General features: G+C 45.0%; 102 protein-coding genes, 1 tRNA gene and 1 pseudogene (2 of these 104 running past the window's edge). 70 read left to right on the forward strand and 34 right to left on the reverse strand.

Going from position 1 to position 115,343, the window contains the following annotated elements; all coding sequences use genetic code 11:
* The 9 genes from NSS82_RS07435 to NSS82_RS07475 all read right to left on the reverse strand — a co-directional run.
* Positions 1 to 325 carry the 5' portion of an oleate hydratase gene (locus NSS82_RS07435; RefSeq protein ID WP_076128088.1) on the reverse strand. Its footprint begins 1,256 nt before the window's first position, so 325 of the gene's 1,581 nt are visible here — the first part of the coding sequence; its start codon is at positions 323 to 325; the stop codon falls past the left edge of the window.
* Between the two features lie 157 nt (positions 326 to 482).
* Positions 483 to 1,052, reverse strand: a complete 570-nt coding sequence (locus NSS82_RS07440; RefSeq protein ID WP_076272020.1) for a TetR/AcrR family transcriptional regulator — start codon at positions 1,050 to 1,052, stop codon at positions 483 to 485.
* Positions 1,053 to 1,071: 19 nt separating this feature from the next.
* Positions 1,072 to 1,467, reverse strand: a complete 396-nt coding sequence (locus NSS82_RS07445; protein ID WP_076099011.1) for a hypothetical protein — start codon at positions 1,465 to 1,467, stop codon at positions 1,072 to 1,074.
* A gap of 47 nt (positions 1,468 to 1,514) precedes the next feature.
* Positions 1,515 to 2,036 (reverse strand): hypothetical protein, encoded by a 522-nt coding sequence (locus NSS82_RS07450; protein ID WP_036681441.1) that lies wholly within the window; start codon positions 2,034 to 2,036, stop codon positions 1,515 to 1,517.
* Between the two features lie 153 nt (positions 2,037 to 2,189).
* Entirely contained in the window at positions 2,190 to 3,170 is a 981-nt protein-coding gene (locus tag NSS82_RS07455) for an RluA family pseudouridine synthase (RefSeq protein WP_076099010.1), read from the reverse strand.
* A 100-nt stretch (positions 3,171 to 3,270) separates the two neighbouring features.
* Positions 3,271 to 3,459, reverse strand: coding sequence for a CLC_0170 family protein (locus NSS82_RS07460; RefSeq protein ID WP_038569199.1), 189 nt, complete (start codon positions 3,457 to 3,459; stop codon positions 3,271 to 3,273).
* An 18-nt stretch (positions 3,460 to 3,477) separates the two neighbouring features.
* Positions 3,478 to 4,701, reverse strand: a complete 1,224-nt coding sequence (locus tag NSS82_RS07465) for a Ger(x)C family spore germination protein (protein WP_036681449.1) — start codon at positions 4,699 to 4,701, stop codon at positions 3,478 to 3,480.
* The gene (locus tag NSS82_RS07470) at positions 4,694 to 5,797 is read right to left on the reverse strand and encodes a GerAB/ArcD/ProY family transporter (RefSeq protein WP_036681452.1); all 1,104 of its coding nucleotides are present in this window, start codon (positions 5,795 to 5,797) and stop codon (positions 4,694 to 4,696) included. The genes NSS82_RS07465 and NSS82_RS07470 overlap by 8 nt, the downstream gene beginning before the upstream one ends.
* A complete protein-coding gene (locus NSS82_RS07475) occupies positions 5,745 to 7,403 on the reverse strand; it encodes a spore germination protein (RefSeq protein WP_076179827.1) in 1,659 nt (552 codons plus the stop codon). Before NSS82_RS07475 ends, NSS82_RS07470 begins: the two co-directional genes overlap by 53 nt.
* A gap of 169 nt (positions 7,404 to 7,572) precedes the next feature.
* Between NSS82_RS07475 and recQ the strand changes: the two genes are divergently transcribed.
* Complete coding sequence (gene recQ / locus NSS82_RS07480) at positions 7,573 to 9,408, forward strand: DNA helicase RecQ (RefSeq protein ID WP_076272019.1); 1,836 nt, start codon at positions 7,573 to 7,575, stop codon at positions 9,406 to 9,408.
* A gap of 15 nt (positions 9,409 to 9,423) precedes the next feature.
* Complete coding sequence (locus NSS82_RS07485) at positions 9,424 to 11,331, forward strand: B12-binding domain-containing radical SAM protein (RefSeq protein ID WP_076272018.1); 1,908 nt, start codon at positions 9,424 to 9,426, stop codon at positions 11,329 to 11,331.
* Positions 11,332 to 13,257: 1,926 nt separating this feature from the next.
* Here the strand turns inward: NSS82_RS07485 and NSS82_RS07490 are convergent.
* The 4 genes from NSS82_RS07490 to NSS82_RS07505 are packed head-to-tail and all read right to left on the reverse strand — an operon-like array spanning position 13,258 to position 16,811.
* The gene (locus tag NSS82_RS07490) at positions 13,258 to 14,208 is read right to left on the reverse strand and encodes an alpha/beta fold hydrolase (RefSeq protein WP_036679539.1); all 951 of its coding nucleotides are present in this window, start codon (positions 14,206 to 14,208) and stop codon (positions 13,258 to 13,260) included.
* A gap of 27 nt (positions 14,209 to 14,235) precedes the next feature.
* Entirely contained in the window at positions 14,236 to 15,204 is a 969-nt protein-coding gene (locus tag NSS82_RS07495; RefSeq protein WP_076273455.1) for a type I phosphomannose isomerase catalytic subunit, read from the reverse strand.
* Positions 15,205 to 15,252: 48 nt separating this feature from the next.
* Positions 15,253 to 15,855 (reverse strand): class I SAM-dependent methyltransferase, encoded by a 603-nt coding sequence (locus tag NSS82_RS07500; protein WP_036679532.1) that lies wholly within the window; start codon positions 15,853 to 15,855, stop codon positions 15,253 to 15,255.
* The gene (locus tag NSS82_RS07505) at positions 15,855 to 16,811 is read right to left on the reverse strand and encodes a TIGR01212 family radical SAM protein (RefSeq protein ID WP_076107276.1); all 957 of its coding nucleotides are present in this window, start codon (positions 16,809 to 16,811) and stop codon (positions 15,855 to 15,857) included. The genes NSS82_RS07500 and NSS82_RS07505 overlap by 1 nt, the downstream gene beginning before the upstream one ends.
* A gap of 324 nt (positions 16,812 to 17,135) precedes the next feature.
* Between NSS82_RS07505 and NSS82_RS07510 the strand changes: the two genes are divergently transcribed.
* Together NSS82_RS07510 and trmB are read left to right on the forward strand one after the other, a co-directional pair.
* Positions 17,136 to 17,315, forward strand: a complete 180-nt coding sequence (locus NSS82_RS07510; RefSeq protein ID WP_036679526.1) for a hypothetical protein — start codon at positions 17,136 to 17,138, stop codon at positions 17,313 to 17,315.
* 196 nt (positions 17,316 to 17,511) lie between these two features.
* Entirely contained in the window at positions 17,512 to 18,228 is a 717-nt protein-coding gene (gene trmB, locus NSS82_RS07515; protein ID WP_036679523.1) for a tRNA (guanosine(46)-N7)-methyltransferase TrmB, read from the forward strand.
* A gap of 86 nt (positions 18,229 to 18,314) precedes the next feature.
* On the opposite strand, the gene NSS82_RS07520 is transcribed toward trmB, so the two are convergent.
* Positions 18,315 to 19,430, reverse strand: a complete 1,116-nt coding sequence (locus tag NSS82_RS07520; protein ID WP_038569210.1) for a UDP-N-acetylglucosamine--LPS N-acetylglucosamine transferase — start codon at positions 19,428 to 19,430, stop codon at positions 18,315 to 18,317.
* 51 nt (positions 19,431 to 19,481) lie between these two features.
* Complete coding sequence (locus tag NSS82_RS07525) at positions 19,482 to 20,009, reverse strand: phosphatase PAP2 family protein (RefSeq protein ID WP_036679516.1); 528 nt, start codon at positions 20,007 to 20,009, stop codon at positions 19,482 to 19,484.
* 405 nt (positions 20,010 to 20,414) lie between these two features.
* Between NSS82_RS07525 and NSS82_RS07530 the strand changes: the two genes are divergently transcribed.
* From NSS82_RS07530 to rplT, 4 genes are all read left to right on the forward strand, one after another.
* The gene (locus NSS82_RS07530; protein ID WP_036679513.1) at positions 20,415 to 21,653 is read left to right on the forward strand and encodes a glycosyltransferase family 2 protein; all 1,239 of its coding nucleotides are present in this window, start codon (positions 20,415 to 20,417) and stop codon (positions 21,651 to 21,653) included.
* A gap of 280 nt (positions 21,654 to 21,933) precedes the next feature.
* A complete protein-coding gene (gene infC, locus NSS82_RS07535; RefSeq protein ID WP_036679510.1) occupies positions 21,934 to 22,431 on the forward strand; it encodes a translation initiation factor IF-3 in 498 nt (165 codons plus the stop codon).
* Between the two features lie 60 nt (positions 22,432 to 22,491).
* The gene (rpmI, locus tag NSS82_RS07540; protein WP_036679507.1) at positions 22,492 to 22,692 is read left to right on the forward strand and encodes a 50S ribosomal protein L35; all 201 of its coding nucleotides are present in this window, start codon (positions 22,492 to 22,494) and stop codon (positions 22,690 to 22,692) included.
* A gap of 31 nt (positions 22,693 to 22,723) precedes the next feature.
* Positions 22,724 to 23,083, forward strand: coding sequence for a 50S ribosomal protein L20 (gene rplT / locus NSS82_RS07545; RefSeq protein ID WP_036679505.1), 360 nt, complete (start codon positions 22,724 to 22,726; stop codon positions 23,081 to 23,083).
* 129 nt (positions 23,084 to 23,212) lie between these two features.
* On the opposite strand, the gene NSS82_RS07550 is transcribed toward rplT, so the two are convergent.
* Complete coding sequence (locus NSS82_RS07550) at positions 23,213 to 23,755, reverse strand: acyl-CoA thioesterase (protein WP_051491073.1); 543 nt, start codon at positions 23,753 to 23,755, stop codon at positions 23,213 to 23,215.
* A gap of 309 nt (positions 23,756 to 24,064) precedes the next feature.
* Here NSS82_RS07550 and NSS82_RS07555 point away from each other — a divergent pair, with 309 nt between their 5' ends.
* From NSS82_RS07555 to NSS82_RS07575, 5 genes are all read left to right on the forward strand, one after another.
* Positions 24,065 to 25,114 carry a BMP family lipoprotein gene (locus tag NSS82_RS07555; RefSeq protein WP_036679503.1) on the forward strand — a complete coding sequence of 350 codons (1,050 nt, stop codon included), beginning with the start codon at positions 24,065 to 24,067 and terminating at the stop codon, positions 25,112 to 25,114.
* Positions 25,115 to 25,293: 179 nt separating this feature from the next.
* Complete coding sequence (locus tag NSS82_RS07560) at positions 25,294 to 26,832, forward strand: ABC transporter ATP-binding protein (protein WP_036679500.1); 1,539 nt, start codon at positions 25,294 to 25,296, stop codon at positions 26,830 to 26,832.
* Positions 26,825 to 27,898 (forward strand): ABC transporter permease, encoded by a 1,074-nt coding sequence (locus tag NSS82_RS07565; protein ID WP_036679498.1) that lies wholly within the window; start codon positions 26,825 to 26,827, stop codon positions 27,896 to 27,898. Before NSS82_RS07560 ends, NSS82_RS07565 begins: the two co-directional genes overlap by 8 nt.
* Positions 27,899 to 28,855 carry an ABC transporter permease gene (locus tag NSS82_RS07570; protein WP_076273454.1) on the forward strand — a complete coding sequence of 319 codons (957 nt, stop codon included), beginning with the start codon at positions 27,899 to 27,901 and terminating at the stop codon, positions 28,853 to 28,855.
* Between the two features lie 184 nt (positions 28,856 to 29,039).
* Positions 29,040 to 29,369 (forward strand): hypothetical protein, encoded by a 330-nt coding sequence (locus tag NSS82_RS07575; RefSeq protein WP_036679494.1) that lies wholly within the window; start codon positions 29,040 to 29,042, stop codon positions 29,367 to 29,369.
* Between the two features lie 21 nt (positions 29,370 to 29,390).
* Here NSS82_RS07575 and NSS82_RS07580 read toward each other — a convergent pair whose 3' ends face one another.
* Entirely contained in the window at positions 29,391 to 29,837 is a 447-nt protein-coding gene (locus tag NSS82_RS07580; RefSeq protein ID WP_036679492.1) for a GNAT family N-acetyltransferase, read from the reverse strand.
* Positions 29,838 to 30,428: 591 nt separating this feature from the next.
* On the opposite strand from NSS82_RS07580, the gene ilvB reads away from it, so the two are divergent.
* The 5 genes from ilvB to NSS82_RS07605 all read left to right on the forward strand — a co-directional run bounded on the left by ilvB (position 30,429) and on the right by NSS82_RS07605 (position 39,637).
* On the forward strand, positions 30,429 to 32,171 hold the full coding sequence (ilvB, locus tag NSS82_RS07585; RefSeq protein ID WP_076273453.1) for a biosynthetic-type acetolactate synthase large subunit: 1,743 nt from the start codon (positions 30,429 to 30,431) through the stop codon (positions 32,169 to 32,171).
* Positions 32,168 to 32,656, forward strand: a complete 489-nt coding sequence (gene ilvN / locus NSS82_RS07590; RefSeq protein ID WP_170914191.1) for an acetolactate synthase small subunit — start codon at positions 32,168 to 32,170, stop codon at positions 32,654 to 32,656. Before ilvB ends, ilvN begins: the two co-directional genes overlap by 4 nt.
* Before the next feature lie 177 nt (positions 32,657 to 32,833).
* On the forward strand, positions 32,834 to 33,826 hold the full coding sequence (ilvC, locus tag NSS82_RS07595; RefSeq protein WP_036679485.1) for a ketol-acid reductoisomerase: 993 nt from the start codon (positions 32,834 to 32,836) through the stop codon (positions 33,824 to 33,826).
* Between the two features lie 102 nt (positions 33,827 to 33,928).
* The gene (locus NSS82_RS07600; protein WP_036679482.1) at positions 33,929 to 35,470 is read left to right on the forward strand and encodes a 2-isopropylmalate synthase; all 1,542 of its coding nucleotides are present in this window, start codon (positions 33,929 to 33,931) and stop codon (positions 35,468 to 35,470) included.
* 288 nt (positions 35,471 to 35,758) lie between these two features.
* On the forward strand, positions 35,759 to 39,637 hold the full coding sequence (locus NSS82_RS07605) for a collagen binding domain-containing protein (RefSeq protein WP_076273452.1): 3,879 nt from the start codon (positions 35,759 to 35,761) through the stop codon (positions 39,635 to 39,637).
* A gap of 67 nt (positions 39,638 to 39,704) precedes the next feature.
* Here the strand turns inward: NSS82_RS07605 and NSS82_RS07610 are convergent, their stop codons facing one another.
* Positions 39,705 to 40,850, reverse strand: coding sequence for a response regulator (locus NSS82_RS07610; protein ID WP_051491105.1), 1,146 nt, complete (start codon positions 40,848 to 40,850; stop codon positions 39,705 to 39,707).
* Positions 40,851 to 40,934: 84 nt separating this feature from the next.
* Positions 40,935 to 44,039: a hybrid sensor histidine kinase/response regulator gene (locus tag NSS82_RS07615; RefSeq protein WP_076273451.1), complete on the reverse strand. Its 3,105-nt coding sequence runs from the start codon at positions 44,037 to 44,039 to the stop codon at positions 40,935 to 40,937.
* A 118-nt stretch (positions 44,040 to 44,157) separates the two neighbouring features.
* Here NSS82_RS07615 and NSS82_RS07620 point away from each other — a divergent pair, with 118 nt between their 5' ends.
* The 4 genes from NSS82_RS07620 (at position 44,158) to NSS82_RS07635 (ending at position 46,855) form a co-directional block, all read left to right on the forward strand.
* Positions 44,158 to 44,724 (forward strand): RNA polymerase sigma factor, encoded by a 567-nt coding sequence (locus NSS82_RS07620; protein WP_051491104.1) that lies wholly within the window; start codon positions 44,158 to 44,160, stop codon positions 44,722 to 44,724.
* Positions 44,721 to 45,173: an anti-sigma factor family protein gene (locus tag NSS82_RS07625; protein WP_038569222.1), complete on the forward strand. Its 453-nt coding sequence runs from the start codon at positions 44,721 to 44,723 to the stop codon at positions 45,171 to 45,173. Before NSS82_RS07620 ends, NSS82_RS07625 begins: the two co-directional genes overlap by 4 nt.
* 75 nt (positions 45,174 to 45,248) lie before the next feature.
* The gene (locus NSS82_RS07630) at positions 45,249 to 45,746 is read left to right on the forward strand and encodes a hypothetical protein (RefSeq protein WP_036680114.1); all 498 of its coding nucleotides are present in this window, start codon (positions 45,249 to 45,251) and stop codon (positions 45,744 to 45,746) included.
* Positions 45,747 to 45,763: 17 nt separating this feature from the next.
* Positions 45,764 to 46,855 carry a DUF4097 family beta strand repeat-containing protein gene (locus tag NSS82_RS07635; RefSeq protein WP_038569223.1) on the forward strand — a complete coding sequence of 364 codons (1,092 nt, stop codon included), beginning with the start codon at positions 45,764 to 45,766 and terminating at the stop codon, positions 46,853 to 46,855.
* A 75-nt stretch (positions 46,856 to 46,930) separates the two neighbouring features.
* Here the strand turns inward: NSS82_RS07635 and NSS82_RS07640 are convergent, their stop codons facing one another.
* Positions 46,931 to 47,911 carry an aldo/keto reductase gene (locus NSS82_RS07640; protein WP_076273450.1) on the reverse strand — a complete coding sequence of 327 codons (981 nt, stop codon included), beginning with the start codon at positions 47,909 to 47,911 and terminating at the stop codon, positions 46,931 to 46,933.
* 226 nt (positions 47,912 to 48,137) lie between these two features.
* Between NSS82_RS07640 and leuB the strand changes: the two genes are divergently transcribed.
* The 6 genes from leuB (at position 48,138) to NSS82_RS07670 (ending at position 55,344) form a co-directional block, all read left to right on the forward strand.
* Positions 48,138 to 49,220, forward strand: a complete 1,083-nt coding sequence (leuB, locus tag NSS82_RS07645) for a 3-isopropylmalate dehydrogenase (RefSeq protein WP_036680106.1) — start codon at positions 48,138 to 48,140, stop codon at positions 49,218 to 49,220.
* A 171-nt stretch (positions 49,221 to 49,391) separates the two neighbouring features.
* On the forward strand, positions 49,392 to 49,931 hold the full coding sequence (locus NSS82_RS07650; protein ID WP_036680102.1) for a peroxiredoxin: 540 nt from the start codon (positions 49,392 to 49,394) through the stop codon (positions 49,929 to 49,931).
* A 225-nt stretch (positions 49,932 to 50,156) separates the two neighbouring features.
* Positions 50,157 to 50,564: a hypothetical protein gene (locus tag NSS82_RS07655; protein WP_036680100.1), complete on the forward strand. Its 408-nt coding sequence runs from the start codon at positions 50,157 to 50,159 to the stop codon at positions 50,562 to 50,564.
* A 391-nt stretch (positions 50,565 to 50,955) separates the two neighbouring features.
* Positions 50,956 to 52,059, forward strand: coding sequence for an ATP-binding protein (locus NSS82_RS07660; protein WP_036680098.1), 1,104 nt, complete (start codon positions 50,956 to 50,958; stop codon positions 52,057 to 52,059).
* A 106-nt stretch (positions 52,060 to 52,165) separates the two neighbouring features.
* Positions 52,166 to 53,671, forward strand: a complete 1,506-nt coding sequence (locus tag NSS82_RS07665) for a leucyl aminopeptidase (protein WP_143761325.1) — start codon at positions 52,166 to 52,168, stop codon at positions 53,669 to 53,671.
* 114 nt (positions 53,672 to 53,785) lie between these two features.
* Positions 53,786 to 55,344 (forward strand): IS3 family transposase gene (locus tag NSS82_RS07670; protein WP_094903917.1). Its coding sequence is split into 2 segments (ribosomal slippage): positions 53,786 to 54,419 and positions 54,419 to 55,344, totalling 1,560 coding nucleotides; the frame shifts between segments, so codons are not numbered across the junction.
* A 99-nt stretch (positions 55,345 to 55,443) separates the two neighbouring features.
* On the opposite strand, the gene NSS82_RS07675 is transcribed toward NSS82_RS07670, so the two are convergent.
* The 4 genes from NSS82_RS07675 to NSS82_RS07690 form a co-directional block, all read right to left on the reverse strand.
* Positions 55,444 to 55,590, reverse strand: coding sequence for a hypothetical protein (locus tag NSS82_RS07675; RefSeq protein WP_169744741.1), 147 nt, complete (start codon positions 55,588 to 55,590; stop codon positions 55,444 to 55,446).
* Between the two features lie 103 nt (positions 55,591 to 55,693).
* Positions 55,694 to 55,873 carry a FeoB-associated Cys-rich membrane protein gene (locus NSS82_RS07680; protein ID WP_038569228.1) on the reverse strand — a complete coding sequence of 60 codons (180 nt, stop codon included), beginning with the start codon at positions 55,871 to 55,873 and terminating at the stop codon, positions 55,694 to 55,696.
* 44 nt (positions 55,874 to 55,917) lie between these two features.
* Entirely contained in the window at positions 55,918 to 57,930 is a 2,013-nt protein-coding gene (gene feoB, locus NSS82_RS07685) for a ferrous iron transport protein B (protein WP_036680095.1), read from the reverse strand.
* A complete protein-coding gene (locus NSS82_RS07690; protein WP_036680093.1) occupies positions 57,927 to 58,169 on the reverse strand; it encodes a FeoA family protein in 243 nt (80 codons plus the stop codon). The genes feoB and NSS82_RS07690 overlap by 4 nt, the downstream gene beginning before the upstream one ends.
* A 238-nt stretch (positions 58,170 to 58,407) precedes the next feature.
* Here NSS82_RS07690 and NSS82_RS07695 point away from each other — a divergent pair, with 238 nt between their 5' ends.
* From NSS82_RS07695 to NSS82_RS07710, 4 genes are all read left to right on the forward strand, one after another.
* Entirely contained in the window at positions 58,408 to 59,367 is a 960-nt protein-coding gene (locus tag NSS82_RS07695; RefSeq protein WP_170914180.1) for an aldolase catalytic domain-containing protein, read from the forward strand.
* 244 nt (positions 59,368 to 59,611) lie between these two features.
* The gene (locus tag NSS82_RS07700; protein ID WP_036680073.1) at positions 59,612 to 61,738 is read left to right on the forward strand and encodes a putative bifunctional diguanylate cyclase/phosphodiesterase; all 2,127 of its coding nucleotides are present in this window, start codon (positions 59,612 to 59,614) and stop codon (positions 61,736 to 61,738) included.
* A gap of 64 nt (positions 61,739 to 61,802) precedes the next feature.
* A tRNA-Gly gene (locus NSS82_RS07705) sits at positions 61,803 to 61,876 on the forward strand.
* 147 nt (positions 61,877 to 62,023) lie between these two features.
* A complete protein-coding gene (locus tag NSS82_RS07710) occupies positions 62,024 to 62,914 on the forward strand; it encodes a cation diffusion facilitator family transporter (RefSeq protein ID WP_036680071.1) in 891 nt (296 codons plus the stop codon).
* 302 nt (positions 62,915 to 63,216) lie between these two features.
* Here the strand turns inward: NSS82_RS07710 and NSS82_RS07715 are convergent, their stop codons facing one another.
* A complete protein-coding gene (locus tag NSS82_RS07715) occupies positions 63,217 to 64,572 on the reverse strand; it encodes a dipeptidase (RefSeq protein WP_036680069.1) in 1,356 nt (451 codons plus the stop codon).
* A 158-nt stretch (positions 64,573 to 64,730) separates the two neighbouring features.
* A complete protein-coding gene (locus tag NSS82_RS07720; RefSeq protein ID WP_038569235.1) occupies positions 64,731 to 65,414 on the reverse strand; it encodes an SDR family NAD(P)-dependent oxidoreductase in 684 nt (227 codons plus the stop codon).
* Between the two features lie 115 nt (positions 65,415 to 65,529).
* On the opposite strand from NSS82_RS07720, the gene NSS82_RS07725 reads away from it, so the two are divergent.
* The 4 genes from NSS82_RS07725 to NSS82_RS07740 all read left to right on the forward strand — a co-directional run bounded on the left by NSS82_RS07725 (position 65,530) and on the right by NSS82_RS07740 (position 67,926).
* Entirely contained in the window at positions 65,530 to 65,925 is a 396-nt protein-coding gene (locus NSS82_RS07725; protein WP_244886429.1) for a winged helix-turn-helix transcriptional regulator, read from the forward strand.
* 42 nt (positions 65,926 to 65,967) lie between these two features.
* Complete coding sequence (locus NSS82_RS07730) at positions 65,968 to 66,921, forward strand: TRM11 family SAM-dependent methyltransferase (RefSeq protein ID WP_076107259.1); 954 nt, start codon at positions 65,968 to 65,970, stop codon at positions 66,919 to 66,921.
* 32 nt (positions 66,922 to 66,953) lie between these two features.
* Positions 66,954 to 67,571: an NUDIX hydrolase gene (locus NSS82_RS07735; RefSeq protein WP_076273998.1), complete on the forward strand. Its 618-nt coding sequence runs from the start codon at positions 66,954 to 66,956 to the stop codon at positions 67,569 to 67,571.
* Between the two features lie 202 nt (positions 67,572 to 67,773).
* Positions 67,774 to 67,926, forward strand: a complete 153-nt coding sequence (locus NSS82_RS07740; protein WP_155288093.1) for a hypothetical protein — start codon at positions 67,774 to 67,776, stop codon at positions 67,924 to 67,926.
* A 101-nt stretch (positions 67,927 to 68,027) separates the two neighbouring features.
* Here NSS82_RS07740 and NSS82_RS07745 read toward each other — a convergent pair whose 3' ends face one another.
* From NSS82_RS07745 to NSS82_RS07755, 3 genes are all read right to left on the reverse strand, one after another.
* Positions 68,028 to 68,495, reverse strand: a complete 468-nt coding sequence (locus tag NSS82_RS07745; protein WP_076273997.1) for an ASCH domain-containing protein — start codon at positions 68,493 to 68,495, stop codon at positions 68,028 to 68,030.
* A gap of 29 nt (positions 68,496 to 68,524) precedes the next feature.
* The gene (locus NSS82_RS07750; RefSeq protein ID WP_076273996.1) at positions 68,525 to 70,486 is read right to left on the reverse strand and encodes an ABC-F family ATP-binding cassette domain-containing protein; all 1,962 of its coding nucleotides are present in this window, start codon (positions 70,484 to 70,486) and stop codon (positions 68,525 to 68,527) included.
* A gap of 120 nt (positions 70,487 to 70,606) precedes the next feature.
* The gene (locus NSS82_RS07755; protein WP_162636617.1) at positions 70,607 to 70,774 is read right to left on the reverse strand and encodes a hypothetical protein; all 168 of its coding nucleotides are present in this window, start codon (positions 70,772 to 70,774) and stop codon (positions 70,607 to 70,609) included.
* Positions 70,775 to 70,952: 178 nt separating this feature from the next.
* Here NSS82_RS07755 and NSS82_RS07760 point away from each other — a divergent pair, with 178 nt between their 5' ends.
* The 22 genes from NSS82_RS07760 to NSS82_RS07865 all read left to right on the forward strand — a co-directional run bounded on the left by NSS82_RS07760 (position 70,953) and on the right by NSS82_RS07865 (position 97,946).
* Positions 70,953 to 71,330: a PH domain-containing protein gene (locus NSS82_RS07760; protein WP_036680049.1), complete on the forward strand. Its 378-nt coding sequence runs from the start codon at positions 70,953 to 70,955 to the stop codon at positions 71,328 to 71,330.
* A 653-nt stretch (positions 71,331 to 71,983) separates the two neighbouring features.
* Positions 71,984 to 73,561 carry a gamma-glutamyltransferase gene (ggt, locus tag NSS82_RS07765; RefSeq protein ID WP_076273995.1) on the forward strand — a complete coding sequence of 526 codons (1,578 nt, stop codon included), beginning with the start codon at positions 71,984 to 71,986 and terminating at the stop codon, positions 73,559 to 73,561.
* Between the two features lie 318 nt (positions 73,562 to 73,879).
* The gene (locus NSS82_RS07770; protein ID WP_256718631.1) at positions 73,880 to 75,316 is read left to right on the forward strand and encodes an amidase family protein; all 1,437 of its coding nucleotides are present in this window, start codon (positions 73,880 to 73,882) and stop codon (positions 75,314 to 75,316) included.
* Between the two features lie 641 nt (positions 75,317 to 75,957).
* On the forward strand, positions 75,958 to 76,275 hold the full coding sequence (locus tag NSS82_RS07775; protein ID WP_340960562.1) for a hypothetical protein: 318 nt from the start codon (positions 75,958 to 75,960) through the stop codon (positions 76,273 to 76,275).
* Between the two features lie 700 nt (positions 76,276 to 76,975).
* Positions 76,976 to 78,550: a PucR family transcriptional regulator gene (locus NSS82_RS07780; protein ID WP_076273994.1), complete on the forward strand. Its 1,575-nt coding sequence runs from the start codon at positions 76,976 to 76,978 to the stop codon at positions 78,548 to 78,550.
* 109 nt (positions 78,551 to 78,659) lie between these two features.
* A complete protein-coding gene (locus NSS82_RS07785) occupies positions 78,660 to 79,784 on the forward strand; it encodes an XdhC family protein (protein ID WP_076273993.1) in 1,125 nt (374 codons plus the stop codon).
* Entirely contained in the window at positions 79,726 to 80,298 is a 573-nt protein-coding gene (locus NSS82_RS07790; RefSeq protein ID WP_170914181.1) for an NTP transferase domain-containing protein, read from the forward strand. The genes NSS82_RS07785 and NSS82_RS07790 overlap by 59 nt, the downstream gene beginning before the upstream one ends.
* Before the next feature lie 242 nt (positions 80,299 to 80,540).
* Positions 80,541 to 81,701, forward strand: coding sequence for a BMP family ABC transporter substrate-binding protein (locus tag NSS82_RS07795; RefSeq protein WP_036680038.1), 1,161 nt, complete (start codon positions 80,541 to 80,543; stop codon positions 81,699 to 81,701).
* 109 nt (positions 81,702 to 81,810) lie between these two features.
* On the forward strand, positions 81,811 to 83,343 hold the full coding sequence (locus NSS82_RS07800) for an ABC transporter ATP-binding protein (RefSeq protein WP_076179194.1): 1,533 nt from the start codon (positions 81,811 to 81,813) through the stop codon (positions 83,341 to 83,343).
* Positions 83,340 to 84,482, forward strand: coding sequence for an ABC transporter permease (locus NSS82_RS07805; RefSeq protein WP_076273992.1), 1,143 nt, complete (start codon positions 83,340 to 83,342; stop codon positions 84,480 to 84,482). Before NSS82_RS07800 ends, NSS82_RS07805 begins: the two co-directional genes overlap by 4 nt.
* A 3-nt stretch (positions 84,483 to 84,485) precedes the next feature.
* Positions 84,486 to 85,415, forward strand: coding sequence for an ABC transporter permease (locus tag NSS82_RS07810; RefSeq protein ID WP_036680033.1), 930 nt, complete (start codon positions 84,486 to 84,488; stop codon positions 85,413 to 85,415).
* A gap of 57 nt (positions 85,416 to 85,472) precedes the next feature.
* A complete protein-coding gene (locus NSS82_RS07815) occupies positions 85,473 to 86,420 on the forward strand; it encodes an FAD binding domain-containing protein (RefSeq protein WP_076273991.1) in 948 nt (315 codons plus the stop codon).
* On the forward strand, positions 86,407 to 88,701 hold the full coding sequence (gene pucD / locus NSS82_RS07820; protein WP_076273990.1) for a xanthine dehydrogenase subunit D: 2,295 nt from the start codon (positions 86,407 to 86,409) through the stop codon (positions 88,699 to 88,701). The genes NSS82_RS07815 and pucD overlap by 14 nt, the downstream gene beginning before the upstream one ends.
* Entirely contained in the window at positions 88,688 to 89,224 is a 537-nt protein-coding gene (locus tag NSS82_RS07825; RefSeq protein WP_081386783.1) for a (2Fe-2S)-binding protein, read from the forward strand. Before pucD ends, NSS82_RS07825 begins: the two co-directional genes overlap by 14 nt.
* A gap of 4 nt (positions 89,225 to 89,228) precedes the next feature.
* Positions 89,229 to 89,741, forward strand: coding sequence for a 2-oxo-4-hydroxy-4-carboxy-5-ureidoimidazoline decarboxylase (uraD, locus tag NSS82_RS07830; protein ID WP_076273989.1), 513 nt, complete (start codon positions 89,229 to 89,231; stop codon positions 89,739 to 89,741).
* 39 nt (positions 89,742 to 89,780) lie between these two features.
* Complete coding sequence (pucL, locus tag NSS82_RS07835; RefSeq protein ID WP_076273988.1) at positions 89,781 to 90,731, forward strand: factor-independent urate hydroxylase; 951 nt, start codon at positions 89,781 to 89,783, stop codon at positions 90,729 to 90,731.
* The gene (gene uraH, locus NSS82_RS07840; protein ID WP_076107235.1) at positions 90,731 to 91,135 is read left to right on the forward strand and encodes a hydroxyisourate hydrolase; all 405 of its coding nucleotides are present in this window, start codon (positions 90,731 to 90,733) and stop codon (positions 91,133 to 91,135) included. The genes pucL and uraH overlap by 1 nt, the downstream gene beginning before the upstream one ends.
* 33 nt (positions 91,136 to 91,168) lie before the next feature.
* On the forward strand, positions 91,169 to 92,563 hold the full coding sequence (locus NSS82_RS07845; protein WP_076107234.1) for an allantoinase: 1,395 nt from the start codon (positions 91,169 to 91,171) through the stop codon (positions 92,561 to 92,563).
* Positions 92,560 to 93,816: a Zn-dependent hydrolase gene (locus NSS82_RS07850; protein WP_076273987.1), complete on the forward strand. Its 1,257-nt coding sequence runs from the start codon at positions 92,560 to 92,562 to the stop codon at positions 93,814 to 93,816. Before NSS82_RS07845 ends, NSS82_RS07850 begins: the two co-directional genes overlap by 4 nt.
* Before the next feature lie 34 nt (positions 93,817 to 93,850).
* Entirely contained in the window at positions 93,851 to 95,083 is a 1,233-nt protein-coding gene (locus tag NSS82_RS07855; RefSeq protein ID WP_076107230.1) for a pyridoxal-phosphate-dependent aminotransferase family protein, read from the forward strand.
* 234 nt (positions 95,084 to 95,317) lie between these two features.
* Positions 95,318 to 97,135: an adenine deaminase gene (locus tag NSS82_RS07860; protein ID WP_076274004.1), complete on the forward strand. Its 1,818-nt coding sequence runs from the start codon at positions 95,318 to 95,320 to the stop codon at positions 97,133 to 97,135.
* 358 nt (positions 97,136 to 97,493) lie between these two features.
* Positions 97,494 to 97,946 (forward strand): IDEAL domain-containing protein, encoded by a 453-nt coding sequence (locus NSS82_RS07865; RefSeq protein ID WP_036680123.1) that lies wholly within the window; start codon positions 97,494 to 97,496, stop codon positions 97,944 to 97,946.
* A 91-nt stretch (positions 97,947 to 98,037) separates the two neighbouring features.
* Here NSS82_RS07865 and hemH read toward each other — a convergent pair whose 3' ends face one another.
* Entirely contained in the window at positions 98,038 to 99,051 is a 1,014-nt protein-coding gene (gene hemH, locus NSS82_RS07870; RefSeq protein WP_176462584.1) for a ferrochelatase, read from the reverse strand.
* A gap of 453 nt (positions 99,052 to 99,504) precedes the next feature.
* Here hemH and NSS82_RS07875 point away from each other — a divergent pair, with 453 nt between their 5' ends.
* Positions 99,505 to 101,802, forward strand: coding sequence for an FMN-binding protein (locus tag NSS82_RS07875; RefSeq protein ID WP_076273985.1), 2,298 nt, complete (start codon positions 99,505 to 99,507; stop codon positions 101,800 to 101,802).
* A gap of 197 nt (positions 101,803 to 101,999) precedes the next feature.
* Positions 102,000 to 102,956, forward strand: coding sequence for a 3'-5' exoribonuclease YhaM family protein (locus NSS82_RS07880; RefSeq protein WP_036680004.1), 957 nt, complete (start codon positions 102,000 to 102,002; stop codon positions 102,954 to 102,956).
* Between the two features lie 69 nt (positions 102,957 to 103,025).
* On the opposite strand, the gene NSS82_RS07885 is transcribed toward NSS82_RS07880, so the two are convergent.
* Positions 103,026 to 103,682 carry a 3'-5' exonuclease gene (locus NSS82_RS07885; RefSeq protein ID WP_036680002.1) on the reverse strand — a complete coding sequence of 219 codons (657 nt, stop codon included), beginning with the start codon at positions 103,680 to 103,682 and terminating at the stop codon, positions 103,026 to 103,028.
* A gap of 111 nt (positions 103,683 to 103,793) precedes the next feature.
* Here NSS82_RS07885 and NSS82_RS07890 point away from each other — a divergent pair.
* From NSS82_RS07890 to NSS82_RS07905, 4 genes and pseudogenes are all read left to right on the forward strand, one after another.
* Positions 103,794 to 104,309: pseudogene (locus tag NSS82_RS07890) on the forward strand (TerD family protein); the annotation flags it as partial.
* 111 nt (positions 104,310 to 104,420) lie between these two features.
* The gene (locus NSS82_RS07895; RefSeq protein WP_036680121.1) at positions 104,421 to 105,092 is read left to right on the forward strand and encodes a vWA domain-containing protein; all 672 of its coding nucleotides are present in this window, start codon (positions 104,421 to 104,423) and stop codon (positions 105,090 to 105,092) included.
* Positions 105,093 to 105,275: 183 nt separating this feature from the next.
* Positions 105,276 to 105,893, forward strand: a complete 618-nt coding sequence (locus NSS82_RS07900) for a DNA-3-methyladenine glycosylase family protein (protein ID WP_076273983.1) — start codon at positions 105,276 to 105,278, stop codon at positions 105,891 to 105,893.
* Positions 105,894 to 105,915: 22 nt separating this feature from the next.
* Positions 105,916 to 106,626 carry a DNA alkylation repair protein gene (locus tag NSS82_RS07905; protein ID WP_076273982.1) on the forward strand — a complete coding sequence of 237 codons (711 nt, stop codon included), beginning with the start codon at positions 105,916 to 105,918 and terminating at the stop codon, positions 106,624 to 106,626.
* Between the two features lie 28 nt (positions 106,627 to 106,654).
* Here NSS82_RS07905 and NSS82_RS07910 read toward each other — a convergent pair whose 3' ends face one another.
* Both NSS82_RS07910 and NSS82_RS07915 read right to left on the reverse strand, forming a co-directional pair.
* Positions 106,655 to 107,347, reverse strand: a complete 693-nt coding sequence (locus NSS82_RS07910; RefSeq protein ID WP_076273981.1) for a PspA/IM30 family protein — start codon at positions 107,345 to 107,347, stop codon at positions 106,655 to 106,657.
* 59 nt (positions 107,348 to 107,406) lie between these two features.
* Positions 107,407 to 107,625 (reverse strand): PspC domain-containing protein, encoded by a 219-nt coding sequence (locus NSS82_RS07915; RefSeq protein ID WP_076273980.1) that lies wholly within the window; start codon positions 107,623 to 107,625, stop codon positions 107,407 to 107,409.
* A 286-nt stretch (positions 107,626 to 107,911) separates the two neighbouring features.
* Between NSS82_RS07915 and NSS82_RS07920 the strand changes: the two genes are divergently transcribed.
* Positions 107,912 to 108,325, forward strand: coding sequence for a zinc ribbon domain-containing protein (locus NSS82_RS07920; RefSeq protein WP_076273979.1), 414 nt, complete (start codon positions 107,912 to 107,914; stop codon positions 108,323 to 108,325).
* Between the two features lie 556 nt (positions 108,326 to 108,881).
* Here NSS82_RS07920 and NSS82_RS07925 read toward each other — a convergent pair.
* The gene (locus NSS82_RS07925; protein WP_076107223.1) at positions 108,882 to 109,985 is read right to left on the reverse strand and encodes a GerAB/ArcD/ProY family transporter; all 1,104 of its coding nucleotides are present in this window, start codon (positions 109,983 to 109,985) and stop codon (positions 108,882 to 108,884) included.
* Between the two features lie 145 nt (positions 109,986 to 110,130).
* Here NSS82_RS07925 and NSS82_RS07930 point away from each other — a divergent pair, with 145 nt between their 5' ends.
* The 5 genes from NSS82_RS07930 to NSS82_RS07950 form a co-directional block, all read left to right on the forward strand.
* A complete protein-coding gene (locus NSS82_RS07930; protein ID WP_076273978.1) occupies positions 110,131 to 111,645 on the forward strand; it encodes a spore germination protein in 1,515 nt (504 codons plus the stop codon).
* The gene (locus NSS82_RS07935) at positions 111,642 to 112,865 is read left to right on the forward strand and encodes a Ger(x)C family spore germination protein (RefSeq protein WP_036675890.1); all 1,224 of its coding nucleotides are present in this window, start codon (positions 111,642 to 111,644) and stop codon (positions 112,863 to 112,865) included. The genes NSS82_RS07930 and NSS82_RS07935 overlap by 4 nt, the downstream gene beginning before the upstream one ends.
* Positions 112,866 to 112,871: 6 nt before the next feature.
* A complete protein-coding gene (locus NSS82_RS07940; RefSeq protein WP_036675888.1) occupies positions 112,872 to 113,102 on the forward strand; it encodes a hypothetical protein in 231 nt (76 codons plus the stop codon).
* Between the two features lie 287 nt (positions 113,103 to 113,389).
* On the forward strand, positions 113,390 to 114,949 hold the full coding sequence (locus NSS82_RS07945) for a response regulator transcription factor (protein WP_036675962.1): 1,560 nt from the start codon (positions 113,390 to 113,392) through the stop codon (positions 114,947 to 114,949).
* On the forward strand, positions 114,946 to 115,343 hold the 5' portion of the coding sequence (locus NSS82_RS07950) for a sensor histidine kinase (RefSeq protein WP_076273977.1). 1,393 nt of this gene lie beyond the right edge of the window; the window shows 398 of its 1,791 coding nt (coding positions 1-398); the start codon lies at positions 114,946 to 114,948; its stop codon lies off the right edge, out of view. Before NSS82_RS07945 ends, NSS82_RS07950 begins: the two co-directional genes overlap by 4 nt.

Genomic DNA, 115,343 nt, shown 5'->3' on the forward strand with positions numbered 1-115,343 from the left:
TTGAGTGTGTTGGATTTGCGGTATCAAAAGCAATAATTTCATCCCGCACAGACAACCCCGGACGGTCGACAGAAGGAATCGTTGTTAATAGCTCCCAGAGATTCTCATAAGCTTCATCGTTGAGCATACGACCGCCGCGGACAACGTAACCATGTTCAGCGTCACCTGCGCCGTCATTGCTACCACCAAGAATCTTCATCTCTTCAATAATGTGAATGTTTTGTCCCGGAAAATCACAGTCTCTGACCAGGTAAGCAGCGCCCGCTAAGGATGCAATTCCGCCACCGACAAAATAAACCTGTCTATTACCGTACTCTTTTTTCACAATGGTCGCCTCCAAGTAGTTGTTTAAATAATCACACTCTTAATGTAAACCAACTCCTATTTTGAAGGTATAATCAAACTCTTTAGAGTGTCTGGATTTTTGTCATTATGGGTGATCTGTCTAGTTTTTAGACAAAAAAAACCGCTGCAACCAAAGGTTACAACGGATGGTTCTCATATTTGTGTAAAGCTTTCAGAAAATTTCCTTCAATTAGATCACTTAGCTTCTCAATCATATGGTGCGGCTGTTCCTTCATGCCTTCTCTCATCCACTGAATGATTAGGCCTGTGAAGGCTAGCGTATAAAAATTGGCTATAAAGTGCTTGTCTTCTTCGCAAACCTCCATCCCGGAGGACAGCTCGTTTATAACCCCCATGATGAGATCGTTTGTCACCTCGTACAGATATGCATCCAGATGATTTCTGCCTAATGAATTTAGCGTGTTACAGCAAAAGGATTTATTCCGCTCAATGTAGCAGAAGATTTTATAAAACCCGTCCGTCCAAGTGCTGTAGCTGCGATACTGGGCGAGGCTTTCGACAGCCTCAGTCTTATAAATCCAACCTAGCAAATCAAATATATCCTGGAAATGATAATAGAACGTTTGTCTGTTTAGTCCGCAATGGTCCACTAGTTGTTTAACAGTAATTTTATTGAGCGGTGTATGCTCCATTAGCTCTTTTAAAGAATGCGACAATGCATTTTTGGTTAGAAAAGAATTGGACAACAGCGTTCACCTCTTCCATTCAAGACTTCGATGCTCGCTTATACAGCAGACGAATACCTTCGGCTAATAAACCCAGTGCAAATCCGGCGCATGAAAATAAGGAAAACGCGAGGAAGCCTGCGAGATCCTCCCAACCGGACATCTCTTGGTAGGTGTAGCCCAGCATAAATGCCGCACCTATGATTATTCCCGCCGTGCTAAATACCCAGAGCAGACGCGCTCCGAGCCAGCCTAATGTGTTGACGATCCCAGCCACTACAACGGAAAAAAGAGCAAAGCGCAGTAAGAGTGTGGCATCCATTTCCTGGGCCAGCATCACGAATCGGTGTAGAGGGAAGAGAAGCCATAGAAGAATGGCATAAACGGTCATCCAGAGAAACCAACTTTTACTTTTGGCAGCAGGCAGGAATTTCATTTCATGCACACCTCTTTTCCCATAGTACGAACGTTAAAAAGTAGGGATTATACCGTGAAGGATTCCAGTTCTTCCGCACTTTGCAGCAGGTGGCTTAGCAGGTTTGGAATGTCCTCCATTTGCTCTTCTGTGAGTTGTCTTTTGAATTGCAGCTCGATGCAGTTATTGTAAGTTTCACTTTCCTGGCCATATATGAAGCTTAAAGATTGCACAGGCTGGAAATCAGGTCCCCAGATCGCTTTTAGAATACTGTCTATCGCCTGACATTCGCTAGGAATATCTTCGACTTCCATATAAAAACGAAGTGAAAGATTACAGCCGGGATCCGTATTAGGAACCTCCAAGATTTCATCGCTGAGATCTTTCGTGGACGAAGTGAGCAGGATTTCGGCGGTTACTTTCCTGCCTGCAGTTAATTGGAAGGAGAGACTGAACTCTCTGGACATCAGCGCCATATTCAGAAGGTCGGAGCGATCCGTAACCACCAATATTCCGTCTAAATTATCGTAGTCATAAATCTGGTTCTCAAAGGCGATCTTAATATTATCGAAAACTGTAGGGTGGAACAATAAGAGCACCTTCTTTGTTTATTTATATTGTAACATGATGTGATAGGAAGTTAAAAAAAGACGCCCAGGACCAAATGGACCGGGCATCTTGTGTAGAAGTTACGGCTTCCCATAAGAGGGAATACTCCTCGGTTGTGGGTATACGTTCACTTCTTAGTTTGTAGGCGCAGGCGCAGTATATTTCAGGAACGTCTTCGGAATCGGGCTCTCAAAGGTCATCAGTTCTCCAGTGGTTGGATGAATAAAAGAGAGCACTCGAGCATGTAGGCCAAGTCTTCCTACCGTTTTGGTCTCTGCACCATATTTCTTGTCACCTGCGATAGGGTGGCCGATATCTGCCATGTGCACCCGAATCTGATTTTTTCGTCCGGTTTCGAGCTTAACCTCTAGCAAGGAAAAATGGCGGTTAGCCTGAATGAGTTTATAATGTGTAATTGCATGTAGTCCATCACCTTCATGAGGACTGGAATACATTTTAAGGGTTGAGGTTTCTTTGAGCCACGAGCTTATCTTGCCTTCAGGTCTTTTAACCGCGCCTTCCACGAGCGCTACGTAAGAACGTTCCTTCACGGTATCTTTCCAAGTAGTTTGTAGCGCTTGCTGAATCCGTTCGCTTTTGGCAAACATCATTACGCCTGATGTATCTCTGTCCAAACGATGTACGACAAAAATCCGATTTTGTGGATTGCTAACACGGACATGCTCCATGAGCTGGCGGTAAGCCGTCAATTCATTTTCTTCCGCAGTGGCGATAGATAGCAGTCCAGCATCCTTTTGAACAATAATCAGGTCTTCATCCTCATGAACGATTTTAAGTCCGATCATCTCTGCTGTTTGTACAGGCTTCTCTTGATCAATAGTGACGTTTTGACCCGGATGCAGTTGGAAATTATGCTGTGTAACTACCTTATTATTCACCGACACTTGTCCACGCGATAGGATGGATTTAATCGCATTTCGTCCGCGACCCGTGACGTGGGTGAGTAAGAAGGGCAATAGTTCAGAAGGTTCGTTTACAGTAAATGTTTTGGGTGCTGCGGGTGCTTTAGTTTTATGATTAAGCTTGCCAGTAGGCTTGCTGTGAGAACGAGTACCTCTTTTGGCTGTTTCCTTAGGATTTCTTCTTGAGTTCATGGATGCATTCTCCGTCCTTTAATATTGTACTCCTCAATATACCATGGGCTGTTAAGAAATACTATGGAGAGGCAGGCGTACTGGTTTGTTTTGTAAATGCTCATAGATAGAACAGCTGGGCTAATCCAAGAAGCAGGAATAAACCGAGATATACCCAGCCTAACCTGCGGGCATATTTCTTTTCCCGGGGCATGGCGCTTACAGCATAGATCTTGGTATCCACAGTAAGCAGGAATAGTCCGGAGAGCAGGAGCACGAGAGTTAAATAAGTTAGTTGATGATAGATCATTTGAACACATCCCCATATCTAGTCTTCTTTAAGACCGACTCTTTCAATATTCGTCTTCACATTAAGTTCTATAGAGAGATCAGAATACTGTTGCTCCCAGTCATGTTTGTCACGAACATTAGCTTTCCAGTAGGAAGGAGCATATGCACGAACATATTCACCCATACCAAAGATATCCGAGTGAGCCTGTTGCGTCTGTTTAATCAGATGGTCGAAGATGGTGAGGACTCCTTTTTGAAAGTTGGCCTCAAGTTTTTTTAAATCCTGGCTGGAATCAATACGAATATTATTACCTAGGTGCTCATCTAGCGCTGCTTCTAAAAAAATATTTATAGTGATATGGGGTTTGCCGTCTTTGATTTTAACTTTAGACCTTGTAAATCGGTCGTTAACTTTAAGAGTCAGTGGGCCAAAGTCCTCTGAATTGAACATGACGGAATAGCCCCCAGGATCAAGACCTTTCATGGACATATATGCGCCAATCTCAATGGGAGTAGTCGAACCGACCATAACGCCTCCGCTAAAGTAAGCAAGACCTTTTATCAACATATTGTCTTTTTGATGTAAAGACACATAAGGCAGATAACCGCTCTCTCCCCATTTAGATTCAGCTGACCAGAATACGCCTATATAGTTAGCTGGGAACTTTCCGGATCTCACGGCTTTTTCCATGGTGGATAGGATATAGAGGGTTGGAACTCGCTGAAGTGGTGGATTAATATTCATAAATTTAGAAGCCTCGCCTTCGGACACTAATAACCAGGTACGGCGACGGACTTCAGGGTTGCGGCGTAAATAATCATTTAAATCCGACAGGTTTTTGCGTGCAAAATCCTCGCTGATGATAATCACCCGAAGATGGATGAGGTAACGTGGGTCAGAGATCTGTTGTTGCAAATTGTTTAAGGCATCATCTAGTGAGTAACCGTAAACTTGTACAACCCAAACCGGATTTTGATTCCCCCCGCTACCTTCTCCCCCGCTGCTAGGACCTAACGGAACTCTCCCTGGAACTGCAATTTGGGCGGTCACACGGATTTTGGGCAAATTAATATTTGCGCTTTTTAGATGTGTCGTTTGATCATCTTCGGTTTTACTATTTGCCGGCACTGAATCTATAGACAATCCCAGCACTAATGCACGATCTTCAATTTCGAGCTGGTCCCAGCAGCCCGTAAGGAATACAAATACCAGAGAGAGAAGGAGGAGAAGACTAATACGCTTGTTAATTACTTTATTCATTCGATAGCCCTCCTTTTTGCCGAATCAGAGCTATTAACCATAAAAGAAGAGGGTAGAGAGTCAAAAAAATTAACCCGATAATCGCTGTGACGGAAGAAAAGGTATAAACCTGATAAATATTTCTTGGCAAAAGTGAAAAGACGAAGATAAGTGGAAGTGAGAAGCTTGATACAAGGCGGTGATCTTTGTACCGAAATACTTGCTGAAGTGAATATGCTGCTAAGTAGTAGTTCGTAAAAATGGTAGTAAATATAGATATTACCCAAACAGTAATAAACAGCGCATCGAATCGTTCTAGTAGTCCTGCACCAATAGAAATGGAGCGGGCGGTTTCTAAGGTTGGATAAGCGAGTAATTTGGTTTCTTGCGCTCCGAACATTCCTAAAGTGGCCGCAACAATCATTACATAGATGAAGCCAATAATAAAAAGGGCAGCAGCTCCTGCTTTAAGCACTTGCTGAGGTTTTTTCATTAAAGGAACCAGCAGTGTGATGACAAATGTGCCCTGATAAAGGGCAGCTGAAGTGACAGTCCCTTTGGAAAAGCTTGAAAAGGTGATGTAATTTCCAGTGAGTGGAAGTAAGTTTAAAGCATCTACATTTTTCATGGCTACTAATATAATGCTGAGAACGGTTAACAAGATGAAAGGCAAATAAAAAATATGTACATAGGTGAATTTCACAATGTTTCTGCGGATAGATAAAGCAGCCAAAATAAGCATTAATAGAATGACCGCTTCGATAGGTGTTTTTTTAAACACGACCGCAACACATACCTCTCCGAATTGACGCATGGTAATCCCGGCAGAGAAAGCAAAAAACAAAGAGATAAGTACATTGAAAATATCCGCGATGCTTCTCCCGACTAACCGGCGGCTGAATACAAACAGAGTTTCATTGGGGAATTTCCGACATACAGCGGCTGTAAACCAGCAGCCTAGAAATGCAACAGGGATGCCTGAAGCCGAAACCAGCGGCGCCCCACTGTCTCCGGCTTCAGCCATATAACGGGGAATACTCAAGATACCTATTCCAATAATCGTACTAACGACTACTGCGACGACTTGGATCGTTGTTATGGGGCGGTTGTTGTTCATCGAGTTCACCCTTCTCCTTAAAAATCTGATCTGAATACGTCGTTGGTAACTCATGAGCGAGACGAGTAGGGTCTTGAGTGTTCAAGAAGCTTGGACGTCTTCTCATCCACCATAAGGGGACACGAATCAGACTGTCCTTCAGATCTCTCCATTTCGTGGGCACATATGGTGTCATGTAAGGAACGCCAAAGGATTCCAAGAATAATAAGTGATTCACGATAACGATGGTACCTAACATGACTCCGTAAAGACCAAAACAACCGGCTAGAATAATCAGTGGAAATCTTAGCATTCTGGATGAGATAGCGGCATTATAGGCAGGGGTGGCAAAAGAACCGATAGTGGTTATAGCGACAATAACAACGGTTGTCGGACTTGCTAGACCTGCTGAAACAGCAGCCTGACCAATAACAAGAACACCTACAATAGAAAGGGCGCCCCCAATCATTTGTGGTAGACGAATAGTTGCTTCGCGGAGCACCTCCATGAAGACCTCCATAATCAGAACTTCCAAGACCGCTGGAAAAGGAACGCCTGCTCTACCCCCTGAAATCGCTACGGCAAATTCGGTAGGCATAAGCTCCGGGTTGAAGGAGATAACGGATACATATAGAGCAGGGAAAAAAAGAGAGAACAACAGGGCAATTAGTCGAATCCCCCGGATTAGGCTGCCTACAATAAAACGTTCCGAATAGTCGTCTATGGTCTGAAAAAATTGATTGAACAATGCAGGAACGATGAGCGAGAATGGGGAGCCATCTACCAGAATGATGACTCTTCCTTCCAATAAGGCTGCCGCTGATTTATCCGGACGTTCTGTTGGTTGAACCTGAGGAAAAGGAGATAATGGGTTATCCTCAATGAATTGCTCGATGTACCCTGCATCAAGGATGCTATCTGTGTTTATCATGGATAATCTCTTCATCACTTTTTCAACCAATTCAGGATCTACTATCCCTTCTATATAGCACACAGCAACCTGTGAGCGTGTCCGCACACCAAGCGGAGCAGTAATAACCCGGAAATCTGGCGTTTGCAGCCGATAACGGAGTAAGGAAAGGTTTGCCTCCAAGTTTTCTATAAAACCTTCGCGTGAGCCACGAATTACCTGCTCGGTCTGTGGCTGTTCAATGCTGCGATGTTCGATTTTACGCAAATTGAAGTGAAGTGCTTGATCCATACCATCTATAAGGAGTACAACGCTCCCTTCTAATAGAGCGAGTGGCAGAGAATTTAAGTCCTTCGTTCGGTTCCCAGCCGCTATTTGTATGGTCGTATTCCAGATGAAATCAGGCAGATCCTTGCGCTCTTCAGGAATTGTCGAGAGATCAGCGGGAGGGCTCATTAACGGTTTAAGCACATGCTCATGAATTTGATTTTGGTCCACCAAAGATGAAAAAAAGATAATTACCGCATCATATAAACCGTATACCCGAAAATTACGCACAACGAGATCTGCATCTTCTCCAAAAATTTGGCTAATGGCTTTAATATTATTTTTTAGGTCGGGATCTAGTGGCTTTTCCGAACGCTGATCAGGAATGGTGGGATCTTCGTGCGTTTTTTTTTGCTTAAAAGAACTATAGTTTTGCTTCCAGTTTTGCACGGCTATTCCCCTTTCCTAAAGAATGATGATTTTTAAAGCTTGGCTCAAAAGCGCTCCTTTTATGTAATTTTTCCAAAAGGAGAAACGAAAGAAGGACTTCTAGAGTGTTGCTCATTACACCATTGACCGCTAAACTAAAGATAGAAACGCCTAAGGAGTCATGATAGATATGATGATGCAAGCACCTACTATTGAACAGGCGCAGGCTGAGCTGCAAAAATATTACGGTTATCCAGACTTTCGGGATGGCCAGAAAAAGATTGTTCAGAACTTGCTGGAAGGACGCGACACATTGGGAATCCTCCCTACGGGTGGCGGGAAATCAATCTGTTATCAGGTTCCTGCACTGCTCCTGCCAGGGCTGACACTGGTGATATCACCACTGATCTCGCTGATGAAAGACCAGGTGGATGCGTTAACTACCGCGGGTATTCCGGCAGCCTTTATTAATAGCACGTTAAGCGGAAAAGAAGTGAATGAGCGGATTCGGGCTGCCCGGCGGGGTGATTTGAAGCTGCTCTATGTTGCGCCCGAAAGGCTTGAGCTGGACTGGTTCCGTCTGGAAATGGCTGAGCTGTCAATTTCCTGCGTGGCTGTTGATGAAGCGCACTGTGTATCCCAGTGGGGGCATGATTTTCGGACAAGTTATCTGTCTGTGTCTCCATTTGTAGATGAGCTGCCTGACCGGCCGATCTTGGCTGCATTTACTGCCACGGCGACGCCGGAGGTTATGGAGGATATGGTCCGGCTGCTGCGTTTGCGCGAGCCGGGTATTTTCATGACGGGACTAGGAAGAGACAATCTGGCAATGTCCGTGCTGCGGGGAGAGAACAAGCGGGAGTTCGTTATGGATTATGCGGCTACGCATTCCCACCAGCCGGGGATTGTATATGCGGCAACCCGCAAAGAAGTAGATGATCTGTATCAGAGGCTGCAGGCCTCTGGCATAGCAGCAGGTCGCTATCATGCGGGTATGAATGATCAGGAGCGGGCAGATAGCCAGGAAGGGTTCCTCTATGACGATATCCGGGTTATGGTGGCTACGAATGCCTTTGGGATGGGGATTGATAAATCCAATGTCCGATACGTAATTCACTACAATATGCCCAAAAATATGGAAGCTTATGTTCAGGAAGCGGGTCGTGCTGGACGTGACGGGGAGCCGAGTGAATGTATTTTGCTGTTTAGTGCGCAGGATATTATGACGCAAAAGTTCCTGATCGAGCAGAATCCACAGGATACTGACCGTAAAGCTAACGAATATCGCAAGCTTCAGCAAATGATTGATTATTGCTATACTACTCGCTGCTTGCGCAGTGCCCAGCTGGATTATTTCGGGGAAGAACATGGGGACAAGCCATGTGGTATCTGCAGCTCATGTACGGATGAACGAGAGCTAGTGGATATGACCGTCGATGCGCAAAAGATCTTCTCCTGCATTCACCGCATGCGGGAGCGTTATGGTGTAGCGTTGGTAGCATCTGTGCTGAAAGGCTCTCGCAATCAAAAGGTGATGCAGTACGGCTTCGATAAGCTGCCCACACATGGGGCGATGTCGAGCCGGACGGAGAAGGAAATCTCAGAGAGTATCAATGTGCTTATCTCAGAAGGGTATCTTGCCTTGTCGGAAGGCCAGTACCCTGTAGTACGGCTCCAGCCTCTGGCTGCCGAGGTCCTGCGCGGACAGCGTGAGGTGATGCAGCGTGTGGCGCGGCCTTCGCGGGCAGGCACAACATCCGGTACGAGAGTTCGTAGTCGGGGACATGACCTGTCGCCATCAGCCGTCAATGAGACTGTCTTTGAGCAGCTGCGTCTTATCCGGCGTGAATTGGCAGGACGCGAGCATGTGCCATCGTACATTATTTTTAATGATGCCACGCTGCGTGAGATGAGTGTGGTTTGCCCGCAGACCGAAGCGGAAATGCTGAGGGTAAAGGGTGTTGGGGAAGTGAAATACCGGAAGTACGGTAAGGCATTCTTAGAGTTTTTTCAAAATGAAATGTAGAAAAGGTCGTGTAACATGAAAATCGTCCTGACCACGTTAAACGCCAAATATATTCATACCTCACTCGCAATCCGCTTGCTAAAAGCGTACAGTGAGCATGAATTTAAGGATATTCATTTGGCAGAGTACACCATCAAAGATCCCGTGATGAATATCGTGTCCGACTTGTTTCAGAAACGGCCAGATGTGATTGGCTTCTCCTGTTATATCTGGAACATCGAAGAGACGCTGAAGCTGATTGGTATTCTTAAGCAAGTGATGCCTGAAGTTACGATTGTTCTCGGAGGACCGGAAGTTTCGTATGAGCCGCTTCATTGGATGAAAAGAGAAGCTGGCATTGATTTTATAGTCAATGGAGATGGGGAAGAGACGTTCCACCATTTGCTGCAGGAGCTAAGGGATGATCGTAAGTTTCACTTTGTGTATGGAGCCGCTTATCGCAAGGGAGAAGAGATCATCGTCAATCCTCCACGTCCCAAAAGCGATCTGAATACGCTGCCTACGCCGCATCGTTTTCCTGAGGATATTCCAGATTTGAGTAAACGTATTGTTTATTTTGAGACGAGCCGCGGGTGTCCATTTAACTGCCAGTTCTGTTTATCCAGTATTGAAGTAGGTGTACGTTATTATGATATTGAACGAGTGAAATCTGATCTGCTTTATTTAATACAGAATGGCGCCAAAATCATTAAATTTCTGGACCGTACCTTCAATATCAACCGCAACTATGCGATGGAAATGTTTCAATTCCTGATCGATAATCATCAAGGCTGCGTGTTTCAGTTCGAAATTACCGCAGATATCATGCGGCCGGAAGTTCTGGATTTCCTATCTAAGAATGCACCTCCGGGTATTTTTAGATTTGAAATTGGGGTGCAATCTACCAACGATGAGACAAATGAGCTTGTTAAACGCCGCCAGAATTTCAAAAAGCTGTCCCGTACCGTAATGAAGATTAAGGCAAGCGGCAATATCGATCAGCATCTGGATTTGATTGCCGGACTACCTATGGAGGATTACAGTACCTTCCGTAAAACGTTTAATGATGTATTCGTTATGGAGCCGGAAGAGCTACAGCTAGGATTCCTCAAAATGCTGCGGGGAACGGGGCTGCGGGCGCAGGCGGCTAAATATGATTACACGTATATGGAACACGCACCTTATGAAATCCTTAGCAGTCATATGATGCCTTTCTCAGACATTATCCGTTTGAAGCGGCTTGAGGATGTGCTGGAGAAATACTGGAACAGCCACCGGATGGACCATACGGCCAAGTACTTGATCCGTCATGTATTTGATTCGCCATTCGATTTCTTTCAGGAGTTCGGTGACTACTGGGAGGAGAGAGGCTGGCAAAAGATTGGCCATCAGCTGGAAGATCTCTTCACCCGCTTGCAGTCCTTCCTGATAGATCGCGGGACGCCATCTATGGATGTTATAACTGGCTTGATGAAGCTCGATTATTTCCTTGGACACAAGTACAAGCCGCGCAAAATCTGGTGGGATTTCGTGCTGGATAAATCGGATTGGTCGAGCTATTTGAAGGATATCGCGGCTAATCCGGGTCAAATTTCTGCCCAATTGGCTGAAGCAGGACTTAACGAAAGAGAACTGCAAAAGTATACTGTGCTGGAAGTGTTGCCATTCTCGCTGGAAGCGGTGTTGGATTCCATCAGCGGCATGCGTGCCGATGAGGGTCTGGAGGATGGTGAATCTGATATGGCTAATCTGGAGGCGTTGCCTTCGGCAGACTCGCCATTACAGGGAGCAGCAGATAGTAGTTTAGAAGAGACTGCCCAAGCAGCAAGCTCGGCTGTAGCAGTAGCGGAGCCCGCTTCCATTAGGGAAGGGCGCACGCTACTAATCGTAATGTATCAGCAGAACGAGAGCCAACGCGCTCAGTACTACACACTGCCTTTGTGATAGGCGGGTGGAAGGATAGACCGTTCCTTAATGGGACGGTCTATTTCTTTTGCCTTGTGCGCTAGCGCATCTGAGTCCGGAAGCGGCGTGGGAAGTGATGATGTTTAGCGTCATCTGGGTCCGAAAGTAGCGGGGAGAGTAATGATGTGTAGTTAGTGTCAACTGAGTCCGGAAGTGGCGGGAGAAAGTGATGTGTAGTTAGCGTTAGCTGAGTCTGAAAGTAGCGGAGAGTGTAATTAGTGTAATGACTCGGCGCAGGCGGACCCAGCGGACCTTATACGTGGAATTATCCTGTTTTTTGGATGCTAACGGACCGCATAGTCGCTATTGGCATGAAAAACACCCAATATGGACCTGTTTCGCATGAATAGCTGCACTGGAGTCCGAAACCCAACTCGAAAGGCTATAAATTAGCAAATAGCGTCATCTGGGTCCGGAAGTAGCGGGAGAAAGTGATGTGTAGTTAGCGTTAGCTGAGTCTGAAAGTAGCGGGAGAAAGTGATGTGTAGTTAGCGTTAGTTGAGTCTGAAAGTAGCGGAGAATGTAATTAGTGTAATGACTCGGCGCAGGCGGACCCAGCGGACCTTATACGTGGAATTATCCTGTTTTTTGGATGCTAACGGACCGCATAGTCGCTATTGGCATGAAAAACACCCAATATGGACCTGTTTCGCATGAATAGCTGCACTGGAGTCCGAAACCTAGCTCGAAAGGCTATAAATTAGCAAATAGCGTCAACTGAGTCCGGAAGCGGCGAGTAACCCGACGCAGGCGGACCCAGCGGACCTTATACGTGGAATTATCCTGTTTTTTTAGATGCTAACGGACCGCATAGTCGCTATTGGCATGAAAAACACCCAATATGGACCTGTTTCGCATGAATAGCTGCACTGGAGTCCGAAACCTAGCTCAAATGTCTGGAAATTAGCAAATAGCGTCCACTGAGTCCGAAAGTAGCTGGGGAGAGTAAAGATGTGTAGCTAGTGTCAAATGAGTCCGGAAGTGATGAGTAACCCGTCGTAGGCGGACCCAGGGGACCTTATACGTGGAAATATCCTGTTTTTTGGATGCTAACGGACCGCATAGTCGCTATTGACACGAAACACACCCGATATGAACCTGTTTCGCATGAATAGCTGCACTGGAGTCCGAAACCTAGCTCAAATGCCTGGAAATTAGCAAATAGCGTCCACTGAGTCCGAAAGTAGCTGGGGAGTAAAGATGTGTAGCTAGTGTCAAATGAGTCCGGAAGTGATGAGTAACCCGTCGTAGGCGGACCCAGGGGATCTTATACGTGGAAATATCCTGTTTTTTGGATGCTAACGGACCGCATAGTCGCTATTGACACGAAACACACCCGATATGAACCTGTTTCGCATGAATAGCTGCACTGGAGTCCGAAACCTAGCTCGAAAGGCTATAAATTAGCAAATAGCGTCATCTGAGTCCGGAAGTAGCGGGGAGAGTAATGATGTGTGGTTAGTGTCAACTGAGTCCGGAAGTAGCGGGGAGAGTAATGATGTGTGGTTAGTGTCAACTGAGTCCGGAAGTAGCGGGGAGAGTAATGATATGTAGTTAGTGTCAACTGAGTCCGCAAGCGGCGTGGGAAAGTAATGATGTGTAGCTAGTGTCAACCGAGTTTGTACGTGGAGGGGGAGAGCGATGAGCTGAAGACAGCGTCAACTGAGTCCGAAAGTGGTGGCGGAAGTTTATTTACTAAAGTTCAGATGCGCGGAGGAACTGGAGATTGTTAGATTGAGAAGTCTGCTGAGAAAAGCTACGCAAACCGCAAACCGCAAACCGCAAACCGCAAACCGCAAACCGCAAAGAAGCGATCTCCCAAATACCGGGAGCATCGCTTCTATGTTGCAACATTTGTTGTCTCATTTCTCGTCTCATAAATTCACTAACAACCGCGGTTTTTTCTTAACTTATCGTAGAAACCTCTGAAGGAAGGTGGCTCTCTAACCAGTTGAGTACATCGGCTGTGACTTGATCTCGATTTACTTCATTTAGCATTTCGTGTCTGCCTTCTGGATAGAGTCGGTACTCAACGTCTGATACTCCTCGTTTCTTATACAACTCCGCAAGACGGGGAATGCCTTGACCGTTCATCCCGACAGGGTCCTTATCCCCACCAAATATATAAATGGGCTTACCTGTACATAATGTGCTAAGTGATTCCTCAGTATGAATCTCTCTTAGGAGGTGGAAGAAACCACGGAAAAAGCGGGTTGTACAAATAGCTCCGCAGAATGGATCGGAAATGTACTTATCTACTTCCGCAGTATCGCTGCTCAGCCAGTCAAATGTTGTTCTGACCGGGGAAAAAGCACGGTTATAGCTGCCGAATACCAGACTGTTCAGCAATACACTGCGATGATGCTCCCCCTTTAGCTTAAGCTGTGCGCTAGCCAGAGATTCTCCAATACGCAGCATACTGCGTGGACCATTTGTCCCGCTGAGGATAAACCCTGAATAGATTTCGTTGCCTTCTTCGCACATGAGTTTTTGACCCAGAAAGGAACCCATACTGTGAGCGAATAAAATGATGGGCTTTCCTTCATGCTTGGAGAGTGCTGCGGCACCTACCTGCAGAAGATTGCGCCGCATCCAATAAAATCCGTCCTCCCCAACATCACCAAGCAGATTGACTTGACCAGCGGTTCTACCATGTCCCCGGTGGTCATTGGCATATACTGCATAACCAACCCCGGTTAAAGCTTCCGCAAAACGAGCGTAGCGGGCAGCAGTTTCACACATCCCGTGTGAAATTTGCACGATTCCTCTAACTGGCACATCGGACTCAGGTAACCATTCATAGACATGGATGGTTACACCTATGGGATCCGTTAGAGTAAAGCTGTTTTCCTTCATGGTCCATTCCTCCTAAAGGTTCTCGACTTATGGTAAATAAGAGCGAAGCACAGTAGAATGACCCTCGATAGTATAACGGCCTAGGTTGGAAGGAATCAGATAACATTCCCCTGCGGCATAAGGCTGGGAGCCGCCTTCCCAAGTCAGATGTCCGCTGCCTTCGCAGATAACCAGAATAGTGAAGCTGTCTTCTGAAGTGGTGAGATCCCATGAACCATTTACGATCCCTTTTTCGACAATAAAATAAGGTGAAGCGGCAAGCTGCAGCCACTCTCCAGCCACTGCATGATCGGTCTTCATCGAAGTAGCGCCGGCGCCTTCATAAGCTGTAACATTCAGAGAATCCTCGATATGAAGCTCGCGTGGTTTTCCATCTAGACCTGGACGGTCGTAGTCGTAAATACGGTATGTAGTGTCGGAATTCTGTTGAATTTCCGCTACAACGACACCAGCGCATAAAGCATGTACCGTTCCGGCAGGGATGTAGAAGGAATCGCCAGCGGAGACAGATACCTCTTGAAGGCTATCCATAACCGTGCCGTTTTCCAGTGCTTCACGTAATGTTTCACGGTCTACGCCTTCTTTAAGGCCGTAGATGATTTTTGCATCTGGCTTAGCGTCTAATACGTACCACATCTCTGTTTTGCCCAGTTCACCTTTAGGCAATCCTACATAATCATCCGTAGGGTGGACTTGAACGGAAAGGTTGTCGTTGCAATCCAACAATTTGATCAAGAGTGGAAATCTTCCGCCAGCTTCTGATATTCCCTTGCTTCCGAACCACTCATGACCAAATTGCTCACGAATTTGATCCAGACCTTGTCCAGCTAATTCTCCATTAACCACCGAAGATGTTCCATTCGCATGATCGGCAATCATCCAGCCTTCACCAATATGACCTTCTGGTAGATTCAGGCCGAATTTCTCCAGCGCGCGGCCACCCCAGACACGTTCTTTAAACTCCGGTTGAAATTTTAAAGGATATGGTTGTGTCATTCGTAATCTTCCTTCCCAATTACAAGATTGTTTGATTGTTTACAAAGCTTAAGATGGGGAACCTTTTTTCTTCTCGAGGGCAATTACATAAGGTGCGTCCGTGCGCTGCAGCTGACGGTATACAATGCTCTGCGCTACCTTAGGGGAAACAGTCGTTGCCCAAGCTTCAACAGCGGCGGCTTCGAGATCTCCGCCTGCATGGCCAGGATACAGTACAGCCGTAATAATTCCCCCCGGACGCAGCAGCTGGAGTGAAGCTTCCAGGGCTGCAATAGAGCTATCCGGCTCAGTAATGATATTCTTGTCGGCATCGCCTGAAGGCAGATAGCCAAGATTGAACATTACAGCACCAACGGTGCCTGGCCAGTTAGCCGGGACGGCTTCTGCCATTTCGGCATGGCTGCGTTCCAGTAAGGTAACGCCAGAGAGTGAAGAAGTTTCCTCCCGCGCAAGCCGGAGACGTTCTTCTGCCAGCTTCAGCGCCGCAGCTTGAATGTCAAAGCCGTAGACTTCGCCACGAGCTCCGGTTGTTTTGGCTAGAAAAAGCGTGTCAGCACCAGTACCTACAGTTGCATCAATCGCACGGTCACCTAAAGTCAGCCGCTCAGAGATTAATTTATGAGCAAAGCTTAGAACGGACATAAAGCCCATTAGCCCTTCCTCCAATACTTACCCTGCCAAGTATCACGAGCAACAAGCTCATCGTCAATGGCATTTAGCACTTCCCATTTCTTGAGACTCCACATCGGTCCAACTAAGAGATCCCGTGGGGCATCTCCAGTCAAGCGATGAACAATCATCTCAGGGGGCAGAATTTCAAGTGAATCAGCAATCAGCTTTACATACTCGTCCTGTTCCATGAATCGGAGCAATCCTGCTTCATACTGCTTCACCATTGGTGTTTTGCGCATGAGATGCAGAAGGTGAATCTTAATTCCCTGCACATCCATGCGAGCTACAGCAGATACCGTTTCAAGCATCATTTCGTGCGTCTCCTGTGGGAGACCGTGAATGATATGGGTACAGATTCGAATATTGTGACGGCGCAGCTTCTCCACAGCCTCCACATAACACTGCGTATCATGCGCCCGATTAATAAGCTCAGAAGTGGAGTCATGTATAGTCTGAAGACCCATCTCTACCCAAAGATACGTACGCTTGTTGAGCTCTGCTAAATATTCGACTACATCATCGGGCAGACAGTCAGGGCGGGTAGCAATAGACAATCCAACGACACCAGGCTGCTGCAAAATAACTTCGAAATATTCTCTCAGCTCTTCGACCGGAGCGTACGTATTAGTATAGGCTTGGAAGTAACCGATATATTTAGCATTTGGCCATTTCAGATGCTGTCTGTCACGGACGTTATTGAATTGTGTGACTAGGTCATCTCGGCGGCTTCCGGCAAAATCACCAGAACCTCTGGCACTGCAAAATGTGCAGCCTCCCTTAGCGATGGAGCCGTCACGATTGGGACAGGTAAAGCCTGCATCAAGCATAACTTTGAATACCTTGGTGTTCATGTGTTCACGCATTTCGTAATTCCAAGTATGAAAACGTTTATCTCCCCAAAGTTGCGGAGGAGAAGTGTATTGAAGATTAGACACGAGAAGCCCCTTTCTGAAAATATAATTATGGATAAGTTCCCTTATCCTTATATTTTTCTGAGACAGATGGCGTCCTTATCCCAGAGAACGCACAGCCGTTTCTTATAATCCAATACATTGTATCAAAAAACCGAGCTCGGCGTAACATTGACTCCCCATAACGGCATGAAAAATAGGCAGGAAATAAGGCGCTTTCGGCTTGAAAATGCTTACATAGTATGTTATATTCAGAGTGTGAAAAGCTGCTGTGGCATAAAGAAATTCATCCAGGAGTTCATAATTTCGTGTCGTCCGATCCATAATAATAACCGTGAGGTGATAGCAATGAATTCTCAAACGGTATATGCTGAGGGTAAAGATTCGATTGAAGTCCATTTAACGCCAGATGAAGCCCTTGCACTAACGGGCGTGGAATTTAACGGCAACCCTAAGATCAAGACAGATGCGCAGCGTAAAATTCGTAGCGCATTCGAAAAAAAGACATTTGCCACAAACACAAAGTAAATCCTGATCTGCCAGACAAGAACGAAATTTATTTCCAATATACAACAACGAAGGAATTCCTCTGAACAGCTCATTTAAGAGCTGAACCAGAGAATTCCTTTTTCTTTTTTACCGCAATCCCTTTACTTTTTGGGACAATTTCGGCACAATATTGCAAGTGACAGTTATCGTATAAGAGATAATCGGAGGAATACCTATGCGTTTACGCGGAAGAAAAGGAATACGTGAAAGTTTGGAAGAACAGACGGATTTAGTCATTCTAGATCCTCGGAGTTATAAAGGTGAGTGGTCCAAGCTGTTCGGTAACGATCATCCGATCCATGTGGAGTTCGGAATGGGCAAAGGACAGTTTATCAGCCAAATGAGCTTTAAATATCCTGATATTAACTTTATCGGAGTGGATATGTATGATGAGCTGATCCGCCGTGCTGGAGATAAGGCTAGAGCAGTATGGGAGCCGGCAGGACATGAAACACCGCCTAACCTGAAATTGGCACTTGCAAATATCGATTATGCTGAGGAAGTATTTGCTCCGGGAGAGCTTGAACGGATTTATCTTAATTTCAGCGATCCATGGCCTAAAAGCAAGCATGCCCGGCGTCGTTTGACACATCCGCGTTTTCTTGACAAATATCGCGGTTTGCTTAGCGATCTAGGTGAAATTCATCTGAAAACAGATTCCCGCAGTCTTTTTGAGTTCTCATTAAATGCCTTTGCGGACTTTGGCTTGCAGATGAAAAATATTTCTTTGGACCTACATGCAGATGGCATCATCAACGAGGATCATATCATGACAGAATATGAGACGAAATTTGTCGGACGTGGCGTGAATATCCATCGTTGCGAGGCAATTGTAGGCGCAGAAGCACTCAAACAGTATCAGGCTACCCGATTGGATAAATATCGGTTGTAGTTACAAAGCACTGCTCCATAAGGCATGCTTCAATAAAAAAGCGGCAAGTCTCCATGTGGTTTGGAGGCTGCCGCTTTTTTTATTAACTATTCCAATAATTCGATGATACTCTGAGCACATTGTAACGGGTGATAGCGAGCGATTTCTTCAAGGTGGAGTTTGCGCTTGTTTTGCACATCCTCATAGTTGTTCAAGAGGCGCTCCATCCACATTTCTACAACCTCTAAAGATTCGATGGGTTCTCCGAAGCCGGCTGCAGTAAAGTAGCGGCAATTCTCCTCCTCCTGACCGGGAAGAGGGTGATGGAAGAGCATCGGAATACCCTTTGCCAGCCCTTCACTGCAAGTCATTCCACCCGGTTTTGTAACCAGCAGATCGGAGACCTCCATTAGCTTGTGGATTTCACGCGTAAAGCCGATTAAGGAAATATTAGGATGATTATAATGCGGGTCTTCTTTCATTTCCTTTAGCAGCAGCTCATTTTTGCCGAGACAGAAAACAATTTGAATCTTGTCACGCCATTCCGCCAGACAAGCATTTACCACTTGGTCGTTCATGATTCCCCAGCCGCCGCCCATGACTAGAACGGTTGGCATCTCCCGCAGATTGAATTGCTCTCGAATCTCCTGCTTTCCGGGATGCTTCCAAAAATTAGGGTGTATTGGTATGCCTGTTACCTGAATTTTCGTGGCAGGAATATTTCGGCTGCGCAATTTGGATTTAACCTCAGGTGTTGAAACCAGATAAAGGTCTACCTCTGGGCTAATCCAGGTAGCATGCGCATCATAATCTGTTATAACGGTGACGAGCGGCACTTTTAAGGTAGGATCTAGTCTCTTTAGGCGGGATACTACAGCACCTGGAATAAAATGAGTGCAGACAATTACGTCAGGTTTCAGTTGTCTCACAATATTTTTGGCATGCGTATAAAATATACGATGCAAGGCAAGCGTGGTAAGACGATTAAATGATTTCTGGTGACGGTAGACATAACCCATTAATTTTGGCTGTGTCGTTACCGTCTTTCGGTAAGCAGACAGAATAATAGGTGCCATCTTGGGGTTTAGAAAATTCCCAAGTTCTAGCACCTTCGTTTGTAAATTAGGCGATAATTGGCGCAGACTGCTCGACAACGCATAAGCTGCTTGTGTATGTCCGGCGCCAAAACCTTCCGAGAGTATTAAGATTCTTTTTTTACGCAATGTTGATTCACCTATTCTCAAGGGTTTTCCCGGTTATTAACAATAAATGCTTCACATCCATAAGGCTATAGTACCAGCTGCTACGCAGGAACCGATCACTGCGCCAGCTATAACATCTGATGGATAATGCAATCCAAGATAAATACGAGAAAATCCGACAATACAAGCTAGCGGCAGCAGAATAACGGTCATAGCAGGAAACGCCAGCATATAAGGGACCGTAGAAGCAAAGATAGCTGTAGTATGACCAGATGGAAAAGAATGATCCTTTAATGGATTACGAAAAGTATTGGTTTCCGGTAACGCCAGATATGGACGCATTCGCGGGTACAGCTTTTTGGCGATAGCTACGGGTATATGGCTGACAGCTAGTGCTGTCAAGGCTTGTAAACCTGTAGTTCTCCAAGGCTCAGGAGCTAATACCCATATCAGTATATTGATAACAATCGTGCTTGTAGCTCCACCCAAATGAGTAAGGTAAAAGAGCCAAAAGTTCAAAAAACGATTATGCATTCGTCCGTTGATCCACTTAAAAAGATGCCGCTCCCAGAGATGTAGTTTCATGAATAAATGTCTCATATCTAATTCCCTCCGCTAGTCCGGTTACCGTTAACAGATGTTAATGCAGTAATCCGTTCTATAGCTTAGATCTGTCTTAATCATACTTTTTAAAGGTAGTTCATTTCAAGGAAAAGCTCAGGTTTACTCGAAATTTGCCAGTTTTGACTTAGAGCACTATTACGCTTTACAATGATTCAAGCAGACTAAACCTGTTTAAAAGGGTAAGAGATAAATAAGGATTCAAAAAAAGGAATCCATAGAATTCTTTTAAACAGCATATATAAAAATTGTGAAGTCTGCCGAGAATAAGAATACTCTTGGTCTATTGTTAAGGGATGCAACAAAAGGGTCAGAAAGAACGTCAAGCAAGCTAGAGAGAAAAAAAAGAACACCAAGAGTGAAAAAAGGGGGCATCAAAAGGTCATGACAGACGCACTGTTTGTTACGCTCCAAGTGATCTTGGCAGCAATCGCAGTCTATCAGTTTACGTTTTCATTATTCGGGCTGCACAGGAAAAAGAAAAAGACGCAGTATAAGCCGGAAAAATCTTTTGCCGTACTTGTTGCCGCACATAACGAGGAAGAAGTTGTCGGCGCATTAATGGAGAATCTGAAGCAGCTTAATTATCCATCAGAACTGTACGATGTATTTGTAATTTGTGACAATTGTACAGATGGTACAGCTCGCATCGTTAGAGAACACGGCATGAACGCTTGTGTCCGCACCAATGCAAATCTGAGAGGTAAAGGCTACGCAATAGAATGGATGCTTAAAGAGCTGTGGGCTATGCCGCGGCAATATGATGCTGTTGTCATGTTCGATGCCGATAACTTGGCGCATACTGAGTTCCTGATGGAGATGAATAATGATCTTTGTTCAGGTGCACGGGTAATCCAAGGTTATATCGATACCAAGAATCCAGAGGATTCCTGGATTACAGCTGCTTATGGTATTTCGTACTGGTATATTAACCGTTTGTGGCAACTTTCACGCCATAATTTAAATATGGCTAACTTCCTTGGCGGAACCGGAATGTGTTTTGAGACCACACTTCTTAAAGAAATGGGCTGGGGAGCTACAAGTTTGGTCGAGGACTTGGAGTTTACGATGCGTAGTGCAGCACATGGTGTATATCCTAAGTTCAATTATGATGCAAAGGTATTTGATGAGAAGCCGTTAACCTTCAAGGCCTCCTCAAGACAGCGTCTGCGTTGGATGCAGGGGCACTTCACTGTTGCTCGCCGTTATTTTTTTCCATTGCTTTGGCAAAGTATTAAAGAACGCAGCTTAACGAAGTTTGACCTCGCGCTTTATGGAGCGAATGTATATATTGTATTGCTCACTTTTTTAATGACGGCGGTAATGTGGGTGGATATGGCGTTCTTTAACGGACCGAATATCGCTAACATTTACGGCAGCTTGCCGATCTGGCTCAGCTTCCTAGCTATTGGCGCCAATCTGGTGACTTTTGGTATTGCGATGGCATTAGAGAAGGTTACGTTTAAGAAAGTGTATGCTTATCTTGTATTCTTCCCGATCTACTTGATCTCGTGGTATCCGATTACGTTCTATGCGTTCTTCACGCAGAACAATAAGCAATGGAGCCATACCAAGCATACTCGCGTAGTACGACTTGAAGAGGTACAAAGTAAGCAGGTATAAAGTTCACGAAATTTCTGCATAAAAGGATTGACACCCCAAATAGTGTGGTGTATAGTATTCAAGTACGCAAATCATAGGGATTGCAAGAAGAAGCACCTGCTTCTCACCTGACTGGCATATTCGCCGGCTGGTTTTGATCTCAATGCTTTATGAATGTTAATGTTCATGAACGTTGATCAAACACGGGGTGTCGGGTGTTACCGGCACCCCTTTTTTATGGAGTTACGTGAGAATAGTTGTTAAAAAGATCCGGAGGTGGAGAGTTATCAGTAAGGAACATATGATCAATGATGAAATTCGGGCCAAAGAGGTACGGTTGGTTGGTGCGGAAGGTGAGCAAATCGGAATTAAACCGATCCGCGAAGCGCTGCAAATGGCGATCGATCTTAATCTGGATCTAGTCAATGTAGCACCACAGGCTAAGCCGCCGGTATGCCGCATCATGGATTACGGCAAGTTCCGTTATGAAACGCAGAAGAAAGAGAAGGAAGCGCGTAAAAACCAGAAGGTCGTTGATATCAAGGAAGTCTGGTTCCGTGCTAACATTGAGGAACATGATTATCAAACTAAGTTCCGCAATGTGATCAAGTTCTTGGGTGAGGGCGATAAAGTGAAGTGCTCCGTACGTTTCCGCGGACGTGAGATTACACACGCGAATATCGGCCAAAAAATCCTCGAACGAGTGAAGAACGAAGTGGCTGATATATCTGTTGTTGAGCGCCAGCCAAAGCTGGAAGGCCGCAGCATGATTATGATTTTGGCTCCTAAAGCTCAATAAATCTGGAGTCACTTGCTTATCTGCAATTTGGCGCCGCATAATATTCAAGGAGGAAACACCATGCCTAAGATGAAAACACACAGCAGCCTGAAAGGCCGCTTCAAAATTACCGGAACTGGTAAAGTAACACGTTACAAAGCTCACAAAAACCACTTGCTGTCCCACAAATCTAAACGCGCTAAGCGCGTTCTGAACGGAAATCCAGTAATGGCCCCTGGGGATGTAAGACGTTTGAAACAAGGATTGGCTAACTTGAAATAGTTTATTACACATTTTTGGGAGGTTTATTAATATGGCAAGAGTTAAGGGCGGATTTGTAGTTCGTCGTAAACATAAAAAAGTGTTGAAATTGGCAAAAGGTTATTTCGGTTCTAAACACCGTATTTTTAAAACAGCTAAAGAACAAGTAATGAAATCGATGGTTTACGCTTACCGCGACCGTCGTCAAACTAAACGTAACTTCCGCAGACTGTGGATCGTTCGTATTAATGCAGCAGCTCGTTTGAACGGTCTTTCTTACAGCAAGCTTGTATACGGCCTGAAATTGGCTGGTGTAGAAGTTAACCGTAAGATGCTGGCTGATCTGGCTGTGAATGATCTTAACGCATTCAACTCCTTGGCTGGTATTGCTAAAGAGAAAATCAACGCGTAAGTGTTGTAATATAACCGAAAAGCACCGCCTGCGGGTTGCCCATGCAGCGGTGCTTTTTTGTGCGGTAAGATAGGTAGGAAGCAGCATTGGGTTTCCCTACATAAAAGAAAAAGCTCTGCGGATGCAGAACTATTCCCAATACTTTATGGTATTTAATTGAGCAGCGAGCTTTTTGCTGATGTTGCGGCGTACTTTTCGCAGCTCGGAACGTTCATTAGCGGATTCATTGATCAGCTTCTCTTCGTCTGTCTCTGGGATAATAGCTGGAACCGGAGTAGGTGTGCCATCCTCTTCGACTGCGACAAAGGTTAGAAATGAAGTGGCAGCGACAGCGCGCTCTCCAGTATATAGATTTTCTGAAATGATCTTTACAAACACCTCTATGCTTGTCCGTCCAGTCCAGGAGACGAAGGATTCAAAACATACGGAGTCAGTAGGCCGAATGGGTCTCAAGAAGTCTACAGAGTCTGTAGAGGCTGTGACGACGTTAGTTCGACAATGGCGCATAGCTGAAATGGAGGCTACTTCATCGATGCCGCTCATAAGCTTGCCGCCGAATAATGTTTTGTGATTATTGACATCATTAGGGAAAACGCGTCCGGTTTTGAAGACACGGGATTCACGGCAATATTTGAAGGCCGGTGTTGTTTGTGGATTTATTTCTTCGGTCATGATCTGATAACTTCCTTTCAGTGCAATTACTAAGGAATCATAATAATAGAAAACACTTAAGTGTGCAATAATATTTGTAATGTGTTGGAATACTATACAGAGTAAAATCAGGGTTTCTGACATTGACCAGACATAACTATAACATGCTATGTCATGGAAAGCGGTTACTTGCTAAAAAGTGCAAATTATTATTGACCTGAGGTCATTTATGCACTGGATTTTAGATTTTATTGCAGTTATAATTTGAACTAATGGAATGTCCAAGCAGAACACAGAAGACATCCAATATTTTAAGGGGGATTACATTCAATGAAAAAAGGTTTAAAGCTATCTCTTGCAATGTTGCTGTCTCTTACAGTCGTTTTGACAGGCTGTGGAAACAACAATAACAACGCCGCTAAAGGTGAAACTAATGCAGGAACCAATGCAGGAACAAACGCACCTAAATCCGATTTCAAATTTGGTATGGTTACTGACATTGGTGGCGTAAACGATAAATCGTTTAACCAATCCGCATGGGAAGCATTGCAAGCTCTTGAAAAAGAAACAGGTAGTGGCGTTAAGTACTTGCAAAGTAAATCAAATGCTGACTATGAGCCAAACCTTAACTCCTTCGTTAAAGATGGATACAACTTGACTTGGGGTATTGGTTTTGATCTTGGCGACGCAATTAAAAAAGTAGCTACTGAGAACCCAAATGCTAACTTGGCTATCATTGATAGCGTAGTTGAAGCTCCTAACGTAGCTTCCGTTACTTTCTCCGAAAATGAAGGTTCTTTCTTGGTTGGGGTGGTTGCTGGTCTGACTACAAAAACTAACAAAGTTGCATTCATCGGTGGTCTGGAAAGCCCTGTAATCAAACGTTTTGAAGCTGGCTTTAAAGCTGGTGTAGCAGCAGTTAACCCTTCAGCTAAAGTAACACCTACTTATGCTGGTGGTTATGACAAACCAGACGTTGGTAAATCTCTTGCAGCTACATTGTATAACGACGGAAACGACATTATCTTCCCTGCTGCTGGACAAACAGGAAATGGCGTATTCAACGAAGCTAAAGCTCGTAACAAAGCAGGCGGTTCTAAAGTATGGGTTATTGGTGTAGATAAAGACCAATCCATCGAGTTTGGTACTGACGTTACTTTGACTTCCATGATCAAACGTGTAGACGAAGCTGTTCTTAAAGTTTCTAAAGAAGTAATTGACGGTACGTTCAAGGGTGGTACTACAACCGTTCTTGGTCTGAAAGATAATGGTGTAGGTATTTCTGATACTAAGGACAACGTTTCTGAAGAGATCCTGGCTAAAGTTGAAGAATACAAAAAACAAATCATTGATGGAACAATCACTGTTCCTTCCGAGTAATAGTTAGTCTCCATTTATTGCATTACAATAAGGATCAAAGAATAAGGCCGGTGTTGTGCTGGCCTTATTCCTTGTTAAAGCACTGGTTATGATATGAGGAACATAGATATACCGCCTTACAAAGGGCGGTACATCCGTGTCTATAAGGTAGTTATATATTCTGTGATGAGGGTGATTCCATGAGTGCTGCGGCTCCTGTCGTAGAGTTGAAGCAAATCACAAAACGCTTTCCCGGTATTGTTGCTAACGATTCCATTAGCTTGACGCTTAAAAAGGGTGAAATTCTTGCATTGCTTGGTGAGAATGGTGCAGGCAAGTCCACTTTAATGAATATTGTATTTGGATTGTATCAACCGGATGAAGGCAGTATTGAAATCGACGGGAAACCGGTTATTATTGATAACCCCAATAAAGCTATTGAGCTTGGTATTGGTATGGTTCATCAGCATTTCAAGCTTGTGGAGCCTTTTACGGTGACCGAGAATATTGTTCTTGGGATGGAGCCGAAAAAAGGTCTTAAAATTGACTATAAATCCGCTGCGGAACAGGTTCGGAAGCTATCGGAGCAATATGGCCTGCAAGTGAATCCAAATGCCGTTATTCATGACATTTCGGTAGGTATGCAGCAAAGGGTAGAGATTATGAAGACCCTGTACCGTGGAGCGGATATTCTCATATTTGATGAGCCGACCGCAGTACTTACGCCTCAAGAAATTACGGAACTCATGGCGATTATGAAGCGGCTTGTTGCAGAGGGAAAATCCATTATTTTGATCACGCATAAGCTTAAAGAAATCATGCAAATATCTGATCGGGTCACCATTATTAGACGTGGGAAAGTAATTGATACTGTGAATACCGCAGAGACTAACCCTAATGAGCTAGCTGAAAAAATGGTTGGGCGTGGCGTAACTTTCAAAGTGGACAAGAAGGCTCCTGAGGTTGGTCAATCTGTACTCAAACTGAAGGATGTCAGCAGTAAGAGTAAAGACGGGGTCTCCGTACTGGATGGTCTTAGCTTTGAAGTTAAAGCAGGGGAAATTCTCGGGATTGCTGGCGTAGATGGCAATGGACAAAGTGAGTTGATCCAGGCCATTACAGGTCTGCGCAAAATTGATTCGGGTTCGATTACCGTGTCTGGCAATGAAATTGCTAATTTATCACCGCGGAAGGTTTCAGAGATGAATGTCTCTCATATTCCTGAGGACCGCCACAAGCATGGGTTAGTGCTTGATTTCACCATGAGTGAGAATATGGTTTTGGAAACTTATTATAAGAGTCCTTACAACAAAAATGGCTTTTTGCAAAATGATGTCATTGATAAGTACGCAGCGAAGCTTATAGAGCAATTTGATGTACGTACACCTTCAATAGAGACCAAAGCCCGTTCTTTATCCGGCGGAAATCAACAGAAAGCGATTATTGCGCGGGAAATAGATAAAAATCCGACATTGTTAATTGCCGCACAACCTACACGCGGTCTAGATGTTGGGGCTATCGAATTTGTTCAGAAGCAACTCATAGCTCAGCGTGATCAAGGAAAGGCTGTTCTACTTATTTCCTTTGAATTGGACGAGATTATGAACGTCTCTGACAGAATCGCTGTTATCTATGAAGGGAAAATTGTCGGTGAAGTGTTCCCGCAAGATACGAATGATCAGGAACTGGGTCTTATGATGGCAGGCAGCTTGCAGCGGGGAGGTAAGGCAGTTGAATAAGTTCAAAAAAATCTTCACAACTGACAGCTACATCGTTCCTCTGGTTGCCATCGTGCTTGGTTTTCTTGTGGGAGCAATAGTTATGCTTCTGGGCGGTTATGATCCGATAACTGCTTACTCCGCACTGTTCAAACGGGTGTTTGGTAATTTGTATAACTTTGGTGAAGCTGTGCGCGAAATGACACCATTAATGCTTACAGGGCTAGCCGTAGCTTTCGCATTCCGTTCAGGGATGTTTAATATCGGGGCAGATGGCCAAGTAATGATTGGTATGACAGCGGCAACAGTGGTGGGTATTAAGATGGCAGGTCTGCCGTCCTTCCTGCTTGTCCCGCTTGCTGTAATTATTGCGGGTCTCTGCGGTGGTTTATGGGCAGGGATTGCCGGTTATTTGAAAGCAAAACGTGGGATTAATGAAGTTATTACCACAATCATGTTAAACTGGATCGCTCTTTACCTGTCGAATTATATCGTTAGAAACTTTTTGTTGCTTCCAGGACAAAATCGTTCCGAGGATATTCCGGCTTCACTTTCCATGACCTTTTTGAATTCGATATTTGATAATGCACGTCTACACTGGGGTACAGCTATTGCTCTTGCTGCAGCGGTATTCTTCTATGTGTACTTATGGAAGACCAAGCAGGGCTACGAAATGCGTGCAGTTGGTTACAATCCACATGCTGCCGAATATGCAGGGATGAATGTTGGACGTAACGTTATGAAGGCAATGTTCATAAGTGGTGTATTCGCCGGTCTGGCCGGAGCAGGAGAGGTGCTTGGTGTATTCCATTATCAAGCTATTTTCGCGGCATCGCCAGGATATGGATTTGATGGTATCGCCGTTGCTCTTCTTGGTTTAACACATCCACTTGGTGTTATTCTGGCTGCGATTCTCTACGGTACGCTGACTTATGGTTCTGCGGGTATGAGTTTTGCTGCAGATGTTCCACCGGAGCTTATTCGTATCGTTATTGGTTCAATCATATTCTTTATTGCGGCACAAGGGATTGTGCGCTGGGTGCTTAAGCCCTTTTACTTCAAGCGCAAGAAAGAGAAGGTGTTATAGATGGATCTGCAGACGTTAGGTCAACTGCTTAATACAACGCTTGTTTTTTCCACAGCGCTCATTTTTGCCTCACTTGGCGGCATCTTCTCTGAACGTTCCGGTGTCGTAAACATTGGACTTGAAGGTTTGATGATGTTTGGTGCCTTTGCGGCAGCAGTAGGCGGTTATTATGCTCAGGACGCTGGAATGGGCGAATGGGCTCCTTGGGTTGGTGTACTCTGTGCTATAGCTGTTGGTGTGCTAGGCTCACTAATTCATGCGGTTGCATCTATAACCTTTAAATCTGATCAGACGATTAGTGGTACGGTTATTAACTTTTTAGCTGCAGGCAGCACGCTCTACATGGTAAAGCTCCTGTTTGATGGATCTGCTGAAACTCCGATCATTGACGGATTCAGCAAGGTTGCAATTCCTGGGCTCTCCAAAATCCCAGTGATTGGTGAAGGGATTTTTAATTCCTATCCTACAACTTATCTGGCCATAATACTGGTCATCGTTATTTATTTGGTTCTGTTTAAGACGCCATTTGGATTGCGTTTGCGTGCTGTAGGTGAGCATCCAAGTGCTGCAGATACACTAGGTATAAAAGTTAATCGGATGAGATATATCGGTGTAATGTTGAGTGGATTGATGGCGGGTATTGGTGGGGCTACAATCACTTTAACAACGACCGGAACCTTTGGACATAATACAATCTCTGGTCAAGGTTTTATCGCCATTGCAGCGATGATCTTTGGGAAATGGAATCCACTTGGTGCCTTTGGTGCAGCGGTATTCTTCGGATTCTCCCAAGCGATTCGCAACTATGTTCAATTGTATGAGTGGTCACAAAATATTCCTCAAGAGTTTATCTTTATGATCCCTTATGTACTGACTATCATCGTACTGGTAGGGGCTGTAGGCCGTTCCTCTGCTCCTAAGGCATTAGGACAGCCATACGATCCTGGTAAGCGATAGAAATGTAACTTTTCAAAGCCGTATTTCCGGTCTTTTCCCGGAAATACGGCTTTTTTATTAGGATCAGCAAGGATAAACATTGAGGTAGGAGGGCAAGTGTACAGGCGAAGGTCCTTTCCAACGAATAGACTGTTTTGTAGATGATGCGAATGAGAGGCGTACAAAACATTTAGGAGGGGATCATATGACTAAGCCAGTTACGAAGAAGCAAGTTATGAGACTCGTAGGTAAGCAGATCATTGCAGTAAAAAAAGACGGTACTCAGGTGACAGGTAAACTGCTGCGTGTATCCGGAAATCGTCTGATATTACAACGCGTAAGTGGTAAAAAAGTACAAACCAAAGCAATCATTCCTTTAGTGTTGTTTGATTTGCTTGCCATTGGTACAGCACCTTATGCTTTTGGTGGTGGCTATGGCGGTGGAGTGCCTTATGGTGGAGGTCCTGGCTATGGCAATCCTTATGGAGGCTATGGGTACGGAGGCACACCCTATCCACCTTTCGGATTCTTTTAAGTTCAGTTGAGTTTGATTTAATTAGATGAACCTTTTTTCCAGTTCGTAACAGAAGCTTAGGGATTGATAACGGGCTACGCTGTAGCCCAATTTTTGATAAAAGGCAAGAGCTGCTGTATTTCCTAAATCGACGGATACCTTAGCCCGATGACATCCGCGTGATAGTGCAAATCGTTCTGCTCGATCCATGAGCATATTCCCCAAGTGTTTGCGCCGTGCTGCGGGTGCTATGGCTAACATATCGATATAAAGTAAATCACCATGCAGCAGGAAATGGACAAACCCCATTGGATCACTCTCATAGTCGGGACAGGCGACTAAGGTGATACCGTGTCCCAGACGACGGGGGATATCTTTTTTGATTTTGGCAATCTCAGTCTTTGGCAAATGAGATAATGGTACAAGCTGTCGCTCGATTAAATCAAGGATAATGACGTCATCCTGCTTGGGTCGACGATAACGGATCATAGAGCGCCCCCTTTCTACGCATTGTCGTACATCATATGTCGGGAGCGTGGTGGGGGTTCCCAGCACGTAGAAGTAGGAGTTGTGACAATATTAAAAATAAGGGTATTGACTTATCCATGTTAGGAATCATATAATGTGTCTAAACATTTTATCGAACATACATGTATCGGCAATGATGAGGACGAAGTTTTAAGGGCTCTTTTGCTCAGAGAGTGTGAGGATCTGCTGCAACCTCCACCGAAATCCCTTATATACGAGCTCACCTCGGAGCTGTTTTCCTGAAAGGTCCACTGGCTAGAGTGGTGGAATTATTAGGGGAAATCGTTTAGTCCGCGTTAGGGACTTCAGGTTACAGAGATTAGGGCCCTTGCCTACATCGATGGATTTTTGTATACCTGATAAGGCGTTGCATCGCGAGATGTAATGCAAACATGGGTGGTACCACGGAAGATCAACCTTTCGTCCCTCACGCGCTAATACTGTGCGTGGGAGGCGAAAGGTTTTTTTGTTTTATTAAGAACCATTTGCTGATGTATAAAGGACGGTCCGTCATTTGCATAATGAATGTTAAATATCGGAGGAGGAATACTGATGAGCGCGCAAATACCGGAATTACGGTCTACTGAGCAGTTAAAAGAAAAATGGATGGAGCCGGAGGTCATTTCCGGTTCCGAGATATTACTCCGCAGCCTTGTATTAGAAGGTGTAGACACTGTATTCGGATATCCGGGTGGAGCTGTACTGTACATCTATGATGCATTGTACGGTTTTACGGATTTCAATCACGTGTTAACACGTCATGAGCAAGGTGCTATTCATGCAGCTGACGGTTACGCTAGAGCAAGTGGCAAACCAGGGGTATGTATAGCCACCTCAGGTCCCGGAGCAACGAATCTTGTAACAGGTATTGCTACAGCATATATGGACTCCACTCCATTGGTTGTAATCACAGGTAACGTATTCTCCAGCCTGATCGGTACAGATGCTTTCCAGGAAGCAGACATTACCGGGATAACGATGCCAATCACTAAGCATAGCTACTTTGTAAGAGATGTTGAGGATCTTCCGCGTGTTATACATGAAGCTTTTCATGTGGCGAATACCGGTCGTAAAGGTCCAGTGTTGATCGATATTCCGAAAGACGTGTCAGCAGCGAAGACGTTGTTCACACCAGTGAAAACAGTGAATCTTCGGGGCTACAATCCTTGTACAGTTCCAAACAAACTGCAGCTTGATAAATTGGTTCGTGCGATTGCGGTTGCTGAACGTCCGATCATCATTGCAGGTGGTGGAGTTATTTACTCCGGAGCACATGAAGCTATGTTCGAATTCGTGAAACGGACAGAGATTCCCATTACTACAACCTTGCTGGGTCTCGGAGCTTTCCCTAGTGCAGAAGAACTTTGGATGGGAATGCCGGGTATGCATGGTACGTATACCGCGAATAATGCGATCCAACAGTGCGATTTACTTATTAATATTGGTGCACGTTTTGATGATCGTGTTACTGGCAGACTGGACGGCTTCGCGCCAAAAGCCAAAATCGTGCATATCGATATAGACCCTGCAGAAATCGGGAAAAATGTATCGCCTGATATTCCGATTGTAGGCGATGTGAAAACTGTATTGGAAATGCTGAATCCTGAGGTTGGCCGCGCATCTAATGCTGATGCTTGGAGAACACAGATTACTCAGTGGAAGCTAGATCAGCCGCTTCGGTATAAGGATTCAGAAACAGAGCTTAAACCACAATGGGTGATTGAAATGATCAATGACACCACTAAAGGTGAAGCGATTGTCACAACGGATGTTGGTCAGCATCAAATGTGGGCTGCACAATACTATAAGTTCAATCATCCGCGTTCATGGATTACTTCAGGCGGTCTTGGAACGATGGGCTTCGGATTCCCGTCAGCTATCGGTGCACAGATGGCACATCCTGAACGGTTGGTAGTATCGATTAATGGTGATGGCGGCATGCAAATGTGTTCCCAAGAGCTAGCAATATGTGCGATTAACAATATACCAGTCAAAATTGTAGTAATTAACAATCAGGTGCTTGGCATGGTTCGCCAATGGCAGAATCTTATCTATGATAAACGTTACAGCTTTACAGATCTCGCAGGCAGTCCGGACTTCGTTAAGCTGGCTGAGGCCTATGGCGTAAAAGGTCTACGGGCGACGAATAAGGAAGAAGCACGTGATGCATGGCAGAAGGCACTGGAAACACCGGGTCCAGTATTGGTAGAATTCGTTGTTCCAAAAGACGAGAATGTCTACCCGATGGTAACTCAAGGTTCAACCATCGATCATATGCTGATGGGGGATGAATAACAGTGACAAGACATACGATTTCTGTACTCGTAAATGACCAGCCGGGTGTGCTTCAACGGGTGTCGGGTTTGTTCGGTCGCCGCGGATTTAATATTGAGAGCATTACGGTTGGCCAGTCTGAAGAGGTTGGATTGTCCCGGATGGTTATCGTTACTCTTGGAGACCAGCATACGCTTGAACAAATCGAGAAGCAGCTCTACAAGTTAATTGATGTAATTAAAGTCGTTGATCTTGGATCTAAGCCAATGGTTGCTCGTGAGCTGGCTCTGATTAAAGTGAATGCTGATCCAAGTGAGCGTCCGGAAATTATGGGCGTTGTAGAAACCTTCCGGGCTTCAGTTGTTGATATTGGCAGCACTACATTGTTAGTACAGGTAGTTGGAGATACAGTGAAGATTGATGCGATGATCGAGCTTTTGAAACCTTATGGAATCAGAGAGCTGTCTCGCACGGGTATTACGGCTATGGTACGCGGTAACTCTTAAATATTTTATTTTGCGACTTTAACGGATTACTGCTTGATTGCATTAATCTGATATGATATGAATGAACTTCCCGCTAAAGAGCGGGAGCTTGAGGAGCAGCTAGATCTTCTATGAATCCAGTTCTCTTGAAGCACCCGCTCTTTATGATGGGTCTCAAATTAAAGGAGGATATTGACAATGGCAGTTACAACGTACTATGAACAGGATGCAGAACTTAGTGTATTAAAAGGAAAGACAATTGCGGTAATCGGGTACGGTAGCCAAGGACATGCCCAAGCACAAAACCTGCGTGACAGTGGTCTTCAAGTTGTGATCGGTCTTCGTGAAGGTAAATCTTTTGAAACTGCGAAAAATGACGGTTTTGAAGTATTGCCAGTTGCTGAAGCAGTATCCCGTGCAGATGTTGTGCAAATCCTAATGCCAGATGAAACACAGGCTTCGGTATATAAAAATGAAGTAGAACCAAACCTCAAAAAAGGCGCAGCTTTGATGTTCTCCCACGGCTTTAACGTACACTTTGGACAAATCGTTGCTCCTAAAGATGCAGACGTGCTGCTTGTAGCACCAAAATCTCCAGGTCACATGGTTCGTCGTACTTATGTTGAAGGCTTTGGCGTTCCTGGCTTGATTGCTATCGAACAAGATGCAACTGGAAAAGCTAAAGAAATCGGTCTTGCTTATGCAAAAGGTATCGGCTGTACACGTGCAGGGGTTATCGAAACTTCTTTCCGTGAAGAAACCGAAACTGACTTGTTCGGTGAACAAGCTGTACTTTGCGGTGGTGTATCCGCACTGATCAAAGCTGGCTTCGAAACATTGACTGAAGCAGGATATGCTCCTGAAATGGCTTACTTCGAATGTCTGCACGAATTGAAGCTGATCGTTGACATGGTATACGAAGGCGGATTGTCCAGCATGCGCGATTCCATCAGTAACACTGCTGAGTACGGTGACTATGTAACTGGACCACGCATTGTAACTGAAGATACTAAAAAAGCTATGAAAGCTGTTCTGACAGATATTCAAGAAGGTAAATTCGCTCGTGACTTTATCCTTGAAAACCAATCCGGACGTGCTTTCCTTACCGCTACTCGCCGCAACGAAGCTGCTCACCCAGTAGAAGTTGTAGGTAGCCAATTGCGTGAAATGATGCACTGGATTAAGAAATAATCATAATCATACTTATGATTAAATAGTATTACCTTCAAATGCGGCCGTGACTTTGCGAGCCGCATTTGAGAGTTTCAGCACAATTTTTGGGAGGTGCTTAGCATGCGGAAAATTTATGTGTTCGATACGACACTGCGAGATGGAGAGCAGTCACCAGGTGTGAACCTCAACACGCGTGAGAAAGTGGAGATCGCTTACCAGTTAGAGAAGCTGGGAATTGATCGCATGGAAGCGGGTTTTCCTGCAGCTTCTCCAGGTGATCTAGCTTCTGTTAATGCGGTGGCAAGAGCTGTGAAGAACGTCACGGTAATCGGCCTTTCTCGTTCTAGAGAGACAGATATTGATGCTGTAAAAGAAGCACTACAGGGAGCGCAGGACCCTTGTATTCATATTTTTCTAGCTACATCTCCTATTCACCGCCAGCATAAGCTACGGATGGATAAGGCTCAGGTGTTGGAAACTGCACAGTCTGCTATCCGATACGCTAAAAAATATTTCCCTAAGCTCGAGTTTTCATTAGAAGACGCGGGCCGTACGGAGTATGATTTCATGGCTGAAATGGTCGGCATGGCTATCCGGGAAGGCGCTAATGTTGTTAATATCCCGGATACTGTAGGTTATTTGAATCCTTCGGAGTACGGAGCTATCTTTAAATATCTAAAAGAGAATGTGCCTGATATTGAACGCGTACAGCTTAGTGCCCATTGTCATAACGATCTTGGTATGGCTACAGCAAATACGCTGGCTGCGATTCAGAATGGTGCAGATCAGATCGAAGGAACGATCAACGGTATCGGTGAACGTGCCGGGAACACAGCGATTGAAGAAGTTGCGCTAGCGCTTGAGACACGGGCTGAATTTTTTGGCGCAAAAACATCGCTTACGTTATCCGAGATCTCTCGCACAAGCCGTCTGGTCAGCAAGCTGACAGGTATGGTGGTTCCAGGGAATAAAGCGATTGTAGGAGCTAACGCATTTGCTCATGAATCGGGTATTCACCAGGACGGGATGCTGAAAGAGAAAACTACCTACGAGATCATGACACCGGAGACTATTGGACTTAAAGAGAGCAAGCTGGTACTCGGCAAACACTCTGGACGTCACGCTTTCCGCGATAAGTTGAGTGATCTAGGGTATGATGTGTCCGAAGAAGAGCTGAACACCGCTTTTTCTAGATTTAAGGATTTGGCAGATAAGAAAAAAGAAGTATCAGATGAAGACATTTTGGCTTTGATTGAAGAGAAATTAATTGATACGCCAGAAGTCTTTAAGCTGCAAACGATGTTCGTTACTTATGGTAATGAAGCTGTTCCAACCGCCAAGGTTATTATTGCGGGTCCGGAAGACCAGCCGATTGTAGCTGAGGCAGAAGGTAATGGTTCAGTAGATGCCATCTACAATGCTATTGATAAAGCCACGAATGAGGAAGTTACCCTTGGAGATTATTCGATTAAATCGGTCTCCCGTGGTAAAGATGCGCAAGGTGAGGTTCATGTAGTACTGTCGCAGGGAGAAGTAGCTGCACAAGGCCGTGGACTTAGCACCGATATTCTGGAAGCAAGTGCCCGCGCTTATATTGATGCGCTGAACAAGCTTCTGGAGAAGCGTAAGACTTACACCAAACGTGATCACGCTAGTCTATAAGATGTACAATGTTGTTATTTTTATTTTCCACTAAGTAGTAAATAAGACAGGGATATGCGAGTTATTGCGCATATCCCTGTTTTTTTTGCAATAAAAAGATCTCCAAGACTGTAATAGGATGCTGTTCAGATTATGTATAGATGGACTATTTACAATAGTTGTTAGGTTGCAAATTTATATCATGAAAAAGAGTCAAGGAGGTTAATGCGGGGGAGTAGAGTACGGGATTCAAAGGATAAAGCTTAGGAAAGCACGATAAACGGAGTGACAAAGGAGGCATTTTTAATAATGTTATCAAAAAAGAAAATTAGCGCATTGCTCGTAGTATTCTTGCTTGTGACGCAATGGGCTTACAGCTTTGGCTTTGGAGTCAATTCGCAGGCATATGCGAGTGGCAACGGTACTGTAATTGGAGATGACCTCATTACTAGTGTTACGCTTGCTGTATACACCGATGATAAATACACAAATACGGTTACAGAAAGCGTATATGAACTTGATTCCTATTCGGAATTGAACTATACATGGTCACTTCCAGATGGGCATGGATATAAGGATGGGTCCACCTATACCTTTGATCTTCCAACACAGTTTGAACTTTATAACGATCTGAATGGTGATCTTATTTTTGACGATGAACCTGTAGGAACTTATACCGTCGACAAAAATACTAACCGCGTTGTATTTACATTTAATGCTTATATCGAAACCCACGATAAGGTGGGAGGGACTTTCTCCGTAAGGTCACTTTTGAGCTCCAAGAAGATTACTGGCTCCACGAAGCAAACCCTGATTTTCCCGATACAAGGCGGTACTCAGACCATTGAGCTTAATTTTAAGCCGAAGGTTAGCTCTACTATAGAAAAAGACGGTTCGCCTAAGCCGCAGTATTATAACCCAACAAGCATCGCTTGGACGGTTGATGTGAATAAGGCACTGGAAAGCGTAAAAAATGCAGTTGTCACAGACACACTCCCTGCGGGATTATCACTGAATACGGTATCTATTGCTGTTTATGAGCTTGATGTGAAGGTCGATGGGACTGTGAGTCTTGGCAATATAGTGGACAGCAGCAAGTATGATGTGACAGGATCCACTTTGGGAGAGTTAAAGCTGAAATTTGCGGATAACCCGCTTACTAAGGCCTACCGGATTGGCTTTTCTACGGATATTACTGGTACTGGTGTAGATGCGAAAACCTTTTTGAATGAGGCAGTCTTAACAGGAGATAACGGATTTTCTAAAAAGGCTAGCACTACAGTTACAGTAGGACGTGGCAAACCACTATCGAAAGAGTCCACTAAATACGATGCAGCGAATCAGGTGATTTCCTGGGCTGTTAATTTCAATTACAATGAAAAAACAATTTTAGCGGCAAATGCTATTTTGAAGGATACATTCAATAACACCCAAGATCTGATTCTCAGCTCGGTTAAAGTTTATCCTGTAACGATCGACAGTAATGGCAACGGGGTTAAAAGCGCGGAAATCGCTTCAAGCGAATATACAATAACTCCAACAACTGCAACGGGATTAAATGGTTTTGATCTGAAATTTAACAATGATATTAATTCTGCCTACCGTATTGAATATCAGACAAAGGCAAATGGCAGAGTATTTGATGATGGCAAGATTACGAACAAGATTACTTATGATGGAAAAACAGAAACGGGTTACAGTGATATCAAGCAGCAAATTCTCCATAAAAATTATAGCAACGTTAATTATGCGACTAAGACCCTCGATTGGACTATCCAAATTAACGATGACAGCAAGACTATGGAAAATTTAGTGGTGACAGATACTTTTGGCAATGCCGGATTAAAGCTTGTCCCGGGTACATTAAAGGTTCAACCAACTAAAGGTGGAACTGCTACCGTCCATAGTGTTGTTTACAATGCGCATGATCCGGTTGCAGTAAACGATGGATTTTTGATTACTTTTAATGCGCCGATAAATGAGCCTTACACAATTACTTATACAACAAGCTTTAACTATGATTGGCTGGCTCCGGGCAAAACTCAATTCACTAATACAGGTGCACTCGATTGGAAAGAAACGGTTAATGGGGTGAAGGAGTCTAAGCATAAAGAATCGACCGCAACCTTTAATCCAAGAGATGAGGTTAAAAACAATGGGAAGAAGAGTGGTTCCTACAATGCTGTAACTAAGGAGATCACTTGGAACATTGGGGCTAATTATAATCAGAAAACGTTAAGCCAAGCTCAACTGGTTGATACCATTTCAGCTGGCCAAGTTGTAAATATGGATTCTGTGAAAGTGAATAAATGGGAGTATGGAAAGGATGGAAATCCTTCTCCGCAAGCTAGTGTGAATTCCGCTGATTATAAAGTGGAGCTGGATGGCAGTGAGCTGAAGGTGACATTTAATAAAACGATTAATTATGCGTTCTACGTCACTTTCAAAACAACGTTCGCGGATCAAGCGATTGATTCGAATGAAATTAAAAATACAGCTACGTTATATGACGGTACGAAAGTAGAGTCCGCTAAACTTCAAGCTTCTGTTAATATCCCTCAGGGCGGGGAATACGTTAACAAAGAAGGTGCGCAGGATGGCAATAAAATTCATTGGACGATTTACATCAACCGTAACCAATCTTTTGTAAAAGAAGCGGTAATTACGGATATTCCAAGCGACAATCAAATCCTGCTGTCCAATACATTCCATGTCTACAAAACGAAAGTTGCAAGCAATGGGGATGTAACATCCACCAACCAAGAATTGGTGAGTGGTACAGATTATAAGCTGGAAATCACTACGGATAATGACGGAAAAGAAAGCTTTAAGCTTAGTTTCCTCAAGGATATTTCCGAAGCTTATATTTTAAAATATGATTCCCTGATCACAGCACAAAACAATGATAAGGTAACCAATCAGGTTAGTTTTGATGGTAAAAACATCAAGGTAGTTCCAGGTGTAAGCACCGAGGAAATTATCGTTAAGCTCTCTAGCGGCTCCGGTACAGGAAGCGGCGTAAGAGGACCGTTGACGATTACCAAAGTAGAAGACGGGAATACCAGCAAGGTGTTAAGTGGGGCCGTTTTTGATCTGTATCGCGTAGTTGATGCCGATAAGATCTGGATTAAGGAAGGCACGACGGATACAAACGGGATACTTGAATTTACCAAACTGACAGGTGGGAAATATGTATTAATTGAGAAAACAGCACCTGCTGGTTATGTTCTTGATCAAACACCACATGAAGTGACTATTTCTTCGACGACAGGGATAAGCCTTCAGGTTAAAAACAAAGTTCCGACACCAACAGCAACGCCTATACCGACCGTAACGCCAGCACCAACGGTAACACCAACGCCAGCGCCAACAGCAACACCAACGTCGACGCCGACAGCAACGCCAACGTCGACACCAACAGCAACACCAACGTCGACGCCAACAGCAACACCAACGTCGACGCCGACAGCAACACCAACGTCGACGCCAACAGCAACACCAACGTCGACACCAACAGCAACACCAACGTCGACGCCGACAGCAACACCAACGTCGACGCCGACAGCAACACCAACGTCGACGCCAGAGGAACCGACAGGTCCTATCTGGACACCATCACCGACTCCGGAAGTAGTCGTTACTTCTACGCCAACACCAACACCAGTTGTGGTGGCAACACCTTCACCAACACCGATGGTAACGCCAGTGTCGACAGCAACGCCAACGGTTACGCCAACAGCTACTCCAAGCCAGCCTGTGGCAACTAGTACGCCTGTTGTTCCGCAGGTAACTCCACCTGTGCAGAAAGAGATTACCAATGAAGATGTTCCTATTGAAGGTGAAATTCCACTTGGGGGAGTGCCAAGCCTGGGAGATGAGCCGGGACATGGTAAAGTAATTATTACTAAGGATGGCAAATGGGTCTACACACCTGATCCGGGCTATATTGGTAAAGATAAGTTCACCATTATTGTTACAGATGAGAATGGAAATGAAGAAGAAATCCTCATAGAGATTGATGTGGAGGAAGTACCAAAGGGTACAGTCACTAAGCCAGGAAATAACAGCAATAAACCGACTCAGCTTCCGAAAACGGGAGAAGACAGCGCATTTCCGATCTACTTGGTAGGTGGAAGTCTGGTACTACTAGGGTTTGTATTAACAAGACGATTCAAACGTAATAACTAGGAAGGTAATAATAAAGACACCCGGTTTTATCCGGGTGTCTTTATTATGTCTTGATAGGGTATTTAGCTCATCGCACTCTATGGTTAAACTGTTCCCATTGCTCGTACCAGTGCTCAACGCTGGCTGGAAGGCCAAGGTTAAGTTCCTTTTGGAACAAATCCTTGAGCAGCTTGTACTGCTCTTCCACAGCGGAACGTTCTCCAATACTGTCGTAGACCTTCATTAATCCTAAATGCCCTTGTTCAAAATAAGGCTGCAGCTGCACTACTCGTTGATAGACAGTAACGGCTTCGGCAATTCTGTTGCTTTCTATATAAAATTGGGCAATGCCCATTGCATGGTGCAGCCAAATGGTACGAAGGCGTTGCCGCTCACTTTCGGCCCATAAATAATCATAATCGTCAAAGTAATCTCCAGAATAAAGCTCGAATAAAACTTGATGCTCCGCACAATTAACTTCACTAATGGTTTCCAGAGCCAGAATCCCCTGTTCCCACTTATCTACATCGATCAACATTGATCCGGTTTCAAGGGTATAGCCTTCCCCCCCGCTAAGGTTGCTGATATGCAGGTCGACTTCATTCTGCTTTAAGCATTGCCGGACTTGATAAATTGTTGTATAGAGATGGGTAGAAGCCTTTTTCAGATTAAAGTCAGGCCACAGCAGTTCAATCAGCATGTCTTTACTTACAAAGCGGTTGCGATTATGGAGCAAAAAAGCAAATAACTCTTGGGCCTTAGAGGTTCTCCAACGCAGATTATTCAGAGATTGTCCACCTCGTTCAAAACGAAGCGATTGAAGACAACGAATGGTTACCTCTTCTGTTGCAATGATGAGTTTTGGGGCAAGTGACAATCTTTCTTCTAACCGTTGGACGGCCTTCAGTAGTCGGTCATTTCGCACAGGCTTCAAAATATAATCGAGCGCATTGATCTCAAAGGCTTCCACAGCATAATGGTTATACGCGGTAACAAAGATAATATTTGCGTTTGGACAGGTCTCTTGGAGCATCTCGGCAGCTTGAAGACCATTAATTTCAGGCATTTCAATATCAATAAAAATAACGTCAGGATGATAAGACGGAGCCTCTTGAATGGCCTGCGAGGGGTCCGTATAGGAAGCGGCTATATGTATGGATGGTATTTTTTTTAACATAAACTCTAATTTCACAAGGGCAAGCCGTTCATCGTCAACTAATATTGCCTGAATCATTATTAATCACCACTCAGATATAGTATTTTAGCCAAAAATACGTCGAATCCTTACTTGATATTTGGGTTCACAATAGTTTGTCTGTTAATCAGAAAGTTTTCGAATCGGATTTTTTTTGTCAGAAGGAATAATAAAACTCACAGAAGTTCCTTTCCCTTCGGAGCTTTTAATCTGCAGCCCTTTTCCGTAGACCCGCAACAGCCGTTTATGTGTATTTAAAAATCCGATTCCTCGTACATCATTAGACGGATTGCTGAGCAACTGCTGGAGTTGTTCGTTTTTCATGCCTTGGCCATTGTCTGATATCGTGATTTCAATATCGCCAGCTTGTTCCTTGATGGTTATGGACACCGTTCCTCCTTGGGAGCGACTCAAAATACCGTGCCGGACAGCATTTTCAACCAGTGGCTGTATAGTCAGAGGCGGCAGCTGAAAATGCAAGCTTTCCTCATAATCCCAATGAATGGTCATCCTATCTTCAAAGCGCTCCTTCTCTATGTAGAGGTAGGCATGAACAAGCTCAAGCTCTCGTTCAATCGGTATCATAGGCTCAGCATTCAGGAAATTGAAGCTTAAACGCAAATAAGAGCTGAAGGCATCCACAAGGTGACTCATTCTATTAATATCAAAAGAGGCCAGCGCGGATATTGAATTTAATGTGTTGAACAAGAAATGTGGTTGTATTTGCGCTTGAAGATAGGCAGCTTCCACACGAAGCCGTTCGTTTACGGACTGTTTTAGATCTGTTAAGGAGCGTACACGGGCCTTCAGCTCTATTGCATTCATAGGCTTCATTACATAGTCATTTGCACCTGAAATGAATCCGGTATAAATATCTTCTGGTTGGTTTCGTGCCGTCAGAAGCAAAATGGGAAGCTCAGCAATGGTGTAACGTTCACGAATTCTATGCGCCAGTTCATACCCGGACATTTGTGGCATCATTACATCTGTAATAATTAAATCCCACTGAGCGGTATCCAGCAATAGTAAAGCATCGTTTCCGCTGGTCACCGTAACGATTTCATAGTCCTTGATGGAAAGTACGTTGGTAAGTATTTTTAGATTAACCGGATCATCATCTACAGCCAGAAGCTTGGGTCTCCTGCCATGGGCTGATGAAACGATACCCGGCGCGGTTAATTTGGATAAAGTGATCATAGATGGCGTGTCCGAGAATTCAGTCATAGAGGGCAGTTCTGAATTCAATACCCGGCTGGTTGAATCGTATAACGGCATTGTGAATGTGAAGGTAGTACCTTCTCCAAGTGTAGAGACTACACTTATTTTCCCGCCGTGAAGTTCAACTAACTGCTTGCTGGTGCTTAATCCAAGCCCGATGCCACCGCTAACTTCGTTCATGCTGGAGTCGCCCTGTTCATAGGGCTGGAAAGCTCTGAGCAACGTCTCCTCGTTCATGCCAAGACCAGTATCCGTAATATGAATCTGCGCCGATTTTTTATGAATATCTGCATGGATTCTTATCGTGCCTACAGTCGTATATTTAACAGCATTTTGAAGCAGATTGAACAAGATCTGAATGAGTCTTTTTTCATCAGCCACAATAGAAGGGAATGAATCTGGTATTTCTGAGATTAAGGTTAAAGATTTCCCTTCTGTTAAGAATTTGAACATATCAAGCACACCCACTGCGAAGGATTGAATCTTAAGTTCTCTGAGCTGCAATTGTATATTGCTTTCACGGAGCTGGGATTGATCCAGCAGATCGTCTACCAGAAGGGACATACGTCTTCCAACGGTAATGAGCAGTTTTAAATTCTCAGCATTTTGATGCGTTACAGTGTCACGCTCGCTGTCCAGAACAGTTTCGGCAATGTTAATGATACTGTACAGCGGATTTTTTAATTCATGTGAGGTGTTAGCCAAAAAAACATCCTTTTGCGTAACACTTCTCTGCAGGCTGTGCGCCAGTTTTTCTGTCTCCTTAGTATTCCAGTGATATCGCTTAAATCCAAAAGTCGCAAAGCACAAAAAGGCGATAATTAGATCAAAAGGATAATAGGTAACGTTGACCCAGTTATAATTCTTGAACATTCCCCAAAGTGTGCTGTTAACGATGGCAAGCATGGATAACAACAGGAAAATAGAGCCTTCGTAATTTTTAACAATAGATCTCAGAAAAAGAATTACGACACCTAATGCTAAAACTAATAAATTTATGCCGAAAATCAGTGTGTGAAATTCATAATAGTGAACAACGGGTCCAAATAATATGAACAGGATGTCTACTATGGACAGGATGGTTAGGATACGAATACTTTTTATTTTTAAATCCGCGAACAAAAGATGTTTGCTTGTCTGCAGGATAAAAATAAATACAGCAATATAAGAGATAAAAAATAGTTTGAAATTCCATTGATAGTTCAAGGGAAATACGTGCAATAAAAGCCTGTCATCATCTATGAGTACGGTAGTTATAGCGGATATTACCAGCAGAAAAAAATAGATCAACATCTTTTGCCGCAGCCCAATTATATATAAAATAACAGCATATACAGCGTGAAGCAGTAGAACAACACATAATAGCAACTGTAGGCTAATAGAGATCAGTCTTTCCTGTGTTAAAGCTTTTTCGCTGCCAAATACAATCGTTTTAGAAATTCCTCCCGTTTGGGAAAAGGAATAGTTGGCTACATGGATCACAATTTCAAGTTCACTTTTATCGGTTGTATATGATACTGAATAAGGCAGTATGTACGGCATATAGTGTTCTTTACTCTCAGCAGGAGTGCCAGAGCTGCCCAGCCGTTCACCATTGATATACACTTCTGAAGAAGAGCGAGCTCCGGAAATGAGAAGACTATAAGATTGCTTCTTATTATTATCTGTAAGCACACGTAGTCGATAGGAGCCGTAGCCAAAAGCAGATTTATCACTATCGCTATCGCTAAGTGCATCTTTCCAGTTCCCCGGGACTTGTATATATTTTGTAGGAGCAGAGGTTAGAGATTGTTCGTTGAATGAAGGAAGCAGCATACCCGGGTAGAACTCCCACTGCCCATTTAAAATAAGAAGTTTGTCCGGATTCAAATTTTGATCCCGTAAATCCAACACCCCATTGATCAATGGTGGTTGTGTGGTGTGTGGAGAAATCATTACCCATAGGATACGAAATCCAGTGAGTATAATAAGAAACAATGCGATAATTAAGAAGAGTTTTCTTTTAGTCATAGTAGTTAAACATTATTCGACAACAAACTATATATTCCTCTCTTCGGCCTATTTCAAAAAATTCAAAAAAATTTATGCATAGGTTGCAGGGGGGAAGGATTGTCTGGCGTCTAACGTTATGAAGGTGAAGGAGGGGAGAAAGCTGGAAGAGGCAGAATGGATTGCTGCTGTGCTGAACGGTCAACATCAAGCCTTTGGGCATTTGGTGACACGTTACCAAGGCATGGTATACAGAGTATGCGTCAAAATCACAGGGGAAGCCGAATCGGCCAAAGATATGGCCCAGGAGGTTTTTATAAAAGCATATAAAGCGCTCCCCTCTTTCAGAGGACAGTCCTCCTTCTCGACATGGCTGTATCGGATTGCCTACCGCACCTGTCTGGACTGGAAACGGGCCAACGATAGGGAGTGGAAGTACCGAAGTGCAGCTGATTACACAGAAAATGATTGGGTAACGTCTCAAACTCCGGAGCATGAGGTACTTGAGCAGGAAACATCAGCTGAATTAGGAGAGAATGTGAACAGTCTGGCGGAACCGTACCGGTCGGTCGTCCAGCTGTACTATTTTCAGCGGAATTCCTACCAAGAGATTGCAGAGCAAAAGGGAGTTTCCGTGAAAACAATCGAATCGCAGCTTTATCGAGCCAGACAGATGATGCGTAAACAAAGGGAGGAATGGCGATGAATTGTGCAATAGTGAAGGAATGGATGCCACATTATATAGACGGCCTACTGTCTCCAGAGATGGAGCTGAGTATCCGATTGCACATAGAGTCATGTCCTGATTGCGCAGAGTGGCTGGAGGAAGCCAAAGCAATGTCGGAGCTGTGGTCGGAAATGGATGCTGACAGAGAACAGCTGCAGGCGCAGATGGACTTCCCGGATCTCGCAGCAGATGTTATGACACATATTGAGCAGCTCGAAACAGGGCGCAGATCACGAGCGACTAAGGCGACAAATGTAAGACGTCGTTCTGCCCCAAAAACCTCATGGATTCATTATGGAGTGGCTGCTTGCCTCAGTTTGTTATTGTTGCAGTTTGGGGTATTTGAGAATTTGGCCTATGGCATTACCGAAATAAACGGCCATATGTCGAATTCAGTAACCCAGTGGTTTGGTGGCTTTGGGAGATAGAAATAAAATAATTGATCATTAATAGATGTTTAAATTGGCTAAAGTTTTGCTACCCAAATTTTAGGAGGATGTATTATGATTAAGAAGAGACGTTGGCTCACTTTTATGCTGGCTATGGTACCTGGAGTAGGTCATTTGTACTTAGGCTTTAAAAAGCAGGGTTTACAGTTTATGATCGGGGCGTCCTTATGTATAATGTTTATTCCGTCCGAGCCCTTGATCTTCCCGTTTGCCCTGGCGGCGCTGTGGTTTTATCAATTGTTTGATGCCCTGCAGAAGGCGGCTTGGATGAAAATAACTGCTGCTGAACACGAACGAATGATGTTTCATCCAGACAGCTTCGGAGCCCCTTGGACCATGGGGATGTCCTCTATGCCTGGATATCCGCATGAAGAGATCAATCCAGCTTGGGTGGGAATCGGCTGTGTTGTTGCTGGATTCCTCATGTTGGTAATCACAGCTTTCCCTACCCTTTGGGATATGCTGACTGAGATCAACATCGGCACGATCCTATTATCAGTGGGTCTGATTGCGTACGGACTGAAGATGTTAAGGAACAATACGAGAGCATAAGAAACGGGGATTTAACTATGGGGAGATGGAAAATAGGAAGTTTCACAGCAGCCTTGGGCTGCATTGCCCTTGGTGTCATTATCGTGATGGCTCAGTATGATATGATCAGCTATGAGGTGCTTGGTTTTTTATGGCCGGCGTTGTTGGTCTTATTCGGACTTGAGATGTTGATTAGACTTTTTATCAAATCCGATGTCAAAAGCCGTGTAAGCGGCTGGGCCATCCTGTTAATTATTGTGCTGATCGGAGCAAGTGGTGCTCAGACAGTAATGGCCGGAGGTTCACTCAGCAATCTGATCGGTAATACACATCTAACTCCGCTTAGTGGGAATGTGGAAGTGAAAGAGAATATTACGACGCTCAAAATTGTACTTCCAAGTGGAAAAGTAAAGGTTGAGGGTGTAGCTGGAAGCTCTTTGGATTATGAGGGAAGTTTACTGCTGCCTGGAAAATCGCAAAGTGATGCTGAAAGTGCACTGGAAAAGAAATGGAAGGTTAGTACTGAAGGAGATACACTGATTATGGAGCTTGATTCCGATCATAATTGGTTCTCTAACATTCAGTTTGGATTCAATACCAAAAGTCCTTATCTAAATGTAAGTGCACCCAATAACCTTGCTGTTGAGGTTGAGACAAGTGATGGCTCTATAGAAGCCTGGAATCTAAAGTCAGGTATAGAGGTTGAGACAAGTAATGGTGCATTAAATATTCATGATATAGTCGGCGAAGTGGATGCGCATACCAGCAATGGGTCACTATCCGTACAGAATATCCAAGGTGAAGTTGAACTCGTGAGCTCTAATGGAGCCATAGTATTGGATAACATTGATGGGGCGTTGTCAGCCAAGAGCAGCAACGGCAAAATTACTATAAACTCAGCAGTGACCGGAAACTGGAAATGTACATCCAGTAATGGAAAGATTATAGTGGGCTTGCCGGCCGTGTCGGATGCGAAGATTATTGCAGATACAAGCAATGGCTCGCTGAAGGGGAATGTACCCTGGGATCGGGACGGCGATAGCTATGGTACCGCTGTGCTTGGTAAAGCCACTTATACTGTGGACTTAAGCACGAGTAATGGAAGTGTGACCGTGGACACAGCTGAATAAGTATGAATAAAAGGGAGCTGGGGCTTCAGCGTATTGATTCTGCTGAGGCCTCAGCTCCTTTGTGATAGAACTTACCTACCAAGCATACGCTTTAGGGGCTTCACCGCCGGGTCCAGGGAATATTTCATCTAGTCGTTTAAGCACAGCTTCATCTAGCACAATCTCAAGACTGCGCAGCGCACTCTCAAATTGCTCCAGGGTGCGGGGGCCGATAATTGGAGCAGTTACAGCAGGATTAGCCAGTAGCCAAGCAAGAGCGACATTATCCTGTGGTTCTCCCAGCTCCATACATAAGCTGGCAAAAGCCTCAAGCTGGCTCTTGTGCTGCTCTACACGATCTGCATTTCCGCCACTTCGGCTGCCCTCTATTTTTTTGAGTGCATTTCTTCCGAGAAGACCTCCATCGAGTGGGCTCCAAGGAATAATACCTAGTCCCAGATGGCGAGCGGCTGGCAAAACTTCAAGTTCAGGAAGCCGACAGGTCAGACTGTATTTATGCTGCTCTGAGACTAGTCCAAGAAAACCACGAGCCTTAGCTTCTTGTTGAGCTACGGCGATATCCCAGCCTGCAAAGTTACTGGAACCGACATAACCAATCTTGCCTTGATTCACAGCCAGCTCGAAAGCCCCCCAGAGCTCTTCCCAGGACGTACTGCGGTCTATATGATGCATCTGGTACAATTCTATATGATCGGTCTGAAGACGCTGCAGGGACCCTTCAAGATGGCGGCGAATGATATATGAGGATAATCCTTCTTCATCATTAGGACCATCAAGCTTATCATTCATGGCTCCATAAACTTTGGTGGCTAGTACAACCTTTTCCCGCCGCCCGCCGCCTTGCTTAAACCAGCGTCCAATAATGGTTTCAGTCAGGCCAGAATTTTCACCCCAACCGTAAATGTTAGCGGTATCAAAAAAATTAACACCTGCATCCAGTGCAGCGTCCATGATGCGGAAGGCTTCTTTTTCATCCGTCTGCGGGCCAAAATTCATCGTTCCTAGACATAGGCGACTGACCTTCATGCCGGATTTGCCAAGCTTTGTATAATGCACTTCGCATTCACTCCTTTGATAGATGACTTCATATTAATTGTAAACATCTTCAGAACTAAGAGCAAATGTGCTCAGCATTGAGGGTGGTGGTCTGATCCTGATTGTTTATAGGCTATACCTATCAGCTCAATAGAATCTATATCTTTGTCCTTTACGACTGGGTATGATACAACAATATAAAGAAGAACTATGTCTGTTAGAGCAGAAAACTTGAGGAGTGACTGAGATGAGTGAAGTTAAAAAAATCGCCGTTATCGCAGGGGACGGTATTGGACCAGAAGTTGTAGCAGAAGCGGAAAAAGTATTAAAAGTAACAGAAGAAGTATTCGGTTATGCATTTGAAACAGAGCATGCATTATTTGGCGGTATCGCTATAGACGAGAAGGGCACTCCGCTGCCGGAAGATACACTTGAAATCTGTCGTAGCGCAGATGCTGTGTTATTGGGTGCTGTTGGTGGACCGAAATGGGATAATAATCCAAAGGAGCTTCGTCCCGAAACCGGACTGCTCGGAATTCGCAAAGCACTGGGGTTGTTCTCCAACCTGCGTCCAGCTGTCGTATTTGACTGTCTTAAGGATGCTTCGACTTTGAAGCCTGAAGTCCTGGAAGGCACAGATCTTATGGTAGTTCGCGAACTGACTGGCGGGATTTACTTCGGAGATAAATTGCGCCGTCAAGGAGAACATGGTGAAGAAGCTGTGGACACCTGTGTGTATAACGTAATGGAAGTAGAACGAATTGTCCGCCAAGCTTTTGAGATTGCCGGCAAGCGCCGTAATAAACTGGCGAGTGTTGATAAAGCGAATGTACTTGAAACTTCACGTTTGTGGCGTGAGGTTGTGAATAAGATCGCTCCAGAATATCCGGAGGTAGAGGTAGAGCATGTACTGGTTGATAACTGCGCAATGCAGCTGCTGCGCCGTCCATCTAGCTTTGACGTTATCGTTACTGAGAACATGTTTGGTGATATCTTGAGCGACGAGGCTGCTATGCTGACAGGTTCTATCGGTATGCTTGCTTCAGCTTCGATGGGTGACGGCAACTATGGTCTCTACGAGCCCGTTCACGGCTCTGCTCCTGATATTGCCGGACAAGGGCTTGCGAACCCGATCGCAACAATCTTGTCGCTGGCCCTGATGTTCCGCTTAACCTTTGGTTATGAGGATGCTGCTGCTGCAATCGAAGCGGCAGTTGCTGCAGTATTGGATGCAGGACACCGTACAAGTGATATCGCCGTGGATAAGAGCAAAGCGATCAGTACAACTGAAATGGGCGACCTGATTGTTGCAGCAATCCGCAAAGCCTAATCTTCTATTTATAATAATTATAAATAAATAATTGATCTAATCTTGACTTTGATTTTGTGCGATGATACCATTTGTTAAGTAGACAAGATATTATCTATTTCAGCATTTTTCAGTATATTGAGAGATACAAATGGTATTTTTTCTTACATAATCAGAGGGAGGATTCTAGCAATGGCGGAACGTTTAGTAGGTAGACCGGCTCCCGATTTTACTATGGAAACCGTATCAGGTGATGGTAAGGATTTTGGTAAAGTAAGCTTGTCTGATTATCGTGGCAAATGGCTTGTATTCTTCTTCTATCCGCTTGATTTCACATTTGTATGTCCAACTGAAATCACAGCTCTCAGTGACGCAGCAGCGCAGTTTGAAGCACTTGATACAGCGATTCTCGGCGCAAGCATCGATTCGATCCACAGCCACAAAGCTTGGATTAATACCCCTAAGGATTCCAACGGCCTGGGTCGTTTGAATTTCCCGCTTGCAGCTGATATTACGAAACAAGTCTCTAAAGACTATGGCATTCTGATTGAAGAAGAAGGTATCGCATTGCGTGGCTTGTTCATTATCGATCCTGAAGGCGAATTGAAATATCAAGTCGTTAACCACAATGATGTAGGCCGCAGTGTGGAAGAAACTCTTCGTGTTCTGCAAGCCTTGCAATCTGGTGGTTTATGCCCAATGAACTGGAAGCCGGGCGATAAGAATCTGTAAATTTTAGACCGTTATCATAGTGATCTTTGATATTCTGATTTCTACCTCCTTGCAGAAAATTTTCTGTAAGGGGGTTTTTTGCACCAAAAGATCTTGTATATCTAAATAGATTTGAAAATAGGCGCGAAAAGTTATATTATGTCCTCGAGTGGAGGAATCTCCATTGGGGTAATGTAATACAATAATAAACAATCAAAGGGTTATTTCTAAGGAGGGCGAACAAATATGAGCTTTTGCTGTGGAGCGAGTATGGTAGGAACAAAGGGGACCCTAAAACATTATCGCACGCAAGTCCATAATGTTCCCCTGCTTTTTTGTCCGGTATGTCATCGTGTGGAGGTTCACTACAAGGTCGAGAATGAATATGAGATCTTAGCGGAATATGCACATGGAGACGGTGTTACCGACGTGGACTTTCAGGACTATGTCATGGAAGACGAAACTGCAATTTTCGAGAACGTCATTAACGTCGAGAGTGAAGATCCTCTAGCCGTTGTACGCAATCAAATCGATATGGCGCTTGATCTGCTAGCTGTAGCCAAACAGATCGAGGATACCAAGTGGGAACGGGAATTGAAAAAAAGGTTAGCTGTGATGAGTCAGCGCCGTCTACGCCTGCAACAAAAGGCATAAGTTTATTACTAATTTTTTGGGCATGCCCCATTTTTCCATGTAAGCCTCCGCAATTGCGGGGGCTTTTTAGCTTTTTATAATCCTTTTTAGCTTTTCGTAATCCTTTTTAGATTGTTTTAAATCATTTAGGCGAATAAATAGCGATAAATATAATTTGATGTGATGTTTCATATGTCTTTGGAATCATTTTATGAATTTTTTTACCATTCGACAGTTTCTCCGATTGCGTTGTCTAGTTCTCTTGGATATGATTGGAATATAATTGAACCGGTTGGAAAAAGTGCAACGATTACCGAATGTTCTGGCGGCTTCGTCATACACTCAAATACATAGTAATTTGATGTCGCTTAAGCGTCTTCGTCAAATGCAGTAAAAGGGGGAACTTCGTATCGTGATTAGCCAATATCAAGAAAGTCTTCTATTACCGGGAAGAACCTATCAAACTGGACCTGTGGATACTACATACGAGGATGTTCTAGAGAATATTGACAGCGGAATCATGCTTTTTGATGAAGAGGGAGTTATAAGTTTTGTAAATAAGCAAATGTACGGGATGCTCGAGCTTACCCGTCACTCTCTTGTGGGCTGCACATTTTCCCATCTGCTGTCTAATGTTCGACTGAGCCGTTCCAAGAAAAAACAAGTACTGCAGAGCTACAGAGAGATGGTATACAAAGGAAAATCAAATTATGAGTTTCTAGACGAGTATGGCCGTTACTGGAAGGTTACTTTATGCTGCGGAGAGCAAATGAAAGGCTGTTATTTGTTCACTGTCAAGGAAATCTCGGATTATAAGTTAATCGAACAAACGGCTTACCAGAACGATAGCTTAGCTATGCTAGGCAAATTATCCGCATCTATTGCCCATGAAATCCGGAATCCGTTGACCGCGATCCGGGGATTTATTCAACTGCTTCATCCATACTTGCATCAGCTGGGGAAAGAGGAATATGCCAAAATTATATTGGCCGAGATCGATCGTGCGAACGATATTATCCATGAATTTCTGTCCTCCTCTAAGCCGTCAGTTCCGCAGGTGGGGATGATACCCGTGTCCGCATTGCTCAAGGAGGTTGTTCTCCTTACAGAGAGCGAAGCTTTAATGAAAGGCTGCCAGATCAATCTTCATCCTCTTCAAGAGGACATGGTGATTTCTGGCGATGTCAAACAGATGAAGCAAGTCGTGCTTAATATGATTAGAAATGCAATGGAGGCTGTAGCGGATCGAGAAGATGATTCCATGGGGAAAATCGAGGTTGGTGCCCGCAGAGAAGGCTCTGAGGTCCGTATGTTCATATCTGACAACGGTAAAGGAATGGATATTCGTACACTGGACAGGTTATTTAATCCTTTCTTTACTACCAAAGAGAATGGTACAGGATTGGGTCTTTCCGTAAGTGACCGCATCATCAAAAATCATGGCGGATGCATTTCTGTTAGCAGCAGAGTTAACGAGGGTACTCATTTTGTGATCTCTTTGCCATTAATCCATTAGAATAAGTAATAAGAGGCTGATCCCTGCGGATAATACAGATGCGGAGATCAGCCTTTGTTATGTTACAATGGGTGTTGGTTTTGGGAAACAAATGGAGGTAATCACAATGAATATAGAATACAACAGTGGTGTTGCCAACAATGTGCAGGGTGATGCCCTTATCCTTATTATTTCTGAGTCTGAGGTCGAGAATGGAGGCTTTTCCGAAGGATGGGATGACAGAATTCGCCTATTGGGAAAGACGGGTTTATTTAAAGGCAAGCTTAATCAGACTTATGTACTACCTGCTGAGAATTCATCTGGTTGTCCTGTTGTTATTTTGGTTGGCAGGGGGGACCAACTTCTCACGACTGAGGATCTAAGGCAAATGGGGGCTCAGACAGCTCGTGCAGCGCTTCGTTTGAAGGCGCTCAAGCTTGTATTTGAAGTACCGGACACCTTACAGGAGCTTACCGTAGAGAAGGATGTGACTTCTACTGCTTATGCGCTGACGGAAGGGTTATTGCTTGGTTCTTATCGTCGGACTACCTATAAGCAGGTGCAGTCTTTTTATACAGGCCCAACATCAGTTGTTTTCACTATAAAAGAGAAATTAGAGGGTGCTGCCGGACGGGATTGGACTCAAGGCATTCAGAAGGGGCTAGCTTTCGGTGAGGCCACGAATTTGGCGCGGAGCTTGACCAATATGCCTGGTAATCTATTTACCCCCTCAGACCTTGCTGTGGCCGCTATAGAGGTTGCAGAGCGATATGGCTTTCCTTCTGAGGTGCTGGATGAACGGGAAATTGAGCAAAAAGGAATGGGCGGATTGCTCGCAGTTGGAAAAGGAAGTGTAAACCCTCCACGAATGATCGTCATCCGTTATCAGGGGACAGGAAATTGGGATAACGTAGTGGGGCTTGTAGGGAAGGGAGTTACCTTTGACACCGGCGGGATCTCCTTAAAAAGGGCACCAGGTATGGAAGAGCTGATTAGTGATATGGGCGGGGCAGCGGCTGTACTCGGAGTAATGGAGGCGCTTGGCCGCTTACGTCCACGAATTAATGTCGTTATGGTTATTCCATCTGCGGAGAATATGCCATCGGCCAATGCTTTTAAGCCTGGAGATGTTATTACCTCCATGAGCGGACGAACGATAGAAGTGTTGAATACCGACGCTGAAGGCAGAATTGTACTGGGAGATGCGCTGACTTATGCTCGGGAATGGGGAGCGAAACGTATTATCGATGTAGCTACACTGACAGGCGCTGTGTTGTCCACTTTGGGAGATATAGCAACAGGTGCTGTAACTAATGATGAAGCGTTTCTGGAGCGATTTCTGGCCGCTTCAAGCTATTCAGGGGAAAAGGTCTGGCAGCTTCCGGCATACCCGGAATTTCGTGAGATGCTAAAGAGCGAGGTTGCCGATATCCGTAACACTGCTGGAAGATATGGTGGAGCCACTACAGGCGGATTATTTGTAGGTGAGTTTGCTGAGGGCTTGCCATGGATTCATCTAGATATTGCTGGCACTGCATATGTATCTAAAGAACGTGGAGTTAATCCTAAGGGAGCAACAGGTGTCATGGTTCGTTCTATCATTCAGTGGCTGCTGAGCGAAAGCGAGATCTAAACATCCGGGGAGCTGTCCGTTCTAAACAACAAGGGGTGTTCCCTAAATGATATGCTCCCCATATAGTAGACAGGTGAAATAATAAAAACCTGTCGCTGTATGGGGAGCATTTTTATGGAACAAAAGAAGTATACAGCACTGGAAAAGTTAACGATTCTCCAAGAAATTGAACGGGGCGACATTGGTTTGAAAGCTGCGGCCCGGAAGTATGGAATATCCAAAAACTCTATAGTGAAGTGGCGGCAACGTTATCAATTGTATGGATACGAAGGGCTGGAAGTCCGAAGCTACAATCGTACGTATTCTGCAGAACTTAAACTCTATGCCGTTAAGGATTATCTCGAGGGAGGATTGTCGCAAAACCAAATCATCTGCAAGTATAAGATTGCAAGTGCAACCCAACTCGCCAACTGGATTAGGAAGTATAATGGTCATAGCAACAGCTTAACAGCTCATTCAGGAGGAACTAAAGCTATGACCAAAGGACGCGTAACCACTTGGCAGGAACGGATAAATATCGTGCTGTACTGCCTTTCGAACGGAGAAGACTATGCGAAGGCGGCAAGCCATTTTCACGTGTCTTACCAACAAGTATATAGCTGGGTAAAGAAGTACGAAGCAGGTGGTGAAGAGGCATTACGAGACGGTAGAGGACGCACCAAAGCGCCTGAAGAACTTACGGAAGCAGATCGCCACAAACTCGCGATGCAAAAGCTGGAATACGAGAATGCACGCCTGCGTGCGGAGAATGCTTTTCTAAAAAAGTTAGAGGAACTCGAAAAGAGGAGGCGTTAAGAACCATTCGCCAGGTGAATATCTACCTGGCCATTCAGGCTGTTCAGCAGGAACAGTCTTGCTCCATTCGGCTTTTGTGTGACATCGCAGGGATTTCACGGTCAAGTTATTACAAATGGTTGAATCGCAAACCCAGTTTTCGAGAGGCTGACAACGAGAAACTGACAGAGGCCATGCTCCTCTTGTATGAGAAGGTGGAACGAACCTTTGGGTATCGCCAATTGACCCTGCATTTGCGCAGACAAATGGATAAATCTATTAACGCAAAGCGAGTGTACCGGCTGATGAGATGCCAAGGTATCCAGTCAGTCATCCGCAGAAAGAGAAAGAAGTATGTAGGCTCCACGCCTCAGCAGGTTGCAGAGAATGTGCTGAACCGTAATTTTGAGGCTGAAGCTCCAAACCAAAAATGGGTAACGGATGTAACGGAATTCAAATACGGCAACGGCAAGAAGGCGTATTTAAGTGCAATAAAAGATCTGTATGACAAGTCCATTGTTGCTTACGTTCTGGGTCATTCCAATAATAATTCGCTAGTTTTTAACACACTGGAATTAGCTTTGCAGGCAGCACCGGAGAGCCGAACCTTACTCCATAGCGACCGTGGTTTCCAGTATACCTCTCTGCATTTTAAGAAGATGCTGGACGATGCAGAACTGAAGCAAAGCATGTCCCGAGTAGGCTGCTGCATTGACAATTCGCCGATGGAATCCTTCTGGGGAACATTGAAATGTGAGAAGTACTACTTACATACCTACCAGACCTTTGAAGAACTCCAAACAGATATTGATACCTACATTCACTTTTATAATAACGAACGGTTACAGGCAAAACTAAACGGCCTCAGTCCCATTGAATTTAGGACTAAGGCCGCTTAAACTACTTTTATTTTTTGTGCTGTCTACTTGACGGGGTGCAGTTCAAAACCAGAGTCTGGTTTAGGGAACACCCCTTTATTGAAATCCAAGAGCAGAAGCTTAAACAGTACGACTGGATTTTTTGGCCTTCGATTGGGAAGTGTAAGATTGAATGCCGTTCATAATTTTATCGCGAGTTCCCTTATTCTTCAGTAAATATGCTGCTCCCAATGCGACCGTTGTAAATAATGTCTTTTTGGTATTCATAGGAATTACCTCCTTGGTATTGTCTGTAGTTGCTTATAACAAACATACCCGTTAGTTAAGGAGGCTAAACGATAAATCACTATTTATTGCCCATTTTACAAGCCTACTTCTTGTTGTTAACCGGTGTTGAACAACAAGAAAGCGGGGAATCCATCGATGCTGCCGAGCAGCTTTTTCCTTTATCACAGCCTGCACAAGCGCCCTGCTTTCCCTTTTGCACATGTCGATAGATGGTCCAGCCAGAATAACCGAAAATTAAGGCGACAATCACAACATTTATCATAATGGTACCCCACTTTCATCATGAGAATCTTATAATTTACAAGTCTACGACCATCCTAATAACCGTCCGCCTTGAAAAATAATTAAAGATACGATATACGCCAGAACGAGAGAATACCCCATGGAGAAGAAGGTCCATTTCCAAGACGCTGTTTCTTTTTTGATAACCCCTACAGTAGCCAAACAAGGAATATAAAGCAGGATAAAGGCCATGAAGCTGATCGAACTTAGCGGTGTGAAGACTTGAGAGATTTGATTTTCTAAACCAGCAGCATCTGGTGCATGATAGATGATATTCATGGTAGAGACTACTACCTCTTTTGCCAAAAATCCCGGAACCAACGTAGAGCCAGCCTGCCATGTTCCGAAACCAAGCGGTGCCAGTAGCGGTGCGATCATACCCCCAAACTTAGCCAGGAAGCTGTGATCCATGTCCACATCAAACCCGCCAGGACCGGCATAAGACATAAACCAAATAATTGCTGAGCCTGCAAGAATAATAGTTCCAGCTTTTCGCAGGAAACCCTTGCCCTTTTCCCAAGTGCTGCGCGATAAGGTCTTGATCTGCGGCATACGATAAGGTGGAAGCTCGATCATGAAAACTGAGGATTCATTTTTGAATAAATATTTAGAGAATACCTTACAAAGAATCAGAGCAAACACAATACCCATCACATACATGGACAGAACTGCTACGGCCTCTTGCGCCGGAAAAAACACAGCTGCGAATAAAGCGTAAACAGGCAGTCTCGCAGAACAGGACATCAGCGGCATTAGCAAGGTGGTCAGCATGCGGTCTTTGGGCTGTTCGATGCTGCGCGCCGCCATTATGGCAGGTACATTGCAGCCGAAGCCAATGATGAATGGAATAAATGCTTTTCCGTTTAGTCCCATACGTTCCATGGTGCTGTCCATTAATAAGCAAACCCGAGCCATGTATCCTGAATCCTCCAAGAAGGAAATGATCAGGAAGAGAATGAAGATTTGCGGGACAAAGACGAGGACGCCCCCTACACCGCTAATTAATCCATCGACAATCAGGGCATGCGTGAAGCTGGATGCTCCAAGCGTCTGAAGCAGGGAATTGGCTCCATCACTAATCGGTCCGGAGATCAGGCCATCGAGGAGATCTGATAGAGGTCCGCCGACCCAGTCAAATGTGGTCTTAAAGAGAGCATACATAAAGAAGATAAATAAGGGCAGTCCTAGAAAACGATGCGTCAATATGGAATCTAATCTTTCTGTTAAGTTATGAGGTTTCTGCGTTGTTGTATCAAGTACAACCTCACAAATGGAGTGGATATAATCCATCCGCTGTGAGCGAATCCATTGGGGGAGCGTCAGGGCCAGCTTTTTGATCTGTAGCTCACTCTGACAGGATTCACAGATGTTTAGCAGGCGGGTGGTGTCCATACGTGTCTTTAGAAAATGAAGAATAACCGGATTCTGCTCCATAAGCTGTAGAGCAATCCAGCGGTGATTTGGTAAGTCCTTGATAGGAAGTAATTCCTTTTCTATAGAAGATATCGCATGCTCTACAATCTCACCGTAGTTCAACTTGAACTTTACAGCGGGAATCGCAGAGGATTTCTCTAAAATACTGAGGACTTGTGCGCAGCCTTTTCCCGTTCTTGCAACAAGCGGGAGGACAGTTATACCCAGTCGTGATTGTAAGACTTCATGATTGATGCGAATTCCACGTGCATTAGCGACGTCAATCATATTAAGTCCGAGTAAGGTAGGTTTGCCATACTCAAGTAATTGAAGCGTGAGCAGCAGATTTCGTTCCAGCTGTGAAGCATCCACGATATTAATTAAGGCTTCTGGAGATTCTTCTATTAGATACTGGGCAGCAACCCCCTCATCGCGTGAGAGTGGGTGCAAGGAATAGATGCCCGGCAAATCAATGAGCTTGCCAGCGCCGTTCTTCAGGCTGCCGATCTTCTTTTCTACAGTTACCCCTGACCAGTTACCAACATATTCGTATGAGGAGGTTAACGTATTGAAAAGAGAGGTTTTACCTGTATTGGGGTTACCTACAAGAGCTATTGAACTCAAGACACGTTCACCTCAATCAATGAAGCTTCCTTCCGGCGGATGGCGAACAGTTGTCCATTGCACTCTAAGGTAATAGGTCCTAAAAAAGGTCCTTTTCCTTTCAGGCGAATGCTCACACCCTCGGACACTCCAAGATCAGCCAGACGACGGCGTAGGATAGGATTGATTCCTTCTATTTTATGAATATATCCGGTCGAACCCGGTTGTAGTCGCAGCAATGAGCAAGAGGTAGAAGCCATTTTTATCCCTCCAAAAGAGACTGATAATCAATCTCAATGATTTTCTTGTAATGTAGCATTTTTAGGGCTTATTTACTGTGATCATTGTCGCTGACACGATGTGGTAATAGCATTAAGGAGAAGAAGATGAAATTCCTTTACATTTTATTCTTCATTAAAGTATGATTATACGATATAAATTGCATAGTAAAGCTATATTCGCGGTTATAATGATTGCAATAGTTGAAGGGAGATAATTATGAAGACTAATCAATGTAAGATTGTTGACTGCACCATCCGAGATGGGGGCCTAGTGAACAACTGGGATTTTAGTGTGGAATTTGTACAAAACTTATATGCCGGCTTGAATGAAGCTGGTGTTGATTATATGGAAATCGGTTATAAAAATTCACCAAAATTGCTCAAAGGAGCAGAGGGTGCCGGACCATGGCGTTTTCTGGACGATGATTTCCTGCGTAAAGTGATTCCGCAAAAAGGTCACACCAAGCTATCTGCTTTGGTTGATATCGGCCGCGTGGATGAGAATGATATTTTGCCCCGCAGCGAAAGTATGCTGGATTTGATTCGTGTGGCATGCTACAGCAAAGATGTAGAGAAAGCCCTCCAATTGGTACAAACTTTCCATGATCTAGGCTATGAGACAACGATCAACATTATGGCTTTGTCTAATGTTATGGAGAATGAATTGTTGGAAGCTTTTGAAATGATCCGTGAGAGCGTTGTCGATGTGGTATATATTGTAGATTCATACGGCAGCTTGGATCACAATGACATGAATTATCTGGTTGAGAAGTTCAAGACACATCTGCCAAACAAACGTCTAGGCGTACATACTCACAATAATCTTCAGTTGGCGTTCTCCAACACGTTGATTGCTGCTGAGAATGGTGTAGAGTTACTGGATGCTTCTTGTTATGGGATGGGACGAGCTGCAGGAAATTGCCCTACAGAGCTGTTAGTAACTCATTTGAAGAATACACGTTACTCCTTGCGCCCTGTGCTTGATATTATTGAACGCCTGATGATTCCTTTGCGTGAGAAAGAGGAGTGGGGCTATATCATTCCTTATATGATCACAGGTACACTTGATGAGCATCCACGTTCAGCAATGGCACTTCGTGCATCTGCAGACAAGGATAAATCCGTTGATTTTTTTGATAAGCTTACAACACCAGAAGTAACCTTTGGTGACAAATAAACCTGAGTTTCTTAGAAGCACTGAACCCTTTCGTAGGGGGAAGTGCTTTTTTGGTTGCCTGCTAGCAGAAAATGGTTTATATTTATGCAAGATTTATGAATATATAACTTATAAACGCGCCTTCCATTTGAATGCCGATAAAAGAAATGTAACTTAAAAGTCCTATCCCGCCGATATTTATACGTAGGACATAACTATACTTGAATGTTAATTAATAGATATTATTTTCAGACGCGAGGGACTTATGAGACAAGAAGAGAAAAAGACAATTCAAGCAGCTGCTGTAGGCGCCTTGCTGTTCCTTTTAATTCAAATTTTCCATACATCGCTTAACCGATTGGACGATTGGGATATTATTTCTTCTCTCTATCTCATTGTCGGCTGCTGTAATGTTGCTTTTGGATTTGCAATATTTGCACAGGGCTGGTTATTCTTCTCTAGCAGATTATCTAAAGGAAGATTATATGCCGCTGCTCTTTTTGGTGGAATATGTATTATTGATTTTTTGCATACACTGGGTTTTGTGGGCATCCCGTTGATTTCATCATTCATAACTTTTGAAGAATCGTTGTGGCTGCGAACCCTCTCACGACTAATCAGCGGTTTAGGAATGTTGTTTATTTTTAGCAGGGAAGATAAGCCCGTGTCTGTCTCTGAAAAAAGAAAGTTGTTTAGAATAGCCTTCATGCTGATTGTGCTTTCCATTGTTTTGTTTATATTCAGCCACTCGGCGTTGCCTCAGTTTTTAACTAAACCTTGGATGAATCCTTTGAAGCAGATTGCTGATTTGGCAGTTCTTTTTGTTTACTTGGCAGGTGTTGCAGTTATTGTATTTCCTGAAAAAAGTGAAAAGTCAGCCTCCCTGCTTATTATTATTCGAGCACTTATCTTTTTCTCTTTGGGCCAAGCCTTTTTTATGAGTCCATTCAGTAGTGGCAATATAGATGATCTTTTTGGAATGGTGTGTAGCGGTGTTGCATACTATTTGCTTCTTACTGGAGTATATCGTCTGACGATTGAAGAACCCTTTTACGAAAAGCAGTTGGCTGAGGAACGGATCAATTATTTAGCCTATCATGATGATTTAACGGGACTTCCCAATAGACGTCGTCTGACGCAGCGTGTAGAAGAGATGATTATTGCTGGAGAGAAGAAAACGAGCGATAAATTCTCAGCGTTAGCTATTATGAATATTAATCATTTCAAGAATATAAATGACTCCCTGGGCCATTTTGCCGGAGACCATTTATTGAAGCTGGTGTCTGAGCGGCTTGTGAATGAGGCCAAATCTACTGAAGAGCTTTATAGTATGGGGGCAGATGAGTTCGCTTTTCTTATGATGGAGAGAGCAAGTCTTGGAGAATGTTTGGTTCGAGCTACGGAGCTGCATCGATTGTTTGAGGTACCTATTGCCTTAGAGTCGGGGGAGTACCATATTTCGCTTAGTATGGGGTTAAGTATTTATCCCGGTGACGGTGAAACTGCGGAACATCTAATTCAGAATGCTGATACGGCTGTACATAATGCCAAGGAACAGGGAGTAGAGATTCGCAGGTATATCCCAGCCATGCAGATGAAAGCAAAGGAACGTCTAAAGCTGGAAAATGACCTCCGCAGAGCGCTTGAACGCAATGAATTCTTTCTGGTGTATCAGCCAAAGGTTTTGCTGGAGACGGAAGAGATCGTAGGAATGGAAGCTCTGCTCCGCTGGAATCATCCGAAGCGTGGTCTGGTCTCTCCTGCGGAATTTATCCCGTTAGCTGAAGAGAGTGGACTCATTGTTCCGATTGGGGAATGGGTACTCAAAACAGCTTGTCTGCAGAATAAAAAATGGCAGCTGGCCGGCTATGTGCCGATTTGCGTCTCCATCAACCTATCTATGCGGCAATTCCTTCAGCCCAATCTAGCAGGGAGGATTCATACCATCTTAACCGACATTGGATTAGATCCGTGTTATGTCGACCTTGAGATTACTGAGAGTATGACCTTGGATAAAGAAACAGCCTTTGATCAGCTGAAACGTCTGAAAGAGCTTGGTGTCTTCATCAGTATTGATGATTTTGGTACAGGCTACAGCTCCCTGCATTATCTAAAGAACATGCCGATCGACAGATTGAAAATCGACAGGTCGTTCGTATCAGAGGTTATGGAGGACAGCAACAATGCTGCTATAGTCTCTACAATCACTTCTATGGCGCATCATTTGAAGCTGAAGGTTACGGCTGAGGGTGTGGAGAACAAGGAGCAGCTGCAATTTCTGCGGGAGCAGCATTGTCATGAAGCTCAAGGATTTCTGTTCAGCAAACCTATTCAACCAGCAGAGTTTGAGGCGATATTTTTAAAAAAGGCACCCCTCGGCGCTTCCCTGTAAACTAAAAAAATGTTGATTTTTACTTGTAGAGATGATACAATAACTCTTGTATTCACTTTCTAGTGCGGGTGTAGTTCAATGGTAGAACTTCAGCCTTCCAAGCTGATAGCGTGGGTTCGATTCCCATCACCCGCTCCATAATTCAAACTTCCAAATCCTTGCGATGCAAGGGTTTTTTTATATCCCATCAGCCTATATTGGTTGGTGGGATTTTTTTTGTTTATACTATTTGCCTAATGGAAAAACTTTAATATAGCGTACTTTTAAGAAAAGGTTGTGAAAATTTTGAATGGTGCAAAGATTGCGTTCCTATCTGTACTTAGCAATACATTTATCGTTTCTTTAAAGCTTATAGTCGGAGTACTTACAGGTTCAGTAGCAATTATCTCGGAAGCGATCCACTCCTCCTTAGATTTAGTTGCTTCGTTGATTGCTTTTTTCTCGGTCCGATGGTCAAGTCGTTCTGCGGATAAAACTCATCCTTATGGTCATGGCAAAGTGGAGAATATCTCAGGGACGATTGAAACGTTGCTTATTTTTGTAGCTGGATTCTGGATTATAGATGAGTGTGTTCATAAAATAATGAATCCAACCGCGATCGAACTTCCCTTTTTGGGCATTATTGTGATGGTGGTCGGAGCGGGGATCAATTATATGGTTTCACGCAAGGTTAAAAAGAAGGCAGACGAACTTCACTCTGTGGCTATGAAATCGAATGCTCTGCATTTGCTTACGGATGTTTTCACCTCTTTGGGTGTTGCATTCAGTTTATTATTGGTTACCCTCACTGGATGGACGATACTCGACCCTGTCATTGGGATTGTGTTGGCTCTGTATATTATGGGTGAAGCCTATAAGCTTCTAAAGGAGTCATTTCCTCCGCTGTTGGATGCACGATTAACTGAGGCAGAAGAAAATGAAATATTACATGTCATAAAGTTATTTCAAGGGCGATATATTGAATTTCATGATTTTCGTACCCGCCGATCTGGTCCAGAAGAGTATGTCGACTTTCACCTTGTGATTCCTTCTAAAATGAGTGTTGCTACTGCGCATCAATTATGCGACGAAATTGAACTAGCCATTCAAGGCATATTTGAACGTGCCCAGGTGTTGATTCACATTGAACCCGAACATGAACAGTTGGCTAACAAACCGGTATTACATGAAGGGTAATAATGGTGATTACTCACAGAGTTTCTCTGCTATTTCAATATTTTGTATTAAGTGATATGGTGATTATATCTCTTTTATATTCATTCTATATGGGGGACGGATAATGATCGCTTATTTAAGACCTTTAATAATAAGTAGCTCAGTTAAAAGCCTGATTTTTCTTTTAATAATAATGGTGATAGCAATGGTATGGTGGTTTTATAAATGGACTAAGCAATGATGCTCTTTTGTTTGGCCGCATACTAAAAAGCCAGGCTCCCAACTTAGGGAACCTGGCTTTATTTGTTTGTAGCTTGTGTATCTTAAACAGTCTTTAGGAACTCAACAATGGTGAGTAATCCCTTGTCGAAGTTCTCCAGGTTGAAATGCTCATCCGGTGCATGCAGGTTCTCATCATCGAGACCAAAGCCCATCAGAACGACAGGTGCTTCCAGCACACGGGAGAAGCTCTCCATGATCGGAATGGAGCCTCCGTCTTTGGTGAAGAGGGCACGGGTTCCATATACTTTGCCATATGCGTCTGCTGCAGTTTGCAGAATAGGATTCGACGGATCGATGTTAAAGGCACGTGCCTTCTCCATTTGCTTAACATGCACTTTCGCTCCGGTCTGAATATTAGCCTTCAGATGTGCTTCAACGGCATCGAGGATATGCTGTGGATCCTGATCGCCAACTAAGCGGCAGGTAATTTTCGCATGTGCTTCTTTAGGGATAACCGTCTTACTGCCTTCCCCTTGGAAACCGCCGTATACGCCGTTAAGCTCAAGCGTAGGACGAGCGCCAATCCGTTCTACAAAGGAATAACCTTCTTCTCCGTATAACGATTCCAATCCAAGACCTTCGCGGATTTTATCTTCATTCACACCTTGCTTCACGAATTCTTCCCGCAGCATTGGGGAAAGTTCAGGAACGCCATCATAGAATCCGTCTACAGATACGCGTCCTTTGTCGTCATGAAGCGAGCTTAGCAAAGATACTAGGGCATGCAATGCATTCGGAACGCCACCGCCGTAAGAACCAGAGTGCAGGTCTGTCAAAGCGGTAGTTACATCAACTTCAAGGGAAGCTAGACCACGTAGCCCAGTGCAGATGGCAGGACGACCGCGTTCCAATAGGGATGTATCGGAGACTAACACCGCATCCGCAGCGAGCTTTTCTTTATTGGCTTCAAGGAACGGAGGCAGATTCACACTGCCGATTTCTTCTTCACCTTCGATGCAAAGCTTGAGATTCACAGGAAGAGTACCTTCTTGTTTCAGGATCGCCTCAATGGCTTTGAGGTGAACGAATACTTGTCCTTTGTCATCTGTTGCTCCGCGTGCATAAAGCTTGCCATCACGAATCTCTGGTTCAAATGGAGGTGTGGTCCATAGGTTTAATGGATCTACTGGTTGTACATCGTAGTGACCATACACGAGAATAGTTGGTTTGCCTGGAGCATGAAGATAATCGGCATATATAACGGGATGTCCCGCTGTCGGATGCAACTCAATGTTCTCAAGTCCGGCTTTTTTCAGGGTGTCTGTCAGCCAATGGGCTGCCTTCAGTACATCGTCCTTATGTTCAGATAAGGCAGAAATACTTGGAATTCTGAGCCATTGTTTTAGTTCTTCGAGATGTTCATCCCGGTGGGTTGAAAAATACGTTTCGTATGACATAGTGAGTATGTACCTCCTTAAGTTTTGCTGCGCAAAACCGGCTTTGTAAGCGCCTGGGCATAAGCTTATTGGCCATGCGTGACCGTCTTGTTTAGCATTCTATAGGAACCATTATACTGGAGAACTCACTATGGATCAAAAGCGATGGGGCAAACCTCTCACCAGATGATTGTAGCCGGTGTCACACCTTGGGGAAAAGTATCCTCAGCTTTGCTTTTGTTCATATACATCTCATACCAAACATCAGCGATGAGTCCTGGATCTGTAGCGGTGCCGGGTTTAATGAATACACCAAGTGCTAAATGACCTACATAGATTCCTTGTGGAGCCAAATCTGCATGCAGGTTAAGTGCGTAGTTTCTTAATCCGCTAAGCGCAATGCCTACATTACCCATCATCTGCATGGGATAGATGGAGGACAATCCGGTTGTGAACAGCAGTGCGCCGCTGCGTTTCTCCAGCATCTCAGGCAAGACCTGTGCTACGCTGCGGATAGCGGCTACAACCAGTGCCTGAAAGGCATCCTGTGCATTTTCTTCTGTTACTTGTGAAGCAGGAGTAGGAGGGTAATTTCCACTTGTCGGGCTGAACTCGAGCACATCGATAAAGCCGTATTTTTTCTTGATATTATCGAAGGCTGTGGCTACTTGTTCTTTATTGTATACGTCGGCAGGAAAAGCAGCAGCCTCGATATTCAGTGCTTGCAGTTCCTGAACAAGGGTGTTCAGCTTCTCTTCATTTCGAGAGATTAATGCCACTTGAAATCCGTTGGCTCCGAATTTTTTGGCGATTGAGAGTCCTAAGCCGGGTCCAGCACCTATGATGGCAATGGTCTTTTTCATGATTTATTAGTTCCTTTCCGGTTGTTGATTACTAACAGTAACCATGATAAGCTGAATAGGCTTGAGGGACAAGAAGGCACTATTACATGCTTAAGTTACATGGAGGTAACCACAGTTGGAACATTCAAAGGAAGAACCCACCCGGTTCATGCCGATGCTGGAGGATTGCTCCATTACCCGCCAGATTCTGGACAGGGTCGGAGATAAATGGAGTGTACTGATCATAGTCAATTTAGGTGCTGAAGCTTTGCGGTTCAAAGAGTTGCAAAGGCGCTCTGGAGGGATATCACAACGGATGCTGACCCAGACCCTGCGCCATTTGGAACGGGATGGATTAGTTTGGCGTAAAGCGACGCCTACAGTCCCATTGACTGTGGAATACGGTCTGACGAGCATAGGAGAATCATTGTTGGGACCTTTAACCTCGCTTGTGGACTGGGTCAACAAAAACAATGGGAAGATCGCCAAAGCGCGTATAGATTATGACCACCAGCACGACACACAGGAGTAACAAGACAGCAGAACAATTCACTGGGATAGAGGATGGATTATATTGCATAAGGAAAGTGGAACAAACACATTTATTTATACTTACACCTGTTCAGAGGACGAGTTATCGCTGTGTCAGATGGAGCTGCGATGTCTTTTTGGTGAGCAGGTGCCGACTGTTCTTTTTAAGAGTGAGGTTGAGGTGGATGTCAGCCGCAGTCCCTTCATTAAAGAGCGGATAGATGTAATGTATGAAGGGGACAGTCTGCCTGAGATTTATGATCAAACGGAGCAGGTGGAGCTTGGCGGCAAGACGTTTAAGGTTATTTTTGTGAAGACCAACGATCTGGGCCCTTCAGACAAAATAGAGTATGATGAGCGCAGAGTGATCGAGCGGGAAATTGGGTTGCGGATTGAAGGAGAAGCGGATGTTAACCATCCGGAGCTGGTATACGGCATTGTTACGCTGGGTGGACGCTGGTACTTCGGATCTTATCATAAAAACAAGGCAACTTGGTTCCGCCAAATGAAGAAGCCACGCAGCTATTCTATCGCGCTTAGTACACGTGTTGCCCGTGCCGCGGTTAATATGGCTATTCCGAATCCTGAAGGTATACGTGCTATAGATCCTTGCTGCGGTATTGGAACTGTAATGGTAGAAGCCTTGTCAATGGGAATCGATATGGTTGGACGTGATATTAACCCTATGATTGCTATCGGTGCGAGAACAAATATTGCCCATTTTGGATTCACCAGTGAGGTTACGCTCGGGGATATTGCGGATATCACTGATCATTACGATGTAGCCATTGTAGATATGCCATATAATCTATATTCTAGTATTACACCTGAGGAGCAGTTCGCGATTCTAGTGAATGCGCGCCGGATTGCAGATCGGGTGGTTATCGTTGCGATTGAACCGATGGACGAGATGATCACTGAAGCTGGATTTACAATCATAGACCGTTGTGAAGCTAAAAAAGGAGCCTTCTCGCGTCATTTAATGCTTTGCCAGTAATCCTAATCAGGTACCGAAAAAGGGGTGCAGCAATGGAGCAGAAGTGGTTAACGTGGGCCAAAGAAATTCAGGCCATCGCACAGACTGGATTAACTTATGCTAAGGATGTTTATGATATAGAACGGTATCAAGCTTTGCGGGAGCTCAGTGTAGATATCCTCGCTAATTATACCTTCGAAAGCAAGGAGAGAATTAGACTCTCCTTTGCGGGTGAAGGGGGTTATGCTACCCCAAAAGTTGATGTCCGTGGTGTTGTATTCCGGGAGGATAAAATTCTACTTGTTCGCGAGAATTTGGACGGGAATTGGGCGCTTCCTGGTGGCTGGGGGGACATTGGGCTGTCGCCGAGCGAAGTTGTTGTGAAAGAAATCAAAGAGGAATCGGGTTTTGAGGCAGAAGCAGTTCGCTTACTGGCTGTACTGGATAAGAAATTTCATAACCATCCGCCGGAGCCTTATCACGTGTACAAGTTCTTTATTTTATGCCGCATCGTGGGCGGAGAGGCAATGGAAGGGGTAGAGACAAGCGAAGTTTCGTTTTTTGCTGAAGATAAACTGCCTGAGCTTTCAGCAGAGCGGAATACAGAGGCACAGATTCGGACGATGTTTGAATATTTACGAAATCCGGAAAAAGTAGTAATATTGGACTAAGAATCTGCATATACTGTATGACTTCCGCAAATTTAAGTTTTTAATTATTCAAAATTTGGTTAATAACTAATATGTAAGCACTTACAACGGTTTGGCCGCTGAGCCTTTATATCTACCAAAATTCAAAATTTTAATTTTTTGGGTCGAGCGGTCTACATTTTTTCCTCTACTGTGACGATAAGATATTTTAGGAGGGGATCGCATGGAACAAGAAGAATTGAGCATTCCATTGAAACAGGAAAATGTGGTGCGTCCTGCAGAAGGCAATATTGCCACTGGGCTGGTTTGGGGTATTTTAATCAGCATTCCGTTATGGATCTCTGTTATTGGCTGGATTTTGGGATTTTGGCACTAAACCATAAATTAATGAGGATCTAATTCTGTTGATTTTATAGTATACACAAAAGGCTGTCCCTTCCTTGTGGAAGAGACAGCCTTTTGCGTTTTCTGAAGATCTTAGTCTTTTGTATATACCACTCTAAAGTTCTCACAAACAACTTTCATCTTTGGATCAAAGGGTTTGTTTAAGAATTTTAAGGATTCTCTGGTGAAGAACTGCTTATGATCATGACGCCATGACTTAAGCGTCCGGTCACCTTCTCCTTCAGTATAGGCAAACTCAGCGCTAACCTCATCAAAAGGCATAATTTGTACATCTGTAGTAACAATTATTGCCCGCGGATCACCAGATCCATCCAGCACGATACTGTGACCGCCAACTTGCGGAAACGTCTCGTCACAAGTTTCAAATATATCATAATTTGAAGCAGTTCCTGTCTTGATCCCACGAATCACCAGATCGAGCAGTTCATCGGCCATCTGGGGACTGTCACCAAAGGCCCAGGCGTCATAGTTATCCGCTGTTTGTGGATGAAGCTGGGTGTATTCTTTCCACAATAACTTAATCTTCTCTTTGTTGCTCATATGCTCATCTCCTTATAGATCAATCTATTCTATAGACCAGTTGTCTCCATCCATCCTGTATAGAGCTCATCCAACTGCTCCTGTATCGCATCACGTTCTTGTTGCAGCTCAGCAAGTTCAGCTGCATCGCTGCTGATCAGGGGATCTAACATCTTAGCATCGATCACGCCAAGGCGTTCCTCTACCTCTGCAATGGCCGTTTCCCAGTCGAAGGTGGTGTTTTTCCTACGGGAACTGGTGGATTTAGCGTTGGTTTCTTTCCCTGAATCGTTAGATTGAGGCTTATCAGGGCGTGAACTTGTTCGTTCTGCAGAGACAGGTTTAGCTTGATCCGCAAAAGAGGGAGCTAGTAATGCCTTTTCAGCTTGTTTTTCCTTGTAATATTCATAGTTTCCGTTGAACACTCCAAACCGCCCGTCTTCAATGGACCATAGTTTGTGAAATAGGCGATTGATGAAATAACGGTCATGAGATACCGCCAGAACCGTGCCTGGAAATTCCTCTAATGCTTCTTCGAGTGCTTCACGAGAATCTATGTCCAGATGATTGGTCGGCTCATCCAGAATCAGCAGATTTGGCTTGCGATGCATTAGTACAGCGAAACGCAGGCGGGTCCATTCACCACCGGACAGATTCGTAATGTCTTTGAATACATCGGGACCATAAAATAGGAAACGTGCAAGCTGCCCGCGTGCTTCACCTTCTTCAAGTCCAGCTTCTTCGCGGAAGTAGCGGAGTACAGACTGTTTGTTATTTTCAGGAACAGCCTCTTGTGCGAGGTAGCCGACCACAGTTCTTGAGCCGAGTGTACAGCTTCCGCTGTCCGGGGTTTCCTGCCCTAAAATAATTCTTAAAAGTGTACTTTTACCTGCCCCGTTACCGCCGATGAGTGCCGTAGTCTCTCCGTAGCAAAGCACTTCGTTTGCCTCTGCGAAAAGGCTTCGCTGACCATATGCTTTTCCGATATCCTCCAAAATGACAACCTGATTACCGGAACGGTCATTTTGCTGTAGCTGCAAATCCATCGATTTACGCTCCAGAATAGGACGTTTAACCTTCACCATACGATCCAGTGCTTTTTGCATGGATGCTGCTCTCCGGTAAAAGGAAGGGTTAGGAGGTGTCCCGCGATTGCCAAATTCAATGAGACGTTTGATGCTTTCCTGCATTTGTTTTATTTTTTTCTGCTGCTCTTGATAATCGGCAAATTGTTGAAGAAGTCGTGTTTCCTTCTCCACTTGGTAGCCGCTGTAGTTGGTATGGAAGGTGAAGGCCTCGCCATCCTCAATCTCGATCACTTTCTTGACTACAGCGTCCAGAAAGTAACGGTCATGGGAGATCGCAAGCACTGTTCCATCATAACTCTGTAAAAATTGCTCCAACCATTCAATGGCGTTCATATCGAGATGATTGGTTGGTTCATCCAATAGAAGGATGTCTGGACGGCGCAGCAGCAGCTCCGCAAGTCCGACTTTTGTTTTTTCTCCTCCTGAAAGAGAGGCGAACAATCGGCTGTATTGTCCGGTTCCAATCCCGAGACCCGAGGCTACGCGCTGAATAGAGGATTCGATCTCGTAACCTCCGGCGGCCTCGAACTTATCCTGCAAGCTGCCATATTCTTTCAGCAGCCGATTCCAGAGGATTTCATCCGTTCCGCTGTTAAAGCTGGACATTTCCAGCTCAAGCTCCCGCAGGCGGTGCTGCCATTGCAAAGGTTCGGCAAAGCTGCGCTGCAGAACATCATATACGGTTTCTTTTTCGTTAACTTCTTGAATTTGAGCTAACAGACCTACTACGCTGCCTTTGCGTATTGAGATTTGCCCTTCATCGGGGCGTTCCTCCCCGTTCAGCAGGTGGAATAGTGTCGTTTTGCCACAGCCGTTACGGCCGATCAGGCCAATTTTTTCCCCTTGGCGGATATCGAAGGTAATGCTATTCAGCACGAGTTGTGCCCCGTGGTATTTTTGAACATTTTGGCATTGGATGATCATATATATTCTCCTTTAAGAATGCCCTTCGCACCGCCAGTACCCTAAATGGCTCCGAAATCCTGTAAAAAACCATAAAAAAAGACCGTAGGGAAATTTCCCCACGGCCTTATCATTCTCCGGTTAACTGATCCGTCCGGGTGATGGCAGGAAAGGCATTTCACAATTGTGTAGTGTTATTAAATTCATACAAATGGACAGACTTCTCCCGTTATCGCCATTTACATGAGCAATGCCAGCTATCGCTTTAGGTAGCCGACTCATAACACTGTTGGTCCAATTGTGATCCATTCCTTCCACACCCCTCTCTTAGTAAATTTAATGACAGTGTAATCAAAAATCAGAAAATAAGCAAGTAAAAAGATGTCAGAGAGTATTTTTACACAGCATAGAATATGAAAAATAGAATAATATGGTTCTGTAGTGGGGGGCAAGTGGCTAAATTTAACGGATGAAAAGAGGAAGAGATATGGCACTTTTTGACGGATTAATGGGCAATGCATCACAAGTAAATCTTACGGAGGTCCAGCGGGAATACGCACAAATTCTTGCTCCTCAGGAGAAAATCGAACGCGCCTATAAGCTGATTAGAGATATGTTCATTTTTACGGACAAGCGGCTTATTCTGGTGGATAAACAAGGTCTGACGGGCAAGAAAACAGAATATCATTCGATCCCTTACAAAAGCATCTCGCATTATTCCGTGGAGACGGCAGGGCATTTTGACCTGGATGCGGAGCTATGTATCTACATTTCCAGCAGCACGCTTCCGGTGAAGAAGACCTTCAATAAATCCGTAAATATTTACGAGGTGCAGGCTGTATTATCGCAATATATTTTAAAATAAATTGTTTATTCGGTGTTTCAAAGCACAAGCCCCCCTCTAAAAGTGGCTAAGATTACTAAGGTTAGATGCAGCTATACATATTTGAGATAGGTAGCCATTGGTGGCAAAAGGCCACAAGACATAACCGAGATAGACAGCTATATGGCGGCAAAAGGTGACTAGACATATCCGAGATAGGTAGCCATTTGGTGGCAAAAGGTGACTAGACATATCCGAGATAGGTAGCCATTTGGTGGCAAAAGGTCACGGTAGTACGCCATGGCAGTATGCGGCTCCCTGTAATTAAAATGATTTTATAATATTCGTAGGTGTGAATCTACAAGATTAAACAAAGATGACCTCTTATTTGTGCATAGCTCACAAAAAGAAGAGGTTTATTTTGCGTTTCAGCGTAACCGATTGACAAAGGATTTTCGTGTAATGTTAAATGACACTAATTAAGTCAGAAGTTATAGGGAGCTCGCAGCTGAACCCGCCGCAAAAAATAAGGAGTTGGGACATGGCGGAAAAACCCGTAAAACATAGGGGGAGGGGCATGGTGGAGGGGAGAAACCCGTAAAACGTAGAGGAATGGCATGGGGAAGAAACCCGAAAAACATAGAGGGAAGGGCATGGCGGAGCGGAGAAACCCGTAAAAGATAGGGGGACGGAACATGGCGGAGAAACCCGTAATAGGCACAAAAACTATGGTAGTTAGCCCCCATTATTTAGCCTCGGCTGCTGGTGCACGTATGTTGGAAAAAGGGGGTAATGCCTTTGATGCAGCGGTGGCGATCAGTGCGACACTAGCTGTTGTATATCCGCATATGACGGGGCTAGGCGGAGATTCCTTTTGGTTGACCTATAACACGCAAGAGGCGCGTGTTCGGGCCTATAACGGAAGCGGGCGCTCCGGGTACGGAGTCCGCAGAAGCAGCTATGCCGGGGAAGCTTTCATCCCGCGGCGGGGGATTCGCAGCGCCATTACGGTGCCGGGGATGGCGGACAGTTGGGATGCCATACTGAGTAAGTATGGCCGCTTTATGCTGGCGGAGGTACTGGAGCCTGCCATTGGTTATGCTTTGGAGGGATTTCCGCTGTCGCCGGATCAGCGGAATAACACGGCTGTTGCGGGCTCTGCGCTGTCGCCGGAGGCGGCAGCGATTTACACGCCAGGCGGCGTGATTCCTTGTGCTGGATCGCGATTCCAGCAAAAACAGCTGGCGGCCACCCTGCGGACATTGGCGGCGGGTGGGCGGGATGCTTTTTATAAGGGGAAGATTGCGGAGGACATCTGTGACTATATGCTGGCAACTGGCGGGTATTTGACTCGGGATGACTTTGCGGATCATCAGGGGGATTGGGTCGAGCCGATTCATACGGATTATCACGGGCATACGGTATATCAAGTGCCGCCTAATTCTCAAGGTTTCACTGGACTAATGAGTCTTAATTTATTGGAACATTACAATTTTGAAGCAATCGGGCATGGTTCGTATGAATATTATCACCTGCTTGTTGAAGCGTTGAAGCTAAGCTTCCGCGATCGGGATAGGGTGCTTACAGATCCGGATTTTAGTGCTATTCCTTTGGAGCAGCTGCTGGATAAACGTTATGCAGGACAATTAGCGTCTACTATCTCGATGCAAAAAGCTGCGCAACTGACAAGTCAGCCTATCGGCAGTGATACAGCTTATGCTGCGGTTGTGGATGAGGACGGGAATGCGGTCTCTTTTATTCAGAGTCTGTATTTTGAATTTGGTTCGGGCGTGGCCGCTGGGGATACTGGGATTCTGCTGCAGAATCGAGGTTCGTTTTTTTCGCTGGACCCCGGGCACATCAATACGCTTGAGCCGCATAAGCGCAGCTTCCACACACTGATGCCAGCGATGGCCTGCCGCGAGGGCAAACCTGCGATTCTGTACGGGACGCAAGGTGGCGAAGGTCAACCACAGACTCAAACCCTGCTGCTCACACGGATGCTGCATTATGGCATGAATCCACAAATGGCTGTGAATGAGCCGCGTTTTGTGTGGGGGAGAACGTGGGGAGAGCCTACGCAAGAACTGAAGGTGGAGAGCAGGGTAGCTGATGAGGTGCTGGCAGATTTGGCCGCAGTCGGTCATATTGTCCGGAAAGTAGATGACTATGATGGGATTATGGGTCACGCTCACATGATTTCGATAGATGACAATGGATACCGCAGTGGGGGAACGGACCGACGCTGCGATGGTGCGGCGATTGGATGGTAGGTATAGGTGTGATGGAAGGATTGGAAGGACTCTGAAGGAATCATAGGTGGAATGATGGATGGAAAAGCTGCTGATGGGGTCGTAGGAGGAAAAATGGAGAATTGGAAGGACTGCTGGAGGAATCGAAGGCGGTATGGTGTGGGATCCGAAAGGCTGATGGAAGAATCGTAGGTGGAATGATGGATGGAAAAGCTGCTGATGGGTCGTAGGAGGAAAGATGAGGAATTGGAAGGAACGCTGGAGGAATCGTAGGAGAAGCGTGGGATCCGAAAGGCTGATGGAAGGGTAAAAGTAATGGTCTAGGGAGGAGGGGGAATTATGGTTTTGGATAATCGGTATGGTGCGTTTATAGATCCTGAGCTTACGGTTGAGAGTTTAGGAAGCGGGATATTGGATGGACTGACCTTTGCAGTAAAAGATGTATTTGCTGTAACTGGACACAGCTCTTCTGCAGGTAATCCTGATTGGCTGCGTAGCCACCATCCGTCCACGGAGCATGCGGTGGCTGTACATCGTTTACTGTTGTCGGGTGCTACACTTCGTGGTGCTGCCTATACGGATGAGCTGATGTATAGTCTGGGCGGCGAGAACCATCATTATGGAACGCCGATTAATCCGCGTGCTGTAGGTCGTATCCCAGGCGGATCTTCAAGTGGTTCGGCAGTAGCGGTAGCTTCTGGTAGTGTTGATTTTGCGCTCGGAACAGATACCGGTGGCTCAATTCGAGTACCTTCCTCTTATTGCGGAGTATATGGCTTCCGGCCAACGCATGGAGCTGTGGATTTTCAAGGTGTTATTCCATTATCTCCGGCTTTTGATACAGTTGGCTGGGTGTCGGATCGCTTGGATGTGCTCCAGAAGGTAGGGGAAGTGTTACTTGTGGCTGGGAGTACATCTGTAAAGACGTCGAAGAAAATAGGAAGTAGTCTAGAAGAAACTGTAGGGAAGAGCATAGAGAAGAATGTATTGGAAAATTTGAAGAACAACTTAGAGGGAGACATGGTGAAGACTGATAAAAATAATTTAGAAAAGAGCCAGAAGGAAAGTTTAGAAACGATTTTGGAGAAACGTATTGAGAAGAGTGCTGAGAAGAGTACGGAGAAAATTTTAGAGATTGGCCCGGAAAACAAGGTAAAAAAGAATATGGAAGACAAAAATAAAATGGGTACTTTATTTGTTGCTACTGACTGCTGGGCTTTGGTTAATCTGGAGAATGCAGCTATTTTATCGGAGGGATTAAGTTGTTTGCGATCCGGGGCAGATCATCTCATGGAGATAGAAATTGCTTTGGAGGGGTTAAGGGTCTGGATGGATGTTTTTAGAGAATTGCAGGGGAATGAAATTTGGGAAACTCATGGCGTTTGGATTGAGAACGAGAAACCAGTCTTTGGGCCTGATATTGCAGCGCGATTCTCGTGGGCTGCCAGTTTGGCGGAAGAGGATCATAGCGTTGCACAATGTAAGCAAAAAGAGATTTCTAATCATTTGCGCTTGCTGCTAGGAGAGGACAATTGTCTTGTGATTCCGACAGTTCCGGGACCAGCGCCGCTGCGTGGAGGGGATTTGCGCCAATTGGAGGTGAATCGTAGTGGTGCGATGATGTTGAGTTGCATAGCTGGGTTGGCAGGTTTGCCTCAGGTAACATTACCTATGCTCTCCACAAGTGGATTGCCACTGGGATTATCCGTTATTGCCGGACATGGTCAGGATCTCCGGTTACTCTCTTGGGCGAATGAAGTGTGGCAGCAGTCTTGAGAGGCTGAGTGCAGTGGTCTTGAAAAAGCAGCGATACTAAACAGACCGTAGCTACTGAACAACATATCTTGATACTTTTCTAGTTACATTTCTAGTTAATTTTCTAGTTACTGTTAACCGATACTCCCCCATTACCCTCTTGGAATACACTCTAGGATTACACTCTAGAAATACATTCTAGGAAGACGCTTTAGGATTACACTCTAGAAATACACTCTGGGAATACACTATAGGAATACACTATAGGATTACACTCTAGGATTACATTCTAGCAATACACTCTAACGCCACACTCACTTATTCATTCACAAATTAACGAAATACACATGTCATTCCCTCCTACTCTTAGTTTTATTTACACCGGGGAGCCCAGTGGAGTTGATTTAAAAACTAAGGTAGCTTAAGTTGGCTCAATAGTGGAGTGGTAGAGTGAAAAAGATAAATTCAGCGCTCGATTATGTGGTATAAGACCAGTAGATTTAAGTGAATACGTCGCTGGAGAGAAAAGAACGGTATAAATCCCGCAGAATCTGGGGAAATGGCTCAAGTAACTAAAAAGTACAGTATAAATCCCGCAGAATCCGGGGAAATGGCTCAAGCAGCTAAAAAGTACAGTATAAATCCCGTAGAAATCTGGGAAAGTGGCACAAGTAGCTAAAAAGAAGAACGTTATAACTCCCGCAGAATCCGGGGAAATGGCTCAAGTAACTAAAAAGTACAGTATAAATCCCGTAGAATCCAGGAAAGTGGCACAAGTAGCTAAAAAGAACGGTATAAATCCCGCAGAATCTGGGAAAGTGGCCCAAGTAGCTAAAAAGAACGGTATAAATCCCGCAGAATCTGGGAAAGTGGCCCAAGTAGCTAAAAAGAACGGTATAAATCCCGCAGAATCTGGGAAAGTGGCCCAAGTAGCTAAAAAGAACGGTATAAATCCCGCAGAATCTGGGAAAGTGGCATAAGTAACTAAAAAGAACAGTATAAATCCCGCAGAATGTGGCGAAGACGCCTATGTAGTCAAAAAGAAGGGCAAAAGTGCCCTTCATCTCGGCAATTCCGGCCGAATAGCCAAAAAGAAGGGCAAAAGTGCCTTTCACCTCTACCGGCAGCAGTGGATCTATAATAGTTTGTACCTCCGCCACAGCTATAGTGGGGTGGTATTATCTCTGCTCGTACGGATCTCATACACCGCTCAATTCCCCGTCTTGCAGCGCTGGTGTGCCTGCGACTTCGATCCGATGGCCAATTCGAATAGCCTGAGAATACCCTGCCACCTATTCCGACTCCCTATTCCGACTCCCGCGTGAACCCGTAAAAACTTGTTTTTACTCGAAAGCCCTCCCTCAACTCCACCTACTATTTTCCAATCCCCTTATACAGTTCACATGAACGATATGAGCTAAAGTTCAATAATTCATAATTCATAATTCATAATTCATAATTCATCATTCATCATTCATAATTAATAATTCATCATTCATCATTCATAATTAATAATTCATCATTCATGTTCCATGTTCATTTTGTGTTAAGTTTATTAACATATAAATCATGAAAATTTAACTTCCCTCTATTCAACACGGTTCATTTTAATTATAATGTTACATAAAATAACATTATAAATCAGAAATGGTTCTATTGATTCTAATAAGGAGGGGTGGCATGCATCTTACGGTTGAAGAAGCGTTGTCCATTTATCCTTTGTCCGAGGCGAAGCTTATCGCTGGGTCTAAAGGGAAACATCGAATTGTGAAGTCAATTAATGTGATGGATGCCCCCGATATCTCGGATTGGATCAAAGAAGGCGAGATGCTGCTGACGACAGCCTATTTGATAAAGGACAATATGGAGGAAGCCTCTGCCTTGCTGCAGACTTTGAATCGCCGGGGATCTTCGGCCTTGGGTATTAAGCTGGGGCGATTTTGGGATGAAGTACCAGAGCAACTGGTTGCAGAAGCGGAGAGTCTTAACTTCCCGCTTATCCAGCTGCCTTTCGAGTTTACTTTTTCGGATCAGATGAATGGTCTGTTTCGCGCCGAGCTTAGCCGCAGCACTCACGTTCTGCAGAACATTATGGAGAAGCAGAAAAAGCTGATGCAATTTGCCCTAAGATCTGTCCGCAGCCGTCCGTTGTTTGATTCGGTGTCTGAAGTGATTGGCCATTCACTTGTGGTGATTAGCGCAAGGGGGGATGTGATCTACAACAACTCTGAATACCATCCTTCACAGCTGCTGGAGGGGTGGCCGTGGCAGAAACGGAATCAGCGCTTTCGTGTTGGAGATCATGTGGGCTACCGTACACCACTTTTGCAAGGAGAGAAGTGCTCCGGATATCTATTGTTTTGTGCCATCGACCCTTTATTGCTCCCAATGGAAGAAAGTTTGTTCGTTCAGGGAGCTGAACTTATTTCATATCATATTCATTCAGGATACGAAGATTATTTTGAACAGGCAGAACACAGGGAGTTTAGCGGATTGCTGAGACGTTGTTTGAGCGGTAATTTATCTTACACAGATTTGGCGCAGGCTGCTCTCGACTTGGAGATTGAGCTGCTTCAATCACCATTTTTTCTCTTATTGACCGATACAGCTGCGACTGGGGAAGAACGCCAAGGTGAGCTGCTCAGACTAAAAGAAGAATATCTTGAACATCCCGGGCTACGGGAAGTAAAGGGAATTCATGTGATCATAGATCAAGGACTTTTGTCTATATATCCGGGAGATCGTCAGCGTCCTGAACAATTCCGGGATATAATCCAGGTTTGTTTTAACAACATGAAGTTTGATAAGGGATATTATCCGCGAGCTGCGATAAGCAGTTGTAAAGCGAAGCCGGAGGGGCTGAAGGAGGCTTTTGCGGAGGTAAAGGATTGTATGGGAATGCTTCAGGGCGGGGGAGTAAAAGGGAATGTTGTGCATTACCGGCAGCTTGAGCTTAACCTGCTACTCGGGCAAATTCCGGCAGAGGTTATGGAGAAATATTGTAATGGAAGTCTTAGAGGGTTGCTTAACCGAGAACCGGAGTATGTCAGGGAAATGCTGCGGACGCTGGAAGTTTATCTAGAGAACGATGGTCATGTTAATGAGACGGCTAAGAAACTGTTTATTCATCGAAACACGGCTACCTACCGGATCGAGAAGCTTAGTGAGCTGCTGGACGTCGATTTTAAAAAAATAAATGATCTAATGAGGTTGAAGTTAGTATTCATGTTTCGGAGGATGCTCGGAAGGGACTAAGGTCTAAGGTCTAAGTTCTAAGTTCTAAGTTCTAAGTTCTAAGTTCTAAGGTCTAAGTTCTAAGTTCTAAGTTCTGGGTTGAAATGCAAACACGGAGGAGGGGAACCTCGTGAATACACATGAAATCGCAATGCATATTCAAACCCATCAGGCGCCTGCGGTGCTGGCAACGCTGATAGAGGTGGAGGGACACTCGTATCGTAAAGCCGGAGCGGTGATGTTGTTTTTTGAAGAAGGTACGATTGGGAGCCTGAGTCCAGGTTGTCTGGAAAACGATCTGCAGCTGCGAACTTCTGAGATCTGGGAACGAGGGCTGCCCGAAATTGTGGAATACAACATGCTGTCTCCGGATGATCTGTCCTGGGGTGAGGTTGTCGGCTGTGGAGGCAAAATCAAAATAGTGCTAGAACCCGTGCAGGGTCAGCTCTACAAGCTTTTAGTGCAGGCGAGTGACAGATTGGCTAGGGGAGAGAAGCTAATTTTGTTCCGCGAAGCAGTGGAGAAAGGTTTTATCTATAAGCTGGAGCTGGATCCAGACATTGTACTGCCGCAGAGCAAGAAACATCCGAAATTATCCCACTCGGCAAAAGAAAGCCTGGCGGCAGGTCGCTTTATGGCCACTCCAGCAGAATTGACAGCATTCCATACGTCTTTCGTGCCCAAACCGCGGCTTGTGATTTTTGGCGGGGGAAGTGATGTGGTTCCTATTGCGGAACTTGCTGACAGAGTTGGCTTTCGGGTAGCGGTTGCGGATTGGCGTGAAGGAAGCTTGCACAATAAGTTTCCTCGAGCTGAACAAGTAATTTGTTCCCCTATGGAGGTTGTTCAGCGATTGGGCGTAGCTCGGGAGGATTATGTATTGATTTGCAGTCATCAACTTGGGCGGGATAGACAGTTCCTGGAGAGTGTGATTCCGCTTGCTCCTCTATATATAGGGATTATCGGTTCGAAGGCGCGGATATCTCTTTTACTGGAAGGGCTTGAGGCTCCTGCATCTTTGCATGCACCTGTAGGGTTGCCGATTGGAGGAGAAGGTCCGGAGGAGATTGCGGTCAGTATTATAGCGGAAATTATTCAAATTAGAAGGGTGGGCTCACGAGAGCTGCCCAAAGGAGCGGATAGTATTGAAGGTAGCAGGAATATATTTGGCAGCGGGGCAGAGCAGGCGGATGGGCGTGTCCAAGGTTTCACTGAAATTGTCGCAGGAGGTCTCACTCGGGAGCGTCGCGCTTAGTGAACTGGATCGTTGCAATCTAGAACCGCTAATCGTGGTAGTGCGTGCGGATGACAACTTGGAATGGCTGCCACCCGCGATTGAACCGCAAGCATCCAGACGTACCGAAACTTGCTTAACCGCACATCTAGGATTGTCTTTTTCACTGCGCTGTGGCCTTAATGCGGTATTACCTTTACAGCCCGATGCAGTAGTTGTGGCACTTGCGGATCAGCCATTTATTACTACAGCATTAGTGAACCGTCTAATACAAACGTTTGAACAATCTCCGGAGATGGATTATGTCGCTAGCGTCAGCAATGGGTCGGCTATGCCCCCGGCTTTGTTCTCGAAGACGTTGTTTCCAGCACTACAGGGATTAGATGGAGATCGAGGAGCGGCGGGGATATTGCGTTCACCTGATTATAAGGGGATTGTTCTGGAATCTGAGTCTGCCCATTATTTCATGGACGCAGATACAAAAGCGGATTTTGGTGAGATTCAGGAGCAATGGATTCTGAGAAATGGAAAGTGAAGTAAAGAATAGTCTGAAAAGTAATCTGAAACAGTGTTCCTTTTCCACCTTTGGTCATATAATATGACACGAAACTCACCATACCAAAACCAATTAGTGCATTACACACAAAAAAAGTTCTGATTCTTATATTCATATACAAACGTATGTTATATAAATTTACGCCAAGGCCACCTCTAAGTATAGTAGAAGTACATTAATGGTTGCAGCCATGATGAGAGATGATTTGGAGGAGGAGAATTATGAAAAAAAGGGGTCAGTTCATAACATCTTGTCTTGCATTAATGGTTCTAATGACGGTGGCTTTGGTGGGGTGTGGCAGCAATAATAATACTTCTACAAATGCAACGGAGGCACCAGCGACAACTACAGCGGCAACAGAGGCAACTGCAACAACAGAACCGGCTGCAAAGAAACCGACGGTTGCTTTTGTTTATATCGGACCTCCAGGGGATGGCGGCTACACGTACCAACATGATCAAGGACGGCTGTATATGGAGAAGGAGCTGGGGATTAAAGCTGACTTTGTAGAAAATGTCCCTGAAAGTGCTGACGCCGAACGAATCATCACCGAGCTTGCACAATCACACGACATCGTGTTTACAACGAGCTTCGGATATATGGATTTTACATTAAATGTAGCGGGCAAATTCCCCAACGTGAAGTTCCTGCATGCTTCAGGTTACAAAACCGCAGAGAACATGGGAACCTACTTCGGGAAAAACTATCAGGCCAGCTATCTGAGCGGCATAGCGGCAGGAAAAATGACCAAAAACAATCAGCTTGGTTATGTGGGCGCTTTTCCGATCAGCGAAGTGATCTATAACTTGAATGCTTTTACCCTTGGAGCGCAAAGTGTCAATCCTGATGTAAAGGTGAATGTGGTATGGACGAATACATGGTATGACCCGACGACTGAACGTCAAGCGGCAATCAGCTTGCTGGATAAGGGTGCGGATGTGCTTTTGGCCTATCAGGATTCACCTGCAACACTGCAGGCTGCTGCTGAACGAGGGGCTTTTGCCGGGGGAAATGACTCGGATATGAGCAAATACGCTCCGGACAATTATTTGACGAACCCGGTATGGAATTGGGGGCCGTATTACGTAAAGGCTGTGCAGGCAGTTATGGATGGAACCTGGAAGAGCGAGCAATATTCCGGTGATATGGCTGACGGTATGGTGGAGCTGGCTCCTTTCGGGAACAAGATCCCAGATGATGTGAAAAAGCTTGTCGAAGACGCCAAAGCCAAAATTATCAGTGGTGAGCTGGAGGTTTTCACAGGTCCGATCTCAGATAATCAAGGGAATGTGAAGGTTCAGGAGGGTCAGAAGCTGACCTTGGAGGAAGTGCTGGGCATGAACTGGCTCGTAAAGGGTGTGGAAGGAACTATCCCGCAATAATGTTTAAAAATAGGGAATAAGATGTGCGCAATCTATGGGTGGGGCGGGTTCCGTTAAGCGGAAACTTCCCCACCCGTACTACAACTTGAAGGAAGGAGGGGTTCAGGCCATGCGGGGAACTTCAGTTGAAATGCGGGGGATTGTGAAAAAATTCGGCTCGGTAACCGCCAGTGATCAAGTCGACTTTTCGGCAAATGCGGGTGAGATTCATGCGTTGCTTGGGGAGAATGGGGCCGGGAAGAGCACGGTGATGAGCATGCTGTCAGGGGTGTATAGAGCAGACGAAGGAGAAATCTTCATTCATGGGAAAGGTGCTCAGATCCGTTCTCCTAAAGATGCTGCGCAGCTGGGTGTAGGTATGGTGTTTCAGAACTTTAGGCTGGTGCAAAGCCTCACAGCAGCAGAAAATATCGTGCTTGGCGAAAAGTCGTCTTTCTGGCGCGGCCGTAAGTGGATGAAGAACAAACACAAGGAGATCGAGGCATTAGCGGAACGGTTTGGACTGAAATTCCCGGTGGATCGCCCGATCTGGCAGTTGTCCGTGGGTGAGCAGCAGCGTGTTGAAATCGTTAAGACGCTGTATCGCGGGGCTGACATTATTATTCTGGATGAACCAACCTCTGTACTGACCCCGGGAGAGGTGGAACAGCTATTTGAAACGCTGCGGGTCATGAAGCAGGCAGGAAAAACGGTCATTATAACTACTCATAAAATGAAAGAGGTTATGGCGTCCTCCGATCGGATTTCCGTCATGCGCAAAGGAAAAATGATCGCCACGCTGACCACAGCAGATACAGATGAACTGGAGCTGGCTCGTCTGATGGTGGGCAAGGAAGTAACCATCACCCGTCAAGAACGGGAAGCCACTGAAGGGGATTCTTTATTAGAAGTGAAAGATGTGGACGTATATGCCGATCACGGGCGAAAAGCACTGGATCACTTCTCTCTGAACGTATGTAAAGGAGAGATTGTAGGCGTAGCTGGGGTAGCTGGCAATGGGCAAAAGGAACTGGCTGAAGTGTTAACTGGTCTTAGAGGCTGGAAAAGTGGTGAAATCACGTTTGATGGAAAGACGGTGAAATCCGCTTCTGTTAGAGGGGCAATTGATTCAGGAATCTCCCACGTGCCGGAGAACCGGATGAAGAGCGGTTTAGCTGGACGCCTCGGATCGGTGGATAATCTTTTGTTTAAGTCTTACCGCTCAGAGGAGCACTCCAAATTTGGTTTCTTGAAGTCCGCGAAGAACCGTTTGTGGTCACAGGAGCTGGTCCAGCGCTTTAATGTCAAAACACCTGAGCTGGAGACGCCAGTACAACAGTTGTCAGGTGGTAATCAGCAGAAGCTGCTCTTTGCACGTGAGATCAGTCATCGGCCGAAGCTGATGGTCGCCGTTCATCCGACACAAGGGCTGGATGTAGGTGCCACGGCAGGTGTTCACGACCTTCTTATGGAGCTGCGTGGTTCAGGTAGTGGCGTGTTGTTAATTTCGGAGGATTTAGATGAATTGCTTCAGTTGTCCGACCGGATTCTAGTGATCTATAACGGCTCAATTATTGGTGAGAGCACACATGAGGAAGCGAATCGAGAGAGCATCGGACTACTAATGGCTGGTATTCATAATAGAGAGGAGAGCGCCGTATGAGTCTGGAGAATGGAAGAAATACCGCAGCAGCAGTACTGGAACCCCTCCCCTCCCACTCCGGAAAACGATTCTCTCTACGTTTCGAATACGATGCCAGCCGCATCCGTTCTCCTTGGTGGACACCTATTGTATCTATAGTTTTAGCGCTATTGTTGTGTGCCCTATTTATTGCGGCGAATGGTATGAATCCGGTGCTGGTCTATGAAAAAATGTTCCGTGGCGCATTTGGCACTGCGTATGGGCTCACGGAAACGATGGTTAAAGCGATCCCGCTACTCCTATGTGGGCTTGGGATTGCTGTGGCTTACCGCATTTCGGTATGGAATATTGGAGCAGAAGGCCAGTTAACTGTTGGGGCTATGGCGGCCACAGCGGTCACGATTTATTTTCCTGACTTACCTTCATTCTGGTCCCTGAGCTTAATGCTGCTGTTCGGTATTGCCGCGGGTGCGTTTTGGGGACTGCTGACAGCTATTCCGCGGACGTTTTTTGGAGTGAATGAGCTAATCACTTCATTAATGCTGAATTATGTTGCCCTATTGGCGCTCGATTACGTGGTATTCGGACCCTGGAAAGATCCTAAAGGATTTAATTTCCCGGGATCACCTATGTTTACTGCGGCTCAATCGCTGCCTGTTCTCGGAAGTACAAGATTGCATATTGGATTGTTATTTGGACTTATCGCCGTTGTGATTTATTACTTAATGATTCGTTTTACCAAGTGGGGTTACGAGCTCCGGCTGATTGGGGCCAATCCTGTTGCAGCCAGATACGCGGGGATTCCTATCAAGCGTCATATTATTATCGTCATGCTGATCAGTGGGGGGCTCGCCGGGATCGCTGGCATGGCGGAGGTCTCCGGTGTTACACACAAGCTGATGCAGGGCATTTCACCGGGTTATGGATACACCGCCATTATTGTAGCTTGGCTGGCCAAATTGAATCCACTCGGTCTAATCGTTACTTCTATTTTATTCGGTGGCTTAATTGTTGGCGGATATAGTGTTCAAACCATCGGGCTGCCCTCATCGATATCAGAAATGCTGCAGGGCTCCATCCTGTTTTTCTTGATTGCTGGCGATATGATCTATCGTTTCCGCATTCGCCGTAGCCGGGTTCAGCTGAAAGGGGGGAGATAGGCAATGGATTTTACAACACAGCTACTTATTGCCGCTATTTCCGCAGGGACCCCGCTGCTGCTGGCTACGCTGGGAGGCATTCTAAATGAACGAGCCGGCATTATACAGCTTGGGGCTGAAGGTCTGATGCTGATGGGAGCGGTCATCACTTGTATCGTGTATATTCGCTCCGGAAACCTGCTGCTGGCTCTGTTGGCTACCGTAGCTATAACGGCTGTACTTGGTTTGCTGCATTCTTTTCTCTGTGTGACCTTGCGGGCGAATCAAACGATGTCCGGTCTTGCGATGACCCTGTTCGGCAGTGGGTTGAGCGCTTATCTTGGTAAACCGATCAGCGGCATTCCTTTGCCGGGAACCTCCCCTAAGCTGCATCTGGCTTGGCTGGAAAATGTACCGTTCATCGGAAAAATATTCGGCAACATGGACTACCTAACCTGGTTCAGCCTGCTGCTAGTGCTTGCTCTGCATCTGCTAATTCACCGCACTTCATGGGGCCTGCATTTGCGGGCAGTCGGAGACAGTCCGGCTACCGCAGATGTGATGGGGATCCGTGTACAGCTTATCCGCTACAGCTATGTGATCACCGGTGCTGCTCTCATCGGCCTGGCCGGAGCGGATATGGTATTGGCCTACGCGCCAACCTGGAATGAAGGGCTGACAGCCGGCCGGGGCTGGATTGCGGTAGGGCTGGTGATTTTCGCCAGATGGAATCCGCTGCGTGCCTTGTTCTGCGCTTACTTTTTTGGGGCATTGGATTCACTTGGCTTCCGTATTCAATTGCTGGGCAGTGCAGTTCCGCCCTATTTTCTCAAAATGATTCCGTACCTTGTGACCATTCTGGTCCTGATGTACCTGGGGTACCGCAATCGCAACAAACCATCCGGCACACCGGAGGCGCTTGGAGTTCCTTATATTCGGGAACAAAGGTTTTAAGGCAGGCTATACGAGAAGGGAAGCAGCAATCTGGTACTCAAAAAGGAGGCGGAGTGTATGGGAGTTTTACGGGAAGAGGATGGAAGGCTACCTGATGTAATTCAACCCCGCAGCCTGCACGAAGCTTGGGAGAGAAAAACGGCGTTTGGAGACAGTGCCCGATATGTCGCAGGAGGAACACTGCTGAGAACAGGGTGGGAAAATGGAACGACTCATATGCCCAAACAACTGATTGATCTTCGGCAAATTACAAATCTCGGCGACATTACCTTAACGGAATTTCACTTATCTCTGGGCGCTCTTGTTCCACTCTCCCAGTGCCGCAGTAATGAGCATTTGCAGGCCGTAGCTCCTGCGCTGCAAGAGGCTGCACGTTGCATAGCGGCTCCGTCGGTGCGTAATCTTGCCACGCTCGGGGGCAATATCGCTTCTGGCTTCGGAGATATTCTACCTGCGTTACTGGTCTATGACGCGGAGTTAATCTCCTTTGACGGCAAATTTATGACGGCACTACCTTTGATAGAGTGGCTAAACAATCACTGGAGCGGGATAAAACCTGCGGCGGATCTTGTGGCTGAGATTCGCATCTCACCTACTCGCTTAGAGAGTCCGTTAACGGATAGGCTAGAAATTTTTCGTAAGGTTGGCCGCAGGGAAGCGTTCACCCCTTCACTTGTAACGGTAGCAATCTCAGCATCAATCGATGAGGAACACCGTTTCCGTGAGGTGCGTATCGCCGCAGGTGGGGGCTCTGGGCGGCCACAGCGACTAAGTAGGGCTGAAGTTATGCTTGAAGGTGTGAGGTATACAGATGAGCTGTTGGCTTCTTTATATGAAGGGGTTGAGAACAGCTTTGAGACGTATAGTGATCCCTTTGCAACAGAACTTTACAAGAAAAAGACTGCTGGGAATTTGGTTGTATCTGAGCTGTGGAAGGCTATGAATATACGGAGTTTAGAGGTGAATAACCCGACGAAAGGAGAGAGGGAAAATGCTGCTGAATAAGGAATCCAGCGGTAGCCGCTGGCGTACACGACCTGATGGAGAGGGCAAGGTATCCGGTAAGCTGCAGTATTTGACCGACATGAGGGCAGAAGGAATGTTGATCGGCCGCGTGCTCCGCAGTGAGCAGGCACATGCTCGTATTTTGTCCATACGCATTGAGAAGGCCGTTGAAGTCCCTGGTATACACGCTGTAATCACTCATGAGGATGTGCCCGGACTTAACGGCTTTGGCATAGCTTTGCCGCATCAACCGGTATTTTGCAGTGACCGTGTGCGTTACACTGGCGATGCGATTGCGGCAGTCGCGGCTGAGACGGACGAAATTGCGGAATACGCCTTATCTCTTATCGAAGTGGATTATGAGCTTCTACCCTTGCTGGAGAATCCGGAAGAGGCGATGAAAAAGGACGCAATTTTGCTGCATGCCGAGGGAAACGTGCTTCATCATACGGAATATCGGAAAGGGGAGCCGGAAACGGTATTTACGGATTGCTGTCATGTGGTAGAGGAGACTTACTATACACCACGCCAAATGCACACCTATATGGAGACTGAAGGTGGACTGTTTATCCCAGAGGATAACGGACGGCTTACCGTATATTCAGCTACACAACATGGGTTGATGGATCGCCTGCAGCTATCCAGAATTCTGGCTATTCCTCAAGAAGATATTCGCGTCATCTCGAGTCCTATCGGCGGGTCCTTTGGAGGAAAAGACGAGCTGAATGTACAGCCGTATGGAGCGCTGCTCGCCTTGCGGACACTCCGTCCGGTAAGACTGCATAATTCGAGAGCTGAATCGGTACGTGCAGGACTAAAACGCCATCCCATGAAAATCACCATGAAGACTGGCTGCGACCCCGAAGGAATCATCAGGGCACACCAGGTCAGAATTATTTCGGATACGGGAGCTTACGCAACACTGGGGGCGGAGGTGCTCAACTTTGCGACAGAACATGTGATGGGCCCCTATATCATCGATCATGTGGATGTGAAGGGTTTTGCTGTATATACCAATAACGGTGTATCTGGTGAATTTCGCGGGTTTGGCGGCAATCAGGCGATTTTCGCTTTGGAGGGACAAATCGATCGGTTGGCTGAGCGATTGCAGATCGATCCGTGGGAAATACGCCGCCGCAATTTGCGTAAATATGGAGATCTGGGGCCACTGGGTCAGGAAATTGCTCAGACCGATGGTGCCTTTCAGGTGTGGGAAGCGCTGGCGGGTTCGCCTCTTATGACTGAGGCCGCATCTACAGACAGTGATTCAGGTGTTGTGGAACCTTGGATCGTAACTGGAACGGGTGCTGCTATAGCTATGCATGGTGCAGGACTTGGTTATGGTATTCCCGATCCGGCGGGTGGCAGGCTCTCTTTGACGCTAGAGGGCAAGATTGAGGCGGTGTTTGGTTACGAGGAGTTTGGTCAGGGCTTAATTGCAACAATGGAACAAATGCTGATTGAACAGTTTGGCTTGGCGGCAGAGGATCTAAGCATCGTCATTGGCGATACGGATGTTGTGCCTGATAGCGGATCTAGTACGGCTTCCCGATCAACCAGCATGATGTGGATGGCCTTGAAACGGCTGCGTCCAGACTTCACCGCTCGAGTGCTGCAGGCAGCTGCGATGATAAAGCCAGAGCTGGATAACTATGAAATGAAGCTCGGCCCTGGCGGCATTTGGCTAAAAGACGGCGGTCTGCTTCTGACTTACAAGGACTTGGCACAGCGTATTTCAGAACCCATTGTCTGTAATACAAAGTTTACTTATCCAACCACACCCTTTAAAAGAGTGGGGGCACATTTCCTATATACCTATTCTGCAGTCGCAGTCCGCGTGGAAGTTAATCTGCTTACAGGACGTGTTCGTGTACTGGACCAATATCATGCGGTAGCGGCGGGACCGGTGGCTAATCCGCAAGGTTATCTTGGACAGATCGAAGGTGGCAGCAGTATGGCGGTAGGCTTCACCTTGTCAGAGGATGCTGTGATGTCTGGCGGCAGCTATGTCACCAAAAATTTAGACACCTATTTGGTGCCGACCATTGCCGACATGAATGGCAGCATTCAGGTACAGCCGATAGAGGATTTGCCGGATCATGACACGTACGGTCCTCGCGGCATTGGAGAGGTGGGTTCCGTCAATTTAGCTCCGGCAGTCGTGTCCGCCATATTTCAGGCTGTAGGGAAGCGGGTAACCAAGCTGCCCATTGATCCCGAATGGCTGCAGTCTACACCGTTTATTCCACAAAAGGTGGTGAACATCCATGCCGAGTCATAATTCAGATCACAATCTAGATGAAGAGAACCCAATCCCAGCTTCGTCTGAGGAAGCCTTCACAGAAGAGAGGTTCACCTTTAATTGCAATATTAATGGGAAAGCGATATCCACGGAGATTCCACCCTCCCGCCGGCTTTTACATGTCATACGTGAAGATTTGGAGCTGACCGGCACAAAACGTTCTTGTGAGATTGGCCGCTGCGGGGCATGTATGGTGCTGGTGGATGGACGTCCAGTGAATTCATGTCTAGTTATGGCCTATCAATGCTCAGGTGCGGAAATTACAACAATTGAGGGTCTTAGTGAAGTAGGCCTGCATCCCGTTCAGCGGGCTTTTTTAGAAGAGGGGGGGTTCCAATGCGGTTATTGTACACCAGGGATGGTTATCTCGGTGGTTGCTCTGCTGGAAGAGAACCCGCATCCTACTCCGGCTGAAGTGGAAGAAGCTTTATCGGGTAACATTTGTCGCTGTACGGGGTACGGTGGCATTTTACGAGCTGTTAACAAAGCTATTGGAGGTTGAGTGGATGGTCGTTTCTGAAGGCAGGTTTACGTTGGAAGAGATAAATGCCATGAGTATAACGGATTTTGTGAAGCATCTAGGCGGCATTTTTGAACATTCACCGTGGGTAGCAGAGGAGGCGTATAAGCAGATTCCGTTCCATTCTTTAGAGCATTTGCATAGCACAATGATGCAGACCGTACTGAGTGCTGACCGGAGCCGAATGGAGGAACTATTAAAAGCTCACCCAGATTTGGCGACTAGGCTTCAAGTTACGGCTTTGTCTGCCTCGGAGCAGCAGGGAGCTGGACTGGATCGGCTAACAACGGAAGAGTTCAATCTATTAAATGATCTGAATCGAAAGTATACGGACAAATTTCATTTCCCTTTTATTCTAGCTGTTCGTGGCAAAAACAAAGATGACATTATCAGCGCCATTGGAGTGCGAGTAGAGCGTTCCCCTCAGGAGGAATGGGTTCAAGCCTTTTCTGAAGTCGGTACAATTACGAGATTTCGCCTAAGTGATTTAATTATTTAATTATTCATTCATTCATCATAAACGGGGAGGGTGTCAGCCATGCTGGAACCAATTAACGGACGTACAATGTTTTATGGAAAAAGTGATGTGCTAACTTATCGTACCTATGCTAAACCGCTGGCCGTTACCCCCGTTCCCGAATCTTCCTTCACGGGCTGCGACAACATTATATTCGCACATAATATTACATTCGCGGTCACGGGCGAAGCGTTTCTTCCTTCTTTTTCAGAGGGGGATAATTCCATGGTTGTTGCTACCGATTCTATGAAAAATTTTATCCTGCGCAATACCGCGGACTACACTGGAAGCACAACGGAGGGGTTACTGCAGCTTCTAAGCAGCCGTTTTCTCGATAAATACGATCATGTCACCGCGGTTTCAGTTTCCGCAGACCGGTTACCTTTTGAACAGGTGATGGTGCCCGGGGTTGACGGGCTTAAACAGAGTCATTTAGTACTGCGTCACTCCAATAATGAATCTTATTCGGCTTCGTTAACTATAAAACGTGGAGAGAATGGGACTGAGGTTATCGCTCATGAATGCCGATTGAAGAATTTACAGCTGATAAAAGTAAGTGGAAGCTCGTTTTATGGATTCGTCCGTGATGAGTATACAACATTGCCGGAGAGCTTTGACCGTCCGCTTTATATTTTTCTGAATATTAACTGGACCTACAGTGATGTTGAACATGCTCTGGATGGAGATTTAGGCCAATATGTGGCTGCGGAGCAGGTTCGCGATATCGCCCATAGCGCTTTTCATGAGCTGAACAGTCCTTCAATCCAATCGTTGATTTATCAAATTGGGCTGCGCGTATTGTCCCGTTTTCCACAGCTGGCTACCGTTTCATTTGAGTCCAATAACCGGACTTGGGAAACCATTGTTGAGCCTGAAGAAACTAAAGGTGGAGTCTTCACCGAACCTCGTCCACCCTATGGTTTTCAGGGCTTTTCTGTCAGCCGTGCAGATCTGGCCGGAGAGACAGCGTAATGAGCGGGCGTCTTACCACCCATGTGCTGGATCTGTCGCGGGGGATTCCTGCTACAGGTCTGACGCTTCAGCTCTGGAAGCTTACGGATGGGATGAGCAAGCTTCTGTGTGAAGAAGTCACGAATAGTGACGGGAGGCTGGATGCTCCGCTGCTGGAGGGAAACGAAATGGAGGCTGGATGTTACGAGCTGCTGTTTATGGTTGGCGATTACTACCGTAGAGCTGATGCCAAAGCGTCAGCAGCTGACATAGGAGTAACAAAAAGCGCAGTAGACACTCAACGTGAGATGTCTTTTTTTCTAGAACAGATACCTATTCGCTTTCATATAGAGAGCTCCATGCAACACTACCATGTACCTTTGCTAGTAGCTCCTGGTGGATATAGTACGTATCGGGGAAGTTAAGAGAAAGTTGACGACCGGAGGAGGTGGCAGCTCATGAAGGAATCCTATGAACTTGTGATTAAGAACGGGAATGTAGTGCTGCCCGATCAGGTACTCAAGCTGGATATTGCAGTATCAGAGGGTAAGATTGTCGAACTTGGAGAGGAACTTTCGCTTGCGCCGCTAACCAAAGTCATCGACGCAGATGGGTTTTATGTGCTCCCCGGTATGATTGATATGCATGTCCACTTTAATGAACCAACGTTTGGACGTTGGGAAGGCTTTCGCAGCGGTTCTGCGGCGCTGGCAGCTGGCGGCTGCACAACCTATGCAGATATGCCGCTTAACGGCAATCCACCGACTGTGAACGAGGCTGCACTTCGTCAAAAGGTAGATGCTGCGGCTGGAAACTCTGCCGTTGATTATGTGCTGTGGGGTGGGCTCGTTCCCGGCAATCTGGATGATTTAGAAGTTTTGGCAGCCTCTGGTGTCACTGGGTTTAAAGCCTTTCTCTCCAATCCTGGAGGGGAGGGCGAAGGCAGATTCCGTGAAGTGGATGAGGATACACTCTATCAAGGGATGCAGCGAATCGCTTCTCTGGGCGGGATTTTGGCGCTTCATGCAGAAAGTGAGGCTATCACGGCGGTGTTGACCGCAGATGCAGTGCGAAATGGCAGAACCAGCGCAAGTGATTTTGCGGCTTGCCGCCCAGCTGAAGCAGAGCTGGAGGCAGTGTCCAGGGCGCTGCTGTACAGTGAACGTACGGGCTGCCGGTTGCATTTTGTTCATATTAGCACGGCTGCTGCCATTGAGAAAATCTATGAAGCTAAGCTTCGAGGTCTGGACGTTTCGGCCGAAACCTGTCCACATTATCTGGTCCTCACTGAAAATGATATGGAGGCGTTAGGACCTGTGGCGAAGTGTGCGCCTCCGCTGCGAAGTGCGGTGGAGCAGGAGAAGTTATGGGAGATGCTAGCCCACGGCAAAATCGATCTGATCGCTTCGGATCATTCCCCCTGTCCAACGGAATTGAAGGTGAAGCCGGACTTGTCTTTTTTTGCAGCTTGGGGTGGGATCTCGGGTGCGCAGAGCAGTCTGGAGCTTATGTTCCATGAAGGCGTGAATGTGCGGGGATTGCCTGTGACGTTAATTTCTCGTCTGCTCGCAGGGCAACCCGCAAAACGGTTTGGAATAGAGCATCGTAAAGGCGCTATAGCCCTAGGTCTAGATGCCGATCTAGTTCTGCTGAATCCAAATACAACCTATACGCTGACTGCGGAGGATTTATTGTATCGCCACAAGCACAGCCCCTACATCGGAAGAACTTTGTCCTGCAAAGTAGTTGCTACGATCTGTCGCGGGAATGTGATCTATACCTCTGAAGAAGGAGTGATCAGTGAGGGGGGTGGACAGTGGCTGCGAATTAGGAAGGAGCAGTACAGCCTATGAATGATTCCAGAGTTCAAGCGTTGACTCAGAAACTGCTGGAGCTGCTGGAGGAGCTGGCGGCATTCAGCACACCTGGGCCAGGAGTTACTAGACTGCTATATACGGAGGAATGGAGCCGGGTGCAGATTTTTTTGCAGGAAAAAATGGCTGGGCTCGGCTTAGAGGTTTCCGTAGACAAGGTTGGCAATGTATATGGACGATTGAGTGGACGCGATCCGCAGCAAAGGGTTATTTTAACCGGATCGCATATCGATACTGTAGTCAATGGCGGAAAATATGATGGTGCCTATGGGATCGCTGCGGCTATGATTGCGCTTCAAGAGTTGCAGAAGAACTTTGGTCAGCCGCAGCGGACGCTTGAGGTCGTATCTTTTTGTGAAGAAGAGGGGAGCCGATTTCCGCTTGCTTATTGGGGCTCGGGCCATGTCACGGAAAGGTATGACGGAAGCGAGGCCGAGACCTGTATGGATGCAGAGGGCGTGACGTTAAAAGCAGCAATGGCACAATCCAGCTTCTTACAGGACATAACGGAGGAGAAAGCTTCTAAGCGGAATGGTGTCAGAAATGATATTGGTGCTTTTGTAGAACTGCACATCGAGCAGGGGATTATTCTGGAGAAAACAGACACTCAGATAGGCGTTGTTCAGGGGATTGTTGGCCAGAGACGATATGTGGTCAAGGTCAGGGGTATTGCTAATCATGCGGGCACGACACCGATGTTTATGCGGCAGGATGCACTGGCTAGTGCGGTTGAAATGCTGTACGTGCTTGAAAGTTCTGCTAAAACGGCTGGTGAACCTCTTGTAGCAACCTCGGGTAAGCTTGAGGTGTATCCGAATACGCCAAATGTGATCCCGGGTGAGGTTCTTTTTACATTAGATATCCGCCATAGTGAAGAGGACGAATTGGAACGTTTCTGTGAGAAGCTTCTTGCGGAATGTAATGAAATTGCCGTTAAACGTGGGGTAACTCTGGAGGTTACATCCGTGCTCCACACAGTCCCTGCACCTATGGATATGAAGCTATCTGCAATGCTGGAAAATATCTGCCGCCAACAGGGGAAGACGTACCGCACGATGGTAAGTGGAGCGGGACATGATGCCCAGCTATTGGCGCCGCGTTGCCCTACTGCGATGATATTTGTGCCAAGCCGAGCTGGCATCAGCCATTCTCCGGAAGAGTATACCTCCCCTGAGCAGCTCGCGGCTGGGCTTGAGGTTCTGACTGCGATGTTATATGAGTTAGCTTATTAAAAAGAGTTCGCCGAACTTTTAAGGGAGGATCATCATGAAGCGTTACGAAGATTTGTCGCCGTCCCAACGCTGTATTATGACTCCGGGTCCGGTCGAGGTAGATCCGCGTGTACTGCGGGCGATGTCTTTTCCGGTGCTGGGTCAGTTTGATCCAGAGTTCACCTCTATTATGAATGAAACGATGGAAATGCTGCGGGAGCTGTTCGCTACTCGTAATTCATGGGCTTACCCTATCGATGGTACCTCCCGTTCTGGAATTGAAGCCGTGATGGTTAGTTTGATCCTGCCGGGTGAGCGTGTGCTGATTCCGATCTTTGGCCGCTTCGGACATCTATTGCATGAGATTGCTGAAAGATGTGGCGCTGAGGTGTTCGTGCTGGAAAAGCCATGGGGGAGTGTGTTTGAGCCGGATGAAGTGATAGCAGCTATGGAGACTTTTAAGCCACATGTGGTGGCAATGGTTCATGGGGAGACCTCTACAGGACGTGTGCAGCCACTCGCGGAAATCGGTAGAGCTTGCCGCCGGATGGATGCTTTATTCATAGTTGATGCAGTTGCAACCATTGGGGGCCTTCCTGTCGAGACAGATGCTTGGATGTTGGATGCCGTCGTTGGCGGTACACAGAAATGTCTGTCCGTCCCTTCAGGAATGGCACCGATAACGTATAATGATCGTGCTGAAGCTAAGCTCATGACCCGAAAACGAGTAGAACGAGGGATTAGAACAAGTGATGTCCAGCCAGGTGACTTATCTTTTGTCCGCAGCAATTATTTCGATCTCGGCATGCTTCAGGATTACTGGAGTCCACAACGTCTCAATCATCATACAGAGATGACCTCAATGCTTTATGCACTGCGGGAGGGCTTGCGGCTTACCCTTGAAGAAGGACTGGATGCCAGATTCGCCAGACATATCCTCCATGAAAAAGCACTTGTAGCTGGATTAACAGCTATGGGTTTAGAACTATACGGGGATCCTTCCTGCAAGCTTACTGTTGTTACCTGTGTGCTGATCCCTGAGGGGATAGATGGGGAAGCTGTCCGTTCGCTGCTGCTGGGGCGGTTCGGAATTGAAATTGCCAGTTCTTTTGGACCGTTAAAGGGAAGGATCTGGCGCATCGGTACGATGGGTTTTAGCTGTCGTGAGAATAACGTGTTGCGGCTGCTTGGAGCGCTGGAAGCCGCATTACAGCGTCATGGATTTAAGGGGCCTTGCGGGTTTGGGGTTCAGGCAGCACTTGACGTATATGAGGCAAAAGTAAGATAATCGTTGGAATAGAGCGGATGGCGGGAGAGTAAAAACAGGGGCATGTCCGGATGGTTTGGACAATCTTTGGGAATAAGTAAACGGCTATCATCTACAGGGATGATTGAGCCGTTTTTTCTTACAAATACAGACCTGCGCAACTATATTATCCTAGGCTTAATAGTTAGGCAATCCTCTATGATTACGGATCTATTCACTACATCAAGACAACACTTGGATACTAACGGGGGAGAGATGAAGATGACAACTTTTACAAGAAAGCCTTTAGCAGATTGTGTACCTGAGCTTGTGGCTACGGCAAGAGGCGATAAACCGGCAACACTGGTAATTACAGGTGGAAAGCTGGTCAACGTATGCTCTGGTGAAATTCTAGAAGGAATGTCTGTTGGTGTTCAAGGTGGACGAATTGCTTATGTTGGTAAAGATGTGACACATATGATTGGCGAAGGAACGCAAGTTATTGATGCGAACGGCAAGTATATAGCTCCGGGATTGCTCGATGGCCACTGCCATATTGAGAGCACCCAGCTAACCGTTACTGAATTTTCCCGCGCTGTTTTGCCGCTTGGCACAACAGGTGGTTTCTTTGATGCGCATGAGATTGCTAATGTATTCGGGCTGAAGGGTATTCAATTGATGCTGGATGAGATGCGGGGTACGCCGTTAGCTGCTTACATGCAGGTGGCTTCTTGTGTGCCTGCGGCAGGTGCGGAATTCGAGACAACGGGTGCCTCAATTGGTCCTGAAGAAGTTGCCGAAGCTTTTACTTGGGGCAAAGATGTGATTGCTCTGGGCGAAGTGATGAATTTCCCTGGCGTTGTTTACGGCGATGAGAAAATGCTTGGAGAGATTCAAGCTACGCTGCGGGCAGGCAGATTTGTTGACGGTCATTTCACATGGCCTTCCAGCGACTGGAGACTGCCAGTGTATGCTGCGGCAGGGGTAACTGGTGATCATGAGTGTGTTACAGCAGACGATGTGATTGAGCGCGTTCGACTGGGGATGTATGCCAAAATGCGCCGGGGCTCGGCTTGGCATGATGTTGCCAAGACCATCACCGCTCATACAGAGCGTGGACTTGATCCGCGCCGCATGATGCTGGTAACTGACGACCGCAGCTCGGAATCGTTACGCGACGAAGGTCATATGGATTTCGTTGTTCGCCATGCGATTGCTCAAGGCGTGAAACCAGTAACAGCCTTCCAAATGGCAACTATTAATACAGCAGAGCGTTTTGGGTTGTCTCAGGATATCGGATCTATTACTCCAGGTTCTTTTGCGGATATTATTCTGCTGGACGGGAATTTGGCCGATGTTCACGTGGTACTTACGATTGCCGCGGGTGTAGTAGTTGCCGAAAATGGTGTGATGACGGCAGAGCTTGCTAAATTCACTTATCCAGAGGAAGTTTTGGCTTCGGTTCATTTGCCACAGCGTCCTACCGCCGAAGATTTCATTATCGCGGCTCCAATTGAAACAGGTGAACTTACTGCAAGAGTTATTAAAGTAAGAGAAAATCATGTAGAGACCATTGAACGTATAGTTTCGGTACCTGTAGTGGCAGGGCAGTTGGATGTAAATGCTGTGGAGGGTCTGTGTAAAATCGCTGTGCTCGAACGGCATAAAGGAACAGGAAATAAATCAGTGGCTGTTGTGGAAGGCATCGGTTTTAAAGAGCCGGCTGCTATCGCAATGACTGTTGCTCATGATAGTCATAATGTACTCGTCATCGGCAATGATAATGAGTTAATGGCCAAAGCTGCGAATGCGGTGGCGGACGCTCAAGGTGGGGTTGCCGTAATTACTTCTAGTGGAGAAACGTTATTCCCGTTGGCCATTGCAGGCCTAATGTCTACAGAGCCATTTGAAATTGCTGCTGAGAAATCAGCTGCGATCAGCAAAGCGTTGTATGATGCCGGCTGTACTTTGAATTACGCGTTTATGACTTTATCGCTGCTTGCTCTGGCGGTTATCCCAACGTTACGTATCACCGATAAAGGACTCGTGCGGATTTCACCTGAGGGAATACAGTTAGTGCCACTGTTTGTTTAAGTAAATTAACTGAAGCATAATCCTAATGCGAAAAACTGTTCTGAGGTCGTAATGACCATTCAGAACAGTTTTTTTTGTTTAAATATAAGAAAGTAAAAGCTTCACATGATGCGTAATCTTTATACATCTTATTGTAATGAACAATAATATTAAACAGATTTTTAGAGAATGAAACATTTTTCTGAGCGAAATCCTAAAAAAATATAAATAAAGCATAGTCAGGTGACGATAATAATGTTAAATTAGATAAAATTAAAGTGAATTAATGGAGTTAATTTTACAATAATGGCATATAAAGAATTATAGATAATGGCAGGTTTCGAATAACCCAACTAAGAGGGACGAGGTGCATGGAGAGATGATCAGACTAGAAACGCAAGATATTTTGAATATTAGCATGAAGCAAATTGCTACTATTTTTAAGATGAAGCCGCTTGAACTGAGATTTGTCACCGATTTTCAGGGTGAGAAATATCTCTTAACTAATGATAAGTTACACCTCAACAACCAGCAATATTGGGCAAAGGTTATGGAATGTGTCTTTGATGATCATGTTAGACCTGTGTTAATGTGTGAGGTATTATATTTCCTTCGTAATGAATTTCTGGAAAGTGACATTAAGTTATGTTTTTCTTATGATTACGCAGAGGATGGGAATGGCGCAGCTACAGCTATGGCTGAAGTATCCTTTAATGACTCAGCAGATTTACAGCCGAGTGAGATTGCCGAGCTGATTGATTTTGCGTTGACCTTACAGGACAAGCAGTGGTTCCATGAACTGACTACGAAATATAAGCAGCTTACAGCATAAGTATCCTTTCGATTCTTCATGCTTAACAATTGATATAGCTAACCGTCTTGTCTGCAACAGAGATGATCTGTGGACAAGACGGTTTTTTGTTTTACCACCCTTGGGCATTTTTTTCTACATGTTCAGCCAAAAAATCAAGCCAATCCTCATGGTTATTCAAACAGGGAGTTGCCATAAATTCCTCTGCTTGTCCTCCACCAGCCTTGAATTGTTCTCGTCCTTCTATGGCTAGCTCATGCAGCGTTTCCAGACAATCGGTCACAAGACCCGGTGAAAAAATCAGAGGTCTACGTATTCCTCGTCCGGCAAGCTCTCCCAGAACATCCGCTGTAGACGGTCCTACCCATTCTTCTCGCCCGAAACGTGATTGAAAACTAAGCTGCCAGCGTTCGGGCTCCCAATTCATAGCAGAAGCAAGAAGACGCGCGGTTTCCATACATTGCTGCGGATAAGGATCACCGGTATCCGCATACCGTTTGGGAATCCCATGGAAGGTCAGTACAAAATAATCAGGTTCTTTGCTCAGAATCTCCATTTGACGCAGCAGGTGTGACTTCAAGGCTGAAATATAACCGGGCTCATTATAGTAGGCATCAATAAATCTTAGAGCCGGAATCAGACGTTTAGTTACAGGACCAGTGGAGCTTTGGCGACCTAAGGCTGCAAAGCTGGCCTGATCGAATACGGATGCGGTAGTCGTGGACGAATATTGCGGAAACAGCGGCACAATGATAATTCGGGTAACTCCGGCCGTGTCGAATTTCGCCATCGCTTGCTCCATGCTGGGTTCGCTATAAGCCAATCCAAGCTCTACCTGATACCTTGGACCCAGCAGTTCTTGCAATCCAGATTGCTGAGCTGAAGAATGAAGGAGCAGTGGTGATCCTTCGGTTGTCCATATTTGACTGTACAGCTCAGCGGACCGGCGTGGACGTGAACGCAGAATCACGCCTCGCAGCAAAGGCTGCCACAGCAGAGGAGAATAATCTATGATTCGGCGATCTGATAAAAAACGTTTCAGATAAGGCCGTACAGCTTTTGCAGTTGGTGCAGTAGGGGTGCCGATTTGGGCGAGTATAACTCCAATAGGTGGCTGTTTGCTCAAAGCACAGAACTCCTTTCCCATATAAGAGATCGTTCTAAAATAGCATAGCTAACCTTGAATGCACAGTTATTGAGATCACTTTGCGTGTATAAATTAATTTTAATCGCAAATAGTGATGTTTCTTATAGGGTGTGTGATTTTCGATACAGAAGAACCGCAGAAAGGTCTGGTAGTATCAAACCAGAAATTGATGGAAAACGGGTGTAAGTGTTTTTATAATAACTTATGTGAATTATTTCACCTTTTATGCAGCTTTGTGTTAAAAGGAAGAAATGAAATAGATTCAAGATATTTTTTTATTGAAAATCGAGCGTGCAAAAGCATGAGAGGGGGGATGAGTTCTTATGAAGAGAGAAGTTATGCTTCATAAGAAGAGAAGGGGCGCATCGTACGAAAAAGGTTTGGTTAACAAAAAGCTACATATCACTGGGGTTTGGTAAAGGAGAATTTTCATTGAAAAAACTAATTTCTTTAACGGTTAGCGCGGCTATATTGTTAGCGCCGTTTGCTTACACACTTAATGTGCCTGCTGTAAACTTGAAGGTGGATGCAGTATCGGCAGCCTCCGAAGAAGCGGATGCACCGGCAGCAAAACCAACAGCAAAACCAACGGCAAAACCAGCAGCAACACCAAAAGCAACGGCAAAACCAGTAGCAACACCAAAGCCAACAGCAAAACCAACAGCAACGCCAAAGCCAACGGCAAAACCAACAGCAACGCCAAAGGCAACAGCCAAACCAGCAGCAACCCCAAAAGCTACAGCAGCACCAGTAGCAACCCCAAAAGCAACCGCTGCACCAGCAGCGACAGTAGTACCAGCGGAAACTGTTAAGCCTGTGGCTACAGCAAAGCCTGTTACAGTTAATGAAAACGTATACCAAGATGGAGTTTACGTAGCTTATGGCGATGCATACTCCAAAGGCACGGAAGGTGCCAAGATCGAAATTAAAGATGGCAAAATTACTAGCATTGAGCTTTTGAGAACCAGTCCTAAGCTGATTGATAGAGATGCCCGTAACAATTATAGTGCTTTATGGCAAGCTTATGGATTGATGAAGGATAGATTGCTTGGCAAAACAAGAGATGGAGCAGCGGCAGTTGATGCTGTTTCGGGAGCTACCCGCTCCAGTAATGGCTGGAAATTGTCTGTAGATAGAGCGTTTGAAAGAGCTCTAACAGTGAAAGATACAAATGCCGTTTACTTTGATGGAGTTCATATGGGCGTAGATCCTACAGGTAAATATTCTGTATTTGCGACCTACGAATCCAACAAGCTCACAGATGTTAAAGTGTATCCTATGAACAGCGCTGGTGATTTCATTGAGGAGAAAGCTTACACAGCTGAGCAAGCGGCAGCGGTTGCAGCTATAGCTCCAGCCTTGCTGGCCAAAGGAACAGAGGTACAACCTGCTGCAGGTCTTGAAGCCGACTTTAAAGCAGCGATTAACGCTTTCTGGGATGCTGAGCAGAATGCAATAATCAACAATACATCTGCTTATGTAGACGGATTCTATTCCTCTTATGGTACGGCAAGAAGTGTTGGCGTTGAAAGAGCTGACATCGTGATTCGCAACGGTAAGTTGGTTGATGTGAAGCTGTTTAGACTTGGCAATAACCTGATTGACAGAGGGGCAACAGCTTATGCGGAAGTAGTAAAAGCAAATGCTCCTATGACAGCTAAGCTGCTAGCGAATGGTTCATATATCGCTAACTATGATGAAAAGGTTGACGGAATTTCCGGAGCTACGGAAAGTAGTCACAGCTGGAACCAAGCTGTAGAAAGAGCATTTGAGAAAGCGCTAAAGGTTCCTGCTGAAGGTCAATATTTTGACGGCAAATTTGCCGGAGTAGATAATCAATCTAAAGTGCTGCTGCTAGTTGATGTTGATGCAGATGCGGTAACAGGCATTAAAGTAAGTCTGTTTGGAGCTGACGGCAAGCTGATTGCTGACGATAAACTGAGTGCAGAACAAAAAGGATGGGTAGCTACACTCACATCCGGGCTGTTAGAAAAAGGTGTGCAAATGGCCGATATTACAGGCCAAGAAGCATTGTCGGCAGCAGCTAAAGCAGCACTGACAGATGCTTTGACCAATGCATCCAAAGTCCAAGGAACCTATAAAGACGGAACCTTTACTGCATTTGGTGATGCTTATGATAAAGGAACGAACAGAGCGGACGTTACCCTGCGTAACGGCAAAATCGTAAATGTAGCATTGTATCGTGTAGGAATGAACCTTGTAGATAGAGGGAACGCTGCTTACCCTGAGGTGGTAAAAGCAATTCCTCAGTTGACGGCTAGCTTCCTCGCAGCAGGTACTAGAGAAGGCGTGCAGGAAGTAGATGCTGTGTCCGGTGCAACTAGCAGCAGCGTGGCTTTAAAGACTGCGGTGGATAGAGCATACGGAAAAGCTGAGGTTGTAGAAGCTAATAAAGCGGCTTATTTCGATGGAATCTTCATTGGTGTAAGTGCCGATAAGCTTGTAAATGTTATGGTGAATGTAGAGTACGGTGTTCCTGTCAAAATGCTTGTTTATTATTTGGATAAAAACGGAAGTGTAAGAACAATCAATCAGTTAACGGACGCGGAGCTGGCAGTGAAAGGTGAAATCGAGTCGACATCGACCGGATATAGCCTGCACAAATATGGTTACCGTCCAGCAGTCTTCGGAAAAAATGATGCAGAGAAAGAAATATCCGCTAAAGCGGTAGAAGCTATTAAATCAGCACTTGAATCGGCTGGTAAATAATTATCGTTTTATAATAAAAGGAGGATATTCCAGTGCCAGAATATGGCCGGGGAGTAGCCTCCTTTTTCAAATATTCTTGGCTTGTACATAAATATGAAAATAGATCGTATAGTGATTTAAAGGGATTTTGGAGGTGAGTGTCTAAAGTTTAATATAGAGAGCAGGCCGAAAGCCTGTTATTAATAGGAGGCTCCAACATGACACAAATTAAACAGCTCGCTCCACAAGATGAATTTGTTGGCTTTTATCTTTTAAGAGAGCTGGCAATTAAACAAACGAACGGCACTCCTCCAAAAGATTATTTTGACATCGTCCTGGGGGATTCCACTGGACAATTATCCGCGAAATATTGGGATGCCAGCACAACTGATAAAGAAACTTTTTTTCCTATGGCGCTTGTGAAGGTACGCGGGATTGCTCATACTTATCGTGAGAAATTACAAATAAAAATTACTAAAATCAGGTTGGTTAACGATGAGGATGGCGTTGCACTTACGGATTTCATCCGTTCTGCCCCAATTCGTCCAGTAGACCTTATTCATACGATTAAAGGGGTTATGGCAAGTATTTCGGATCCGGAAATTGCTTCAATTGTCTCTTTTTGTGTGGGTAAAGTGGAAGAGAAATTGATGCATTATCCGGCAGCCAAAACACATCATCATGCTTATTTTGCCGGACTTGCTTATCATATGGTGCGTATGCTGGAAATCGGTGATTTTCTGTGCAAGCAGCGTCCGTTCTTGAATCCAGATCTAATGAAGGCCGGGATCATTCTGCATGATATCGCGAAGCCGGAGGAGATGGTCTCCCAGCTTGGGATTGTCTCGGAATACAGCGTTCAGGGCAAATTAATTGGCCATATCTCGATGGCGTCTAATTGGATCACGGAAGCGGCTATCCGCTTAGATATTGATTTGAATTCGGAAAAGGTTATGGCGTTACAGCATCTCGTATTGTCACATCATAATCTGGGCGAATGGGGGAGTCCTGTTCAGCCACAGACAGCTGAGGCAGTCGCTCTGCATCATATCGATGCGATGGATGCGAAGCTGCAAATGGTGGAGGATGCTTTGGATACCACACCGGAGACCGAGGAATGGACACCGTTCATCAGAGGTCTAGAGAATAAGGCTGTGTATCGTTTGAAGATTTAAGTGATGTTCTGTAAAACCAAACCCCCAATCAGCAGAAAAGAGCTGGTTGGGGGTTTTTAATGTTCTTGATTATTTCGACAAAGTGGCGCGGCTGCTATAAATGGAGGGTTTATGTTTAGTGCCTTGTTTCTTAGCAGGCTTTTTCGCGCGAGTCGAAAATGGGGTATACCCACCGGCAAACATCGTTCCGCTAGTATATCCTTGACTGGCAGAGAGCAATAGAGGATCATAGTGCTCCTCCTGCTCCATAAGTTTTACTAGAATTGCAGCGGCTGCGCGTGCGTCATCCAAGGCATCATGGTGCTTTAGCGTAATGCCGAAAAAATCGGAGACTACATTAAGTTTATGGGAGGGCAGGTCGGGCAGCATTTTTTTGCCTAATAAATAGGTACATAAGTATTGAAAGCTTGGGTAGCTCAGGGACATTCCATCGAGACAATAACGCAGGACGCTCATATCAAAAGCAGCATTATGCGCCACGACGATTTGTCCGTGTAGTAAAGGTTCAACGGTGGGCCATAGCTCTTGAAAAGTAGGTTGGCCGATTACCATTGATGGTGTGATGCCGTGTATCGAAATGTTCATGCCATCAAACCGCTGCTGCGGGTCAATTAGCCAAGAATGCTCTGCGGTTATATTTCCAGCTTTAACTTCCACAAGTCCCAAGGCACATGCGCTGGATCGACTGGAGTTCGCGGTCTCAAAGTCAATTGCTATAAAGTCCATTCGTAAAGCTCCTTATCTATCATATATACGTTTCATATTAAAGTAGTAAAATGATAAATACAATCTAGTGAATCACAATGAGCTGTTCAGTAAAAATAAGGAGATGGTAGAGTGCGGCTTATAAAGGGGCAAAAGGTGGATATTACAAAAGGGAGAAACGTGAACAAGCTTTTGCTGAAATTTGGGTGGATGACTGCTGATATTAGGATTGGCATAGACTCTGCTGCTTTTTTACTGTCAGAACAGAACCGTTGCGAACGCGATGAGAACTTTATCTTTTATGGCAATCCGTTGTCTATAGACGAAGCTGTAACTCATTCTGTCTTACAACAAGGGGATAAAGAAGCTATCGCCATTACGCTTTCTCGACTTCCTAAGGATATTACTAGAATAGCTTTAACTTTAACGATCTATGAAGGAGAAAAATTAGGACACTCTATGAAGCAAGTAACCTCTCCTTATCTGCGCTTAGTGGATGCTGCTAGCGGTGAGGAATTATTCGTTTTCGAGTATGGCTCTGACCTGTCGACGGAGACAGCTATTGTGGTTGGAGAGCTATATCGCTATGGTTCAGAGTGGAAATTCAGTGCGATTGGTAGTGGCTTTGAGGGAGGATTGGCTGCTTTATGTACAAACTATGGGCTCGTTATTGAAGAAGACGAAGGAAACCTTGAGGTAGCGGCCACAGCTGAGTTAACCTTTCCTTTAGAGACGATCCGTTATGAAGAGAAGAATGTACTGTCCTCTATTGATTTACGTAAAAAAATTGTTCAGATCACCTTAGAAAAAAAGAATCTGACAGGAGTCATTGCAAGGGTAGGCGTTGTCCTGGATATTACAGGATCTATGAGAAATCTCTATAATAATGGAACCGTTCAAGAAGTAGTTGAGCGTATATTAGCCGTTGCCTGCAAATTTGATGATAACCAATCGTTAGATGTGTGGGTGTACGATACGGAGTTTAGCCGGCTGCCACCTGTGACAGAGCAGGATTTAGGAAGATATGTGTTTACACATATTTTAAATAATCGTACCATTCATAAGTTTGGCCGCAATAATGAACCGCCAGTAATGGAGGATATCATTAAAAAATATACGGAGGAAGAACCCGATTCTACACCGGTATTTATCATATTTATTAACGATGGTGGTGTAGTGAAATCCACTAAAAATGTGATTATGGCTGCTTCGGTCCAACCAATTTTTTGGCAGTTTGTCGGAATCGGTAACTCGGATTTTGAAGTATTGAAGCAGCTTGATACGATGAAGGGACGTTTGGTGGATAACGCCAATTTTATTCATCTGGACCAAATTGAAAAGGTGACTGATGAAGATCTGTATGATCAGCTACTGAATGAATTCCCCATGTGGCTAAGGGCAGCGAAAGAAAAAAGAATCCTGCGAGCATAAAAATACATTATTCAGAATGAATAAGCCTATGCGCTACAATAAGCCATAACCACCTATCTTAGGGATGTTATGGCTTTTTCCAGTTTCGCTATCTTGCTATTCTATTCAACAATCCGTACACTGCCAAATAGGTATTGTATATTAGGATTAGGGTCATCACTATCAGATACGGGAGGAAACACTTTGAGCAGCGTAATTACTAAGTTTTTTGATTATGGGCAAGAAGACATAGATTATCTCCGAAGTGTGGATCCAGTACTTGGCGCAGCTATGGCACGGATGGGCAGAGTGGAACGTGTAATTATACCGGATCTTTTTACTGCGCTTATCTATGCTATAGTAGGACAGCTTATTTCAGTAAAAGCGGTTCGGACCATTTGGAACAGAATGTTGGCTCAGTTCAGAGACATCACTCCGCAGCAGTTAGCGTTACATACGGCGGATGAGATTCAAAGCTGTGGGATGACGATGAAAAAGGCACTATGTATCCATGAGATTTCCAATTTGGTCGCTCGGGGTGATTTTAAGCTGGAGGAATTGCCTGGGTTATCAGATCAAGAGGTTATACAAAAACTTATGACGTTAAAGGGCATTGGCAAATGGACGGCAGAAATGATGTTAATCCATTCTATGGAACGACGGGATGTGGTCAGTTGGGGAGATATTGCGATTCGTCGGGGGATGATGAAGCTGTATGGACTTGATAAGCTTACCAAAGATCAATTTGAACAATACCGGCTAAACTATTCTCCTTTGGGTTCTGTGGCTTCTATATATTTATGGGAAATTTCATTTGAATAATGGACGGGTAAGGAGTACTACTATGGAAAAAACAATAAGAGAACAGCTATTGAATTTGGCAGAGGTGGACTACCAGAAGTTTTCTGCGGCCTTAATTCCGACGATAGATAATGTTATAGGCGTCAGGCTACCGGAACTGCGCAAGCTTGCCAAAATCATTGCAAAGGGTGATTGGAGAGCCTATTTGGAGCATGCCGAGACAGATTATTTTGAAGAAGTGATGCTGCAAGGTATGGTGCTTGGCTACGTGAAGACAGATCTTGAAGAAATCCTACGTTATATCGCAGACTTTATTCCCAGAATTGATAACTGGTCCGTATGCGATAGCTTTTGCACAGGCCTGAAGTTTACCGTAAAGAATAAAGAACGGGTGTGGGAGTTTATAATGCCTTACCTATTGTCAGATCAAGAATATGAAATCCGTTTTGCTGTGGTAATGATGCTTAATTTCTTTATTGAAGAGGCGTATATCAGCCGGATTTTACAATTGCTCGATAAGGTCAGTCATGAAGGCTATTATGTAAAAATGGCGGTTTCTTGGGCGCTTTCGATTTGTTATGTGAAATTGCCAGAGCCTACGATGAGTTATTTGAGAAACAACAGCTTAGATGATTTCACTTACAACAAAGCTTTGCAGAAAATCACTGAGTCTTATCGTGTGGATCCAGAAACGAAAAAATGGATTCGCGGGATGAAAAGAAGTAAAAAACAAACCCCTTATTCAGCACAATAGCTGAGTAGTAAGAGGCTTGTTGTCCTATTTATTTTTTCTCATTGTTTACTTCAGTGTTGGTTTTACGGTTGCGGATTCGCTCGATTTCGATGTCAACGGCGCTACGCAGGTTAGGATCGATGGAAGGACTTATTCCTGTGCCTGTATTGAATTTATTTTTGGAGTTTTCCGCCAATGCTTCCCACTCGAAAATCTTTTCTTCCATTCGTTCGAAACCTTGTGAAGCTGATCCTACATTTAGACCTTTCGTAGAAGAACGTGGAGCAGAGTTGAGTGTTTCTGTCGCTTGTTGAGCGCGAGCGATAAGTTCAGTTCTTTTCGCTTTGAGATGTTCACGCTCTTCTTTTGCTCTAGCGATATTGATCTCAAGCTCTGCAAGGGATTGCTTAGTTTGTACTTGGCTATTTATGGACTCTTCCAGCTGTTCTACGTACCGTAACTTGGCTATGAGTGCCAGACGAGCTCTTTCTTCATTTCCTTGTTCAACTGCTTGAACGGCTTCGGCTTCACTTTGCTCTACTAACTGAGTATATTCTTGCTTACGGCGTTCCAACACACTTGCTGTAACTTGCAGATCACGCTCATTGCGTTCCGCCTTAGCGATATCATTTTCAAGATCACGTAAATACTGACCTGTCAGCAACACCGGGTTTTCTAATTTGTTTAAACCTTCGTGTAGGGCTGCTTTAGTAATTGTGGAAATTCTTTTTAATAGACTCATGTTCTATCTCTCCTTTTTTATGGTTGGATTAGGGCTGGCTTGTATTAAACGACGATTAATTAATAGAAATCATGTCCATCTGAAAAGCTGTTAAAAGGTTCTTTAGGAACGATGATACTAGCGATGACGTAGAAGATAAGTACTGTTCCGAAGCTGAACAATGCTGCGGCAACAGCAACGAGACGGATTACTGTAGCATCAATACCAGACCAATGAGCAAGACCTCCGCACAAACCACTTATCTTCTGATCACTTTGGGAACGATATAATTTTTTCATTTATTGTTTTCTTCCTCTCGTATGGGTGTGATTGTTATTGAATCCTGCAACCCGTTTGCTTATGTACTCATTCTAATGTCTTTTTGCATGCGAAAAAACGGCCTGGAGGCGGTTTTGTATACCAGACCTGAGTCGAGGTTCGTTCCCGCAGGAAGGCGGGGAAAGGGTTAGTAAATCGGTTATAGGCTACAAACCATGGACGAAGTTAGGTACAATAAAGAAAGGAATACTTCTGGCGGTGTCGAAATATGCTTATATATGACTACTACGGAATTGGGGGCTGAATATGAGTTTTTTTAACAAAGTAAAAGCAGGGGTAAGCGAGGCTGGGAATAAAGCAAAAACAGTGGTGGAGATTAACCGGTTGAAGCTGCAAAATAACGGTAAGCAAAATGATATTGACCAGCAGTATCAGGTTATGGGCAAACTGTTATTTGAAGCCGTAACTCAAGGTGCAGGGCCACTGCCAAGTGAGCAAATCGAGACTAATATCAATCGTATTCTCGAATTGAAGGCTGAGATTGAGACGAACCTTCAGCAAATTGCTGAGTTGTCCGATGTAAAGCATTGCAAAGCATGCGGTGGGAATGTGGCGATCGAGGCACGCTTTTGTCCGGCCTGCGGATCCACTTTTGAAGTGGCAAAAGAACCTGTCATTGATGTAACTCCATCGTCGATGTCTTTGGATAAGAAGGAATAGATTTACTTCATACAAGAAACTTATGAATAAAGAGGCTGTCTCAAAAGTAGTGAATACTACTTATGAGGCAGCTTCTTTTTAGTAAAAAGGCTATAAGCGGATTCTTGCTGTAGCCAATAGACTCTGGGCTACGCACACAAAGTATTCTATGCCATTAGGTTGGGCGGCGGAATATTCATTTTGTGTGATACCTGTTGGGGACGATATCTATTGGACGGTGCGATAAGCAGTATGCGGGGGCCGTTTGTGTTGTCTGCGTTTATGAATGTGCGAAGCCGGCCTAAAACTAATTAGGGAAAAACTCCCTGGAAATAACCAATATTCGCTCTAAATGAACGAATTTAGGGAATATCTCCCTAATAATAAGGGGAATTTCTTTAATTGCTAACGAATCAGCTGAAATTTAGGGAGGTTTTCCCTGATTATTAGTCTAATGAACGAAAATCCCAGAATTTCAGGGAGAAATTCCCCAATTATTTTAGCGGAGCTTAATTAGATCTTTAAGCGGGATTCGTATCTACAATCTTAATTTCACTTGTCTATAATCTAGTGTCGTTTAAACCTTAGAAGCACGGCGTTTCTTAAATTGATACACAATTAGCAACATAAGCGGCAGAACAAATGCACAGGTGAAATCCCAATCTACCCAGTAGGCGGGGATCTCCTTTACGTAGAAAATGATGTCTTTGGCAATCAGTTGTGACATACCGAATAACAAAAATCCAGTAGGTATGATCAGAGGACGGTGGCTTTTGAGTTTAAATAATTGGGCTGTACCTAAGGTTAAAGCATAGTAATAAACTGCTGTTTTGAAGTACGTGCTGATAATCCATGCTGTAGCCATAAGCGCTTCAATACGTTGCAGAGAATTAGCAATATTAATTTTTTGAGCAAGAATATAAGCGGCATAAAATTGATGTTCAGAAGCGTAAACACCTAGAACGGTAAGGGAAAACAATAAGATGAGGTTAAGGCCCAGAGCTCCGATGATCAAGGCTATGAAAATATCCCGGCTTGTTTTGCTATTTTTCTGAGCATAAGGATATATCATTAGAAACACGCACAATTCGCCAAAAGGATAAAAAACACCATACATCAAAGTATGAAGCATGTCCGGTACTGGTGTGTTTAAGATGGGGTATAAACGTTCCATTTTGACATCGGGGGTCAGCAGGAGCAGCAGACCGATCAAAAAAACTGCAAATAAAGGAAAAAAAAGCTGAGCTGCCCGGCCCAATATTTCTAGGCCAAGTCGTACCCCATATACCAGCAGGAAAATGGCCATGAAACGAATAACCCCACCGGGTGTTTTCTCGTAAATCTGTGTACACATGAAATCTTCAATTTCTCTTATGTAGGTGGAGGCAGCAATCAGGAAGAACCCTAAATAGAATAAGGCCACAGCAGTTCCGACCCATTTTCCTAAAATTTGTAGGCTAAGCTCGATAATATTCTTGTTGGGTTCAAGGTCTGCTAAGCAGAGTAACAATTTTATGGTCACTAGACCCAAGGGAATACTAATCAAAGCAGCAATCCATGCATCTTGTTTCGCTCCTGATATCATTAACGCCGGATACACAAGCGCCATATCCCCAATAAATGTGAATAGCCCGAGTATAATCATTTGATTGGTACTAATTCGATCTTTCTCCAAACTCATATACCCCCTCAAATTTATTGGACTAGTTTTAGTATGGTTGTAGTTACCAGAATTATGCCATCCCGATTTTTTAATCCGAAGGAATAATTATCATAATTAACATCAAACTATACTCATCTATCTATGGAGAAGTGGAGGCTGCATCATGAAAGATACGGAGATTGGTACATTATCAAGCCGGTTGGAAGTTAATATTGCTAATTTGTACCAATTGATGGGTGAAAGCTCTGATGTAGTGATAAAAGAGTTGCAGATAGAAGAGAACACTCATATTTCTTTGATTTACATAGATGGTCTTGTGGATACTCAGGTGCTGCATAATTCAATTTTGTATTCCTTGCAGGAACACATTCCTTACGAACAGCTGAGGGGGCTTTCTCCCGAGCAGAAGTTTGAGATCATTAAGAAACAGATATTAATAGCCGGCGATATAGCCGTCATTGACGATTACAGCCAATTTATTCATCATTTATTGTCCGGTAATATAATGCTGCTGCTTGACGGGTTATCCAGCGCTCTGCGGATCGGCTTACCAGGCTGGGAAGATCGTAATGTAGGGGAGCCTAGCTCACAGTCGGTTGTTCGGGGTCCAATGGAAGGATTCACTGAGAATTTACGGACGAATACGGCACTGGTTCGGCGAAAAATCAAAGATAGCCATTTATGGCTGGAAACCGTTCAGATCGGAAGGGTGACTCAAACCAGCGTATCCATTATGTATCTAAGTAACATCGCGAATAAGGAACTGGTGCAAGAGGTAAAGCGCCGTCTGAATAAAATAGATACGGACAGTATTCTCGAGAGTGGATATATTGAGGAGTTTATTCAAGAGACGGCAGTTACACCTTTTCCTACCGTATACAACAGTGATCGTCCGGATACGATTGCAGCGGGTATTTTGGAAGGAAAAGTGGCCATTCTTGTTGATGGAACTCCTTTTGTACTGCTGGTGCCCACATTTTTTGTGGCATTTTTCCAGTCAGCTGAGGATTATTACCAAAGGGCTGATATTGGAACATTGCTGAGATTAGTTCGTTTTATTTCATTTTTTATTACTTTGCTTGCCCCTTCATTGTATGTTGCGATTACTACCTATCACCAGGAGATGATACCGACCAATCTTGTAATCAGTTTAGCTGCCCAGAGGGAGAGTGTTCCTTTTCCTGCTTTTGTTGAGGCGCTGATCATGGAAATGACTTATGAGATTTTGCGGGAAGCCGGGGTGCGGATACCCAAAAATATTGGTCAGGCGATTTCCATTGTCGGAACGTTGGTGATTGGACAAGCCGCGGTAGCAGCGGGTTTTATTTCATCCGCAATGGTCATTATTGTATCGCTAACAGCCATTTCTAGTTTTGTTATTCCGGAGACAGGAATGTCTATAGCTGCGCGGATGATCCGTTTTGTGCTTATAGCTTTGGCCGGATTTATCGGATTATATGGAATTCTCTTCGGTATTTTTATCATCGTATTGCATTTGTCGAGTCTGCGTTCTTTCGGAATGCCTTATATGAGTCCGCTCGGACCGTATAATTCCAAAGATTTAAAAGACTCTATTTTTCGCTTTCCGTGGCCGTTTTTAAAGACAAGGCCTGCTGAGAATAAGACGCAGAACCTGTTTCGTCAAAGCACATCCAGTGATAAGGAACCAACCAGATGAATAAAAAATTAGTTAGAGGCGTTCTTCGATTAATGATAGCTCTCCAATTTACGTTAGTGTTAAGCGGCTGTTGGGAAAGAAATGAGTTGAATGAGATAGCTTTTGTCTTGGGGATAGGGATTGACAAGGCAGAAAAAGGTTATACCGTTTCGATGCAGGTCGTTATTCCATCTGCGATTTCCTCCCAAACGAATGGAGGAGGGGGAGGCAGTGGAGTCCCAGTGGTTGTATATAAATTTACTGTACCTACGTTTTATGATGCGCTGCGTAAGCTGAATCTGGATAGCTCTAGGTCAAGTTATCTCGGTCATATCCGGGTGTTGGTGATTGGGGAGGAGCTTGCCCGCACCGGAGTGGGTGAGATACTCGATGTATTTAAAAGAAGTCGGGAACCCCGGATGGATTTCTACGTTATGGTTGCCAGAGATACAACCGCCAGCAATGTCTTGAATGTCCTTACACCTATGGATAAATTACCAGCGAACAAATTATTTAGCTCCTTGGATAATTCTTATAAAGATTCAGCAAAAACAGTCGCTGTCACGCTGGATGATTTTATTGAGAATTTATTGTCTGAAGGTGAGAATCCTGTGCTAACCGGAGTGAAAATTATAGGAGATCCCAAAGATGGAGAGGACAAAAGCAATGTAGAGCGAACAATGCCTAAGGCAAGATTGGAATACCATACTGTAGCTGTGTTCAAAAAAGACAAGTTGATCGGTTGGCTAAACGAGGGAGAAACGATTGGTTACAATTATATCAACGATAAGGTAACCGCACATTCTGGCTCGATCGCAGGGGAAGACGGAAAGCCCATTGTAATCGAAGCGATCCAGGCTACAACTAAACGTAAAGTGAAAATCATTAATGGGGAGCCGCATATTTACCTTAGTGTTAAGACGCTTTGCAATATTGAAGAAGTGCAAAGTGTAGAAAATTTGGAATCGGAAAGCACTATAAAACGTTTGGAAAAGGAAACAGAGGAGCGGATTATAGAGCGGATGCAAAAAACTGTGGAGCATGTAAATGATCGTTTCAATGTTGATATTATGGGATTCGGACAATCGATCTACCATGCCAGCCCTAAAGCTTGGGCAAAGCTGCAGCAACAAAAGGGTGACGATTACCTTAAATCATTGCCCATCCATTACAAAGCCTCAGCAGTTATTAACCGCGTGGGTCTCACAGATAATTCTTTTCTTGAAAAAATCAAGGAGTGAAGTCAAATGCTAGTACTGTTATTCTTGGTGATTGCTGTAGGTTGTATGGCACTTGATTTGCCTAAATTAATGCGAAAGCGCCGAGTGCGTGATCTTAGCGTATATTTTATTTTTTGGATTTTGGGTCTTGGCGCGACCTTCTGCTCGTTGTTAAAATTGAACATCCCCAGTCCGCTGTTTCTTATTATCTTTATCTATAAGCCAATAAATAATTTATTTGGCTTATTGTTTCATTAACAATGAAGCTGCAATTATCGCGGCTTTTTTTGTTTTATCATGTAGAAGTTCTTGTCCTTAACTTAAGAATATTTCATAGAATGAAAATGAGAGGTTGACCATATTTGTCGGTGGGGCATATGATTTGGAATGAACAATTTTTAAGTAAGCTTACGGCTTTACTTGTATAGGAGCTTGCTCCTTGTTGGATGTATTGTATACTAACGAATAAAAAGAAAACGGTTACAAAGAGATTTTCAATTCAAGGAAAAAGGCATAATCATTCTCAGGGCTGCAAGGGGGAAGAAATGAAACCAATATTCAAAATTATGATTGTTGATGATGAGATGCTTGTAAGACAAGGAATCAAACATCTTTTGGATTGGGAAAATGAAGGGTATCGAATTGTTGGTGAGGCTGCTAACGGTCTTGAAGCACTAAATATGATGGATGAGGTTAATCCTCATGTGATCATTACAGATATTGTTATGCCAATAATGGGCGGGGAGAAACTGGTCAAGATCGTTAAGGAGAAATACCCTCATATTGAAGTAATCGTCTTAAGTAGTTTCAGTGAATATGATTATGTCCGATCCACATTTCAAAGTGGTGTAGCGGACTACATTCTGAAGCCAAAGTTGGAAGCTGATTATCTGTTAACCATCCTAAATAAAACCACTGCTAAATTGGTAGGGATGGAGATGACCGATCAAGGAAAGGATCCTGGGGAAAAGCAAGTTTTGCTAGTTATCGAGAAGCTTATGACCGGATATGAGTCTGGGCTTGAGTCTGCTTTGCTTCATGCAAAGTTTCCACACACACTATTCGCGTTTTTCGGAGCGGATATGAAACATATTAAAGATTCTGGGGATAGGTTAACTTTCACACAAAAAATAGAAAAAGGGCTTAGTAAGCTCCCTTTGGGCGATACAGTGTTTATTCGGCTGAAGTTTGTCAATGATTCGGTTATATATTTGCTTAATGCAAAGCCGGAACAGTGGGACGAGCTTGTTATAGAGCTCCGATATCTAGTCTCGGAGATGGACCATTGGGCGAGAGAAACACATTTCGTTATCAGTCAAAGCTTTACGGATTTTAATAAGCTGGGGGAGATTTATCGAGACAATTATTTAAAGCTTACACGATACAGTTTCTACTTGCCGGATCGAAGCTTAATTGAAAATGATCATTTGCCCAGCCTTCCGAGTGCATATCAGGAATATGATATGGGCGAATTAATGGAACAACTGAAACGTAAGCAATACCAGAAGGCATTCACTGGATTTCTGGAATATGTTCATCTCCGTTCGATGGATTATCGGACCGATATTTTCGAATTCAAATCGTTATTGGGGAATTTTATATTTAACGTAGCGACCACACTTGGAAAAATGAAGTATGAGACCGGAGGCTTGGAGGAATCCAAATACGACTTCTTTCGAAAAATAGATGAAGCGATGTATGCCGGAGATGCAATCGCTGTTGCTGAAGCTTTTATTCGCGAAGCTGAACGTGCGATTGGTGAGACGAACCTAACGATCAATCCCAATATGACCCGCTTGCTTGAATACATTCAGGATCATTACGCTGATCCCATCACGTTGACTGGGGTTGCGCGGCAGTTTCATTTCAACGCTTCTTATTTATCGAGCCATTTCACAGCTCAGAATGGTGAAGGATTTAATGAATATCTGAACAAAGTCCGTTTGGAGAAAGCCATGGAGTTACTCGTGACAACGGAAAAAACAATTTCTGATATTAGCGCTAGTGTGGGCTATTCGGATCAGAGTTATTTCACTAAAGTGTTTAAGAAGCAGGCGGGCATTTCTCCGAGCCAGTACCGAAGACGGGACGTAGAGCGACCATGATTGGAACAATCATCAACAAGATTAGGAAACAGGGCTTATTTCTCAAGCTTTTTCTTGTGACCCTCATAAGCATTGTTGCCGTATCCCTTCTGACTTTGTCTATTACCATCCGTATGTCAGAAAATTTATTCTTAAAGACCTTCAGCATAACGAATGGCAAACTACTGAATCAGATGAAGACAAACTTGGAGTCCTACAACAACGTTGTAGCTACGGGTGCTACAATGACAGCTCAGAATGGTGCCATCCGCAGCTATTTGTCCGGGGGAGAGACGGATTCATTGACGCTTGCTATCAAAACCTACCAGATGACAGAAAGCATGCGTGCAGTCCGCTCCAACCTGAGTGCCTTTGATGTGGGTATTATGATTGTAGGTGCGAATGGCAGAAGTTA

The sequence above is a fragment of the Paenibacillus sp. FSL H7-0735 genome, assembly GCF_038008505.1.
Taxonomy (GTDB): Bacteria; Bacillota; Bacilli; order Paenibacillales; family Paenibacillaceae; genus Paenibacillus_AQ; species Paenibacillus_AQ odorifer.

Excerpts from the sequence above, each read along its gene's own strand:
- NSS82_RS07910 (WP_076273981.1), bottom strand. The coding sequence starts at position 107,347 with ATGAGTCTATTAAAAAGAATTTCCACAATTACTAAAGCAGCCCTACAC.
- NSS82_RS07930 (WP_076273978.1), top strand. The coding sequence starts at position 110,131 with ATGAAAGATACGGAGATTGGTACATTATCAAGCCGGTTGGAAGTTAAT.
- NSS82_RS07815 (WP_076273991.1), top strand. The coding sequence starts at position 85,473 with ATGGGAGTTTTACGGGAAGAGGATGGAAGGCTACCTGATGTAATTCAA.
- NSS82_RS07605 (WP_076273452.1), top strand. The coding sequence starts at position 35,759 with ATGTTATCAAAAAAGAAAATTAGCGCATTGCTCGTAGTATTCTTGCTT.
- NSS82_RS07445 (WP_076099011.1), bottom strand. The coding sequence starts at position 1,467 with ATGAAATTCCTGCCTGCTGCCAAAAGTAAAAGTTGGTTTCTCTGGATG.
- NSS82_RS07760 (WP_036680049.1), top strand. The coding sequence starts at position 70,953 with ATGGCACTTTTTGACGGATTAATGGGCAATGCATCACAAGTAAATCTT.
- NSS82_RS07485 (WP_076272018.1), top strand. The coding sequence starts at position 9,424 with ATGAAAATCGTCCTGACCACGTTAAACGCCAAATATATTCATACCTCA.
- NSS82_RS07650 (WP_036680102.1), top strand. The coding sequence starts at position 49,392 with ATGGCGGAACGTTTAGTAGGTAGACCGGCTCCCGATTTTACTATGGAA.
- trmB (WP_036679523.1), top strand. The coding sequence starts at position 17,512 with ATGCGTTTACGCGGAAGAAAAGGAATACGTGAAAGTTTGGAAGAACAG.
- NSS82_RS07885 (WP_036680002.1), bottom strand. The coding sequence starts at position 103,682 with ATGGACTTTATAGCAATTGACTTTGAGACCGCGAACTCCAGTCGATCC.
- NSS82_RS07845 (WP_076107234.1), top strand. The coding sequence starts at position 91,169 with ATGAAGGAATCCTATGAACTTGTGATTAAGAACGGGAATGTAGTGCTG.
- uraH (WP_076107235.1), top strand. The coding sequence starts at position 90,731 with ATGAGCGGGCGTCTTACCACCCATGTGCTGGATCTGTCGCGGGGGATT.
- NSS82_RS07675 (WP_169744741.1), bottom strand. The coding sequence starts at position 55,590 with ATGAATACCAAAAAGACATTATTTACAACGGTCGCATTGGGAGCAGCA.
- NSS82_RS07600 (WP_036679482.1), top strand. The coding sequence starts at position 33,929 with ATGCGGAAAATTTATGTGTTCGATACGACACTGCGAGATGGAGAGCAG.
- NSS82_RS07700 (WP_036680073.1), top strand. The coding sequence starts at position 59,612 with ATGAGACAAGAAGAGAAAAAGACAATTCAAGCAGCTGCTGTAGGCGCC.
- rplT (WP_036679505.1), top strand. The coding sequence starts at position 22,724 with ATGGCAAGAGTTAAGGGCGGATTTGTAGTTCGTCGTAAACATAAAAAA.
- NSS82_RS07530 (WP_036679513.1), top strand. The coding sequence starts at position 20,415 with ATGACAGACGCACTGTTTGTTACGCTCCAAGTGATCTTGGCAGCAATC.
- NSS82_RS07570 (WP_076273454.1), top strand. The coding sequence starts at position 27,899 with ATGGATCTGCAGACGTTAGGTCAACTGCTTAATACAACGCTTGTTTTT.
- NSS82_RS07525 (WP_036679516.1), bottom strand. The coding sequence starts at position 20,009 with ATGAGACATTTATTCATGAAACTACATCTCTGGGAGCGGCATCTTTTT.
- NSS82_RS07920 (WP_076273979.1), top strand. The coding sequence starts at position 107,912 with ATGAGTTTTTTTAACAAAGTAAAAGCAGGGGTAAGCGAGGCTGGGAAT.
- pucL (WP_076273988.1), top strand. The coding sequence starts at position 89,781 with ATGCTGGAACCAATTAACGGACGTACAATGTTTTATGGAAAAAGTGAT.
- NSS82_RS07465 (WP_036681449.1), bottom strand. The coding sequence starts at position 4,701 with ATGAATAAAGTAATTAACAAGCGTATTAGTCTTCTCCTCCTTCTCTCT.
- NSS82_RS07940 (WP_036675888.1), top strand. The coding sequence starts at position 112,872 with ATGCTAGTACTGTTATTCTTGGTGATTGCTGTAGGTTGTATGGCACTT.
- leuB (WP_036680106.1), top strand. The coding sequence starts at position 48,138 with ATGAGTGAAGTTAAAAAAATCGCCGTTATCGCAGGGGACGGTATTGGA.
- NSS82_RS07580 (WP_036679492.1), bottom strand. The coding sequence starts at position 29,837 with ATGATCCGTTATCGTCGACCCAAGCAGGATGACGTCATTATCCTTGAT.
- NSS82_RS07810 (WP_036680033.1), top strand. The coding sequence starts at position 84,486 with ATGGATTTTACAACACAGCTACTTATTGCCGCTATTTCCGCAGGGACC.
- NSS82_RS07715 (WP_036680069.1), bottom strand. The coding sequence starts at position 64,572 with ATGTCATACGAAACGTATTTTTCAACCCACCGGGATGAACATCTCGAA.
- NSS82_RS07720 (WP_038569235.1), bottom strand. The coding sequence starts at position 65,414 with ATGAAAAAGACCATTGCCATCATAGGTGCTGGACCCGGCTTAGGACTC.
- NSS82_RS07460 (WP_038569199.1), bottom strand. The coding sequence starts at position 3,459 with ATGATCTATCATCAACTAACTTATTTAACTCTCGTGCTCCTGCTCTCC.
- NSS82_RS07665 (WP_143761325.1), top strand. The coding sequence starts at position 52,166 with ATGAATATAGAATACAACAGTGGTGTTGCCAACAATGTGCAGGGTGAT.
- NSS82_RS07695 (WP_170914180.1), top strand. The coding sequence starts at position 58,408 with ATGAAGACTAATCAATGTAAGATTGTTGACTGCACCATCCGAGATGGG.
- NSS82_RS07620 (WP_051491104.1), top strand. The coding sequence starts at position 44,158 with ATGAAGGTGAAGGAGGGGAGAAAGCTGGAAGAGGCAGAATGGATTGCT.
- NSS82_RS07735 (WP_076273998.1), top strand. The coding sequence starts at position 66,954 with ATGGAGCAGAAGTGGTTAACGTGGGCCAAAGAAATTCAGGCCATCGCA.
- NSS82_RS07860 (WP_076274004.1), top strand. The coding sequence starts at position 95,318 with ATGAAGATGACAACTTTTACAAGAAAGCCTTTAGCAGATTGTGTACCT.
- NSS82_RS07825 (WP_081386783.1), top strand. The coding sequence starts at position 88,688 with ATGCCGAGTCATAATTCAGATCACAATCTAGATGAAGAGAACCCAATC.
- NSS82_RS07805 (WP_076273992.1), top strand. The coding sequence starts at position 83,340 with ATGAGTCTGGAGAATGGAAGAAATACCGCAGCAGCAGTACTGGAACCC.
- NSS82_RS07740 (WP_155288093.1), top strand. The coding sequence starts at position 67,774 with ATGGAACAAGAAGAATTGAGCATTCCATTGAAACAGGAAAATGTGGTG.
- NSS82_RS07855 (WP_076107230.1), top strand. The coding sequence starts at position 93,851 with ATGAAGCGTTACGAAGATTTGTCGCCGTCCCAACGCTGTATTATGACT.
- NSS82_RS07575 (WP_036679494.1), top strand. The coding sequence starts at position 29,040 with ATGACTAAGCCAGTTACGAAGAAGCAAGTTATGAGACTCGTAGGTAAG.
- NSS82_RS07925 (WP_076107223.1), bottom strand. The coding sequence starts at position 109,985 with ATGAGTTTGGAGAAAGATCGAATTAGTACCAATCAAATGATTATACTC.
- NSS82_RS07495 (WP_076273455.1), bottom strand. The coding sequence starts at position 15,204 with ATGACACAACCATATCCTTTAAAATTTCAACCGGAGTTTAAAGAACGT.
- uraD (WP_076273989.1), top strand. The coding sequence starts at position 89,229 with ATGGTCGTTTCTGAAGGCAGGTTTACGTTGGAAGAGATAAATGCCATG.
- NSS82_RS07615 (WP_076273451.1), bottom strand. The coding sequence starts at position 44,039 with ATGACTAAAAGAAAACTCTTCTTAATTATCGCATTGTTTCTTATTATA.
- NSS82_RS07750 (WP_076273996.1), bottom strand. The coding sequence starts at position 70,486 with ATGATCATCCAATGCCAAAATGTTCAAAAATACCACGGGGCACAACTC.
- NSS82_RS07755 (WP_162636617.1), bottom strand. The coding sequence starts at position 70,774 with ATGGATCACAATTGGACCAACAGTGTTATGAGTCGGCTACCTAAAGCG.
- NSS82_RS07745 (WP_076273997.1), bottom strand. The coding sequence starts at position 68,495 with ATGAGCAACAAAGAGAAGATTAAGTTATTGTGGAAAGAATACACCCAG.
- NSS82_RS07865 (WP_036680123.1), top strand. The coding sequence starts at position 97,494 with ATGATCAGACTAGAAACGCAAGATATTTTGAATATTAGCATGAAGCAA.
- ilvC (WP_036679485.1), top strand. The coding sequence starts at position 32,834 with ATGGCAGTTACAACGTACTATGAACAGGATGCAGAACTTAGTGTATTA.
- NSS82_RS07635 (WP_038569223.1), top strand. The coding sequence starts at position 45,764 with ATGGGGAGATGGAAAATAGGAAGTTTCACAGCAGCCTTGGGCTGCATT.
- NSS82_RS07780 (WP_076273994.1), top strand. The coding sequence starts at position 76,976 with ATGCATCTTACGGTTGAAGAAGCGTTGTCCATTTATCCTTTGTCCGAG.
- NSS82_RS07455 (WP_076099010.1), bottom strand. The coding sequence starts at position 3,170 with ATGAACTCAAGAAGAAATCCTAAGGAAACAGCCAAAAGAGGTACTCGT.
- NSS82_RS07800 (WP_076179194.1), top strand. The coding sequence starts at position 81,811 with ATGCGGGGAACTTCAGTTGAAATGCGGGGGATTGTGAAAAAATTCGGC.
- NSS82_RS07690 (WP_036680093.1), bottom strand. The coding sequence starts at position 58,169 with ATGGCTTCTACCTCTTGCTCATTGCTGCGACTACAACCGGGTTCGACC.
- NSS82_RS07880 (WP_036680004.1), top strand. The coding sequence starts at position 102,000 with ATGACACAAATTAAACAGCTCGCTCCACAAGATGAATTTGTTGGCTTT.
- ggt (WP_076273995.1), top strand. The coding sequence starts at position 71,984 with ATGGCGGAGAAACCCGTAATAGGCACAAAAACTATGGTAGTTAGCCCC.
- NSS82_RS07490 (WP_036679539.1), bottom strand. The coding sequence starts at position 14,208 with ATGAAGGAAAACAGCTTTACTCTAACGGATCCCATAGGTGTAACCATC.
- NSS82_RS07470 (WP_036681452.1), bottom strand. The coding sequence starts at position 5,797 with ATGAACAACAACCGCCCCATAACAACGATCCAAGTCGTCGCAGTAGTC.
- NSS82_RS07610 (WP_051491105.1), bottom strand. The coding sequence starts at position 40,850 with ATGATTCAGGCAATATTAGTTGACGATGAACGGCTTGCCCTTGTGAAA.
- NSS82_RS07680 (WP_038569228.1), bottom strand. The coding sequence starts at position 55,873 with ATGATAAATGTTGTGATTGTCGCCTTAATTTTCGGTTATTCTGGCTGG.
- NSS82_RS07625 (WP_038569222.1), top strand. The coding sequence starts at position 44,721 with ATGAATTGTGCAATAGTGAAGGAATGGATGCCACATTATATAGACGGC.
- NSS82_RS07500 (WP_036679532.1), bottom strand. The coding sequence starts at position 15,855 with ATGGGCTTTATGTCCGTTCTAAGCTTTGCTCATAAATTAATCTCTGAG.
- NSS82_RS07935 (WP_036675890.1), top strand. The coding sequence starts at position 111,642 with ATGAATAAAAAATTAGTTAGAGGCGTTCTTCGATTAATGATAGCTCTC.
- NSS82_RS07945 (WP_036675962.1), top strand. The coding sequence starts at position 113,390 with ATGAAACCAATATTCAAAATTATGATTGTTGATGATGAGATGCTTGTA.
- NSS82_RS07550 (WP_051491073.1), bottom strand. The coding sequence starts at position 23,755 with ATGACCGAAGAAATAAATCCACAAACAACACCGGCCTTCAAATATTGC.
- NSS82_RS07510 (WP_036679526.1), top strand. The coding sequence starts at position 17,136 with ATGAATTCTCAAACGGTATATGCTGAGGGTAAAGATTCGATTGAAGTC.
- NSS82_RS07560 (WP_036679500.1), top strand. The coding sequence starts at position 25,294 with ATGAGTGCTGCGGCTCCTGTCGTAGAGTTGAAGCAAATCACAAAACGC.
- pucD (WP_076273990.1), top strand. The coding sequence starts at position 86,407 with ATGCTGCTGAATAAGGAATCCAGCGGTAGCCGCTGGCGTACACGACCT.
- NSS82_RS07915 (WP_076273980.1), bottom strand. The coding sequence starts at position 107,625 with ATGAAAAAATTATATCGTTCCCAAAGTGATCAGAAGATAAGTGGTTTG.
- ilvB (WP_076273453.1), top strand. The coding sequence starts at position 30,429 with ATGAGCGCGCAAATACCGGAATTACGGTCTACTGAGCAGTTAAAAGAA.
- NSS82_RS07770 (WP_256718631.1), top strand. The coding sequence starts at position 73,880 with ATGGTTTTGGATAATCGGTATGGTGCGTTTATAGATCCTGAGCTTACG.
- NSS82_RS07795 (WP_036680038.1), top strand. The coding sequence starts at position 80,541 with ATGAAAAAAAGGGGTCAGTTCATAACATCTTGTCTTGCATTAATGGTT.
- NSS82_RS07655 (WP_036680100.1), top strand. The coding sequence starts at position 50,157 with ATGAGCTTTTGCTGTGGAGCGAGTATGGTAGGAACAAAGGGGACCCTA.
- NSS82_RS07555 (WP_036679503.1), top strand. The coding sequence starts at position 24,065 with ATGAAAAAAGGTTTAAAGCTATCTCTTGCAATGTTGCTGTCTCTTACA.
- recQ (WP_076272019.1), top strand. The coding sequence starts at position 7,573 with ATGATGATGCAAGCACCTACTATTGAACAGGCGCAGGCTGAGCTGCAA.
- rpmI (WP_036679507.1), top strand. The coding sequence starts at position 22,492 with ATGCCTAAGATGAAAACACACAGCAGCCTGAAAGGCCGCTTCAAAATT.
- NSS82_RS07630 (WP_036680114.1), top strand. The coding sequence starts at position 45,249 with ATGATTAAGAAGAGACGTTGGCTCACTTTTATGCTGGCTATGGTACCT.
- infC (WP_036679510.1), top strand. The coding sequence starts at position 21,934 with ATGATCAATGATGAAATTCGGGCCAAAGAGGTACGGTTGGTTGGTGCG.
- NSS82_RS07850 (WP_076273987.1), top strand. The coding sequence starts at position 92,560 with ATGAATGATTCCAGAGTTCAAGCGTTGACTCAGAAACTGCTGGAGCTG.
- NSS82_RS07905 (WP_076273982.1), top strand. The coding sequence starts at position 105,916 with ATGGAAAAAACAATAAGAGAACAGCTATTGAATTTGGCAGAGGTGGAC.